The sequence below is a fragment of the Maricaulis virginensis genome (genome assembly GCF_027922185.1).
Lineage (GTDB): Bacteria > Pseudomonadota > Alphaproteobacteria > Caulobacterales > Maricaulaceae > Maricaulis > Maricaulis virginensis.
Genome location: NZ_BSFE01000010.1, coordinates 55,234 through 136,034 on the forward strand (window position 1 = coordinate 55,234; position 80,801 = coordinate 136,034).

84 protein-coding genes and 1 tRNA gene (1 of these 85 running past the window's edge) are annotated in these 80,801 nt (G+C 65.1%); 18 read left to right on the forward strand and 67 right to left on the reverse strand.

The window, feature by feature from the left end; translation table 11 throughout:
• From panB to PKE71_RS14630, 12 genes are all read right to left on the reverse strand, one after another.
• A protein-coding gene (gene panB, locus PKE71_RS14575) for a 3-methyl-2-oxobutanoate hydroxymethyltransferase (protein WP_271187726.1) crosses the window boundary here: on the reverse strand, positions 1 to 404 show its 5' portion. The gene continues 424 nt to the left of window position 1, outside the view; only the first 404 of its 828 coding nucleotides appear in the window; the start codon lies at positions 402 to 404; the stop codon falls past the left edge of the window.
• A 77-nt stretch (positions 405 to 481) separates the two neighbouring features.
• Positions 482 to 826, reverse strand: coding sequence for a hypothetical protein (locus tag PKE71_RS14580; protein ID WP_271187727.1), 345 nt, complete (start codon positions 824 to 826; stop codon positions 482 to 484).
• Positions 823 to 1,365, reverse strand: a complete 543-nt coding sequence (locus PKE71_RS14585; RefSeq protein WP_271187728.1) for an RNA polymerase sigma factor — start codon at positions 1,363 to 1,365, stop codon at positions 823 to 825. The genes PKE71_RS14580 and PKE71_RS14585 overlap by 4 nt, the downstream gene beginning before the upstream one ends.
• Before the next feature lie 14 nt (positions 1,366 to 1,379).
• Positions 1,380 to 1,760, reverse strand: coding sequence for a DUF6249 domain-containing protein (locus PKE71_RS14590; RefSeq protein ID WP_271187729.1), 381 nt, complete (start codon positions 1,758 to 1,760; stop codon positions 1,380 to 1,382).
• A gap of 89 nt (positions 1,761 to 1,849) precedes the next feature.
• On the reverse strand, positions 1,850 to 2,410 hold the full coding sequence (locus tag PKE71_RS14595) for an NnrU family protein (RefSeq protein ID WP_271187730.1): 561 nt from the start codon (positions 2,408 to 2,410) through the stop codon (positions 1,850 to 1,852).
• 90 nt (positions 2,411 to 2,500) lie between these two features.
• On the reverse strand, positions 2,501 to 2,824 hold the full coding sequence (locus PKE71_RS14600) for a hypothetical protein (RefSeq protein WP_271187731.1): 324 nt from the start codon (positions 2,822 to 2,824) through the stop codon (positions 2,501 to 2,503).
• Positions 2,817 to 3,347: an RNA polymerase sigma factor gene (locus PKE71_RS14605; protein ID WP_271187732.1), complete on the reverse strand. Its 531-nt coding sequence runs from the start codon at positions 3,345 to 3,347 to the stop codon at positions 2,817 to 2,819. Before PKE71_RS14605 ends, PKE71_RS14600 begins: the two co-directional genes overlap by 8 nt.
• A gap of 2 nt (positions 3,348 to 3,349) precedes the next feature.
• A complete protein-coding gene (locus PKE71_RS14610; RefSeq protein WP_271187733.1) occupies positions 3,350 to 3,769 on the reverse strand; it encodes a hypothetical protein in 420 nt (139 codons plus the stop codon).
• An 87-nt stretch (positions 3,770 to 3,856) separates the two neighbouring features.
• Positions 3,857 to 4,483 carry an SH3 domain-containing protein gene (locus PKE71_RS14615; RefSeq protein WP_271187734.1) on the reverse strand — a complete coding sequence of 209 codons (627 nt, stop codon included), beginning with the start codon at positions 4,481 to 4,483 and terminating at the stop codon, positions 3,857 to 3,859.
• An 83-nt stretch (positions 4,484 to 4,566) separates the two neighbouring features.
• Positions 4,567 to 5,424 (reverse strand): AraC family transcriptional regulator, encoded by an 858-nt coding sequence (locus tag PKE71_RS14620; protein ID WP_271187735.1) that lies wholly within the window; start codon positions 5,422 to 5,424, stop codon positions 4,567 to 4,569.
• A gap of 87 nt (positions 5,425 to 5,511) precedes the next feature.
• Entirely contained in the window at positions 5,512 to 7,104 is a 1,593-nt protein-coding gene (locus PKE71_RS14625) for an ABC-F family ATP-binding cassette domain-containing protein (RefSeq protein WP_271187736.1), read from the reverse strand.
• A gap of 154 nt (positions 7,105 to 7,258) precedes the next feature.
• On the reverse strand, positions 7,259 to 8,707 hold the full coding sequence (locus PKE71_RS14630; protein ID WP_271187737.1) for an alpha/beta fold hydrolase: 1,449 nt from the start codon (positions 8,705 to 8,707) through the stop codon (positions 7,259 to 7,261).
• Between the two features lie 134 nt (positions 8,708 to 8,841).
• Between PKE71_RS14630 and PKE71_RS14635 the strand changes: the two genes are divergently transcribed.
• Positions 8,842 to 10,368 carry a LytTR family DNA-binding domain-containing protein gene (locus tag PKE71_RS14635; protein ID WP_271187738.1) on the forward strand — a complete coding sequence of 509 codons (1,527 nt, stop codon included), beginning with the start codon at positions 8,842 to 8,844 and terminating at the stop codon, positions 10,366 to 10,368.
• Between the two features lie 20 nt (positions 10,369 to 10,388).
• On the opposite strand, the gene PKE71_RS14640 is transcribed toward PKE71_RS14635, so the two are convergent.
• From PKE71_RS14640 to PKE71_RS14660, 5 genes are all read right to left on the reverse strand, one after another.
• Positions 10,389 to 10,964, reverse strand: coding sequence for a 2'-5' RNA ligase family protein (locus tag PKE71_RS14640; RefSeq protein ID WP_271187739.1), 576 nt, complete (start codon positions 10,962 to 10,964; stop codon positions 10,389 to 10,391).
• Positions 10,965 to 11,035: 71 nt separating this feature from the next.
• Positions 11,036 to 11,998 carry a sirohydrochlorin chelatase gene (locus tag PKE71_RS14645; protein ID WP_271187740.1) on the reverse strand — a complete coding sequence of 321 codons (963 nt, stop codon included), beginning with the start codon at positions 11,996 to 11,998 and terminating at the stop codon, positions 11,036 to 11,038.
• A gap of 111 nt (positions 11,999 to 12,109) precedes the next feature.
• On the reverse strand, positions 12,110 to 12,319 hold the full coding sequence (locus PKE71_RS14650) for a SlyX family protein (RefSeq protein ID WP_271187741.1): 210 nt from the start codon (positions 12,317 to 12,319) through the stop codon (positions 12,110 to 12,112).
• A gap of 126 nt (positions 12,320 to 12,445) precedes the next feature.
• Positions 12,446 to 12,949 carry a DUF2938 domain-containing protein gene (locus PKE71_RS14655; protein WP_271187742.1) on the reverse strand — a complete coding sequence of 168 codons (504 nt, stop codon included), beginning with the start codon at positions 12,947 to 12,949 and terminating at the stop codon, positions 12,446 to 12,448.
• Positions 12,942 to 13,787, reverse strand: a complete 846-nt coding sequence (locus PKE71_RS14660; protein ID WP_271187743.1) for a class I SAM-dependent methyltransferase — start codon at positions 13,785 to 13,787, stop codon at positions 12,942 to 12,944. Before PKE71_RS14660 ends, PKE71_RS14655 begins: the two co-directional genes overlap by 8 nt.
• Positions 13,788 to 13,862: 75 nt before the next feature.
• On the opposite strand from PKE71_RS14660, the gene PKE71_RS14665 reads away from it, so the two are divergent.
• Together PKE71_RS14665 and PKE71_RS14670 are read left to right on the forward strand one after the other, a co-directional pair.
• Positions 13,863 to 14,294, forward strand: a complete 432-nt coding sequence (locus PKE71_RS14665) for a helix-turn-helix domain-containing protein (protein WP_271187744.1) — start codon at positions 13,863 to 13,865, stop codon at positions 14,292 to 14,294.
• Between the two features lie 80 nt (positions 14,295 to 14,374).
• On the forward strand, positions 14,375 to 14,854 hold the full coding sequence (locus PKE71_RS14670; RefSeq protein WP_271187745.1) for a glutathione peroxidase: 480 nt from the start codon (positions 14,375 to 14,377) through the stop codon (positions 14,852 to 14,854).
• Positions 14,855 to 14,873: 19 nt separating this feature from the next.
• Here PKE71_RS14670 and PKE71_RS14675 read toward each other — a convergent pair whose 3' ends face one another.
• The 3 genes from PKE71_RS14675 to PKE71_RS14685 form a co-directional block, all read right to left on the reverse strand.
• Positions 14,874 to 15,350 carry a nuclear transport factor 2 family protein gene (locus PKE71_RS14675; RefSeq protein WP_271187746.1) on the reverse strand — a complete coding sequence of 159 codons (477 nt, stop codon included), beginning with the start codon at positions 15,348 to 15,350 and terminating at the stop codon, positions 14,874 to 14,876.
• Entirely contained in the window at positions 15,347 to 15,988 is a 642-nt protein-coding gene (locus PKE71_RS14680; protein WP_271187747.1) for a pyridoxamine 5'-phosphate oxidase family protein, read from the reverse strand. The genes PKE71_RS14675 and PKE71_RS14680 overlap by 4 nt, the downstream gene beginning before the upstream one ends.
• A 69-nt stretch (positions 15,989 to 16,057) precedes the next feature.
• Entirely contained in the window at positions 16,058 to 16,603 is a 546-nt protein-coding gene (locus PKE71_RS14685; RefSeq protein ID WP_271187748.1) for a carboxymuconolactone decarboxylase family protein, read from the reverse strand.
• 124 nt (positions 16,604 to 16,727) lie between these two features.
• On the opposite strand from PKE71_RS14685, the gene PKE71_RS14690 reads away from it, so the two are divergent.
• Positions 16,728 to 17,633 carry a LysR family transcriptional regulator gene (locus PKE71_RS14690; protein ID WP_271187749.1) on the forward strand — a complete coding sequence of 302 codons (906 nt, stop codon included), beginning with the start codon at positions 16,728 to 16,730 and terminating at the stop codon, positions 17,631 to 17,633.
• Between the two features lie 6 nt (positions 17,634 to 17,639).
• Here PKE71_RS14690 and PKE71_RS14695 read toward each other — a convergent pair whose 3' ends face one another.
• The gene (locus PKE71_RS14695) at positions 17,640 to 18,338 is read right to left on the reverse strand and encodes a helix-turn-helix transcriptional regulator (RefSeq protein WP_271187750.1); all 699 of its coding nucleotides are present in this window, start codon (positions 18,336 to 18,338) and stop codon (positions 17,640 to 17,642) included.
• Between the two features lie 72 nt (positions 18,339 to 18,410).
• On the opposite strand from PKE71_RS14695, the gene PKE71_RS14700 reads away from it, so the two are divergent.
• Entirely contained in the window at positions 18,411 to 19,016 is a 606-nt protein-coding gene (locus tag PKE71_RS14700) for a glutathione S-transferase family protein (RefSeq protein ID WP_271187751.1), read from the forward strand.
• Here PKE71_RS14700 and PKE71_RS14705 read toward each other — a convergent pair.
• The 4 genes from PKE71_RS14705 to PKE71_RS14720 form a co-directional block, all read right to left on the reverse strand.
• Entirely contained in the window at positions 19,013 to 19,234 is a 222-nt protein-coding gene (locus PKE71_RS14705; RefSeq protein WP_271187752.1) for a hypothetical protein, read from the reverse strand. The genes PKE71_RS14700 and PKE71_RS14705 overlap by 4 nt on opposite strands.
• A 113-nt stretch (positions 19,235 to 19,347) precedes the next feature.
• Entirely contained in the window at positions 19,348 to 19,557 is a 210-nt protein-coding gene (locus PKE71_RS14710; RefSeq protein WP_271187753.1) for a cold-shock protein, read from the reverse strand.
• A 237-nt stretch (positions 19,558 to 19,794) separates the two neighbouring features.
• The gene (locus PKE71_RS14715; RefSeq protein WP_271187754.1) at positions 19,795 to 20,394 is read right to left on the reverse strand and encodes a DUF2147 domain-containing protein; all 600 of its coding nucleotides are present in this window, start codon (positions 20,392 to 20,394) and stop codon (positions 19,795 to 19,797) included.
• Positions 20,391 to 21,542: a DUF418 domain-containing protein gene (locus PKE71_RS14720; protein WP_271187755.1), complete on the reverse strand. Its 1,152-nt coding sequence runs from the start codon at positions 21,540 to 21,542 to the stop codon at positions 20,391 to 20,393. Before PKE71_RS14720 ends, PKE71_RS14715 begins: the two co-directional genes overlap by 4 nt.
• A gap of 65 nt (positions 21,543 to 21,607) precedes the next feature.
• Here PKE71_RS14720 and PKE71_RS14725 point away from each other — a divergent pair, with 65 nt between their 5' ends.
• Positions 21,608 to 22,198: a TetR family transcriptional regulator C-terminal domain-containing protein gene (locus PKE71_RS14725; RefSeq protein WP_271187756.1), complete on the forward strand. Its 591-nt coding sequence runs from the start codon at positions 21,608 to 21,610 to the stop codon at positions 22,196 to 22,198.
• Here the strand turns inward: PKE71_RS14725 and PKE71_RS14730 are convergent.
• The 3 genes from PKE71_RS14730 to guaA are packed head-to-tail and all read right to left on the reverse strand — an operon-like array spanning position 22,195 to position 24,673.
• Positions 22,195 to 22,746 carry a GNAT family N-acetyltransferase gene (locus PKE71_RS14730; protein WP_271187757.1) on the reverse strand — a complete coding sequence of 184 codons (552 nt, stop codon included), beginning with the start codon at positions 22,744 to 22,746 and terminating at the stop codon, positions 22,195 to 22,197. The genes PKE71_RS14725 and PKE71_RS14730 overlap by 4 nt on opposite strands.
• A complete protein-coding gene (locus PKE71_RS14735; protein ID WP_271187758.1) occupies positions 22,736 to 23,044 on the reverse strand; it encodes a type II toxin -antitoxin system TacA 1-like antitoxin in 309 nt (102 codons plus the stop codon). Before PKE71_RS14735 ends, PKE71_RS14730 begins: the two co-directional genes overlap by 11 nt.
• Positions 23,045 to 23,098: 54 nt before the next feature.
• The gene (guaA, locus tag PKE71_RS14740; protein ID WP_271187759.1) at positions 23,099 to 24,673 is read right to left on the reverse strand and encodes a glutamine-hydrolyzing GMP synthase; all 1,575 of its coding nucleotides are present in this window, start codon (positions 24,671 to 24,673) and stop codon (positions 23,099 to 23,101) included.
• A 233-nt stretch (positions 24,674 to 24,906) separates the two neighbouring features.
• On the opposite strand from guaA, the gene PKE71_RS14745 reads away from it, so the two are divergent.
• The 3 genes from PKE71_RS14745 to PKE71_RS14755 all read left to right on the forward strand — a co-directional run bounded on the left by PKE71_RS14745 (position 24,907) and on the right by PKE71_RS14755 (position 27,239).
• Positions 24,907 to 25,503 (forward strand): YceI family protein, encoded by a 597-nt coding sequence (locus tag PKE71_RS14745; RefSeq protein WP_271187760.1) that lies wholly within the window; start codon positions 24,907 to 24,909, stop codon positions 25,501 to 25,503.
• Between the two features lie 103 nt (positions 25,504 to 25,606).
• Positions 25,607 to 26,404, forward strand: a complete 798-nt coding sequence (locus PKE71_RS14750) for a sulfotransferase family protein (RefSeq protein ID WP_271187761.1) — start codon at positions 25,607 to 25,609, stop codon at positions 26,402 to 26,404.
• On the forward strand, positions 26,397 to 27,239 hold the full coding sequence (locus PKE71_RS14755) for a sulfotransferase family protein (protein ID WP_271187762.1): 843 nt from the start codon (positions 26,397 to 26,399) through the stop codon (positions 27,237 to 27,239). Before PKE71_RS14750 ends, PKE71_RS14755 begins: the two co-directional genes overlap by 8 nt.
• Before the next feature lie 192 nt (positions 27,240 to 27,431).
• Here the strand turns inward: PKE71_RS14755 and PKE71_RS14760 are convergent, their stop codons facing one another.
• From PKE71_RS14760 to guaB, 4 genes are all read right to left on the reverse strand, one after another.
• A complete protein-coding gene (locus PKE71_RS14760) occupies positions 27,432 to 28,745 on the reverse strand; it encodes an RsmB/NOP family class I SAM-dependent RNA methyltransferase (protein ID WP_271187763.1) in 1,314 nt (437 codons plus the stop codon).
• Positions 28,746 to 28,957: 212 nt separating this feature from the next.
• Positions 28,958 to 29,326 (reverse strand): DUF3088 family protein, encoded by a 369-nt coding sequence (locus PKE71_RS14765; RefSeq protein WP_271187764.1) that lies wholly within the window; start codon positions 29,324 to 29,326, stop codon positions 28,958 to 28,960.
• On the reverse strand, positions 29,323 to 29,739 hold the full coding sequence (locus PKE71_RS14770) for an MAPEG family protein (RefSeq protein WP_271187765.1): 417 nt from the start codon (positions 29,737 to 29,739) through the stop codon (positions 29,323 to 29,325). Before PKE71_RS14770 ends, PKE71_RS14765 begins: the two co-directional genes overlap by 4 nt.
• Before the next feature lie 125 nt (positions 29,740 to 29,864).
• A complete protein-coding gene (gene guaB / locus PKE71_RS14775; protein WP_271187766.1) occupies positions 29,865 to 31,334 on the reverse strand; it encodes an IMP dehydrogenase in 1,470 nt (489 codons plus the stop codon).
• A 184-nt stretch (positions 31,335 to 31,518) separates the two neighbouring features.
• On the opposite strand from guaB, the gene PKE71_RS14780 reads away from it, so the two are divergent.
• Together PKE71_RS14780 and PKE71_RS14785 are read left to right on the forward strand one after the other, a co-directional pair.
• Entirely contained in the window at positions 31,519 to 31,779 is a 261-nt protein-coding gene (locus PKE71_RS14780; protein ID WP_271187767.1) for a type II toxin-antitoxin system ParD family antitoxin, read from the forward strand.
• The gene (locus tag PKE71_RS14785; RefSeq protein WP_271187768.1) at positions 31,776 to 32,093 is read left to right on the forward strand and encodes a type II toxin-antitoxin system RelE/ParE family toxin; all 318 of its coding nucleotides are present in this window, start codon (positions 31,776 to 31,778) and stop codon (positions 32,091 to 32,093) included. Before PKE71_RS14780 ends, PKE71_RS14785 begins: the two co-directional genes overlap by 4 nt.
• 269 nt (positions 32,094 to 32,362) lie before the next feature.
• Here the strand turns inward: PKE71_RS14785 and PKE71_RS14790 are convergent, their stop codons facing one another.
• Positions 32,363 to 33,130, reverse strand: coding sequence for an RlmE family RNA methyltransferase (locus PKE71_RS14790; protein WP_271187769.1), 768 nt, complete (start codon positions 33,128 to 33,130; stop codon positions 32,363 to 32,365).
• Positions 33,127 to 34,233: a Ppx/GppA phosphatase family protein gene (locus tag PKE71_RS14795; protein ID WP_271187770.1), complete on the reverse strand. Its 1,107-nt coding sequence runs from the start codon at positions 34,231 to 34,233 to the stop codon at positions 33,127 to 33,129. Before PKE71_RS14795 ends, PKE71_RS14790 begins: the two co-directional genes overlap by 4 nt.
• A gap of 231 nt (positions 34,234 to 34,464) precedes the next feature.
• On the opposite strand from PKE71_RS14795, the gene hspQ reads away from it, so the two are divergent.
• Positions 34,465 to 34,800 carry a heat shock protein HspQ gene (gene hspQ / locus PKE71_RS14800; protein ID WP_271187771.1) on the forward strand — a complete coding sequence of 112 codons (336 nt, stop codon included), beginning with the start codon at positions 34,465 to 34,467 and terminating at the stop codon, positions 34,798 to 34,800.
• 233 nt (positions 34,801 to 35,033) lie between these two features.
• Here the strand turns inward: hspQ and PKE71_RS14805 are convergent, their stop codons facing one another.
• The 5 genes from PKE71_RS14805 to PKE71_RS14825 all read right to left on the reverse strand — a co-directional run bounded on the left by PKE71_RS14805 (position 35,034) and on the right by PKE71_RS14825 (position 40,237).
• Positions 35,034 to 36,587: a class I adenylate-forming enzyme family protein gene (locus PKE71_RS14805; RefSeq protein WP_271187772.1), complete on the reverse strand. Its 1,554-nt coding sequence runs from the start codon at positions 36,585 to 36,587 to the stop codon at positions 35,034 to 35,036.
• A 287-nt stretch (positions 36,588 to 36,874) separates the two neighbouring features.
• Complete coding sequence (locus tag PKE71_RS14810; RefSeq protein ID WP_271187773.1) at positions 36,875 to 37,882, reverse strand: fumarylacetoacetate hydrolase family protein; 1,008 nt, start codon at positions 37,880 to 37,882, stop codon at positions 36,875 to 36,877.
• Between the two features lie 60 nt (positions 37,883 to 37,942).
• The gene (locus PKE71_RS14815) at positions 37,943 to 38,953 is read right to left on the reverse strand and encodes a hypothetical protein (RefSeq protein ID WP_271187774.1); all 1,011 of its coding nucleotides are present in this window, start codon (positions 38,951 to 38,953) and stop codon (positions 37,943 to 37,945) included.
• 23 nt (positions 38,954 to 38,976) lie between these two features.
• The gene (locus PKE71_RS14820; protein WP_271187775.1) at positions 38,977 to 39,606 is read right to left on the reverse strand and encodes a carbonic anhydrase; all 630 of its coding nucleotides are present in this window, start codon (positions 39,604 to 39,606) and stop codon (positions 38,977 to 38,979) included.
• Positions 39,607 to 39,769: 163 nt separating this feature from the next.
• Entirely contained in the window at positions 39,770 to 40,237 is a 468-nt protein-coding gene (locus PKE71_RS14825; RefSeq protein WP_271187776.1) for a tetratricopeptide repeat protein, read from the reverse strand.
• Positions 40,238 to 40,449: 212 nt separating this feature from the next.
• Here PKE71_RS14825 and PKE71_RS14830 point away from each other — a divergent pair, with 212 nt between their 5' ends.
• Positions 40,450 to 41,358 carry a LysR family transcriptional regulator gene (locus tag PKE71_RS14830; RefSeq protein ID WP_271187777.1) on the forward strand — a complete coding sequence of 303 codons (909 nt, stop codon included), beginning with the start codon at positions 40,450 to 40,452 and terminating at the stop codon, positions 41,356 to 41,358.
• A gap of 105 nt (positions 41,359 to 41,463) precedes the next feature.
• On the opposite strand, the gene PKE71_RS14835 is transcribed toward PKE71_RS14830, so the two are convergent.
• The 3 genes from PKE71_RS14835 to PKE71_RS14845 are packed head-to-tail and all read right to left on the reverse strand — an operon-like array spanning position 41,464 to position 43,772.
• On the reverse strand, positions 41,464 to 42,855 hold the full coding sequence (locus tag PKE71_RS14835; protein WP_271187778.1) for an exonuclease domain-containing protein: 1,392 nt from the start codon (positions 42,853 to 42,855) through the stop codon (positions 41,464 to 41,466).
• A gap of 23 nt (positions 42,856 to 42,878) precedes the next feature.
• On the reverse strand, positions 42,879 to 43,385 hold the full coding sequence (locus PKE71_RS14840) for an ImmA/IrrE family metallo-endopeptidase (protein WP_271187779.1): 507 nt from the start codon (positions 43,383 to 43,385) through the stop codon (positions 42,879 to 42,881).
• 15 nt (positions 43,386 to 43,400) lie between these two features.
• Complete coding sequence (locus tag PKE71_RS14845; protein ID WP_271187780.1) at positions 43,401 to 43,772, reverse strand: helix-turn-helix domain-containing protein; 372 nt, start codon at positions 43,770 to 43,772, stop codon at positions 43,401 to 43,403.
• Between the two features lie 137 nt (positions 43,773 to 43,909).
• Here PKE71_RS14845 and PKE71_RS14850 point away from each other — a divergent pair, with 137 nt between their 5' ends.
• On the forward strand, positions 43,910 to 44,089 hold the full coding sequence (locus tag PKE71_RS14850; protein WP_271187781.1) for a YjzC family protein: 180 nt from the start codon (positions 43,910 to 43,912) through the stop codon (positions 44,087 to 44,089).
• Between the two features lie 361 nt (positions 44,090 to 44,450).
• On the opposite strand, the gene PKE71_RS14855 is transcribed toward PKE71_RS14850, so the two are convergent.
• The 5 genes from PKE71_RS14855 to PKE71_RS14875 all read right to left on the reverse strand — a co-directional run bounded on the left by PKE71_RS14855 (position 44,451) and on the right by PKE71_RS14875 (position 53,960).
• Complete coding sequence (locus PKE71_RS14855) at positions 44,451 to 45,119, reverse strand: TIGR02466 family protein (protein WP_271187782.1); 669 nt, start codon at positions 45,117 to 45,119, stop codon at positions 44,451 to 44,453.
• A complete protein-coding gene (locus tag PKE71_RS14860; protein WP_271187783.1) occupies positions 45,116 to 46,174 on the reverse strand; it encodes an isoaspartyl peptidase/L-asparaginase family protein in 1,059 nt (352 codons plus the stop codon). Before PKE71_RS14860 ends, PKE71_RS14855 begins: the two co-directional genes overlap by 4 nt.
• 81 nt (positions 46,175 to 46,255) lie before the next feature.
• A complete protein-coding gene (pbpC, locus tag PKE71_RS14865) occupies positions 46,256 to 48,295 on the reverse strand; it encodes a penicillin-binding protein 1C (RefSeq protein ID WP_271187784.1) in 2,040 nt (679 codons plus the stop codon).
• 4 nt (positions 48,296 to 48,299) lie between these two features.
• A complete protein-coding gene (locus PKE71_RS14870; protein WP_271187785.1) occupies positions 48,300 to 53,159 on the reverse strand; it encodes an alpha-2-macroglobulin family protein in 4,860 nt (1,619 codons plus the stop codon).
• Between the two features lie 90 nt (positions 53,160 to 53,249).
• The gene (locus tag PKE71_RS14875; protein WP_271187786.1) at positions 53,250 to 53,960 is read right to left on the reverse strand and encodes a sulfite exporter TauE/SafE family protein; all 711 of its coding nucleotides are present in this window, start codon (positions 53,958 to 53,960) and stop codon (positions 53,250 to 53,252) included.
• 110 nt (positions 53,961 to 54,070) lie between these two features.
• Here PKE71_RS14875 and PKE71_RS14880 point away from each other — a divergent pair, with 110 nt between their 5' ends.
• Positions 54,071 to 54,853: a DUF2189 domain-containing protein gene (locus PKE71_RS14880; RefSeq protein WP_271187787.1), complete on the forward strand. Its 783-nt coding sequence runs from the start codon at positions 54,071 to 54,073 to the stop codon at positions 54,851 to 54,853.
• On the opposite strand, the gene ccoS is transcribed toward PKE71_RS14880, so the two are convergent.
• From ccoS to ccoN, 8 genes are read right to left on the reverse strand one after another with little or no spacing between them, the layout of a single operon-like run.
• The gene (gene ccoS, locus PKE71_RS14885; protein WP_271187788.1) at positions 54,790 to 55,011 is read right to left on the reverse strand and encodes a cbb3-type cytochrome oxidase assembly protein CcoS; all 222 of its coding nucleotides are present in this window, start codon (positions 55,009 to 55,011) and stop codon (positions 54,790 to 54,792) included. The two genes, PKE71_RS14880 and ccoS, sit on opposite strands and share 64 nt — an antisense overlap.
• A complete protein-coding gene (locus PKE71_RS14890; RefSeq protein ID WP_271187789.1) occupies positions 55,011 to 57,194 on the reverse strand; it encodes a copper-translocating P-type ATPase in 2,184 nt (727 codons plus the stop codon). The genes ccoS and PKE71_RS14890 overlap by 1 nt, the downstream gene beginning before the upstream one ends.
• Positions 57,182 to 57,652 (reverse strand): FixH family protein, encoded by a 471-nt coding sequence (locus PKE71_RS14895; RefSeq protein WP_271187790.1) that lies wholly within the window; start codon positions 57,650 to 57,652, stop codon positions 57,182 to 57,184. Before PKE71_RS14895 ends, PKE71_RS14890 begins: the two co-directional genes overlap by 13 nt.
• Positions 57,652 to 59,133, reverse strand: coding sequence for a cytochrome c oxidase accessory protein CcoG (gene ccoG / locus PKE71_RS14900; protein ID WP_271187791.1), 1,482 nt, complete (start codon positions 59,131 to 59,133; stop codon positions 57,652 to 57,654). Before ccoG ends, PKE71_RS14895 begins: the two co-directional genes overlap by 1 nt.
• A gap of 41 nt (positions 59,134 to 59,174) precedes the next feature.
• On the reverse strand, positions 59,175 to 60,113 hold the full coding sequence (gene ccoP / locus PKE71_RS14905) for a cytochrome-c oxidase, cbb3-type subunit III (RefSeq protein ID WP_271187792.1): 939 nt from the start codon (positions 60,111 to 60,113) through the stop codon (positions 59,175 to 59,177).
• A complete protein-coding gene (locus PKE71_RS14910; RefSeq protein ID WP_271187793.1) occupies positions 60,100 to 60,297 on the reverse strand; it encodes a cbb3-type cytochrome c oxidase subunit 3 in 198 nt (65 codons plus the stop codon). The genes ccoP and PKE71_RS14910 overlap by 14 nt, the downstream gene beginning before the upstream one ends.
• 4 nt (positions 60,298 to 60,301) lie before the next feature.
• Positions 60,302 to 61,063, reverse strand: a complete 762-nt coding sequence (gene ccoO / locus PKE71_RS14915) for a cytochrome-c oxidase, cbb3-type subunit II (RefSeq protein WP_271187794.1) — start codon at positions 61,061 to 61,063, stop codon at positions 60,302 to 60,304.
• 9 nt (positions 61,064 to 61,072) lie between these two features.
• Positions 61,073 to 62,725: a cytochrome-c oxidase, cbb3-type subunit I gene (gene ccoN, locus PKE71_RS14920; RefSeq protein ID WP_271187795.1), complete on the reverse strand. Its 1,653-nt coding sequence runs from the start codon at positions 62,723 to 62,725 to the stop codon at positions 61,073 to 61,075.
• A 373-nt stretch (positions 62,726 to 63,098) separates the two neighbouring features.
• Here ccoN and PKE71_RS14925 point away from each other — a divergent pair, with 373 nt between their 5' ends.
• Positions 63,099 to 64,604, forward strand: coding sequence for an MBL fold metallo-hydrolase (locus tag PKE71_RS14925; protein WP_271187796.1), 1,506 nt, complete (start codon positions 63,099 to 63,101; stop codon positions 64,602 to 64,604).
• Between the two features lie 15 nt (positions 64,605 to 64,619).
• Here PKE71_RS14925 and fsa read toward each other — a convergent pair whose 3' ends face one another.
• The 7 genes from fsa to PKE71_RS14960 all read right to left on the reverse strand — a co-directional run bounded on the left by fsa (position 64,620) and on the right by PKE71_RS14960 (position 70,931).
• On the reverse strand, positions 64,620 to 65,273 hold the full coding sequence (gene fsa / locus PKE71_RS14930) for a fructose-6-phosphate aldolase (protein ID WP_271187797.1): 654 nt from the start codon (positions 65,271 to 65,273) through the stop codon (positions 64,620 to 64,622).
• Between the two features lie 80 nt (positions 65,274 to 65,353).
• Positions 65,354 to 66,607: a threonine ammonia-lyase gene (locus PKE71_RS14935; RefSeq protein WP_271187798.1), complete on the reverse strand. Its 1,254-nt coding sequence runs from the start codon at positions 66,605 to 66,607 to the stop codon at positions 65,354 to 65,356.
• Between the two features lie 97 nt (positions 66,608 to 66,704).
• The gene (locus PKE71_RS14940) at positions 66,705 to 66,854 is read right to left on the reverse strand and encodes a hypothetical protein (protein WP_271187799.1); all 150 of its coding nucleotides are present in this window, start codon (positions 66,852 to 66,854) and stop codon (positions 66,705 to 66,707) included.
• A 63-nt stretch (positions 66,855 to 66,917) separates the two neighbouring features.
• Positions 66,918 to 67,490, reverse strand: coding sequence for a DUF4287 domain-containing protein (locus tag PKE71_RS14945; protein WP_271187800.1), 573 nt, complete (start codon positions 67,488 to 67,490; stop codon positions 66,918 to 66,920).
• Positions 67,491 to 67,627: 137 nt separating this feature from the next.
• Positions 67,628 to 68,578: an alpha/beta fold hydrolase gene (locus PKE71_RS14950; RefSeq protein WP_271187801.1), complete on the reverse strand. Its 951-nt coding sequence runs from the start codon at positions 68,576 to 68,578 to the stop codon at positions 67,628 to 67,630.
• An 8-nt stretch (positions 68,579 to 68,586) separates the two neighbouring features.
• The gene (locus PKE71_RS14955; RefSeq protein WP_271187802.1) at positions 68,587 to 69,423 is read right to left on the reverse strand and encodes an SDR family NAD(P)-dependent oxidoreductase; all 837 of its coding nucleotides are present in this window, start codon (positions 69,421 to 69,423) and stop codon (positions 68,587 to 68,589) included.
• Positions 69,420 to 70,931 (reverse strand): flavin-containing monooxygenase, encoded by a 1,512-nt coding sequence (locus tag PKE71_RS14960; protein ID WP_271187803.1) that lies wholly within the window; start codon positions 70,929 to 70,931, stop codon positions 69,420 to 69,422. Before PKE71_RS14960 ends, PKE71_RS14955 begins: the two co-directional genes overlap by 4 nt.
• Before the next feature lie 175 nt (positions 70,932 to 71,106).
• Between PKE71_RS14960 and PKE71_RS14965 the strand changes: the two genes are divergently transcribed.
• Positions 71,107 to 72,207 carry an NADH:flavin oxidoreductase gene (locus PKE71_RS14965; RefSeq protein WP_271187804.1) on the forward strand — a complete coding sequence of 367 codons (1,101 nt, stop codon included), beginning with the start codon at positions 71,107 to 71,109 and terminating at the stop codon, positions 72,205 to 72,207.
• Here the strand turns inward: PKE71_RS14965 and PKE71_RS14970 are convergent.
• The 4 genes from PKE71_RS14970 to PKE71_RS14985 all read right to left on the reverse strand — a co-directional run bounded on the left by PKE71_RS14970 (position 72,204) and on the right by PKE71_RS14985 (position 79,082).
• Complete coding sequence (locus PKE71_RS14970; protein ID WP_271187805.1) at positions 72,204 to 73,046, reverse strand: flagellin; 843 nt, start codon at positions 73,044 to 73,046, stop codon at positions 72,204 to 72,206. The genes PKE71_RS14965 and PKE71_RS14970 overlap by 4 nt on opposite strands.
• A 189-nt stretch (positions 73,047 to 73,235) precedes the next feature.
• A complete protein-coding gene (locus PKE71_RS14975; protein WP_271187806.1) occupies positions 73,236 to 74,894 on the reverse strand; it encodes an acyl-CoA dehydrogenase family protein in 1,659 nt (552 codons plus the stop codon).
• 128 nt (positions 74,895 to 75,022) lie between these two features.
• Entirely contained in the window at positions 75,023 to 78,637 is a 3,615-nt protein-coding gene (locus PKE71_RS14980) for a S8 family peptidase (RefSeq protein ID WP_271187807.1), read from the reverse strand.
• A gap of 4 nt (positions 78,638 to 78,641) precedes the next feature.
• Positions 78,642 to 79,082, reverse strand: a complete 441-nt coding sequence (locus tag PKE71_RS14985; protein WP_271187808.1) for a protease inhibitor I9 family protein — start codon at positions 79,080 to 79,082, stop codon at positions 78,642 to 78,644.
• A 248-nt stretch (positions 79,083 to 79,330) separates the two neighbouring features.
• Here PKE71_RS14985 and PKE71_RS14990 point away from each other — a divergent pair, with 248 nt between their 5' ends.
• Positions 79,331 to 80,467 (forward strand): PepSY-associated TM helix domain-containing protein, encoded by a 1,137-nt coding sequence (locus PKE71_RS14990; protein ID WP_271187809.1) that lies wholly within the window; start codon positions 79,331 to 79,333, stop codon positions 80,465 to 80,467.
• 35 nt (positions 80,468 to 80,502) lie between these two features.
• Here PKE71_RS14990 and PKE71_RS14995 read toward each other — a convergent pair.
• A tRNA-Phe gene (locus tag PKE71_RS14995) sits at positions 80,503 to 80,578 on the reverse strand.
• Positions 80,579 to 80,801: the final 223 nt, after the last annotated feature.

An 80,801-nucleotide genomic window follows, 5' to 3' on the forward strand; every position in this document is an offset into this window, starting at 1 on the left:
CGCTGGGCCATGAAATCGATGGTTTCGGCGGCATAGGTGCCGCTCTCGATCTTGATCGCCTGGCAACCGGTCTCGGACAGGATGCGCGCGGCATTCTCGAACGCCTGCTGGGGGGATTTCTCGTAGCTGCCGAACGGCATGTCGACCGTCACCAGCGCGCGCTTGGCGCCGCGCATCACGGCCTGGCCGTGCAGGATCATCATGTCGAGGGTAACGCCGATGGTCGAATCGAGCCCGTGCACCACCATGCCGACACTGTCACCGACCAGCAGGAGATCGCAGTGGGGGTCGAGCAGCCGTGCCATCGGGGCGTCATAGGCCGTCAGGCAGACGATCGGCTCACCGCCCTTGCGGGCCCGGATTTCAGGAGCTGTGATGCGGCGGGTCTGGGTCTGGGCGGACATGGCTGTCTCTCCGGGGTTGGCCGGAGAGACTAGCTCACAATGCTGCAGCGCAAAAGCCTGCCCTCGCCCGTTCAGGATCAGCCGGCAATACGGCGCGGCAGGACCACTGCCACGAGACCGACAGCGACAGCCATCGCGGCCGCGGCGAGCACTTCCGGCGACATCAGGAAGCCGGCATTCGCCAGCAATCCTTCGGTCGGCACATGCATGTTGCCGAACACGCTTTCAAGCTGGGTGCCGGCGATGGCCGACCCGGTAGAGCCGGCACCGCCCAGGATCAGGACCCGCTTGCGGTCCGGACGGGACAGGCGCTCGACCACCGTTCTGGAAAAGGCTTCGCTCTCGCTGTCGCGTTCCAGCGGGGCTGCGGCGTCGGCAAAGGCCGCCTTCAGCCTTGCATCGAATGCATCATCCATCGTCATGACGCCATTTCCTCAGCTTCCTGGAAGTAGGCCTGCAATTTGGCCCGCCCCCGGTTCACATGCGATTTCACCGTTCCCAGCGGCATCCCGGTCGCCTCGGCGGCTTCGGAATGCGACAATCCGCAGGAGTAGCACATCACGACCGCGATGCGTTCCTCCTCCTTCAATGTGGCAAGCGCCCGGTCGAGATCAACCACATTGCCCATGTCCCGTGGCGCTTCGCTGTCATCCAGCCCTGTCTTGAACTTTTCCATCGCCCGCTCCGTCGAGCGCCGCTTGCGCGCGGCCATCAGGAATTCGGTATAGGCGATCGAGCAGAGCCAGGACTTGAACGCGCCCTTGCCAGTGAAGGTGCCGATCTTCTCGTAGGCGCGGATGAAAGCGTCCTGCGCGAGATCGTCGGCCAGGGCATGATTGCGGCACATGCGCTGCAGCATCCCCCTGACCAGCCCCTGGTGACGCCGGACCAGCTCCCCGAAAGCCGCCGCATTCTTGGTGGCGACCACGAGGGCGACAAGTTCTTCGTCCGGCGCCTTCATCGGCGGCGTCCTCCTCAGGCCTGGTCTTTTTTGCCGAACAGGCCGAACCCGATCAGCACCAGACCGATCAGGCCCGGGAAGGCGGCGACGGCCGGCATGATGTACATGGCTTCTTCATCGCCTTCGACCGCGAAGATCGCGAAACCCAAAACCATCAGGGCCAGTGCGATGGCCACCAGGATCGAACCGCTCTTCAGATCGCCATTGGAATCCTTGCGTGGCATACCCAGTGCGCGGATCGTCTCCGGCGTCATGGTCTGCCCGTTGCGGATCGCCTCCTCGACCACTTTCAGCGTGGCCCGGCGATTGCGCGACACCGCACTCATTGCGATCCAGACGATAGCCACCACCATGATGAAGGGCGACATCGACACCAGCATGACTGTCAGGTCCATTTTCGTAACTCCCGTATCTGGGCGGGTCCGCACAATGCTGCCCGTTTGACACCTTGATGCACCATTGTGCGGAATTGGATGCAGGCGGACTATCCGATGATGGCCACGCCGAACAGATACATGTGAAGATTCATGATGATAAGGGCTGAAAGTGCGCCCAGCACGATCGCCGTCAGATCTCCGCCCCACCCCTTCACGACCGGCGGCGGGGTCTCGCGCAGCCAGGACGACACGAACGTCACCAGCGACCAGACGAAGAAACTGCCGAACAGGACCAGCGCGGCCCGTTCGCCATTGGCAAGGAAATGCGCGCCTGCCCACAGCATGACCCCGGCCAGCATGGGGTGACGCACCCAGTGGCGGATATGTCCCGGCGCATAGGCGGAGACGATGAGGATCAGCCCCACGGGCACCAGGGCGAAGGCCAGATGACGCGTCCAGACCGGCGGTGCCCAGACGGTTCCGGCGACGGGCTGGGCGAGCATCATGCCGTAGATGATGAGGCCGAAACCCACGAGCGAAATCGCGGTATAGGCCAGCTTGTAGGGTGTTTCCCCCAGAGCCGACTGCAAGGCCGGCCGCGCGCCCGGCACCACGCGCAGCGAATGAACGCCCAGAAACAGAACCAGACCGGTGATCAGGACCAGCATGCGCACCTCCCCGCTGTCCGGGCCCGAGTATAGGCGATTCACGCCCGCGTCGCGGGGGCAAATGGCTGCCGCGGGAATTCAGGGGTCTGGCTAGCGCAAATTCGGCAGGCGTACACGCAGACGGCCGTTCAGCCAGAAGTGGCCGATCAGGGCCACGCCCAGCGCCAGCGGCAACGTCAAAAGCGCGAAACGGGACTCTCCACCCCGGAACAGGGTTTCCAGCACATCTCCCGCAACGGGGGCCATGATCAGCACGAGCAGGCAAACCACCAGCCCCTGCCCCAGCCGTTCGGCCAGTTCCCGCCTGAAGCGGCGGCGGGCAACATCGGCCATCACGGCCAGCCGGAAACCGGGGTCGCGCGCCGGCACATCGCCAGCGCGGAAGAAGTCCTGCAGCGGATCGTGTTCACGCATCGACCACTCCCAGAATGGCGATCAGACGGGTGCGTCCCCGGCTGACATGGGATTTTACCGTACCCAGCGGCAAGTCCAAGACACTTGCCGCATCGCTGTGCGACCAGCCGCCGGCCAGGCACAGCGCGACCGCGGCGCGCTGTTCCTCAGGCAATTGCCCCAGCGCCTGCTGCATCGCCAGCGCCATTTCGCGCTGCGGCTCGTCACTCACGGGCTGCAGTGCCTGCCAGGCCGTCTCGCGGGTGCGCGAGCGGGACATCGAGCGCGCCCGTGCCTTGGCCTTGCGCCAGGCGATCGCGAACAGCCAGGATTTCAGCTTCGTCCCGTCGCGCAGGCTGCGCAGATGCGTCCAGGCATCGACGAAGGCATCCTGGGCGATCTCGTCGGCATCGGCGTCATTGCCGCTCACCCGCCGCAAGAAGCCGCGGACCGGCGACTGATACCGGTCCACGATGCGGGCAAAGGCCTGATCCGATCCCGACCGGGCCGCCGCGACCAGCGCGCCGTCGTCGGGGGTCTGCATGATCAGTCATTCCTGCGGCGGCGCGAAAACAGGCCACTGAAAAGGAATGCCACCGCCAGAACGCCCAGGACCATGGAAATGAAGTACATTTCACGGGTGGTACCGCCCAGCAGGCCGGCATAGCCGGTATAGGCAAAGACCCCTGCCAGACCGGTGAACAACACGACCAGGAAGACATGACCGCCTCCGGGGCTTCCGCCGCTCTCTTCGCCGGAGGAGTGATACTCGTGGCGGTGCGTGTTGTCGCTGTCGAGCGAGGCAAGCAATTCCGCCGGTGGCTCCTTGCCAGCCGCGGTATAGCTCTTGATCAGGTCGATCTTGGCCTGGGTGCGCTTGTAGCGCATGAAACTGCCCCAGCCGGCCGCAAGAAAGAACCCCAGCGGAAACAGCAGCCACCAGTAGCTGTGGAAGATCTCGACCATCGCATTCGTCCCTTTCCGGCGGCACCCCGCGGTGCCCTTCGATATCAGGTTGCCGCCGGGACCCCGTCCGGATGCAGCACCCGGAAATTATTCTGCAACCGGTGTCCGGCAGCACCCGTCCAGCAGCCGCCGTCCCTCGCCGTCTTCAATATCCGCGCTGACATGCCAGCCATAGCCCAGATCGCTCATGCCGTCGGAACAGGCCTGCGGCGATACAAGTGCAAATCCGGTCACCTCCCCCTCGAACCGGTAGACGAAGGGATGCATGCGGCCACGCGCCGTGCGCGCATCGCGCACCTCGAAATCGCGTTCCTCACCCATCGAAATCGCGTCATTGAAACGCCCTTGGCCATTAGTATCGATCTCAAGCCCCCAGAAGGGTTCGGTCCCGGCACAGGCGAATCCGCCCGGCGCCGACTGTCCGGGAATATCCGGCCGCGCGTCTTCCGCCAGATAGGCGAGACTCACCCAGCCTTCCGCTCCCCGCAGCAGGACCCGGCCCCAGCCGTGCCGCGTTTCCAGCACCTCGATCCGGCTTGCCCCGGGCGGCAAGGATCCCACAAGTGCACTGGTCGGGCTGGGCGTACGGCGGACATTGAGGACGTCGTGACTGTCGACATTGACTACGCGATAGACCGCAGGCTGAGCCTGTGCGGGTCCGGCGGTCATCAGCACGGCGAGCCCTGTCACCGCTCCGGCCAGATATGCGCGCATGGTCTGTCTCCTCGCTGCCGGCACCAGACTATCCGGACCTCCTGTCCGACCTCAAACCGGATGTCAGCAAACGGGGACGAAAATCAGGCAAGCGGCAGGTAGATATCCGAGCGCCATTCCGCTTCGGGGCGGCTTTCCGGATCGTCGACATAGTTCACGATGAGGGGCCGGTCGGCGATCAGATGCGTGTCGTCCGCCATGACAAAGGCGTAGAGCCGGTCGATCGTGTCATGCAGCGTCGTATAGCTGCCCACATGGCGCAGGCGGGCATGCCGGCCGCCGGCGATATCGAGCAGCTCGACCTCACCCTGCGCCGGAAAGTCCTCGCCAATCTCGATGGCGCAGTCGAAATGGAGGTCTGCGGGATCGCAGAAGCGCGGATCCTCGTGCCAGACACCCCAGATTCCGCGCAGGCTTTCCATCGGAAGCTGCGAGAAGACGGTGGCGAACAGGCGCTCATAGGTCCGGTTCAGTTCGGCATAGGCGCCGATATTGCGGATCGCGAGCAGGCGCAGCGGGTCGGTGGAGACGATCTCGACCCGCATGGGCGTCGCAGCGTCGGCGCCTTGCGGCTGCAGCAGGCGCTCCAGAAGGCTGCCGCCTCCCGCCCGGATCTCGCTCGCCGTTGCACCGGTCGCAGCCTTGATGGCCCGCGCGAAGGACTGGCTGGTCGCATATCCCGACGCCGCGGCCGCCTGCGTCACGGTCAGACGGTCATCCTGAAGGGCTGGCGCGGTGCGGACCAGACGGATGCGGCGCACGGTTTCCGCCGGGGTCTCACCCGTCATGATCCGGTAGATGCGATGAAAGTGAAACGGCGAAAGCGCCGCCACGCCCGCCAGGGTATCCAGATCCAGCAGGGCTTCCTCGTCGGCCGCCTCGATATGCGCCACGACCCGATCGATCCGGTCGGCATAGCCTGCACGATTATCCGCTCTCATCCCCATTCTCCTGTGTCCGGGTCGCAATGATACTCGCCCGCACGGGCAGACACAGCGTGCCTGTTCTTGCTCATTTGCCCCCGGTGATCAGGCGGCGGGCACCTCCAGCGTGATCGTGCGCGAGACACCGATCGCGTCCAGGAAGCGCGTATCATGGCTGGCGACCAGAATGGCGCCGTCATATCCGGCCAGAGCCTGTTCCAGGAGTTCCACGGCTTCCAGATCGATATGATTGGTCGGCTCGTCCAGGATCAGCAATTGCGGGGCCTCGGCCGCGCAGGCGAGACAGGCCAGTCCGGCCCGCATCCGCTCGCCGCCGGACAGGACGGAAACGGGCTTCTCCGCAGCTTCTGCCCGGAAGGCATAACGCGCGAGCGCGGCCCGCACCGCATTCTCGGAGAGCTTAGGATTAAGCCGGCGGGCATTGGCTGCGACCGACAAGGCTGGCTCCAGAAAGGTCACGGCCTGGTCGAGCAGCGCAAAGCGCTCATGCCGGCCCGAAACAGCGCCGCTGTCCGGCTGCTGCCGCCCGGTCACCAGATCGAAGACCGTGCTCTTTCCAGACCCGTTGGGACCGGCAAGCGCGATCCGTTCCGGACCTGTGATCTCAAACGAAAGCGGACCGACAATCCGCCGCCCGTCGCGCGAGAAGACCAGATCCCGGACACTCAGCACCGACTGGCTTGCGGCCAGGCCGCTGGCGGGAAGATCGATACTGAGCGGCGTGACGATCTCGACCTTCTCGCGGGCCGCATCGTATTCGGCCCCGGCTGTTTCCAGCTGGCGCGCCGACATGCGGGCAACCCGGCTGTCACTGCCTTCGGCCCGGTTCTTGCGCGCATCCAGGAGGATTTTCGGCTGTCCGCCCGAAGCGCGCACCTGGCGGCCTGCCCGGTCTGACCGCGCCTTGCGCTCGGACCGCTGACGCGCCGCGGCGCGGGCCTGGCGGACACCGGCCTCGGCCCGTTCGGCCTCCGCCTCGACGCGCGCGAGCCGGGCTGCACGGGCCTCCGCGAACGCGGTCCAGCCACCCCCGGTCACCGTCGCCCCAACCGGGGTCAGTTCGACGATCCGGTCCATGCACTCCAGCAGGTCCCGGTCGTGGCTGGCAACGATGATGCCGCCGGACCAGTTCTCGATCAGTGAGAGGATGGCCGCCCGGCCATCGGCATCGAGATTATTGGTCGGCTCGTCGAGCAGCAGGATATCCGGTTCGGCCAGCAGCATGCGTGCGATCGCCAGACGCGTTCTCTGGCCACCGCTGGCGGCCGCAGCCGGACGGTCAAGCGGCCAGGCCGGCAATCCGACCTGCGCCAGCGCGGCCTCGACGCGGCTTTCCAGCGTCCAGTCGGCATGATCGAGATCGGCGTCGCTCGCCGTGCCATCGAGAATGCGCGCAAGACAGGCCTGCGCATCTTCCACCCCCAGCGCTTTTGCAATGGTGGCGGCACCGGCGCAGGCGTGCTGTTCCATCAGGGCGATCTTGCCCGTGACGGAGACCTCGCCGGCGGCGGGTGCAAGCGCACCGGAGAGAACATGAAGAAGGGTCGACTTCCCGCAGCCATTGCGGCCGACAATGCCGGTGCGTTCCGCCCCGAAGGCGAGCGTCAGGTCCGCGACGAGCGGACGGGCATCAGGCGTGGCGAGGGAAAGACTGGAAAGCGTGATCGAAGCGGACATGGCAAACACCGGCAAAAGCAAAACATTGGGTTTCGATTTGCAGGTGGTTGTTCATCATGCGCTCCGGGTTCGAGATCCGATGAGGCCGGTATGACCGCGCCCGGCCCGGAAATCAAGCCGGGCCGGGGCGGTATTCGTGAACAGTCCGTCCCGCCTAGAAGGGCAGTTCGGTGAAGTCGGGCAGATCGACAATGATCTCTTCGGCCCCCACCGGCTCATTGCGCATGAAGCGGTGCATGACATCGTGGACCTCGCTCGAGGTCATGAAGAGATTGTGCCCGGCATTGCGCACGATGACCTGTGTCACATGGGACAATCCGGACACCGCTGCAGTCTGGCCTTCCGGATAGGTGCGCCCGTCCAGCGTTCCGGTGAGCAGCAGGACCGGCGTGTCGCCGGCCGGTGCCGCGCGGAAATCATCACCCAGATCGAAGCCGTTCCAGGCCCCGCGGATCTGCGGCATGGGATGGTTGAGATACTGGCCGACAAGTCCGGTTTCGGCCTGGCGTTCGAATTCTGCCAGACGCGCATCGCCGATACCCGACGCCAGATCCATGGCCGTCGGCATGGCACTCAGCGAGATCGGCTCACCCGGCGTGTGGAAGCGTTGCAGAAGCCCGATGGCCAGTCCGGTCTCACCGGCGTCGAGTGTCGCATAGAGCGCCAGCAGGATGGCGGCGTATTGCGGGTCGGAGATCAGGCCTGAACTCATTTCCTGCATGTGCCGCCGCTGCAGCAGAACGGACGCCACCGAACCATCCTGCTGCGGGATCTCCAGCAGGATCGGCTCGGCCTCCAGGCGCGCGTGCACGCGGCGCATCAGTCCGGCGATATCGGGATAGCGGGCCGCGGCTTGCGGCTGGCTGTCCACGGCCGCCTGCAGGCGGGCGAAATAGGCGTCGGTATAGGCTGGCATCTTCACCGTCTGGTCGAGCCCTTCGGCACTGGCGATGATCACGCGGTCGATCTCGTCGGGGATATCCTTCAGCGCCGCCAGGGCCAGATGGCTGCCATAGGAGATGCCCCACAGCGTGACGGTGTCGGCGCCGAGATGGGCGCGCAGGTCCGAAATATCCTGCACGCTCTCGCGCGTCGTATAGCCCTCGATAGCGACGCCTTCGCCGCGCCAGAATGCACCGCATTCCTCGACAGCCTGCCGGTAGGCCGCGCCATAGTCGGCATCGGACACCGGCTCGGTCTCGGACACCTGGACCGAGGAGACACAGCGCGGCAGGCGGGTCGAGTCGCCGGTGCCACGCTGGTCGAAGGCGATGACGTCGCCATGCTGGCGCATCGCCATGAACAGTTCGAAGCGCGGCCCCTCTGCCGTACCGCTGCCCGAACCGCCCGGCCCTCCGGCCAGGTAGACGATCGGCGGTCCATCGGCGTCACCGGTCGCGGGGAAGCGGACATAGGACAGGGTGATCATGCGGCTGCCGGGGTCGGACCGGTCTTCAGGCACCTGGAAGGTGCCGCGCAAGGCGTCGACGCTGTCGCCGGACCGGGCCGTGAAGGTGATCGGCTCTTCGGCGCCTGCAGCCGGGATCAGCGGCAGCGCGATGGCAAGACCGGCAATGACGAGAAGGGATCGGATGGGGAACATGGGGAGACCTCTGGGGTTGCTTCACCCTCATCCTCGGATGCCCTGCGCCACCGCACACGCCGCGATCTGTGAGCGGTCATGACCGGCCTGCAAACGGCATCGGCCTTCGCCGGGCGGCAGGCTAGACTGGGTGAATGAAAACCATCTGCGCCCTCCTCGCCGCCATCGCCACCAGCCTGCTGCTGTCCATTGCGGCATACGGTCAGCCCGGGGCCCATGTCGACACGGCGAATGTGAGGGTGTGCCCCGTCGACGATCCGGCCCGGATTCCGGACTTCTCGGGACCGCACTGCGAAACCACGCCGCTATGGTCCGTCGATCCGCAGGGCCGGCATCTCTGGGTGCAGGCGCAGCTGGTCCTGCGTCCTGAAAACCTCGACGGTCCCGGCCCCTTCGGCCTGCAGGTGCTCGCCAAGGCCTCCAGCGAAGCCTGGATCAATGGCACCTATCTGGGCGCCAATGGCCGGCCCGCCGGCACGCGCGACGCGGAAATTCCCGGCCGGATGGACAGCGTGATCTATGTTCCGCGCGCCCTGGTGCAGGAGGGCGAGAACACGGTCGTGCTTCGCCTGTCGGCCCAGCATGGCTTCATCCGGCTGGCAGCCCCGATGCATCGCGTTGCCTTCGGCCCCTACCGGGACCCGAGCCGGCGCATGATCCTGGCCTACTGGCCATCCCTGATCACATTCGGCGCTTTCGCGGTCGGCTGCCTGTTCTTTGGCGTCACGGCCCTGCGCGGTGAAGACCGCGAGGGCTCGGCCATCCTGTCGGCAGCCTCGCTGTTTGCGGCGATCCAGTTGCTGGCCGAAGTCTCGCGCTCGCTCTACCCCTATCCCTACCCCGTGCACGAGATACGGCTGGTCGCCATCCTGGTCTGCGCCTTCGGTTTCGGACTGTGTCTGAACGCCTACGTATTGCTGCGCCTGAGCAGACTGGCTGTCAGGGCGCGCATGCTGCGCCTGACCGGACTGGCCGCTATCATGGTCTTGATCGTGGTCGTCGTGCCCGGTTTTGACGGCAAGACCGGCTACGCGCTTCTGGCCGCCGTGGCGGCCGGCATTATCGGGAGCATCATCTGGAGCATCGGGAAACGTCCCGGGGCCCCGGCCTATCTCGCGCTTTTTTGCGCGTTTGCAGCGCTCATGATCGCTTTCCCGACCGACTTCATCGACACGTATTTCTATCTCGCAGCCGGCGGCATGCTGATCTTTCTCTTCTACCGCCAGGCCCTGACCCTCGTCGGCGAACGCCAGCGCCGGCAGGCCGAGGAAAGACGCGCACGGCAGCTCGAGACGGCCCTGGCCGAAGCGCGCCAACGCACAGCGCCTGTACAGCTGCAGCTGGTCAGCGCCGGACGCGTGGATTACGTGCCCACGGACAGGATCGTGCAGCTGAAAGGCGCCGGAGACTATGTCGAAGTCCACCATGATGACGGCCGCACGGCGCTCTACAACGGCTCGCTGGCAGGGCTTGAGACTGAACTGCCGGAGACATTCCTGCGCGTTCACCGCTCTCACATCGTCAACACGGCTTTCGTCAATGCGCTCGAGCGCGATGCGTCGGGTGTCGGCCGGCTGCTTCTGACCCAGGGCAGCGAGGTGCCGGTGAGCCGCCGCATCATGCCGAAGGTCAGAAGCGCTCTCGCTTCGCCTGCGGACTAGGCTGGCCGATCATCAAGCCGTCACTCGGCGCCGAGCGGCCAGCGGTCGAGGATGACATGCCGGGTTTGCCCGAGCAGGCTGTGCACAAGCACAAACTCGCCCGCGGTCCAGATGACGGGCCCGACGGGATGGACAGGGATCATCACGTCATCATAGAGCAGTGTGACATGTGGCGAATACGGCCCGGCCTTGCGCCCCAGACCGACCGCCATCATCGCCCGTCCCAGTGTTCGCTGGAACGCCGTCACGACGGTCTCGCTTTCGCTCGATTGCAGGACGAAGGGCCGGTTGCCGGAGCGCCCTGCAAAACTGCCGGCCCGGTCGAAATGCGGTCTGAACATCGGGGCGGACACCAGGTCTCCGGCCTGACGCGCCTTGGCGACGATATCCGCCGGCAGGCCGTGATAATCACCCAGATGCGACAGCGTGATATGGAAGCGCTCAGCCGCCAGCGCAGGGCCGGTCAGGCCATGCCGCTCCCGCAGCTGTGCCGCAACCGCCGCGATCCGTTCTGCTGTGCCCGGGTCGGGAAACAGGGCGAAGAAGAGACGATCGGTTGCACGCGTCTTCCCCAGGAGGCTCAGCTGTTCAGACATGGGGGCTCCAGCGACTCACCGAGCCTCAACCTCGCGGTCCGTCCGGGGTCCGGTCAAGCGCGGCGCTCGCGCTAGTGATGAGACATGTGCATCCGGTCGGCTTCCGGTGCAGCGGCATGCGCCTCCTCGGGCAGCGGCGCCTCGAACTCGCCCGCCCGCATGTTCTCGATCTGCCGGCGCACCCAATGCTCCACCTCGACACTCGGCAGGAGGCCGCGGCCGGATGAGGCATAGTCCAGACCTTGCAGAACCTCGGCATAGGGGCCGAAGCCCTGGACCCGATAAGGCAGGACGATCGTGCGTCCCTCGCCTTCATTGGCCGCTGTCACAAAGTCCCGGATCCGCACTTCGGCAGCTTCGCGCGCCTCCGGCCAGTCCTCGCGCAGCGTCTCGACACGAACCTCGCGGAAGGGCATCGCCTCGCGGACCGTGTCCGCACGCGCATCGATCCAGTCGATCCAGCGCCGGTTTTCCGCATCGTCGCCGGGACCGTGGGCGAGGATCAGAACGCTCTCATTCTCCGGCGTTTCGCTGAGCGCACGCGCCCGCTCGACGAGCACCGCACCCATTTCCGGCGCTTCGGCCAGCCCTTCGGTTGAGAGGGCGTACTCCGCATCGGTGTCGAGGCGCCAGTACTCCATGCGCATGCCGTGATGGCCGCCCTCTTCCCCGTCCATGTCTTCCGGTTCAGGCCGCGCCGGCGCGCCGGTGTCCAGGCCGATGATCTCGCGCGTGCGCTCGTACCAGCTCTCACCGGAGATGAAGAGGCGCACCACGCCGATCCGGTCGACACCGCGGCTCTCCAGCCGGTCGACGGCCTCCTGCAGGCTCACCGCATCGGCCATGCCGAAGGCGAGCTCCAGCGGATAATCCTGATCGATCGGCGCGAGCATGTCGCGGACTTCGCCGTTCCACGTCTCGCCGCCACCATGTGCCATGACCAGGACGCCGAACCCGTCGGCCTCGTTCTGGGCGGTCGCGGAGGCCGTCGCGAGGCTTGCAGCCGTCATCGCAGCAAGAATGGGGAGTTTCATGATCGCACTCAGGGTCAGCCATCGGACAGGCCGCAGCCATAATGCGATTGTTTCTCAGACGCAATAAGGACCGGTGCGACCGACTGCCGCCCCGGCCTCCGCCTAGCGCGCTCAGTAGTGCGGCGGCGGTGTGTTCTCCGGCAACGGTGCCTGGTCCTCCAGCGTCGCCACACGCGACATCAGCTTGTCGATCCGCCGCTCCAGCCGGCGAATGTCTTCGCGCTGGGCCAGCACGACCTCGTTGAGCTCCTCGATCATACGATCCTGGTGCGAGATGTGGGTCTCGAGACTGTCGAGGCGGGCGGCCTGGCTGTCGATCATGATCGGTCTCCCGGAGAGGTTTGCTTGGGTGGCGTCACCCTATGCTGCATCGCGCGGGGCTCGAACAGTCTTCTGCATCCGGCAAGGCGGTCCGGCGGGGAGCCAGTCGCATCCCCGCCGATGCATTCATCGCAACAGCGAACCCACCGGCAGTCCCGAGAGGTAAAGTCCAAGTCCGAACACGGCATGGGTCACCAGGCTGTGAAAGCGGGCACGGACCGGCGCCGGTGTGCGGCTGGCGGCGATACCTGCCCCCAGCGCCGGCTGCATGACCAGAAAGGGGAACAGCACGGTCCCAAGGCCAATAATGAGGGCTGGCGCCAGTGCGGGCGCGTCAAGCCATCCAGGCCCCCACACTGCCAGCAGCAACGCGGCGAAAGCGATGCCGGTCAGATAGTGGATGAGCCACCCCAGCGCCCGCTCACCCGCGACAGGCACGGCCGCAGCAATGGGCCGGTGAACGAACCGCCCCCGCGGCATGTGACCGACCCAGCGTCCCAGAAGGGCATAATCCAGGGACGGGACACCCCAAAGGCGGGCCTTCACGACGCCCCAGACATCCATAAACGCCGTTGCCCCGCACCCGATCAGCACGGCGGCAATCGGAAACTCGATAGCGGGATCAGACATTCTCGCCTCCGATCGCCCAGCACGCAGCCGTGAAGCGCACCGTGCCCCCGGCGGTGTACGGCGCGTATGCAGAACGCGCGGCGTCGATCACCGCGGCGCGGTGCACTGGATCAAGTTCGGGCAGGAGCCGTCCGAGCGGGCCAAGCCGCGTCAGCCAGGTCTCCAGCTGGTTCTCCGGGAGGGAACAGGCGATATCGAGCGGCGTCATGGTGACGCCGGACCACCCGCTGTCGCGCAGAATTCCCCGGACAAGGTTTTCATCGGCAAAGGCGAATTGTCCGGTCGGCTGGAGCGCCGCAGCGAGAGCCTCCGGCAACAAAGGCCGCACCGCGGCCTCGGCTCCTGTCATGAAGGGATTTTCCGCAGGGTCGCGCCAGGCGATGACGGCCAGCTGTGCGCCCGCCGCGCTCGCCCGGCGCAGATTGGCGAAAGCCCGCACCGGATCGCGGAAAAACATCACACCGAAACGCGACACGATGCGGTCATACCGGGCGACGCCAAGCGGATGATCCTCGGCGTCCGCGCAGATGAAATCGGCGCTCGATCCGGACTGCACTGCGCGTTTACGCGCCAGCTCGATCATGGGATCCGAGATGTCGATCCCGGTGCAGCCTCCCGCTCCGCGCAAACGGTCTGCCACTGCCAATGTCGTTGCACCGGTACCGCAGCCGACATCGAGGACATGGCGTGCGCCCTGTTCCAGACAGCCCGTCACAATGACGTCCTCGAAGCGCTTGAACATGCTGTCGAGCAGGACCTGGGCCTCCACCCAGTTCTGCCCGGCGATGCCGTTCCATATCTCTTTTGCCGTGGGTGGATTTGCCTGCATCGTGTTCATATCGGTCTCCTTTTGCCTTGCCGGAAAGCGGCGGAAGGCGCAGGCTGCCACCTCAAGTCAACTTGAGGTCAAGCGATGAAAGACCTGGACACTGCAGAACTCGCCCGGCTGACCGGACTACCCGCCTCGACCCTGCGCTATTACGAGGAAAAGGGGCTGATCGTGTCGATCGGCCGGCGCGGTCTGAAACGCCTGTTCGACCCGTCTGTCGTCGACCGGCTCTCCCTGATCGCCCTGGGGCGGGCGGCCGGCTTCTCGCTGGACGAGATCGGCGGCATGTTCGCGCCCGACGGCGAACCGCGCATTGATCGCGGCAGGCTTGTCGAGAAAGCGGAGGATATCGACCGGACCATCGGCCAGCTGACCGCGATGCGGGACGGGCTTCGTCACGCCGCGGAGTGCCGCGCGCCCAGCCATATGGAATGTCCCACTTTCAGGCGCCTGATGCGGGTCGCGGCCAGGGGCGGGCTCGGTCATTCCCGGCAAAAGCCTCAATCACTCACCTGACAGCCGCCCTTGCGCGGCCGGGCATCGACGGCGCGGGCTGACTCGTGAAGAATGCGGGCCGGACCCGAGGAGGCTTGCGCATGACCACGATCTACGACTTCAACGCCATCGACATCGCCGGTGAGGAGGTTTCGCTCGCCGATTATCGCGGCAAGGTACTGCTGATCGTCAACACCGCCTCGAAATGCGGCTTCACGCCCCAGTATGAAGGCCTGGAAACCCTCTACAGGGACCTGCAGGACAAGGGACTCGTGGTTCTCGGCTTTCCCTGCAACCAGTTCGGCAATCAGGAACCCGGCGATGCCGAGGAGATCGCGAATTTCTGCAAGCTCACCTATGATGTGAACTTCCCGATGTTCGCCAAGATCGACGTCAACGGCGCGGACGCGGCGCCGCTCTATGAATTCCTGAAGCGCAAGGCCCGCGGCCTGATGGGTTCGAAAGCCATCAAGTGGAATTTCACGAAATTCCTCGTCGACCGCGAAGGGAATGTGGTCAAACGCTTCGGCCCCCAGGAAACGCCGGAAAGACTGCGCGGCGCAGTCGAGGCCCTGCTTTAGGCCGGGCGGCCCAGCTGCCTCACAGCCCCAGCTCGCTCAGTCCGGGATGATCGTCCGGGCGACGGCCCTGCTCCCAGTGGAATTTTCGGTCCGCCTCGCGGATCGGTGCGTCATTGATGCTGGCGATCCGGCGGCGCATCAGCCCGTCCGGGGCAAATTCCCAGTTCTCATTTCCATAGGCGCGATACCAGCTGCCGCAATCGTCGCGCCATTCATAGGCGAAGCGCACGGCGATGCGGTTCGCCTGGAATGCCCAGACCTCCTTGATCAGGCGGTAGTCATGCTCGCGTTTCCACTTGCCGGTCAGGAAGGCGACGATTTCCGCCCGTCCGGTGAGAAAGATCTCGCGATTGCGCCACTCACTGTCCGGCGTATAGGCCAGCGACACGCGTTCGGGGTCGCGCGAATTCCAGGCATCCTCGGCCAGGCGAACCTTCTCGGCGGCGGCCTTGAACGTGGTGAAGGGCGGAACCGGCGGGCGGACGGTCGGGGTCATCGTGCGCCCTCCCGATGGCCCGCAAGGGCGAGTTCGGCCCGCAGGCGCGCATTCTCGTCTTCAAGACCGGCCAGGCGTTCGCGCACGCCGCGCATGGTCTCGATGATCTCTGCCTCGGTGAAGCGCGGCGTGATGTGCTGCGGGCAATTCCAGTCAAAGGCGGCAAGGTGCAGCAGAACGATGCGCTCCGGCCGGGCCCGATAGCCCGGCGTGAGAACCTGTCCGGCGAGGTTACTGTCCGGCTCCGCCGGCAGAAGCTCGACAGTGGCGAATATCTTGAGGCGCGCCTGGCGGACATAGTCCATCAGGATCAGCGCGACACGAGCATTCGCCCGGGCATTGCCGGTGGAGATGTATTGCCGGTTTCCGCGGTAATCGGCGAAGGCCAGCGTGCGCTCGTCGAGCACGGTGAGAAAGCCCGCCGGGCCGCCGCGATGCTGAACATAGGGCCAGCCGGTTTCGGACACGGTGGCCATGTAGAAACTGTCGCGCGCCGCGATGAAATCCATCTCGTTGCGCCCGAACCGGTCGAAGGCGCGATCACCCTCGAACCGCTCCCAGACATGGGCACTGCCCATCTCCGCCTGCATCGTCCGCACGCCGGGCGTGGTCGCAATATCGAGAAATCCGTAGCTCATGGCGAAGCTCCTGTCCTGGTCGCCGCAAAAGGAACGGGCGGGACGGCGAACCGGCCCGCCCGCTCGCCATCAGGCCGCTTCCGCAGCGCTGACGACGGGGAAGTCGATATCCGTCTGGGCGACGATGTTGATCAGGTTGGTGAAGACGTTCTCGGCCGCGACGGCGACGATCTCGACGATCTGGCCATCCGAATAGCCGGCCTCGCGCAGCCCGGCGATATCGATATCGGAGACCTGGCCGCGCTCCCTTACCACTTTCGCGGCGAAACGGACCGCGACATCGGCCTTCGCGTCACCGGACTGGCCGCGGCGATTGCGGTCGATCTCTTCCGGCGTGAGCTTGGCCAGATTCAGGCCGAGATAGGTGTGGGCCGACAGGCAATAGTCACATCCATTGATCTGGGCCACGGCCAGGGCGATGCGTTCGCGCGTCTTCACATCGAGCGTCTTCGCCAGCGCGCCGTTATTGCCGGCAAAACCTTCCAGCGCCGCCGGGCTGGTCGCGACCAGGCGGAACATGTTCGGCACGGTGCCGAGCTGTTTGTGGACGGCATTGAGGATCGGCCTGGATGCTTCCGGTGCGGAATCGAGATCGGGGATCGGCAGACGGGACATGTTTTCTCCTTCGGGGTCCGTGCGATCCATCGCGGATCGCGTCTTGCCGGGGAGAAATAGGCATTTCACCGGGAACGATAATCCGATACTAACGGAAATATCTTTTCCAATTCCTGGAACAATCATGGACCGCCTCAAAGCCATGTCGATCCTGGTTCAGGTCGTTGACAGCGGGAGTTTCTCGGCCGCCAGCCGCACGCTGGGCATCCCCCTGGCAACGGTGAGCCGGCAGGTCACCGAGCTGGAAACCCATCTGGGTACGCGCCTTCTGACGCGCACCACGCGCAAGCTCGCCCTGACAGACGCCGGCATTGCCTACCTCGCCTCGGCGCGCCGCGTCCTGGAGGATATCGACGAGGCGGAACGCACAGCCGCCGGCGAATTCCACACGCCGCGCGGTGCGCTGAACCTGACAGCGCCGGTCTGTTTCGGACGGCTGCACACCCTGCCCGTCGTCAGGGACTTCCTTGCCGCCTATCCGCAGATCAGCGTCGGCCTCACCCTGTCCGACCGGAACCTGCATCTGATGGAAGAACACATCGACATGGCCGTCCGGATCGGTGCCCTGCCCGACAGCGCCATGGTCGCCACCCGTATCGGGTCGGTGCGGACGGTTCTCGTCGCCAGCCCGCAGCTGCTCGCCGCTCATGGCACGCCGAAAACCCCCGACGACATCGCCGCCCTGCCGGGCGTGCATTTCGATGTCCTCTCGCCGGGCGGCCGCTGGAGCCTGACACCACCGGACGGCAAACCGGTCGACATCGCCTGCCCGCCCAGGCTCACGGTCTCTGCCGCCGATGCCGCCGTGTGGGCGGCCAGCGAAGGTATCGGCGTGACCCGGGTGCTGAGCTATCAGTGTGCGGATGCGGTCCGCGACGGCGCACTGCGCATCCTCATGGAGGACTTCGAGCCCGCCCCCCTGCCCGTGCATCTGATCCATGCCAGCCGCGGGGCCCTGCCGACGAAGATGCGCGTCTTCCTCGACTTCGCGAAGGCCGCACTGAAAGACCGCCTCGCGGCCATTGCCTGACAGGCTCTAGGACCGGGCCTGCTGTTTGCGGCGGGCGGCAACATAGTCGCGCAGCAAGCCGGCCCGGCGCGGCCGGAAGCTGTCGCCGCCACGTTCCAGGCCTTCGATGCGCGACACGTGGAAGACCCGGTAGTCCAGCCGCAGGCGGCAATGCGCCAGCAGCATCAGCGTCCCCTCGCCATAGGACAGACCCAGCGGCCAGATCTCGCGCTCGGTGCGGCTTTCCTTCAGATCCCGATAGGTCATGACAAGCGAGAACTCGTCCCAGCAGGCCTGGCGTAGCAGGTCCATATCGATCCCGACCGGCGGACGCATATCGGCCGGAAACCAGGCGCGCATCGCCGAGTGCATCGCCTGGCGCGACTGGGCGTCGGGCAACGTTGCGATGATCCGTGCCAGCGCATCCTTGCCGGCGGCTGTCAGCGTGTCGTCGCCGATCCGCTCCAGCGATCCCACGGCCAGCATCAGCGCCTCGATTTCCAGACGCGAAAAGCTCTGCGGCGGCAGGGCGGGATCCTCGGTCAGCGTGTAGCCGACCCCCGCCGCCCCGTCGATCAATGCCCCGCCGGCGCGCAGGGTGGCGATGTCGCGATAGAGCTGGCGCAGGGAGACCCCGGTCTCGTCCGCCAGCCGTGCGGCCGTCACCGGAGACGGCAGGCGCCGCATCGTGTCCATCAGACGCATCAGCCGGTCTGTACGGGCCATTCTCGCTCCTGCCGCAATCTGTCAGCAGGGTGTGTGTAAGACACCGTCATCGCAACACAAAGGAAAAACCCCATGCCCACGCTCTACCATTCCCCGATGAGCCGTTCCTCCGGCATCGTCACGCTGATCGACGAACTCGGCGCCGATGTCGAAATCCGTGAAGTCACGATCCCGCGCCAGGACGGCACGGGCGGTCCGGATCCGGCCAATCCGCACCCGGAAAAGAAAGTGCCTTTCCTGGTGGATGGCGATGAAACGGTCCGCGAGCGCGGCGCCATCGTCCTCTATCTCACCGACAAGTATCCCGAAGCCGGGCTCGGTCCGATCGAGGGCGAGCCGGGACGCGGCGCCTACCTGTCCTGGCTGTTCTACTATCAGGGCGTGATGGAGCCGGTTTTCATCCTGCACTGGGCCGGCCTGTCGCATCCTGCGATCACCGCCAGCATCCGGGACATGGACACCATGCTTGCCCGCCTCAACGACGCGCTGGAGAAGGGCCCATACCTGCTCGGCGAGCAATATTCCGCCGCCGACCTCCTGTGTTCCAGCCCCTTCCAGTGGTTCTCCGACCTGTTGCCGGACAATCCGAAAATCCGCGACTGGGTCGCTCGCTGTGCCGACCGGCCTGCGGTCAAGCGGACGCTGGAACGGGATGCTGCGGTACTGCAGCCGGGCTAGGACTTCGCGCGGCGCGGACTGCGGCGCTTGACCGGTTCCGGTGCCGGCTGGCTTGCCTCCAGCGCCAGCCGCGCTGCGCGCAGTTTGCTGGTGAGGGCTGTGCGCGCTTCGTGTTCTTCCTTGAGATATTCGCGCACGACCGCGTCGGTGACATCGGCCTTGGACTTTGGCGCCGTCGACTTCAGCGTGAAGATACTCTCGTCAATTTTCTGGACCATGCGTGTGTTCTCCTTGAACCGGGGTCCGGAAACGACAAAGGCCGGGCTGATGCCCGGCCTTTGCAATTGCCCATCCGGCGCGCTGGCATCCAGCTGCCGGATAAACCGGATGCCTAGACGGCTTCCAGATTGTCAGCGGCGCTCTTGCCCGAGCGCTTGTCCTGAACGACGTCGAAGCTGATCTTCTGGCCTTCGGACAGGGTCGGCAGACCGGCGCGCTCGACGGCAGAGGCGTGGACGAACACGTCCGTGGAGCCATCTTCCGGAGCGATAAAGCCGAAGCCTTTAGTGGTATTGAAGAATTTAACGGTACCAGTAGCCATGACGATTTCCTTTCAATCAGTCACGTGTAGGTGGGCCCAGCCGACCGTGTGCCGACAGATACCCGAGTGTCGATTTTGGAAGGAAGAGCGTCAGGGGGGCGAAAACCGCGCCCAGAAGATTCGTCATTCAATATCGATGAGCCATCTTATGCGCCGGAACTGTGTCGGAAACAAGGCCTGACCGGCCGCTTTCCGGAAATTCCGGCGCCCGGGTCCGCTCAAGCATGCCGTCACAGCTCAGCGGTCGCACCGGCCGGGCACCGCATCGATCCGTCTCCAGACCTGCTCCCGGGCCAGCCATTCCCGCCCGGCGGCCGCACGGACGGCGAGATAACCCAGATCGACCGGATCGGGCAGATTGCCCATCGCCGCCCCGATCGCGACCGATATACCTTCATCCACGCTCGCCCCTTCATAGAGCAGCACGTCGAGCCTGTCCGGTCCGGCCGGTGATATCTCGGCGTGATAGATCGCGCCTTCGGCGCGGACATAGACACGGCCCTGCCACAGCCCGGTCTCCGGCTGCGCACGCGCGTCGAACACGACCTGGCTGCCGCAGACCCGCTCGCCCCAGGCCCAGACATCGGGATGGGAATAGTCGCGTGCATCGTCCGGCCCGTCATGCGCGACGATCCGGCCGCACAGGGCATCGGCCCGCGTTTCGCATCGCATGACCTCGATCACGCCCTGATCGTCCGGCAGCGACCAGAAACCGGTGACGGCGTCAGTGCGCCCGGACGGCATGTCCGGTGCCGCTGCGCAGCCCGTCAGGGCTGCCATCAGGGCGATGAGCAGGGCCAGCGCCATGATGCGCACGAGCATGACGAAGGGGCTCATGGCTTTGCCCCTTCCCCGCCGCTGCGCCGGACCTGGCCGCCATAGGTGACCCGGCGCAGAACCACCTCCAGCGGACCTCGCCCGAACAGCCGGGCATACAGTCCGACAGCCAGCATGGCGGCGAGCGCCACGACGACGCTCAGCGGCAAGAGGGCGGCATGCCCCAGCAGGCCGAACAGGCCCAGCCCGTAGGCCCCGAACAGGAAGCCGGCGATCACGCCCTGCAATACATAGGCTGACAGGGAATTCCGCCCGGCCAGAACCAGGATCTGCGGCAGGCGCGGCCGCTCGAAGACAAGACGGATGACGCAGAGATAGGCCGCCGCCAGTACGGGGGCGCCCAGACCGAGCGATACGAAGCTCGCAAGATCGGCCAGACCATTGCCGCCGAAGCCCGGCCCGTTGGCGACATAGCCATAGGCGATATTGAGCGGCAGGCCCGCCATCAGCAGCCAGGGCAAGGCATGGGCACAATGGCGCCGCCAGGGCGATCCCGGTTCGAAGAAGCCGGTCTTGGCCGCCGCCAGTCCCGCCGCATAGGCGCAGAAAGCCAGCGGTCCCTGCAGGATGATCAGGAAGACGAGGGTTTCCGGCCACTCCGCCAGGCGCGCAAGGACGGCCTCGTCATAGCTGCCGCCCAGCCCCGGCCCCGGGGGAAGGGGCACGGCCCCGGACGGCAGCAGGGTGGCCAGCCATGTCAGCGACAGGCAGGACACGAGCACCATGCCCGCCGCGATGGCTGCCAGAACGCCGGGACGCGCACGGCGAAACGGCCAGATCAGCAGGCCGAGCAGCGCATAGAGCACGAGGATATCGCCGGAGAAGACGAAAATGGCGTGCGCGATGCCAAAGAGAGCCAGCATGACCAGGCGCCGGCCATAACGCCGCCCGGCACTGGCACCGGCCCGTTCGGCCGATCTTTGCTGGATCTCGATCCCCCAGCCGAACAGGAAGGAGAACAGCATGAAGAACTTGGCTTCGAAGAAGATGCCCGTGAAGAGCGCCGCCGCCTGGTTCCACAGCCCGTCCGGTGCCGTCAGGACGGCGCCCTGTGGCAGGCCCATGAAGGGCAGGTTGACCACGCAGATGCCGATCAGCGCCGCGGTGCGCAGCGTATCGACGGTTGAATTACGATCCGGTACCGGCATAAAACCCTCGTTGAACAGTTGCTCAATTTAATTGAGCAATGGCTCAATGAGTCAAGAGGGACGCGATGACAGACGTGAAGAAAGTGCGCGGCAGCGGCCGCGAGCGGATATTCCGGGCGGCGGTCGAAGTGTTGATGGAGAGCGGTCTGGAGGCGGCCCAGACCCGCAGCGTCACCGAACGCGCCGGCGTGGGAACCGGCCTGCTGAACCATTATTTCCGCTGGCCGGTGCTGCGGGCCGCGGCCTGGGAAGCGGTGTTCGAGGACGCTCCGGCCGACATCCGGCGTGCCGACGAAGCGCCCCGTGCCGCGATCGGGCGCTTCATGGCCGAGGCCTTCGCACCGGAAGCCCGGCTTTACTGGCGGCTGTGGATCGACGCCGAACGGCTCGCCCCGCACGATCCGCCCATCGCCGAGGCACTGGACCGTATCCGCACGCAATTGCGCAGCGCCCTCGCCCGCCTGCTCGCCGACGGGGTCTCTGCCGGGGATTGGCAACTCCCTGACCCGGCTGCCACAGCCCTGCGCCTCGACGCCCTGCGCGACGGCCTCGCCGGGCTTATCCTGGCAGGCGATCCGGCGATGACCACGGATCTGGCGCGGCAGCACCTGGAAGCGCTGTTTGCGATGGAGTGCGGTGTGGCGGGCGGTGGCTAGACGACAGGGTCCTGGATGATCGCGCGGACCTGCTTCATCGTCATGAACATGCGTCCGGCCTGACTGGCAAAATCCTGGAATCCGAAATCCCGATACCAGGCGCAGCGGCGGGCGAATGCAGCCTCGCCGCCATCGTTCATCACATCGAGAACCAGGGCAAAGCAGCCGGCCTCTTCGCCTATCCGGCTGGCCTTCTCGAAAACATGATGCATCAGGATCGAGCCGATCCCCCGGCCTTGCGCAGACTGGCTGACAGCAACCTGGCCGAGGAACAGGATCGGCAGTTCGCCATGAGCGGGCGTACCGCGCGGCTTTTTGGGCAGCTCCGTCACGTCCATCATGCCCAGATTGATGGCGTGGTAGCCCAGGATGCGGTTGTCGCCGTCAGCGGTCATGACATAGACCCGGGTCATGTCATCGACCTGCTGTCGCTTTGCCGTCAGCTTGAGATAATTATCCAGCCGGTCGACGCCGCATGAGAAACCGGCGCGGTCATGCCGCGCCGGATCAAACTTTTCTATGCGCAGATCGACGCCGTCAGTCGGCATGCACAACGCGGCGGCGATAGGCTCTTGCTGCTTCCAGGGCCCGCGGCGTCGGCGGCAGGTCGGCATCCAGGGCCGCGGCAAAACGTGCTGCGTCCTCCGCCGAAAGCACGTGGCGGGATTGCGCCTCGATCACGCGCGCGGCCTCATTCTCGATTGCGGCGCGCAGGAAGACCGACTTGTCGACACCCAGCGACGTCGCCGCACGCTCGATCATCTCGCCAAGCTGGTCGCCATGACGGATTTGCGTCGTGCGGGTCTGCTTTTCAGGTGTGCGGCCGGGACCGGTAAAATTGAGCATAGCAAGTCTCCTCACCGCAATGTAGTGCACGAAGCACTACAAATCAATGAAGCCCTACTCCCACTCAATCGTTCCCGGCGGTTTGGACGTGACGTCATAGACGACCCGGTTCACGCCGCGGCATTCATTGATGATCCGCGTTGCCACCCGGCCGAGGAAGTCGTGTTCGAACGGGTAGTAGTCGGCGGTCATGCCGTCGACCGACGTCACCGCGCGCAGGGCCAGGACGTGGTCGTAGGTGCGTTCGTCGCCCATCACGCCAACGGTGCGCACGGGCAGGAGGACGGAGAAGGCCTGCCAGATCTTGTCATAGAGGCCTGCCTTGCGGATCTCGTCGATATAGATGGCGTCGGCCTTGCGCAGGATGTCGGCCTTTTCCTTCGTGACGGCGCCGGGGATGCGGATCGCCAGGCCCGGCCCCGGGAAGGGGTGACGGCCGACAAAGGCTTCCGGCAGGCCCAGCTCGCGGCCCAGGGCGCGCACCTCGTCCTTGAACAGTTCGCGCAGCGGTTCGACCAGCTGCATATTCATGCGCTCCGGCAGGCCACCGACATTATGGTGCGACTTGATGGTGACCGAAGGACCGCCATCGAAGCTGACACTCTCGATCACGTCCGGGTAAAGCGTGCCCTGGGCGAGGAAGTCGGCGCCGCCGGCCTCTTTCGCCCTGGCCTCGAAGACGTCGATGAAGAGCTTGCCGATCGTCTTGCGCTTCTTTTCCGGATCGTCGATGCCGTCCAGCGCTTCGAGGAAGAGTTTCTCCTCGTCGGCATGGACGAGCGGGATGTTGTAGTGCTCGCGGAACAGGGTCACCACCTCGTCCGCCTCGCCCTGGCGCATCAGGCCGGTGTCCACGAAGACGCAGGTCAGCTGGTCGCCGATCGCCTCGTGCAGCAGCACGGCCACGACCGAACTGTCGACCCCGCCGGAGAGACCGCAGATCACTTTCTTGTCGCCGACCTGGGCGCGCACCTTGGCAATCGCCTCGTCCTTGAAGGACTTCATCGACCAGTCGCCGGTCAGGCCGGCAATCGTGTGGGTGAAATTGCGCAGCAGGGCCGCGCCGCGCGGCGTGTGCACGACTTCCGGATGGAATTGCACACCGTAGAAACGGCGGTCCTCGTCGGCGATGGCGGCGAACGGGGCATGGCCCGATTTCGCGATCACCTTAAAGCCCGGCGGCAGGGCCGAGACCCGGTCGCCATGACTCATCCAGACGCGTTCCTCGTGACCGACCGGACCGAAGCCCTCGAACAGCGGGCTGTCCTCGATCAGGGTGATGTCGGCACGGCCGAATTCGCGATCGTCCGAGGCTTCCACGGCCCCGCCCAGCTGGGCACACATGGTCTGCTCGCCATAGCAGATACCCAGCACCGGCAGGCCGCGGGTGAAGACGCTGTCATCGGCGCGGGGCGAGTTGTCCCAATGCGTCGAGTGCGGCGAGCCGGACAGGATGATCGCCTTCGGGTCGAAATCGTCGATGAAGGCGGCATCGGCGCGATTATAGGGGTGGACCTCGCAATAGACGCCACTCTCGCGCACGCGGCGGGCGATCAGCTGGGTCACCTGACTGCCGAAATCGATGATCAGGAGTTTCTGGTGGTTCTGGTCGATAATATCGTCGGTCATGCGCGCACGGGCCTGCAGGCGCAGGCCTCCCGGAGGTCAGATTGTGAGGAAAGGGCCGAGTCGAGGTTCAGCATGCGGCCGGATAGCGCGTAACGGGCAAAATGGCTAGAGGGCACGGGCGCCCCGTATGCAACCGGGCAGATGTTTTCCCGGCGCCCGCTCCGGTTTCCCTTGATCCCGGCCCCGGCGGGCTTCACCTATAGGGGGCTCGCACATGCAATCTGGAGACTCCCATGCGCCGGTTTCACCAAGCCCTTCTTCCCGCCGCCCTCGTCCTCGCGGCCTGTGCCCAGCCCGCGGCACAGGGCAATGACTGGCAGCTCGATGGCGAGAGCTCCTCGGTCGGCTTCGTCTCCATCAAGTCCGGCGAGATTGCCGAGTCGCACCATTTCTCGAACCTGACGGGTTCGGTTGGTGAAGACGGAACGGCCGAACTCCTGATCGCGCTGGACAGCGTTGAAACCGGCATCGAGATCCGCAATGAGCGCATGCGGGAGCACTTCTTCCAGACCGGCGAGTATCCGCAGGCCCGGCTGACCGCCCGGATCGACCTGGCCGCTCTTGAAGGCCTGGAACCGGGCCAGCGCACCACCCTGCTGCTGCAGGGCACGCTGGAACTGCACGGCGTCAGCCTGCCGGTCGAGACCGAGGTTACCGTGACCGATCTCAACGGCGAGCGGGTGCTGGTGGAGACCGCGCAACCGGTGCTGCTCCATGTCGATGATTTCGGCCTGACCAACGGTCTCGCCACGCTCCAGGACCTGGCCGGCCTGCCCTCGATCACGCCGGTCGTACCGGTGACGGCGTCGCTGGTGTTCGAGCGGGAATAGCCCTCCATTAAATCCCCGTAATACATTGAATTAGTTTAACTTAAAAGACAGCCACGCGTCATTGTAGACGCCCCACTCTCGTCACAGCGAGGGATGCGGCGCGATGCAATATGCAGTGGGGAAATCTCCGATTTTCATCGGCGGCGCGCCGCGCTCCGGCACCACGCTCCTGCGCGCCATCGTCAATGCCAGTCGCAATATCGTCTGCGGTCCGGAAATGCGGGTCATCCCGGCGTTATGCCACCTGGCAGAGCAGATCGAGACCTCCCATCTCGATGTCCTCTCGGCCGATTATGGCCTCGACGCAGACGCGCTGAACGCCCGGTTCGCAAAGACGATCGATACCCTGCTGTCACCGCTGCATGCCCGCACCGGCGCGCGGGTGGCCGAGAAGACGCCAGCCAACATCCTGCACTTCAGCCAGTTGCGCCGGCTCTTCCCGGAAAGCCCGCTGATCGGGATCGTGCGCGACGGCCGCGATGTCGTGGCCTCCCTCCTCTCGATGGACTGGCGCGACAATCAGGGCCGGCCGATGGCGATCACGCAGGACGCCGGGGCGGCAGCCGAACTCTGGGTGCGCAGCATCGAGTCCGGCGCCCGGATGCATGACGATCCGAACTATCTGGAACTGCGCTACGAACGCCTTGTGACCGATCCGGAGAACGAGATCGGACGGCTGTTCGACAAGCTGGGCGAGGACGAGGCCGCCAAAGCCCGTGCCCTCGATCACGCCCGCCATTTTGACCGCGATGCCGGCGCTGCCGAATCGAGCGCCGAACGCGTCGCCCAGCCGATCGACGCCTCCGCAATCGGCCGCTGGCAGCGCGATCTCGACGACCGCCAGCTGGCACAGATCGACGCCGTTGCCGGCCGCGTCCTGCGTACGCTCGGCTATGCCTGAGCCGGCTGACCCCGCCCCCGGCGACGGTCAGCGCCTGGTCTTTGCCGGCGGCTGCCCGCGCTCCGGCCTCACCCTGCTGCGCCGGCTGGTCGAGCCGCACAGCCGCATCCATTGCGGACCGGATACCGGCCTGCCGCCGGCCATCGCCATGCAATGGCAGGCCTTTGCCAGCCAGCTGGGCGATCTCCACGCGCGCGATTTCGACCTCCAGGCCGAGGATATGCGCCGGGCCATGGCGGGTCTGCTGACGGGCCTGTTCGAAGTGCCGCTGGCGGCCGATCCGCGCCGCGTGCTGATCGAGAAGACCTCGCTCAATATTGCGGCGTTCGAACAGCTCGGGCGCCTGCTGCCGCAAGCGAAATTCATCCATGTCGTGCGCGACGGGCGCGATGTCGCCGCATCGCTGCTCGATCGCGACTGGCGCGATGCCAACGGCCAGGCCTATCCCCATGTCAGCCGGCCCGATGCCGCGCTGAAATACTGGTTCGATCTCACAGGGATCGGCCTGCGCGCCGACCAGGCCCTGGCCGGCCGGATCCACCGGGTGCGCTATGAGGATCTGGTCAAACGCCCCAGGGCCACGCTGACCGCGCTGACGGCCTTCCTGGGCCTGGGCTACGAACCCGCCATGCTTCACTTCGCCGGCCGGCCTGTGGAGCTCAAGGGGCTGGAGCGCGACAGCCTGCCCCTGATCAATTCAGCCCTGACCCAGCGCCGCATCGGCACCGGCGCGGCGCTCGACGCACAGGTCACGCCGGAGATCCGGGGCCGGCTCGATGCGCTGGGCTATGTGGCGGCACCGGCTCCGGGACGCCGCCGCAAAGTGCGCGGCTAGCCGACCAACTCATCCTTCCCCTTGATGGGGAAGGTGTCCGGCGCAGCCGGACGGAAGGGGTGAAACCCGATAGTGGCCGCTTGAGTGTGTAGCCGGAAACACCTTGCGCTCACCCCATCCACCCCGCCTTCGGTGCGGTCCCCCTGCCCCATCAAGGGGCAGGATGAAGCGGGTGACGCCAAAGCCGCCAGTCTAGCCCGTCCGCTCCATCACGCAGATGTAGAAACCGTCGGTATCGGTCCGGCCGGGCGAGAGCTGCAGGGCGCCGTGTTCCCCGACGCAGGGCTCCAGCATCGCGCGGGCGCCGTCGGCCAGGTGGCCGCTGGCTTCGATCACATCGAGTGCCGGGACCGGTTTGAACGCGTCGGTGCGATCGAGGAAGGCGGTGATCCGGTCGCCATTCTCCTCCGGCAGGACCGAGCAGGTTACATAGACCAGACGGCCGCCGGGCTTCACATAGCGCCGGGCGCGCTCCAGCACCGTGTCCTGCTCGGCCATGCGCGTCTCCAGCGCCGCGGGCTTTAGACGCCATTTCGCATCGGGCCGCCGGCGCCAGGTGCCGGTTCCGGTGCACGGGGCATCGCAGAACACGACATCCATTCGCTCAACAAACTCGGACAAAGCCTTGTCTTCATTACCATCATGAACCTGCACATTGCGCGACCCGGCCCGCTTCAGGCGCGGCCAGATTGCGCGCAGCCGGCGCCAGTCCAGATCCCAGGCATGGACCTGTCCGGTATTCATCAGCAGCGCTGACAGGGCGAGCGTCTTGCCGCCTGCACCGGCGCAATAGTCCAGGATTTGCAGGCCGGGCCGGGCTCCTGCCGCCAGTGCCGCCAGCTGCGACCCGGCATCCTGCACCTCGACCCAGCCCTTGCCATAGGCGGGAATACTCTCGGCAGCGGCCGCCTTGCCACGCGGATCGCGCTGGGCAATGCGAATACCCGAGCGCACCAGAGGGGTATTTTCGGCCGCTTTGAGTTTCGACGATACTTCCTTGAAAGCCTTGTCGAAATCAGCCTTCAGTTCATTCACTCTGAGATCAACGGGGGCACGGGACGAGAGGGCATGCCCCTCCTCGGCCGCCGCATCGCCGAAGGCGCGCAGCAGGCTCTCTTCCAGCCATTCCGGCACATCGGCCCGGACATGGAGCGGCGCATCGGAAATGTCGCGGACAAGGCCGGCCCGTTCCGCTTCGCTCAGCGGTTCCGGCGCATGTTCGTCACCCTCGAACAGGGCGTCGATCTCGTCAGCGGACAATCCCCAGATACGGCCGACCGTACCCAGGGCCAGCGCCCGCGCCGAGCCCTCACCCATTGCATGGGCGATCGAGGCCTGGTGCCGCAGCGCGTCGAGGACGAGGCCCGCAATCCAGGCCCGGTCGCCGGATCCGGCAAAGCGGTGCGCCTTGCCCCAGTCGCGCACGGCGTCCTTCACCGGCTGGTGCTGACGCGTCAGCGTGTCGAGGATTTCAATGGCCGCAGCAATGCGGGCGCCGTCTCTCATGGGGTGCGATCCTGTCTGTCTTTCTTCCCCGCAATGCGGGGAAGTGGGCCCTCCATAGCCGAAGGCGACGGAGGGGTCGAAGGGGCGCCTTCCGTAGCGCAAGCGAAGGAAGGCGAATAGTGCCTGCCACACAGATACCGCCGCGCTATCGCGCAGCGGCCCCTCCACCACGCCGTTGGCGCGGTTCCCCTCCCCGCGAGGCGGGGAGGAAATTATCTCGGCCGGGCTCCGCCATGGGTGACGGCAAGCTGGCGGCAGATCGTCCTGGGGTCGGTGAAGATGCGAAGGCCGTTCACCACGGCCTCCGGCTCCTCGTGCGCCACGGTGTCTTCTGCGAGAATCAGGGTCGGCGCGTTCTGATGGTCGGCATCCAGCAGGGCGACAATCCCGGCCCGCGGCCGGGCATAGTCGACACGCACCAGGGTGATGGCATCCACCCAGTGCGGATTGACCGCGAGCGCGCCCTCCATCGTGCAGCAATCGGCACACAGCCAGGGTCCGCCATCGGCGTCATCCCACTGGCCGGTCAGCAGGAAGAGCACATCTTTGGACAGATCGAGCGGCGGCTGGTCCTGCATCATCGCGTCAGCACCTCGATGGCCATGAAGACCCAGAATGCAGCCAGCACGAGCACGCTGGCCAGGAAGGCTGCGAAACGGTGCAGCATGTGATTGGTGGTGATGTGGATCGCCACATGCACGATGCGCAGCCCGACCCAGACCCATGCCAGGGTGAGCAGGAGATCTCCGGCAACGCCGAACACGCCGGCGAACAGCACGCCGGCATAGAAGAGGATCGGTGTTTCCAGCTGGTTCTGGTAGGCGTTGGAGACTTGCATCGACCGTTTCGGCCACGCCTTCTGCCCCAGCGCCACCTCGGACACTTTCACCTCGCCCCGCCGGATTGCAGCGGTCCGGGTCAGCCCGGTCGCAATCACCAGCGCGAAGGTCAGCGCCACCTGCACCAGGACCGGATAGAGAAAAGCCGTGTTCATTGCATCACTCCCCTTTTGCAGCCGCACGTCCGGCGGCCCTGCGCGACCCTAGGCAGGCTTTCCGGCGAACGACAGCCATCCGCGATGGATGGCTGCCATACACCGGTTTTGGCAGTGTCAGGATACTAGCTCGTGGTCGGGTAGTTCGGCGCTTCGCGCGTGATCTTCACGTCGTGCACATGGCTTTCGCGCAGGCCCGCATTCGTAATGCGCACGAATTGCGCGCGGCTGTGCAGATCGGCAATCGTGCGCGAGCCGGTATAGCCCATCGCCGCGCGCAGACCGCCCACCATCTGGTGCAGGATCGGACCGACCGGGCCCTTGTAGGGCACCTGGCCTTCAATCCCTTCGGGCACCAGCTTCATGCGCTCGGTATCCTTCTGGAAGTAACGGTCGGCAGACCCGGCCGCCATCGCCCCCAGCGACCCCATGCCGCGATAGGATTTGTAGGACCGGCCCTGATAGAGGAAGACCTCGCCCGGCGCCTCTTCCGTACCGGCCAGCAGCGAGCCGATCATCACGCAGTGTGCGCCGGCGGCGATCGCCTTGGCCATGTCGCCGGAGAATTTGATCCCGCCATCGGCGATGATGCAGGCATCGGAGCCTTCCGCGGCGCGGCGGGCATCCATGATCGCCGTCAGCTGCGGCACGCCGACACCGGCGACCACGCGCGTCGTGCAGATCGAGCCCGGCCCGATCCCCACTTTCACACAGTCCGCACCGGCATCGATCAGCGCCCTGGCACCGTCATAGGTCGCCACATTGCCGGCCACCACGCGGGCGGCATTCGACGCCTTCTTCACCCGGGTGACCTGGTCGAGCACCGACTTGCTCTGGCCGTGGGCGGTGTCGATCACCACCACGTCCACGCCGGCCTCCATCAGGGCCACAGAGCGCTCGAAACCGCTATCGCCGACCGTCGTGGCCGCCGCGCAGCGCAGACGCCCCTGGGCGTCCTTGGCGGCCATCGGGTGGGCCTGGGCCTTTTCCATGTCCTTGACCGTGATCAGGCCGATGCAGCGGTCCTGGTCGTCGACCACCAGCAGGCGTTCGATCCGGTGCTTGTGCAGCTTGGCGCGCGCCTCGTCCTGGGAGGCACCCTCACGCACCGTCACCACGTCGCGCGTCATCAGATTGCCGACCTTCTCGTTCGGGTCGTCGGCAAAGCGCACATCGCGATTGGTGATGATGCCCACCAGCTTGCCCGGCAGGCCGTTGCCATTGCCTTCCACGACGGGAATGCCGGAAATCCGGTGCTGGGCGATCAGGGCGCGCAGATCGGCGAGTGTCGCATCCGGCGAGATCGTCACCGGATTGACCACCATGCCGCTCTCGAACCGCTTCACCCGGCGGACCTCTTCGGCCTGCTCGGCGATGGTGAGATTGCGGTGGATCACCGCCAGGCCGCCGGCCTGGGCCATCGCGATCGCCATGCCGCTTTCGGACACGGTGTCCATGGCGGCGGCCATCACGGGAATGTTCAGCCCGACATCGCTGGCGATGCGGGTGGACACATTGGCGTCGGCGGGGAGAACTTCGGACGGGCCGGGCTGCAAGAGCACGTCGTCGAAGGTGAGACCTTCGCGAATCTCCATGGGAGACTCCTTTCTGCTGCTTGCGGCGCGGCTTTAGTCCGGATTCGACAGAGTGGCAAGGGGGCGGGGTGCGACATCGCGGAATTGTCGCATTTGGCGAGGCCGGCACCCGGCAGGGATTTGCCGCATGTTGCCGCCCGGCCCCGCATTGGCATATATTGCCACACTGACAAAGGAGCGCCTCATGGCCACACGCAATGTCGTCCTGACCGAAGCCCAGTCCGGCCTGATTGACCGGCTGGTGGCATCAGGACGCTTCCAGAATGCCTCGGAAGCCATGCGGGCCGGCCTTCGGCTTCTGGAAGCCGAGGAAGCGGAACTTGCCCTGCTGCGTGACCGGCTTCAAACCGGCATCGCGCAGGCCCGGACCGGCGAGCTCGCCGCCGGCAGCGGCGAAGACGCCGTCCGCCGGGCTTTCGCACAGGCACGGGCAAGCAAGGATTGACCCGTAGCTGGCGCCTCACGCGGCAAGCGGAAGCCTCCCTTGTCGATATCGCCCGCTGGACCCTGAAAACCTTCGGCCCCCGCCAGGCCGAGGCCTATGAAGCCGATCTCATTGCGTGCTGCCATGAGATCGCAGACGGCACCCGCTTTTCACAGAGCTGCCGCCAGCTGGTGGATGCCGGAATGACCGGAGACCTGCGCTACGCGCGCGCCGGAGAGCATTTCATCGTCTTTCTGGAAGCCCCGGCAGAGATTGTCATCGTCGACTTTCTTCACGCCCGGTCAGACCTCCCCGGTAAACTTCGACCGGAGTAAATCCTGTTTTGCGGGGATAACCCCGATCTTATCCCCACCTGCCAAATACCGCGCATAATCACCCCACGGTCCGCTGTCGCCGGTGCACAGGCAAGGCGGACCGGGTGGCGCTGAGGCGGGCACGATCGGCCGGCTTCTTAATCGGCTTCACCGGGTTGCAGACGATCCCTCGGGACCTCTCGAATACCCTTTATTCCAGACCTTCCCGGCGGATCGTCTGCAATGCCCGATATCTCCGATGCCGCCCGGCAGACGGAGATGCACGCCTGTCAATCCGCGCCGCGCTGCCCCCGGAACCCCATCGCGATGACGAAAGTCTCGGCGCTCTCGGAGCGGCTGGCGTCAGGTTTGAAGTGGCGGACCTTGTCGAAATTGGCTTTCAGCAGGTCCAGCAGTTCGCCTTCGGCGCCGCCCTGGAAGACCTTGGCGACGAAGAAGCCGCCAGGCTTGAGGGTTTCCAGGGCGAAGTGCGCGGCCAATTCGACCAGGGCGACAATGCGCAGGTGATCGGTCTTCTTGTGGCCGGTCGTCCAGGGCGCCAGATCCGAGATCACCGCATCGGCCGGCCCGCCCATTTCGGCCTTCACCAGGTCCGGCGCGTCATCGGCCGAGAAATCGTGCTGCAGCAGGGTGGCCCCGGCGATGGGTTCGATCTCCAGCAGGTCGATACCGACGACTTCGGCCGCGTCCTTCTTCAGCGCCACCTGCACCCAGCCGCCCGGCGCCGAGCCGAGATCGACAATCCGCATGCCGGGACGCAACAGGTGGAAGCGCTCGTCCAGCTGGATCAGCTTGTAGGCCGCGCGCGAGCGATAGCCCTCCATCTGGGCTTTCTTCACATAAGGGTCGTTCAGCTGGCGTTGCAGCCAGCGGGTGGAGGAGGATTTGCGGCCGCGCGCCGTCTTGACGCGCTCGAACATCTGCTTGGCCGCACGGGCATCCCCGCCCTTGGTGACGGGGCCGGACCGGCGCCGGCGGCGCCCGCCGCTCTCACCTTCGCCCTCGCCTTCGGGCTTGTCGCTGTCGTCGTCGCTCATTCTTCGCCATCCGTCTCGTCACTGTCGCGGCGGCGCTTGCGGCGGCGCTTGCGCGACTTGCGCATCAGGTTCAGCAACATGCCTTCGCGCAGGCCGCGATCGCCGACGCGCAGCCGGTCCGCCGGCCAGGCCTCTGCAACCGCCTCGTAGATCGCACAGCCCGCGAGCACAAGCTCGGCGCGGTCCGAACCGATGGTCGGTTCCAGCGCCCGGCCCGCGACATCCAGATTGCGCAGGCGCGCACAGGCGGCCAGCGCCTCCTCGCCCGACATCCACAGCCCGTCCACGCGCGAACGGTCATAGCGCGGCAGGCGCAGGTGCACGCCGGCCATCGAGGTCACCGTGCCGGACGTGCCGACCAGATGCCCCCGCCCCTCACTGAACAGCGGCCGCATGGCCCGGGCACCGCGCGGGGTCTTCATGAGACCGGCGGCATAGGCCTTCATCTCATTATACCAGGCCTCGCGGTCCTCGCGCTCGGGAAAGCGTTCGGACAGGGTGACAACGCCGACCGGCGTGGAGGTCCAGGACTTCATCGGCGGGCGCCCGCCGCTCTCCGGCCCGCCGCGCTTGCGCCACTCGGCCAGATCCACCCAGGAAAGCTCCGTCGAGCCGCCGCCGATATCGATCACCAGCGCGGCATCCTTTTCCGGATCCAGCAGGTCGACACAGCCATGCACGGCCAGGCGCGCCTCTTCCTCCGGCGAGATCAGGTCGAATTCCAGCCCGGTCTCCGTGCGCACGCGCTCCAGAAATTCCTCGCCATTGCCGGCCATGCGGCAGGCCTGGGTGGCGATGGAGCGGTAGCGGATGGATTTGTGACGGCGGATCTTGGAGGCGCAGATCTTCAGGGCCTCGACCGCCCGGTCCATGGCATCGTCGGACAGCCTGCCCTCGGCGGCCACGCCCTCGCCCAGGCGCACGACCCGCGAAAAGGCGTCGATTACCTGGAAGCCGCTGCCTGTGCGGTGCGCCAGCAGCATGCGGCAATTATTCGTACCCAGATCGATCGCGCCGTACACCGGAGACGGCGCGCGCTTGCGCCGGTTCCGTTTGCGTCCGGCGGCGACCTTCCCCGGTTCCCCGGGTGATGGCTCCGCCATGATAGTCCTCTCGCCGCCCGGCGCGCCTCGATCCCGACACGGGAGACAAACCCGCAAGGGCCCGCCGGCGCGACACGAATCGGCCTGATACCGTTTCGAAACCAGAATACTCTCCCTGCCCCGGCCTGCAAGGATGCGTGACGGATGGCCCGTGTTTTCGTAGCTTATTGCCGGAAAGACCCCATATGGTGGGGTATGAACACTTTAATGGACGCGAGTCAGAGTACGCCCATGATCATTCGCCACGCCCGTTTCGGCCTCGGCGATGTGGTTCGGCACCGCCTTTTCCCCTTCCGGGGCGTGGTGGTGGATGTCGATCCGGAATTCGCCAACACCGAGGAATGGTACCAGTCCATCCCGGAGGATATCCGTCCGTCCAGGGACCAGCCTTTCTACCATCTGCTGGCCGAGAACGAGGAAAGCTATTACGGCGCCTATGTCTCGGAAGGAAACCTGATCCCGGATGCCGAGAACGGCCCGGTCAGCCACCCGCAGGTGCCCGAAGCCTTCGAAGGCTTCGACGGCGAACGCTACACCCTGCGCGCGGGACCGGAGAGCGCGCACTAATTCGATACACACACGGTGTCATCCCGGCCGGATAGCCCGCCCAGGCGGGCTGGAGCGCCGGGACCCATAAACGCCGGCGTCGGCCGGAAGCAAGCTGGATAGCGCGAACAAATGGATGGGGACCGGGACTATGGGTCCCGGACCTGCGCCCCGCCTGCGCGGGGCGTCCATCCGGGATGACAGATCAGCTTTTCTTCGCCGGGATGACAGTGGGCCGCATCTTCAACCCCGCCTCACCCCGCCGCGGCATACCCCGCCTGCAATTCGCGCTTCAGCACCTTGCCGATGGCGCTGCGGGGCAGTTCGTCGATGATGCGCAGATCGGCGAGGCGCTGCATCTTGCCAAGCTTCGCATTCGCCCAGGCGAGGAGTTCGTCCGCGCTGGCTGCGTCCGGTGCCGACAGGCACACGAAGGCCACCGGCGTCTCGCCCCAGTCCTTTGACGGCACGCCGACCACAGACGCGTCGGCCACGGCGGCGTGCTCCATCAGCACGGCTTCCAGGTCCGCCGGATAGATATTCATGCCGCCGGAGATGATCATGTCCTTGGCGCGGCCGGCGATGGTGAAGAAGCCGTCTGCATCCATCTTCGCCAGATCGCCCGTGCGGATGAAACGCTCGCCCTGCGGCGAGATCCATTCCGCCTCGCGCGTCTTGTCCGGCCGGCCGTGATAGCCGGTCATCATCGAGCCCGAACGGCCGACAACCTCGCCCACCTCGCCCGGCGGCAATTCGCGCCCGTCCGGTCCGATGACGCGGATATCGTGACCGGGCATCGCCTTGCCCACCGTGTGCAGCTTGTCCGGATGTTCGTGGGCAACGAGGACACAGGAACCGCCGCCCTCGGTCATGCCGTAGAACTCGATCAGACCGCCCGGCCAGCGGCGCAGCACCTCGGCCTTCAGCTCCGCAGAGAACGGCGCGGAGGTGCAGTATTTCAGGCGGAAGGCCGACAGGTCGAAGGCGTCGAAATCCTCCACTGCCAGGATGCGCTGATACTGTACCGGCACCAGCATGGCATGGGTCGCCCGGTGCTGCTGGGCCAGTTCCAGAAAGCCCCGCGCGTCGAATTTCGGCATCAGCACGACGGTGCCGCCGCCCGCCAGGGCCGGCAGGAAGGCAACCAGCGTGGTGTTGGAATAAAGCGGCGTCGACACCAGCCCTACCGCATCGGGACCGAACCCCGGCGGATCGGTCAGCTGGTTGTGCGGCCAGCGCATGCGGTGCGATTGCACGATCCCCTTGGGCGTGCCGGTCGTGCCCGAGGAATAGATGATGTTGAAAGCCATGTCCGGCGTGATCCCGACCGGCTCCGGCCGGGCGCCCTCCGGTGCCATCCAGCCCTCCAGCGGAGCGCCCCGCGCGCCCTCTGTCAGCGCGATGAAGTCTGCCCCGACGCCCGCCGCGACCGGTGCCAGATGCGCCGAGACCGCTGCATCGGTGAAGATATGGCTTGCCCCGCAATCGGCGATCATGCCGGCGAGCTGTTCGGCCGTGGCCGAGGGAGAGAGCGGCGCGACGGCCGCGCCTGTCCGCAGCGTTGCGATGAAAACGGCGACATAGTCGATCGAGGCCGAGGCACAGATCGCCACCGCGCCGCCGGGCTTCACCCCGTCGCGCTGCAGCGCCGCCGCGATCCGGTCGGCCCGCGCATCAAGTTCGCGATAGGAGATGCCCGCATCGCCGCAGAGCACCGCGGTCTTTTCGGGATCGGCCGCCACCTGCAGGGCGAACAGCCCGGTGAAGGTGCCGAAGGGCTGCTGCACATAGTCCCGGATCGCACTCACCGCATCTCTCCCGCCATGGATTTAAAGACAGGGTATGCCTGTCCCGCCACATATTCATGCGGAAAGGTTAGCCTTGCGATCTGCGGTATGGAAGAAGCGCGGTGCAGCAGCACCAAGGGCTCGCCCCGTTTGCGGGGGAGCTGTCCGCGTCAGCGGACTGAGGGGGCGGCGCGAAGCGGCGCAGAGCGCGTCAGCGCACATACACTCACCCCCTTCGACCTCACCCGGCCCGGGGCCGGGATCGGCCACTTCCCCCGCTCACGCAGGGGAAGCCTTGCCGACAGCCCCTACGCCTTGACCACTTCCTGTTCGATGGCGCCGAAGATGGAGTGGCCGGTCTTGTCCTTCATCTCGATGCGCACCGTGTCGCCGTAATTCATGAAGGGGGTTTTCGGTTCGCCGCTCTCGATGGTCTCGATCATGCGGATCTCGGCGATGCAGGAATAGCCCACCCCGCCTTGCGAGATCGGCTTGCCGGGACCGTCGTCCAGCTTGTTGGAGACCGTGCCCGAGCCGACAATCGTGCCGGCGGTCACCGGGCGCGTCCTGGCCAGGTGGGCGATCAGCTGCGGGAAGTCGAACGTCATGTCGACGCCGCACTCGGCCTTGCCGAAGGGTTCGCCATTGTATTTCACCAGCAGCGGCAGATGCAGCTTCCTGCCGTCCCAGGCCTCGCCCAGCTCGTCCGGCGTCACAGCGACCGGCGAGAAGGCGCTGGGCGGCTTGGACTGGAAGAAGCCGAACCCCTTGCCCAGCTCGGCCGGGATCAGGCCGCGCAGCGAGACATCATTGACCAGCATGACCAGACGGATCGCCTTCTCGGCCTCCTCGACCGAGCAGCCCATCGGCGCATCGCCGGTGATCACGGCGACCTCGCCTTCCATGTCGCAGCCCCAGGCGGTGTCGCCCAGCGGGATATCGCCGCGCGGCGCCAGGAAGGCATCGGATCCGCCCTGATACATCAGCGGGTCGGTCCAGAAGCTGGCCGGCATTTCCGCCCCGCGCGCCTTGCGCACCAGTTCGACGTGATTGACGTAGGCCGAGCCGTCGGCCCACTGGAAAGCCCGCGGCAGCGGCGACAGGGCCTCGCGCTCGTGGAAGCGCTCGCGCGGGATGGTCTCGCGCTCCAGCTCGTCGGACAGCGTGCGCAGCTCGCCCTCGCATCGCTCCCAGTCGTCCAGGGCAGCCTGCAGCGTCGGCGCGATGCGGGTGGCATCGGCGCACCAGGCCAGATCCTTCGAGACGACGACCAGACGGCCGTCACGGCTGTCCGACTTGAGCGTTGCGAGTTTCATGATCGGTCTTTCCTTCGGTTTCGTGGATACCGGCCGCCCCTCTGCGGGAGCGGTCCGGCGCTAGACCAGCGCGCCGGGCAGGCGCCCGTCGCGCGGGGATTGCGGGAATACGCCGTAGCTCCAATCGACGATGGCGTCGAGCTCCGGCCCCAATTGTTCCGCGAAGCGTTCGGCCTCGGCGCGGCGGCGATCCGGGCCATGCGCCTGCCCCGTATCCTTGGCATCGCGGGTGAAGAGCGGCCCGGACGCGGTGGCGGCGATATGCTCGGCGCCCAGCTCCAGCCCGAAAAAGGCGTCGACAGCCGTCAGCCCCTGTTCCGGCGCCGCGACGAAGGCATCGCCGTCGAGCCAGGCGAAGCGATCCGCTGCGCCCTGGGCGCGTGCTTCCAGCATGGCCGCGACCTGCATCTGCCAGACGAGGGCGGCGATCTGCAGGTCGGACATCTGCATCAGCTGACGCGGGTCGGTGCGCGCGACCGGATGCCCGTCCATGGCAAAGATCGTGAACAGCCGCCGCGCAAAGGCCCGTCCCGCCTCGCCCTTCTTGGCGATGGAGATCAGGAAGGCGCGCAGCTGGGAGGTGAGGAAGAGATGGCGGCTGTCCGGGAAGAGGCGCACCACGTCGCCGATCAGGTTGTTGACCGTATTGGTCGGCTTGATCGTGACATGGGCCTCGCCGGCAAAGGGCTGGCTCAGGGCACCGACAACCGGTTTCAGCCAGGTATCGGAGACCGCCCGGCCCTCGCGCCGCTTGATGTTGGCCAGCTCCATCAGGGCCGCCGGCTCTTTCAGGCTCAGATTGACGCCCGGCCGGTCGAGACAGCGCGCCAGCAGGGTCGAGCAGCAAAAGGCGGTATGCCAGATGAAGACCGGCGCGGCCGGCTTGTCCGGCTGCGGCAGCTCGCTCAGCGGCACCCCCCGGGTGCGGCAGCCGGTGCGGTCCCAGCGCTCGTCCAGGAAGGCGGTATCGGCGAGACTGTCACGCGTGGCCTCGCACAGCCGCACCGCCCGGTTCTGCGCATCCAGCGCATCGGGGAACCACAGCGCGTCCGGCGTTACCGTGTCCGTCAAATCCTGCTCCCTGCCTGCCGGTCTCAGACCGCGCCGAACGCGCCGTCCTCGCCCAGCCATTCCAGAATACCGTCATGAATGGAGAAACGGGCGCCGTGAAGCTCCAGACCGCGCTGTTCGATCGCCTCGCGCACGAAGGGGAATTGCTTCAGACGCTCCAGGGAATGGCGGATCGAGACCAGCTCCAGCGTGTCGGCGATCTCGGCCAGCGGCGCATCGCCCAGCTCGCCGCTCACCTCGGCCCGCGCCGGCTCCATCGTGCTCAGCCAGGGACCCAGATAGGTGTTGGGCAGGCCGTCGAGGCCTGTGGCACAGGCTTTCACGCCGCCGCAATCGCCATGGCCCATGACCAGCACGCCCTTGACCTTGAGCACTTTCACCGCAAACTCCAGCGCCGCGGAAACGCCGTGCAGGCCCCCGCCCTCTTCCGCCGGCGGGACCAGATTGGCGACATTGCGCACCACGAACAGCTCGCCCGGCGCGGCATCGAAAATCGCGGCCGGATCGACCCGGCTGTCCGAACAGGCGATCACCAGCGTGTGCGGCGTCTGCCCGTCGGCAAGCTCGGCATAATGCGCCCGCTCGACCCGGAACCGGCCATCCTTGAAGCGGTGATATCCCGAGATCAGGGTTTCCGGCGGCTGAAACGACATGAACACCTCCCGCGATGACTGGGCCCCTCAGCGGGCATCTTTGCCAGCGGTTCTAGTTGCAATCGCAAGCAACGGGAACCCGCAGCCGCAGGCAAAAAAGGCCGGCCCCGCGAACGGGACCGGCCTCCAGTGTGGTGCATTTCGCCCTGGCAGTCTGGGAGGATTACCCGGCAGTCGTGCACTGAGCCATGGCCAGATTGGCCTCGACCTCGTCCTCGCCGGACGAGGCCGCGTTCGCCGCCTGGAACGCCTCGACAGCGGCCGCGCGGTCACCGGACAGCCACAGGGCCACGCCACGATTATTCATCGCGCGCCAGGCATCGTCGCGCATCTCGATGGCTGCATCGCAGGCCGCGATCGCCAGCTCGTACTCGCCGGTGGCGGCGTAGGCGGCGCACAGATTGGTGTGGGCGGCCACCTTGTGACCCGGCGCGCCGGAACCGGCGACGACTTCCTCGCCGAAATGGATGGCTTCCGGCCACTCGCCGCGGCTCACCGCATTGTACTGCGCACGGATCACGCCGTTGGCGGTGCGGTGGGCGGCAAATTGCGGTTCGGCATCGCAGGACTGGGCCAGGGCCGCCGACGAAGACACGGCCGCCAGGGCCGCCGCGAGAAACACAGAGCGCATGGTCACTCCCTCAACAAGCGCGACCCTTCGGGGGTGTCCGTCAGGGACAGAACGGGCTCCGGTCCGTTCTCCAGGTCGCGCGACCATTCAAGATTGGCAGACGGCGCCGCTCCGCTGGGAAGCCGCGCCATCCTCGTAAACAGCGTTCAGATTTAGAACGAAGTTATGCGAATGGAATTGACGAATTCAGGATCGCCGGAATACATATTCGTATGGATGACTGGTCCGATTATCTTGTCTGCCTGGCCATTTCCGAGGCCGGCAGCCTGACCGCCGCGGCGTATCAGCTGGGCGTCAGCCAACCCACCGTGACCCGGCGCCTGCAGGCGCTGGAACGCCGATTCGGCGAGCCCGTTTTCGAGCGCGAGAACGGCCAGTCACGGCTCACCCCGCTCGGTCAGAAGGTTATCGCACATGCCAAGCGCATGCGCGACGAGGCCTCGGCCATCGAACGCGCCGTGATCGCCCAGGACCAGTCCCTGTCGGGCCTGGTCGTGGTCTCCGCCTCCGAAGGCATCGGCGCCGACTGGCTGCCGCGCGCCCTCGTCTCCTTCCAGCGCGCCAATCCGGGCATCGGCATCGAGATCGCGATCAAGAACAATTCCGCCAATCTGGCCGACCGCGAAGCCGATATCGCGCTGCGCTGGAACGGTCCGGGCACACAGCAGAGCCTGATCGGCCGCCGCGGCGCCACGGTCGGCGCGGGCCTCTACGCCTCGAAGGACTATCTCGACCTGCACGGACGCCCCGAACAGGTCGAGGATCTCGCCGACCATGCCTGTGTCGGCTGGTCGATGGGCGATTATTTCGGCTGGCCGGCCAATGCCGACGGCGCCCCCGTCCTGCCCCGCCACGTCTCGATGAAGGCCAACTCCCCGGCCAGCCACGTCATGGGCATCGAGGCCGGCTTCGGCGTCGGCGTCACCTCCCACCGCCTCGCCCGGCGCAACCCCAACCTGGAACGCCTGTTGCCGGACTTCGAGTCCTCGCTGGACCTCTGGGTCGTCGCCCACGAAACGGTGCGCAAGAGCGCCCGGGTACGCGCAGCCTTCGACCACATCATCGCGCAGATGCAGGCGGACGGGGCGTATTTCACGCGGGGGGAGGCCTCGATTTTGTGAGGGGGAGTACGCTGGAAACTCTAGCCTGCACAATATCGTGAGTACTTGGCCTGACGGGCCAAACCAGACCAAACGCTCGTACCGACGGCAAAGCGCCCACCAGCACTAGCAACCGGACGCTACGCGCTCCTCTAGGCCGTCGAGATACCGCTCAAAACCCTCTAGGATCGCTGATGCTTGGGGGTGTGTTTGACTAGCCTCTTCAAGTTCTTCACGGGCTTTGGCAATTGTTCGCCATGGGACGTCACTACCACTTCCCGTCAACCGCGCGTGAAGCAGTGTCTGGAAATAATCTCGGACCTCAGTTGAGCAGATATCGTGCGCGTGTTCCCCAAGTAGGCGGCGGCCCAGCTCTCGAAGCCTAGGATCCCCAAATTGCGCAACAACGGCCTCCCTCTCAGTCCAAGGGGCACGATGAAATCTGTCCATCAACTGCTGGTCTGCTTTCGATGGAAAACCCCCATAGATCTGCTGTTCGATGTGGATTTGCTCATATTCGACTGAAGCTAGCTCCAGCGCTGTCTGGAGCAGACGATTTTTTAGATCTTCATCGCGTTGTAGCGCTTCGGCGCGGTCAAGAAGCTCATCAACGTCGAGCCCAGAAAAGCTATCGATTTCTTCCCAGGACTTTAGACTCGGTGACTGGTTCGCTTTTATTCGGCGAACAGGCTTGGGAGACCGCAAGAGTAATGCTCGGAGGGCTGCATCGCTCAGCGAGCCCAGGGAGACTGGGTCGTTAGTGATGTCAAGGCAATAGAACTCACTGTCAATATCCGGGTTCGAGCCAATAGGCGCAAGGGCGTACTGGGACAGTTTTCCGAAATATGCTTCGGTGGCGACTACGAAAGGTTCAGTTTGCAGAAAGGCGATCGTTGATCGCTTATTGGCAAATCTCATGAGATTAGACCAGTGCTCTGGCGCTCTCTCTCTCAACAAGCGGGCAATGAAGATCGTTGCCTCCACATCCGCTATCGCGTCGTGGGCATTTTCGTGCGCGAATCCATTCGCAGGTGCCAGTTGGTCTAGTTTGAAGGATGGTCTGCCACGAGGGTTGCGCGGCACAATAAGAGCATCTGGTAGGTCCAATGCGACAGCTTGTGCCAGAGTCAATATATCGGCTCTAGCGTTGCCGTTCGTGTTGGTGAGAAAGGGGGGATAGAGGTTTTGGTATAGAGCCTGCCGAAATAGTTCCTCATCGAAGCGGATCGTATTCCAGCCAGCAAAGACTGACGGAGACCATTCGCTTAGGGCAGACTGAAGCTCACTCACCATTTCATAGTAGGTGGGATGAGTTGCGTTGAGGCATTGTTCAATCGAGACACCTGTCACGGCCAGAGCACCGGGTGCCGGGATAGCGAAGGGCCTTAGCCGGCATCGGCGCTCTATGCGGTCAATTTCGTTGAATTCTTCATCGGTTCGGATGGCCGCAAATTGCAGGATTTGGTCGAAGTGCCGGTCAATTCCTGTCGTCTCGGTGTCGTAGAAAATGAACGCCATGCTCTTCTCCGACTCGGTCTTCTCTACCGGAGGAGTCTGTATTGCAGGGCTGCGGTGCTCACTTGGAATTTCGCTGCAAGTGCGGCCATGCGAGCTTCGTCCTCGAGATTGACGCCCTCACCAACCAGTGTCCGCAACCGCTCTTCCGGCATAAGTAACTCCGAAGCAAAATTGTTTGCTTGGATTTCAATAAGTTCAGTACCTTGCGTGGAGACGGCGTCTCGTCGCAGCATTCCTTTGTCGACATGAACACCGGCTTCGAGCTCATTCGCATGGAGCACGTGATGGCCAATTTCATGGGCGAGGGTGAAGCGCTGCCGATTGGGATGGTGAAGTGAGTTTACCCAAACGAGCTTCTGGCCATCCTTGATAAACGCCATACCCGACAGCGCATCATCAAGCGGTGTGTAGTCGACACGGATGCCGAGCTTTCTAGCGAGCCGTGCAAGGGGAGTGGGAACCCGCTCTATGCCGCATTCGCTGAGAAGCTCTTTGGCGCGTTGACGCGCCTGGTCAATTTTTATTCCCATAAATGGCCTCTACCGTCAGCCGACGGTCTTTGAAACAATAGCGGTAACCTCGGCAAGTTCTTCATCTGACAATGCTGCTGAAGCCTCACCTATCGGAATATTCACCACCTCCGCATCCTTCTTGCGGCTAGAAGGAATACTCCTCGGCAGCAACGTACGCGGATCGCCAACATCAAGTGCATCAGCAACCTGATAGAGTAGAAAGATTGATAGCGCTTGGCGGCCCTTCTCAATGTTGGCGAGTGAAGAGCGAGATATCCCAACGCTCTGCGCAACATCCGCTTGCCGCATTCCGGCCGCGCGCCGTCGATCCGCCAGCGCCTTGCCGATAGCCCGATTCAGTGCCTCTTGTGTCATCGAGAAGCTGTGAACTACGCGCACACACATGTCAATATGCCAAACATAATGTTTGCTAAACAATCATGTTAATGTTGGCGATTGCAACATGAACGAATCTCATCCATAGTCGCCTTCGCCAAAGGGCTGGGCATGGTGTTCAGTCGGCGAAAAAAAGGAAAAGACCCATGGCCAAGACGCCTGGATCAAATACCGGCCGCAATGGCGGCATCTATCAGGAGGTCGGCCCGCGCGGCGGTCGCCGCCCCAACTATGCGACCGTTCCGGATAATACGCGGCTTCCGCCGACCACGACGCCCGGCTCCGGCTGGGTTCCGGTCCGTCGGACTCCCGACAGCAAGCGCTAGGGGAAGTACTATGGCGAACATTCCGAACCGTCCGAATGTGCCGGAACTTCCGTCGCGGCCTGAGCCGCGCCCTTTCCGGCCTTACACGCCACCTGTGGAGCGTCCGATGCGTCCGTTCACGCCGGAACGTCCCGCACCGTGGACGCGCTGAGCGCACTCACGGTTCTCCCCTTCGACTAATGGCCGACGCGGAACTCTGCGTCGGCCATTTTTTGGGATTGTGAGATGATGCACGAAAATCGAACAACACACCGAGGAATGTTGGGGTCGATCTCATAGTGAGAGCTACCTTTAAACGGTACAGCCTAGACTAGTTGCTCGCACGACCTAGTGGACTATCAGTACGGCATTCTGGCGCCCCCTACCCCTCCGGCGGCGCTCCTGCCGGCAAGGCCAGCACATTCATCGCCACGGAGATCCGCTCTCGCGGGCCCTTGTGGGGGCGGACGGCGTGCATGAGCCAGGACGGGAAGATGACCAGCTTGCCGGGCTCGGGGCGGACGCGGAACTGGGACATCTGTTTTTCGCCGGTCTCGTCGGTGAAGACGAGGTCGGGGGCGGTCATGCGGATCATCGGGAAGCGCGGATCCTGGGCGACGAAGAAACCGTCCTCGGCATCGCCGCCATCGTCGATGTAGAAGCTGGCCGACCAGAAGGAGCCGGGATGGGCATGCATCTGGTTGGACGCGCCGGCGGGCGAGACATTGGCCCACATCTCCATGCCCATTTCATAGCGCGAGCGGCCCTGGGCGGCGTTCACGTCCGAGGTGAAACGGCCGCAGACCTGCATCGTCTCGCGCGCCAGCTCGATCGCCGCCTCGCCGCCCCAGTCCAGCATCTCGATATCGGAATGCCAGCCATGGATATTCGAGCGCCGCACGCCCGGCGAGGCGGCCCGCCGCGCCAGGATCGTCCGTTTCAGTTCCGAGACCAGACGGTCGGCGCCGGGCAGACGCACCTCGATCAGGGGGGTGGCGAAGAGCCGGTTGACCGTGATCTGCGGCGCGGCGCTGCCGCCCGTCACCGTCATTCCTCGTCGCCGTAGATCGCCACCACCGGCTCGCCGCCTTCGCTCAGGCGGGCGCGGTACATGCCCGGCGTGTTGAAGCTCCAGGCGATATCGCCCTCAGCCGTCAGCGCGATGATGCCGCCATCGCCGCCCAGATCCGTCAGCTCTTGCTGGATCACCTGGTCGGACGCTTCCTGCAGGGTGAGGCCCTGCATCTCGACCAGCGCACAGATGCGGCTGGCCACGGTCAGGCGGATGAAATACTCGCCCGTGCCCGTCGCCGAGACGCCGCAGCTGTCATTATTGGCATAGGTGCCCGCGCCGATGATCGGGCTGTCGCCGACCCGGCCCCAGCGCTTCGCCGTCGTGCCGCCCGTCGAGGTGCCCGCCGCGATATTGCCGGCCTCGTCCAGTGCGACCACACCGACCGTGCCGAAACGGTGTTCCAGCGCATCGCGCTCGAGCAGGCCCTCCTGGACCGGTTCCGGATCCGGCGCGCCTTCCGGACGCGGCGGAATCTCCAGACCGTCGCGGCCGAGCGAACGTTCCAGCGCCGCCCAGCGGCGTTCGGTGAAGAACCAGGCCGGCTCGACCATTTCCAGCCCCTGCTCCCGCGCGAAAGTCTCCGCGCCCTCGCTTTGCAACATGACGTGACGCGAATGTTGCATCACTGTACGCGCAAGGGTGATCGGATGTCGCACCTGTGTGACGCCTGCGACAGCGCCGGCCTGAAGGGTCGCCCCGTCCATGATCGAGGCGTCGAGCTCATTGCGCCCGGCCGCCGTGAACACGGCACCGCGTCCGGCATTGAACATGGGATCGTCCTCGAGACCGTGGATCACCGCCTCGATCGCATCCAGCGCACTGCCGCCCTGCGACAGCACCGCCTCGCCACGCTCCAGCGCCGCATGCATGGCTGCGCGATAGGCGGCATCGGTCTCCGGCGTCATGCTTTCACGCTCGATCACACCGGCCCCGCCATGCACGACAAGCGCCCAGTTTCCGTCCTCCGCCAGGACCGGAGACAGGGTCAGAAGAACCGCGGCAGAGGCCGCCGGCAGAACAGATCGCAGCATGATGAAATCTCCCCAAATCAGTTGGTTTCAGCTTTGCCATTCGCGCCGCCCGGCGCAAGCCTGAAGACGCTCCGGGGCTGCTCAGCCGCCCGTGCGGATGCGCACGCGGGACTGCGCCATCCGGCCGGATTCATCAACCGCCGTAACGGCATAGAAGCCCGGCCCCGGCGGCACCCAGACCGGTTCGCCCAGCGCATTGCGGTCAACCGGCTCCCCATCGGCATACCAGTCCAGTGCACCGCGCGCCTGGGCCGCCAGGACAAAGCCGCGCCCCTCGCCTTCCGACCAGACCTCGGCTCCATCCGGCGGGAAGAGGATGTGCGGTGCCGGGTCGGTGCGGTATTGCGCCAGCGTACCCGGAACGTCCGGCACCGGCGCCCGGTCTTCCGCCCGCGAGACAGAGCCCGGCTCGATACGCTCCAGACCGTCTGCCAGGCGGAACAGCAGCGGCAGGGCGCCTTCACGGCCGGTAATCCCCTCCCGCGGCGCACCGTCTGCCCGGCCGGTCCAGACCACGAGGGTGTAGCGTCCGGTCACGCCGGCCGCCCAGGCGTCCCGGAAGCCATAGGATGTGCCCGTCTTGAAGGCGATGTCCGGTGCCCCGCGCGCCAGCGAAGCCGGCATGCGCCCGCCCGGATGCGGCGCCCGGCGCAGGATATCGAGCACTTCCGCCGCCGATTCCGCGCCCAGCACGGCATAGCCGTCTTCAGCCGCCGGATCGTCTTCGCGCCAGCGCAGCGGACGCGCGACGCCCTCATCGCCCAGGGCTGCATAGAGCACCGCCAGCTGGCGCAAGGTCAGCCCGGCTCCGCCCAGAGCCACGGCGAGCCCGCTGTCCGCTCCCGCCGTGCGCGGACGTTCCGGATGGGCACCAGCGAAAGTCAGCGCAGCGTTGAAGCGGCGCGCGCCTACCCCGTCCAGCGCCGTGACAGCCGGGACGTTCAGCGAGTGCTGCAGCGCTTCGGCAATCGTGACATCGCCGCGGAAACGCCGGTCGAAATTGTCCGGCCGGTAGCCGGCAAACCGGCGCGGCAGGTCTGAAATGCGTGTCCCGCCGGCGGCCAGACCATCGTCGAACGCCATGCCGTAGATGAAGGGTTTCAGTGTCGAGCCGGGAGAACGCGGCCGGTCGGTCAGATCGATCCAGCCGCCGGGGCGCGCCCGGCTGGCCGACCCCGCCATCGCCCGCACGGCCCGCGTCTGCGTCTCCACGAGCATGGCGGCGAACTGCACGTCCGGTCCGGTTTCCCGGGCTGCCAGCGCCAGTTCTTCCTGCAGCATTGCCTGGAGGTGGGTATCGAGGGTGGAAACGATGTCCGCCTCTCCGGGCCCGGCCGCCCGGCGCAGGGCATCGGCCGCATGCCAGGCATCGGCCGGGAAGTCCTGGCGCCCCGGCGCCGGATCGAAAGCGGCATCGGCGGATGCATCCGCACGCGCCAGCCCCACCTCCGCCAGACGATCCAGTACCCGCCCGCGCGCCAGCACCGCATTGTCGGGACGACGGTCCGGACGCCGCGCTTCGGGTGATTGCGGCAAGGCGATCAGCAAGGCGATCTGCTCGATGGTGAGCGCGTCGGGCTCGCGCCCGAAATAAGCCCAGCTGGCCGCCCGGACGCCCTCCAGATTGCCGCCATAAGGCGCCAGTGTGAGATAGAGTTCGAGGATTTCGCGTTTGGAATAGCGCAGCTCCAGCTGCCAGGCCCGCAGGATCTGGATGATCTTGGCGCCGACCGTCCGCTCGCGCGGCTCGATCAGGCGGGCAAGCTGCATGGTCAGGGTCGAGCCCCCGGACACGATGCGGCCGGCCAGGGCGCTGTCCCGCGCCGCACGCACCAGCGCCAGCGGATCGACGCCGGAATGCTGGTAGAAGCGCGCATCCTCATAGGCCAGCAGGGCCTCGACGAAATCCGGATCGATGCCGTCCAGATCGGCTTCAAGCCGCCAGCGGCCGTCAGCGACCGGAAAGGCCCGCAGCACCTGCCCGTCCCTGTCCCGAACCACGGTGGAGACGTCATGCCCTGCCTCGACAGGCGGCGGCAGAGCATGGTCAGCCGCGAGAACCGCCGCAAACAGGGTCAGGGCGATCACCCCGGCCCAGTATATCCGCGGCAGTCCCAGCACGGCATCAGCCTCGCGGTGCGATCACGACACGCCCGGTCGCACTGCGCGCGAACGTGTCCGGCCGGTACATGTCCTCGACCACGGCACCGGGCAGTGTGTAGGTGCCCGGCGTCACGGCGCGCACGACATAGGCGATACGCTCGGCCCGCCGGTTGCGCAGGTCGAGTGCTGCCACGAAGCGGTCATCGCGCGCTTCGGCCACGCGCGGCTCGCGGATATTGTCGAGCCACGAATAGACACCGCTATTGCCGGCATCCTCCGGCCGCACGACAGCCTCGATCTCGAAGCCTGGCGGCAGAAGGTCTTCCACGATGGCCGGGATCAGGCGTTCCTCGCGCGGCGCGACAACAAGATCGACGATCAGGCGGTCGCCCTGGACCAGGTTCTCCAGATCGGCCTCGGAACCATCGAGGCGGCGGATCCGCTTCTGGATCACCAGGCCCTGGGCATCGACATCCGGTGCCTCGACGGTCTGGCCGTGAGCGATCTGGGTCACCCAGGCCGGCGCATCGCCGGTCATGCGGAACTCGACCCCCTCACCGATCTCGCCGGCTTCCAGCCGGTAGCGCAGCGGGCCGTCGGCCTCGGCGGGCGTGTCGACTGCGATCTCCTCTCCGCCATCGCGAAGCGCATTCGCGGCGAGAAGCAGGAAGGCCTTTTCCTGTGTGTTGAGACGCGCGGGTTCCGGCAGATCCTGACCGACACGCTCGGCCAGGCGAGCGACACGCTCATGCTGGCCGGCTTCAGCGGCCAGGGCCAGAACACCGGCCAGGTCACGCCGCGGCGACATGTAGTAATTGCCGGGGTTCTCAAAACCCAGCGCCGCCTCGGCCGCATCGAAGGCACTCACCGCACGGGCCTGGTCACCGATCAGATAAAGCGCCGCACCGATCTGTGCCCGGGCCAGCGGGCTTTCGATCGCCTCCAGGCGCTCGTCATGCATGTAGCGCAGGCGCGACCGGTCGACCCGCCCGGCGCGGGCCAGAACGTAGAGCGCATAGGCCGCGGAACGGTCATTGAGACGCTCGGGCGTATCGGTCTGACCGCGCCAGCGATGTATCTCGGTGTCATAGCCGTTGACCCGCCACATCTCGCCGGAGGCAATATGCTCAAGGCCGGTATAGGCTCGTTCCAGTGCCGCATCCGGCACGGTATATCCAGCCTCCCTGGCCCGCGCCAGGAAGTCGGTCGCATAGGCACCGATCCAGGGCCGCAAGCCGCGGTCGCCGATACGCCACAGGCCGATGGCACCATCGGCAGACTGGCGTGACAGCAGCGTTGCAATGGCCTCCTGCACGCGTGCCCGCGCGCCCTCGACCGGGTCTTCACCCGCAGCGCTGGCGAGAGGATCGGCGTAGAGCAGCGGCAGCGCCCGGCTGGTGATCTGCTCGGTACAGCCATAGGGGTAGCGGCTGAGCGCCGTCAGCAGTGCCGCCTCGTCCAGCGGCGTCGGCGAGAAGCTCACCGTCACATCGGACGTGCCCGGCAGATAGCCGGCCAGAACATCGCTGGACAGGCGCCAGCTGTCACCCGGCATGACGCGTCCGCGCTCGACACGGGAGGATGGCAGCCAGGCCGAACGCACCTCTATGGGATAGCTGCGCGCGACGGCAAACTCGTCCGGCCCTTCGACCGACAGCCCCACCGAGCCCACGCCGACATCGCCGGACGAAAGTCCGTAACGGCGATCGATACGCTGGCCGGCGGCGAGCTCGATCGTCTCGGTGGCAGACATGCTGACCGGCGGTTCGGCATCCATCGCCACGGCATAGGCGCCCGGCGCACCATCGATATTGTCGATCGTCAGCGTTGCGGTCGACCGATCGCCCGGGGCGAGGAAGCGCGGCAGGATCAGTTCGGCCGGCACATCGTCGCGCACGGTCAGCGGCTGGGCCGCCTGACCGACGGCGCGGCCGCTCCAGGCAACCGCCATGAGGCGCAACTCGCCATTGAAGTCGGGCACGTCGAAGGACACGGTCGCGCGGCCATTGCGGTCCACTTCAACGGGGCCGGTGAACAGCGCCACGGTCTGCGTCGGCACGACAGTCAGACCGGCACCGCCGATCTGGTCGCCACCCTGGCGCACGGGCGCGGCGGCGCCCTGGTTCGGATCGAGCAGGCGGCCATAATCATCGTGCAGATCGACATCAAGCGCCGTCTTGCCGAAATACCAGGCCTGCGGATCGGGGGAGGCAAAGCGGGTCAGGGCGAGAATGCCCTCATCGACCGCCGCCACGGAGACGTAGGCACCGCTGCGCACCGGCCCATCGATCGCCAGTTCCAGCTCGACGGTCTGGCGCGGATGAATGCGTTCGGGTGCGTTGAAATCGATCTCCAGCGTCCGGTCCGACATGTCGACGGGCAGGTGCAGAATCCCGACAGCCCGGCGCGGGGCCGGACGGTCGACCGGGTCGCGCGGCGTGTAGACCGACACCATGGCGTAGGCGCCGGCGCCCCAGTCCTCGGTGACATTGAAGGACAGTTCGACACCGCCTTCGGGAATGCTGACAGAACGGGTTTCCAGCACGCGGTCGCTGGCGATCACCACCTCGGCCTCGCCGGGATAGGGCGGACGGATCGACACGGTTGCGGTGCCGCCAACGGCGACAGGCTCTTCAGGGCCCGACAGGGCGACGCGGTCCGGCGCCTCGACGCCCGGCTCGGAAGACCCGCCCCAGCCGACCCAGAACTGGGCGCTGGCGGACATGCCGCTCTGCGGGTCGGTCACGACAAGCTGATAGTCGCCCCAGTCAAGCGCGCGCAGGGACAGGGGATCGGCGCCCTCACCATCAAGCGACAGCACACCTTCCTCGATCGGCACGACATGGCGGGTGCGGCGCCAGCGCCAGCGTTCGCCATCGGTGCGGTACCAGTCATAATCCCAGTCGATCCGCATCAACTGCCATTCGACATCGGCCGCGACCGGCGCACCACCGGCATCGACCGCGATCACGTCGAAAGCGCTCTCGCGATTACGTCCTGCGCGGCCTTCGAATTGCGGCTTCAGGCCGAGATAGAGCGGCGCAGGACGGTAGGGAATGCGGACATCATCGGCGACAGCCCGGCCGCCGGGTTCGATGGCGGAGACGACGGCCCGGATGCGCAGCGGCTGGGTGGCATCGGCACCGATCTCGCCCGCACTGACGGTCAGGGTCGCGGCACCGGCACCATCGGCCACCGTGCCAGGCAGATCCTCGGTACGGTCGCGGAAAGGTTCGTCATGCCGGCCGAAGCTGAACCCGGGATAGTCGGCGAAGGGACGCGGGTCGGTCTCGATCCGCAGACGCCCCTCGACCGGCAGTCCCGCACCCGGAGCGCCGTAGAGGAAGCGGACATTGGCGGCGATTTCACGCTTGCCGCCAAGAAGGATCGGCGTCTCGTCATCGGCGTCGAGTTCCAGGGCGATGCGTTGCGGAACGAAATCCTCGACCGAGAACCGGGTCGAGCCGACATCGCCATACCCGTCCATCGTCGCGACGATGCGCCATTCGCCGCGCGCGGCGGCCACGGGCAGATGATAGTCCCAGAAGACAGATCCGGCCTGCGGCAGGCCCTCAAAGCGTGACACGGCGGCTTCGATACCGTTCGGCCCGTAGACCGTCAGCGTGACGGGCCGGTCCGAAATCGCGACGGCTTCGGCATCACGTACCATCGCGCCGGCATGCACGGTCTCGCCGGGCCGGTAGATGCCCCGGTCGAGCCAGACATAGCCGTCTGCACCGTCCGGGCGCTGGCGGCCGCCGATATCCTGACCGGACAGGTCGACCGGGTTGCGCTGGAAATCGAGCACCGCGAAATCATTATTGCGGCCATAGGCGGTCAGGAGACGCGGTGCCATGGCACCCTCGCCGCGCGTCAGCGGCCCGTCAAAACGCGCACGGCCGTTCGAATCCGTCATGGCCGTGGCAAGGATCTCGTTGGAGTGTGCGATCAGCTGCACCTCGACACCGGCCTCCGGCATCGCGGTCTGCAGCGAGCGCACCACGAAATCGATACCATCCGCACCGCGATAGGCCGTCAGCGCCAGATCGGTGATCACGAGCCAGCGTTCGGCGCGGGCCGGAACGTCATCGTCAGCCGCTTCGCTGTCTTCGCGTACCGAAACGAAGTAGGCGCCGGGCGAGAGGGTTCCGATGGCTTCGGCGATCGGGAAAACAGTCGTCACCGGCGTATTCGGCGCGCCAGCGGTTTCCATGCGGCCCTGCCAGATCTGTTCGCCGACGGCGTGCGGGCTCTCCTCTTCGGGAACCCAGTTGTATTCGCCCTGGGCCGCGTTGAAGCCGGTCGTGATGGAGCGGAAGGCCAGCGCCCGGTCAGTGATCCGCCAGACTTCGAGTTCGACCGCATCGACATTCACCGTCTCGATGGCCAGACCATCGGCATCACGGCGGGGCAGGATCACGCCGTCGCCGGCAATGCCGACAAAGGCCGGGCGGTCGCCGAAATCGATCTCGACGGTTTCGTCCACCAGCAGGGCATCACCATTCGCGGCTGGCAGGCCCTCGCGCAGTGTAAGGCTCTGGCCGTCACCGAAGGTCAGACCGCCGACACACAGCGAGCGCCCCGATGCCGACAGGGCGATCGGGCGCTGCGGCGTCACGGCGACATAGGGTTCGTAGTCGGTGTCGGGATCGAGCGGATGCGTGAAGCCGAGGCAGACCTCCGGCGTGTCACCATCGACGCTGATCGCATAGCGCAGGAATGCGAAGTTCGCGGGCGCCTCGGTCGCAGCGCGCGGCGCATCGGCGGATCGTCGCTCCAGTTGAGGTCCGGTTGATTCGACCGTCTCGTCAGACGGACCGGTACACGCAACGGCCCCCAGCGCCAGTACCAGCGCGAGGATTCGACTGTGCCACAGCGACATCGCTGAACTCCTATCCCATTGGCGCCGAACCATAATGCTTTGTTAAGAAAAACGCACCGGCGAAATGGGCATTCGGCGCGATTTCTCCCGTCAGGCGAGTTCGATGCCGCAGAATGCGGCAATCGTGCGCCAGGGCAGTGCGGCCGAGGCTACACCGATCATCACGATCGCCAGCCCGACCGCGATTCGAACCCGGGGCGTGCGTGCCGCCGACAGCAATCCGGTGACGCCGAACGCCGCGGCGGTGACGGCTGGCAACGTGCCGAGTCCGAAACCCAGCATGATCAGCGCACCGGTCGCGATGGAGCCCGACAGCATGGCGTAGAACAGCGTGGCATAGACCATGCCGCAGGGCAGAAAGCCCCAGAGGAAGCCGGCCAGCAGCGGGCTGGCCAGCGACAGGGCTCCCGAAAACGGCGCCCGCATCCAGGTCAAAAGGCGTGCTCCCAGGCGGTCGACACCCGCCAGGGACGGCGCCCAGCCCGCGACCGACAAGCCGATATAGACGAGCATGGCAGCCGCCAGCCAGCGCAGGATGAGGTGGGCCTCGGCGCGATCGAAGGCGAAATAGGCCTGGGAACCGAGCGCTGCGAGGACAGCGCCAGCGAAGACATAGGCCGCTATGCGGCCGGTCTGTGCCAGCATGAGCGCCCGGGCGCGGCTTCGGGCTGCGTCACCACCGAGCGAAACAGACAGGCTTGCCGCGATGCCGCCGCACATGCCGACGCAGTGCAGGCTGGATGCGAATCCGGCGAGCATTCCGCCCAGAAGGCTCAGTTCTGACAATCCGGCCGGCGCCATGCCATACTCCCTGGCGCTGTCTTCGACTGGACAAGCCCACAAATAAAGTGTGGCGTAATGCCGCAAAACAGCTGACGATACCCAGCATAGAATTTCCGAGGGAGGACACCATGGTTCATCTCAAGCACGTGCGCCGGGACGCACCCTGGGCCTGGCTGAAAGCCGGATGGCAGGACATCATACGCGCGCCGCGGGTGACGGTCGGTTACGGCCTGATCTTTGTCGGTGCGGGCGCCCTGATCGTGCTGGGACTGAACGCTATCGGTTTTGCCTCCGCCGTCCCGGTCGCGCTGAGCGGTTTCGCCCTTGTCGCACCCGCCCTTGCAATCGGCATCTACCAGGTCCCCCGGGCGATCGAACGCGGTGAAAAGCCCCGCTTCCGCTTCATCATCTCGCGCTTTCCCTCGCGGCTGTCGCAGATCGGCTTTCTCAGCCTGCTGCTCTTGATGCTCTTCCTGCTGTGGGTCCGGATCGCACAATTCCTGCTGGTTGCCCTTGCACCCGATACGCCCCTGCTGCCGGGACCATTCCTGGAATACGCGCTGAGTGATCCGGCCGGGCTGAGCCTGATGGTCATCGGCACGGCGATCGGTGCAGTCCTGGCAGCCGTCGCCTTCTCCATGTCCGCCCTTGCCTTCCCGATGCTGGTCGATCAGGACGTGGACGCGGTGACCGCGCTCGTCGCGAGCTTCAAGGCCGTGATCGGACAGCCCTTCGTGATGCTGACCTGGGCCTGGCTGATCGCCTTCATGATGGCGGCGGGGTCAGCGGTGTTCCTGATCGGACTGGCGGTGACCTTCCCGTGGGTCGCGCTGGCGACCTGGCATGCCTACCGGGATTTCTCGCCGGAAGCGGCGCCGTCGGCGTCGTCCTCCGCCTCGCCCTCGGCATAGCCTTTCGGCACGATCGGCTTGTCGTCATCCATCAGGATGCGCTCTGCGGCCCCGTCCAGATCCTCGAACTGGCCGGACTTCAGGCTCCACATGAAAGCCAGGAGACCCAGACCGCCCATGGCGATGGCAACAGGTATCAGCCAGATCAGGACGGACATCAGCGAGCAAGCCTCAGCGCATTGAGAGTGACCAGGACCGAGGACGCCGACATGGCGATGGCGGCGATCAGCGGCGTGACCAGACCGGCCACGGCGAGCGGCACGGCGATCATGTTGTAGACCGCGGCCAGGCCGAAATTCTCCAGCACCCGCCGCTTGGCGCCGCACGACACATCATAGGCCACGATGGCCGCCGCCAGCCGGTCGCCCTGCAAGACGAAGTCGGCTGCAGCCTGGGAAATCTCCGCGGCCGAAGCCAGCGAGACGGACACGTCTGCCGCAGCGAGCGCCGGCGCATCATTGATCCCGTCGCCGATCATGGCGACGCTGCGCCCCTCGGCCTTGAGCGTTTCCAGGCGCGCAATCTTGTCCTGCGGTTTCAGCTCTGCCTGCCAGGCATCCAGTCCCAGCTCGGCCGCAACAGCCTCGACGGGGCCGGTCCGGTCTCCGGAGAGGAGCTCGACCCGGCAACCGCGTTCGCGCAGCGCGGCAACCGTCTCGGCAGCGTCTGCGCGCAGCCGGTCTTCAAAGCGGAAGCGGATGGGCGCCTCGTCACCGGCCTTGAGCCAGACTTCGCTGTGCGGATCACTCGCCGCCTCGATGCCCAGCCAGCGGGCCGACCCGAAACGGATCGTCACACCGTCCTCGACGGCCTCGATACCGCCGCCGGAAATCTCGCGCGTTTCAGCGGCTGCGATCCCCATGCCTGCGGCATCGGCGACGGCACGCGACAGCGGGTGACGGCTGGTCCGGGCGAGCCGTGCGGCCGTCTCGAATGCCATATCGGGGATGTCGTCCCTATTGATCAGGCGCGGACGGCCCTCGGTCAACGTGCCCGTCTTGTCGAACACGACGGTATCGATCCCGGCCAGACGCTCCATGGCGTCACCCGACTTCACCAACACGCCTTCGCGATAAAGACGGCCGGATGCAACGACCTGGACGGCCGGCACGGCCAGGCCCAGCGCGCAGGGGCAGGTGATGATCAGGACCGCGATGGCGTGGATGATGGCCAGGTGCGGATCCTGCCCTATAACCAGCCAGCCCAGCAGGGTCAGCGCGGCGAGGGAATGAACCACGGGCACGTAGAGCTTGGCGGCCCGGTCGGCGAGACGCACATAGCGCGACCGGCTTTGCTCGCCCGCCTCGACGAGGCGTGTGATCTCGGCGAGCAAGGAATTGTCGCGGTCGGCCGTCGCCTCCAGCACCAGCTTGCCGTCCAGATTCAGCATGCCGGAAAAGACTTCGATGCCCGGCCTTGCGGCAACGGGCGCGGTTTCGCCGGTCACAAGGGAACCGTCCAGCGCGCCCTGCCCTTCGCGGATCACGGCATCCACCGGCACCCGGTCGCCTGCGGCCAGGACCAGCCGGTCGCCTGCCTTCACCTCGCGGGCCGGGATCGCCTCGATGCGCCCGTCCGCGCGAATCCGGTTGGCGGTCGCTGCCTGCATCGCCGCCAGGCCGCGAGCGGCCTCTCCCGCCTTGGCCCGCAGGCGCATGTCGAGAAACCGCCCGATCAGCAGGAAGAAGAGCAGCATCGCCGCGGCATCGAAATACGTGTCGCCATGCCCGTAGAAGGTTTCCCAGATCGACAGGCCGCAGGCCAGGATCACCGCGAGCGAGATCGGCACGTCCATATTGACGTGCCTGTTGCGCAGAGCCGTGATTGCCGAGCGGAAGAAGGGCTGGCCTGCATAGGCGACCGCCGGCAACACGATCAGCGCCGATATCCGGTGCATCAGTGCCTGGGTCGCCTCGGTCATTTCCATGCCGCCGGCCCAGACCGAGATCGACAGCAGCATGACATTCGCCATGGCAAAGCCGGCGACCGCCATCGCACGCAGCAGCTTGCGCTCTTCTTCCTTCTGGGGATCGGCTTCAGCTTCCGGCTCGTAGGGCGTGGCGGGATAACCCAGCCGGCCCAGCCGGCTGACATAGGTCGATGCAAGCGCCGCATCGCCCCGCCAGCTCAGGCGAAGGCGGCCGGTCGACAGGTTGAGCCGTGCACGTTCAACACGGTCGTCCTCGAGCAGCCCCGACTCGATGCGCGAAATACAGCCGGCGCAGACGGCGCCGCGCACCAGCAGGTCAAGATGGCATTGTCCATCGGCGAGGCGGACAAAGGCCTGCGGATCGACCTGGCTGACAGGTTCGGAAAAATGGGCCGTGTCTAGCGCAGCCAAAGCGCGTGCTCCATTTCGAACGGCGCGTCGCCATTATTGCGCGCGCGCAGATGCCATTGCCCGGCCTCGGTACACGGCAGTGCGGCGCGATAGAGGCCGGCGCGGCCTTCCAGAAACTCGAGCGGACAGTCACGCGACGTGTTCGTGGGATGGTTCATGGCGCCGGTCAGCAGGAGCCCCGGAACGGGTGCACCATCGGCGTCGCTGACCTCAACCAGCAGCTCGCCATCGACCACGTTGACGCGGGCCGACCAGCCCAGCTCGGCCTGTTCGTGACGGCGGGCCAGCGTCTCGTTGTAATTAAGGCCCTGATAGTAGGAGCGCGGGACATCCTCGCCGGGATGGGTGCGCATGGCGAGGGTGATGAAAGTGGCGTTCACCCCGATCGTGACGCTGAAAAACAGCACGATGAGAACCAGGACATGCCAGCCCCGCACAGGGTTGAGAAACGACTTCATCACTCGGCTCCGGTCACGATCATTGACGGGGTGGTCGCGGTTTCGCCGGTCCGCGTGTCTGTGACGCGGAAATTGAAGGTCTCGCGTGCGCCGTCGATCGCACTGGCCGGCAGGGTGAGATATATCACGAAGTCCTGGGTCCGGTCGGCATCTACCGTCAGCTGCATGGGGGCATCATCTGCGGCGCCCAGAAGCCGCGTTTCGATCTGCGGATCGCCTTCGATCGAAAGAGTGAGAATGCGCGGCTCATTGGCCTTGTTCACGACTTTCAGATTGTAGCCGTTCCGCACCGAACCGTCCGACAGGATCACGAAGTTCGGGTTGCGGTCCCGCTGCGAATTGAGCTCGAGTTCCGACCGGTTGAGCAGGGCCGCCAGCATGATCGCCGCAACGATGGCAAAGGCCACGCCGTAGACGACCGTACGCGGGCGGATGAACTTGTAGACGGCTTTCTCGCCTCTCTGGAAACGGTCGACATTGTCGTCCGTCTCGTAGGTGATAAGGCCGGTCGGACGGTCCACCTTTCTCATGATGTCGTCGCAGGCATCGATGCAAAGCGCGCACTGGATACACTCCAGCTGGGCGCCGTCGCGGATGTCGATGCCCATCGGGCAGACCGCCACACATTGCTTGCAGTCGATACAGTCGCCGCGGCCGTCCCAGCTTTCATTCTTCTTGTGCGGGCCGCGCGGCTCGCCCCGGTCGACCCGATAGGTGACGTTCAGGGCATCCCGGTCCGTCATGGCAGCCTGGATACGCGGCCAGGGACACATATAGGTACACACCTGCTCGCGCATCGTGCCGGCGAGCGTGTACGTGGTGAAGGTGAGAATACCGGCAAACAGATAGGAGGACGGCTCGGCCTGGCCGGTGAAGAAATTCCCGATCACGTCATACGCGTCGTGGAAATACAGGATCCAGGCGCCGCCCGTCGCCAGTGCGATGACCAGCCAGACCGCGTGCTTGCCGATCTTGCGCCAGGCCTTGTCGAAGGACCAGGGCGACCGGTCCAGCTTGATCCGGGCATTGCGGTCGCCTTCAAAGGCGCGCTCGACCCAGATGAACAGGTCGGTCCAGACGGTCTGCGGGCAGGCATAGCCGCACCAGACCCGGCCGAAGAGTGCCGTTGCCAGGAACAGCGCCAGCGCCGCCAGGATCAACAGGCCGGTGATGTAGTAGACTTCCTGCGGCCAGATCTCGATGAAGAAGAAGTAGAAACGCCGGCCGGCAAAATCGACCAGGACGGCCTGGTCCGGCGCGTCCGGTCCCCGGTCCCAGCGCAGGAAGGGAACGAGGTAGTAGATGCCGAGCGTCACCGCCATCACCACCCATTTGACAGTCCGGAACTTGCCGTGTGCCAGTTTGGGGTAGATGGGCTCGCGCTTCTTGTAGAGTTCGCGCGTGTCCGCTGCGTTGACCGCTTCGGCCTTTGACTTGCGGATACCGGGCGCCGCCATGGCGCGTGTGTTCTTGTCACTCATGACGGCGCTTTATCCCGGTTCCTGTAGTTGATGTATGCGACCTAGCGACCCGTGGGACCGTTCGCCGCACCCTCTGCTTCCTCACCGCCGCCGAGCAGGTAGACATAGGCGGCCAGCGCATCGATCGTGGCGTCGTTCAGACGGCCTTCCCAGGCCGGCATCACGCCGTAGGGACCGCGATGGATGATGTTGATCACCTGCTCGCGGCTCGAACCATAGAGCCAATCCTGGTCGACCAGGTTCGGAGCCCCCTGCATGCGGTCGCCCGTACCGTCGGGCATGTGGCAGGACGCACACTGGATGTCGTAGGTCTCCTGCCCGCGGGCGAGCGCCTCGGCACTCACATCCCCGGCACGGCCGGACATCGACAAGACATAGTCGGCCACATCCGCGATCTCGCTGCCGGTGAGCAGTTCGTCGCGACCGAAGGACGGCATCTGCGAGAAACGGGTATCCGGGTGCTCGCTCCGGATGCCGTACCGCAACGTGGTGCGGATGTCCTCATAGGTCCCGCCCCACAGCCAGACATCGTCGTTCAGGTTGGGGTAGCCGATGGCGCCCTGTGCACCCGACCCGTGACAGGTCGCGCAGTTGTCGCCGAAAGCCGCCTCGCCTGCCGCGCGGACAAAGCCGAGCAGCTGGGGATCGTTCTCGATCTGATCGATCGAGGCCCCCTCGAGGGCCGCGAACCCGCTGGCCCGGCTGGCGTGCAGCTCCTCGATGGCCTGGGCGACATTGGCCCGCTCGGAGTGGTCGCGAAGGCCGCGGGTGTGATCGGTCTCGCCAGCCAGCCCCGGCAGGGCCGGCCAGGCCGGCATGAAGATCATGTAGACCACGGACCAGGCGATGCTGGCGTAGAAAACCCACAGCCACCAGCGCGGCAACGGCGTGTCCAGTTCCTTGATACCATCCCATTCGTGACCGGTCGTCGCGGTACCCGAATGGGCGTCTCTTTCGCGTTCTTGATCATGCTCGGACATGGGTCTCGTCCTTGTTGTGATCGGCCGTTTCCGGCTTGTCGGTTTCTTCCAGCGGCGTGCGCGCGGCGGCGTCGAATTTCGCCTGGTTACGCGGCCACAGCGCGTAGGCGAGCACCCCGGCGAACAGGAGGACGAAGATCAGCAGCCCCCCTGTCTGGGCGAAGTTGGAAAGTGTCTCGTGCATCGCCCTACCTCAGGTTTTCGTCGGCTTCGGCTTCATAGGTGGAGAAGTCCACCATGGTGCCGAGCACCTGCAGATAGGCCACGAGCGCATCCATTTCGGTCACCCGGGACGGATCGCCGTCGAAATCGCGCATCAGCGCATTCGGGTAGCGTTCCTGGAAACCGTCATAGTCGGCGGCGTAGGGATCGAGCTGCGTCGTGATGTCGGCGACCGCGTTCTCGATCATGGCATCCGAATACGGCACGCCCACCCGGCGCAGCGCCCGAAGGTTGGCTGCGACGTTCTCGTAGTCGAGCTCGGAGGTTTCCAGGAAGGGGTAGTCCGGCATGATCGACTCCGGCACCACCGATTGCGGGTTGCGCAGGTGGTCACGGTGCCATTCATCGGAATACTTGCCCCCGACACGGGCGAGGTCCGGCCCCGTCCGCTTCGAGCCCCACTGGAAGGGGTGGTCGTACATGCTCTCGGCGGCCAGCGAGTAGTGGCCATAGCGCTCCACCTCGTCGCGCAGCGGGCGCACCATCTGCGAGTGGCAGTTATAGCAGCCCTCGCGGATGTAGATGTCCCGGCCCAGCTGTTCCAGCGGCGTGTAGGGGCGGACGCCTTCCACCTCCTCGATGGTCGAGTCGAGGTAGAAGAGCGGTGCGATTTCCACGATCCCGCCGATCGAGACCGTGACCAGGATGCCAACGGTCAGGAGAAGCGAGTTCTGCTCGAAGAGCTTGTTGTGGAGCTTGCTCCAGCGGCTTTTCTTTTGTTCTGACATGACAGGCCCCTATTCGGCCGGAACGGCGGCGGGTTGAGGAATGACATTCTCGTCTTCCTCTTTCACGTCGCCCTTGATCGTGCGGTACATGTTGTAGGCCATGATGATCGCGCCGCTCAGGTAGAGCAGACCGCCGACGGCCCGGATGATGTAGGAGATGTGCATCGCCTCCACGGTCTCCACGAAGGAGAATTCCAGGAAGCCGAGCTCGTTATAGGCCCGCCACATCAGACCCTGCATGATGCCCGCGACCCACATCGAGGTAATGTAGAGCAGGATGCCGAAGGTCGCGATCCAGAAGTGCCAGTCGATCAGCGCCTTGGAATGCATGCCCTTGCGCTTCCACAGCCAGGGAACCAGGCAGTAGACGGCCCCGAAGGAGATGAAGCCGACCCAGCCCAGCGCACCGGAGTGAACGTGGCCGACGGTCCAGTCGGTGTAGTGCGAGAGCGCGTTGACGGCGCGGACCGACATCACCGGACCTTCGAAGGTCGACATGCCGTAGAAGGCGACCGACAGGACCAGCATCCGCACGACCGGGTCGGTGCGCAGCTTGTCCCAGGCCCCCGAAAGCGTCATCAGGCCGTTGATCATGCCACCCCAGGACGGCATCCACAGCATCACCGAGAAGGTCATGCCCAGCGTCTGCGCCCATTCCGGCAGGGCCGTGTAGTGCAGGTGGTGCGGGCCGGCCCAGATGTAGATGAAGATCAGCGACCAGAAGTGGATGATCGACAGGCGGTAGGAATAGACCGGGCGCTGAACACGCTTGGGGATGAAGTAGTACATGATCCCCAGGAAACCGGCCGTCAGGAAGAAGCCCACCGCATTGTGGCCGTACCACCACTGTGTCAGCGCGTCCTGCACGCCGGCAAAGAGCGAGTAGCTGCGCGCGCCGAAGAAGCTGACCGGCATGGCCAGATTGTTGACCACGTGCAGCACCGCGATGGTGACGATGAAGGCGAGGTAGAACCAGTTCGCCACATAGATGTGCGGTTCCTTGCGCTTCCACAGCGTACCAAGGAAGACTAGGAGATAGGCCACCCAGACGATGGTCAGCCACAGGTCGGTATACCATTCCGGCTCGGCATATTCCTTGGACTGGGTGATGCCGATCACATAGCCGGTCGCGGCCATCACGATGAAGAGCTGGTAGCCCCAGAATACGAACCACGGCCAGATACCGCCCGCGATGCGGGTGCGGCAGGTGCGCTGCACGACGTAGAAGGATGTTGCCAGGAGCGCATTGCCGCCGAAGGCAAAGATCACCGCGGAGGTGTGCAGCGGGCGCAGGCGGCCGAAACTGGTGAAGCCGAACTGTTCGATATTGAGCACCGGGAAAGCCAGCTGGAAGGCGATGACGACGCCGACCAGAAGCCCCGCAATGCCCCAGAACATGGTGGCAATGGCACCGGCCTTGACCAGGTTCTCGTTGTATTCGCGTTCGTCATTGACGACGCCGCCATTGGCGATGGTCCCGACGATCAGGATGATACCCGTCAGGAAACCGCCCAGCAGAAGCCAGGCCTGGCCGCGCATGGCGGCCTCGGGTGCGTAGGCCGCTGAAAACAGCGACCAGAGCGCCCCCAGGAAGGTGATGAGAAGGACGACGGCAGTGGAAGGATCGGCCCCTGCGCGTCGCAGCACTTGCGGCGTAGACATTTATGCGCCCCCGGATTGGCTGTTATCGGGCCCGGTTTAGCGCACTATCCCCCAAAAACTCTATGGCAATTTGTCGCGTGCGTCGAAATGGAACTGCTACACGGTCTTGCCGCGACTCGGTGCGAGGGATTGCCCGCCGATACTCACCGGTCCATGCACCAGACTATGCAGGCTTCGCGTTTGATTCCCAAACGATTTTTAAAAAAATCGCCAAATCGGCCAGCAAGCCGCCACGAGCAACGCCAGGTCGCGATGCGTCAAGCTGCCGCTGAGGCCGGGCCGGCGGCCTGTCCCGCCAACCTTACCGATTATTGGGTTGAGTCGCTGTCTGCCATGACCCAAGACCGTCACGGGAGACATCGGAGGGACGATCATGAAGCTGGCCATCATGCTTGGCGCCGGGCTCGTTGCTACTGCCTGCATGGGCACAGCGGCGAATGCTGAAAACCACACCGAGCCGGCTGACCTCGCCCGTCAGGCGCTCGATGCGCTGGGTGTACAAACCGCGATCGCCGGAGGTGACTGGATCACGGCAGACATCGCTGGCGAAGCCTGGATGCTCGAACAGAGCGGCACACTTGAGGGCGGCTGGATCCGGCTGGACCAGACCGCACAGGTCACCGCCGATCTGGCATCCCGCCACGGAGAAGTCTCCGAAGCGCGTTCCGTGCCGGCCTGGAATGGAACACCATACGGCAGCTACACGATCCGTTTTGCGGACGACGCGACCGCTTCAGCCCGCAATCCACGCGCCGAGGATGACGCGACGGCCTGGGGTCCGGCGCGGATGGCCCAGGCCCGGCAAGCCCTGCGATATCTGGACGTTTTTCCCGCCGCGCTGTTGCGCCAGGCCCTGTTCGCCGACGATCTGCGTCATGACGGCGAGAACCGGCTGGCCTTTACCCGCTCCGTCTTCGGGATTGCCGAACAGGTCACGATAGACATTCAGCCCGGATCGGGCATTCCAACCGGTTTCACGGTCGAGACGAGTTTCCCCCACGACATGTTCCTGTCCGGTTGGGGCGAAAGCACGGTTCGCGGTACATGGGGGTTCTGGTGGCGAACGGAGAGCGGCCGCCTGCGCCCGCGCCAGCTGGAAGTCACCTTCAATGGCCGCCCCTGGCAGCGGTTCGAGCTGTCCAGCTTCTCAACGGATCGCCCCGCGCTCGCCGGCACGCTGGCGCAACCGCCGGAAACCGCGCCCGGCGGCTTTGCCATCGACGATTTCCCGTTCTCCCGCCGGCATGAAAGCCCGGCCGAGAATGTACGCGTCTATTATGGCGCCTGGAATGTAATGGCCGTCGCCCTCGACGATGGTGTCTACATCCTTGATGCACCGATTTCGCCCGGTTATGCGCGTGCGGTGATGGACCAGGTCGAGACCGACTTCCCCGGACAACCGGTGCGGGGTGTGATCACGACGTCGAATGCCTGGCCGCACATGGCCGGCCTTGCGGCCTACGCCGAACGCGGCATCCCGGTACATGTCCACCCCGACAATATCGACCTGGTCACCGCAATGGTTCCGGCACTGCGCGGCAGTGACACCCTGGTCCCGGTTTTCAATGGTCAGGAAATCGGCACGGGAGAAAACCGGCTGCGAATCAGACTGGCGGCGGGGCCGGCTCTGGACCGCATGGCCTTCGTCCTCGTGCCCGGCGCCAACCTCGTCTGGGGCAGCGACGCTGTCCAGCTAGACCGGGGCACGCAGGCGCCCTCGCCGCACGCCCGGCAATATATTGCCGAGTTCCTCGACGCCGTGTGCGCCGACGTTCAGGGGACGACACAGGTCGTCGCGATGCACATCGATCCCGTTTCCATCGATGCGCTCAATACCGGCTTCGCCGGGGATCCGGCAGCACAATGCCAGAAAGACTGACGGCCGGAAAACCGGTCAGAGAATGCTCTGACCGGTCTTTTTCCAGTCTGCAAGGAAAGCTTCGAGCCCTGCATCGGTCAGCTTGTGCCTGACCAGCCCCTTGAGCACCGCCGGCGGCACGGTGGCCACTTCAGCGCCCGCAAGCGCGCACTGCTGGACGTGGTCAGCAGAACGGATCGATGCGGCCAGGATTTCCGTTTCGAAGCCATAGTTATCGTAGATGATCCGCAGGTTTTCGATCAGCTCCATGCCATCGACACCCAGATCGTCCAGCCGGCCGATGAAGGGCGAGATATAGGTCGCGCCGGCCTTGGCTGCGAGCAGGCCCTGATTGGCCGAGAAGCACAGGGTGACATTGGTCTTTATGCCCTCATCCGTCAGCGCGCGGCACGCCTTCAAGCCGTCGAAGGTCAACGGCAGCTTGACCACGACATTCCCGGCCAGCGCGGCCAGCTTGCGGCCCTCTGTAATCATGCCGTCGGTGTCCATGGCGGTGACTTCGGCGCTCACCGGACCGTCCACCAGCGCACAGATCTCCATCGTCACCTCAATGAAGTCGCGTCCGGATTTGGCGATCAGTGAGGGGTTGGTCGTCACGCCGTCTACCAGACCGGCCTCATTGAGTTCGGTGATTTCAGCGACATCGGCGGTATCGACAAAGAATTTCATGACTTAACTCCAGATCGGACGGCTGACCACTTGCACGCGGCCGGTCCTACTATGTCCATGTGACAACTTAAATGAAACGCTCAATAGCTGGCCTGTTCCACGCGGAAACCGGCCTCGCGCAGCGCCGCTTCGATCCGGTCCATATGGGCGGCATCCTGCGCTTCCAGCGAGATATCGATATAGGTCACCTTCGCCGGCAGGTCGGAGAAGGTCTTGTGATAGGCCACATCCGTGACATTGCCCTCTGCCCGCGAGATCACCTCGGACACGGCCGACAGCTGGCCCGGTACATCGACCAGCTCGATGCGCAGCCGTGCCAGGCGGCGGGACCGGGCGAGATCCCTCAGCAAAAGCGAGGACAAGAGCCGGGTATCGACATTTCCGCCCGTGAGAACCAGTCCGACGCGCTTGCCCGCGAACCTTTCAGGCGCGGCGAGAACGCCGGCCAGCCCTGCGGCTCCTGCGCCTTCGGGCAGCACGCGCAAATGCGAGATGAAGAGGTTCAGGGCCCGCTCGATCTGGCGCTCGTCCGCGACAAGCACATCGTCGAGAATTTCGGTGAGGATCGACCGCGTCAGCTCGCCGGGTTCACGAACGGCGATCCCCTCCGCCAGGGTAAAGCCGCCGATCGGCCGGTCCGTCCCGTGATAGAGATTGGCAAAAGACGGAAAAAGATCCGACTGAACGCCCACCAGTTCGATATCCGGCTTTATCTGGCGTGCCGCGAGCCCACAGCCTGCGGCCAGACCGCCCCCGCCGATCGGCAGGACCAGCGTGTCGAGATCGGGGTATTCGGCGAGCATCTCACGCGCCAGCGTCCCCTGCCCTGCCAGAACGACCGGGTCGTCGAACGGGTGGATAAACACCGCACCGGTCTCCGCCGACAGCGACAGGGCGTGCGCCTTCGCCGCATCGAAATCCGCGCCCGTGATGTCGACCTCGGCTCCAAGCGCCCGGGTCTGGTGGACCTTCACCATCGGCGTGCCTTCGGGCATGACGATGGTCGCCCTTATGCCCATCGCGGTCGCATGACGCGCAACGCCCTGGGCGTGGTTGCCTGCCGATGCGGCCACCACGCCTCGACGGCGCTCCGCCTCGCTCAGCGCCGCGAGACGGGCATAGGCACCTCGTTCCTTGAACGACCCAGTCGCCTGGAGATTTTCCAGCTTTACGACAACGTCACAGCCAATCGCCCTGGAGAGCGCGGGCGATGGCAGGCAGGGCGAGCGCAGGATGCCGCCCATGCCCTGTTCGTGAAGCCTGTCGACAAAGGCGAACGCGCCGGCGAGGTCGCCGGGCATGTCTGCCGCCGGCTGTGAGGCTGTAAGGGGCATTCTCAGGTCTCCGGTCAGCCGGACACGCCAGACACGAAAAAGCCCCGCTCCTTTGGGAGCGAGGCCGGTTTTCCGTGTCGTGATGTCCGGTGGGACGTCAAACAGGCGTGGGCAGCGCTCCCGCGAGGGCGAGGCCGATAATAATCGAAAGGAGAATGAGGCCGGACATCATCAGCGTCCGGACCTTTGCGGTCCGCTCTTCGTCGATCCGTCGGGCAATGGCGATGGCACGAGCGCGATTACGCATGTCATTCCTCTTTCAGCTGACAGTTACAATGGGGTGTCTTCGACACCCTGTCCAGCCCCCGGCCTATCCGGCGCGGTCATATGCCATGCGCAGCCATTCAATCAGTTCGGCATCCACATCCGCGACCGAGCCAAGGCGCACCCTGTGCGACACCATACCGTTGAAGGAACCGGACACTTCCAGACGCCCCTGCGAAGGCACGTCCTTGAGATTGATGCCGACATCGACCCGGGTTTTGGTCGAAGGCTGGACGAGCGCGAACTGCTTGGCCCGGCGCAGGCTGACATAGGTCTTCTTCGGTGCTTGTTCGACATCGCCGCCAAAGCCGGCGACGGCATCCGCGATTGCGTCATGGATCGGCCGGAGCACAGCCTTGTCGCCCGCATACTGGGCCGCCACGAGATCCGACGACGGATCCGGAAGCTTGGTCGCCACACCGCCTCGCACCTCATGAGCCACCAGATTGGCAAAACCATGCGTCATGCCATGCTCACTCTTGAGCAGTTTGACCATCTCGCCGTGCTTCTCCAGACCGCTGGCCTTCACGATCGCTACCCAGTCAGCCAGCGGCTTTCCGGTCTTCTCGGGCATGTTGGCCACCATCTTGTCGGCCATTTCCTGCGGGGACTGTGCCATGTCTGCCTCCCTACCCTTTCGGCGCCCGGTCGAGCGGCCAGTTTTCCGAGCGCGCGGTCTTGCCTGTCTCGATCACCGATTTGAGATTTTCGCAGATGGATGCGGTCACGACAAATAGCGTCGTAATTTTCGTCAGCCTATGATGCGATCCGCCGGACGAAAGCCTCCACCCGCTCCGGCGCGATCACCAGCGGCATGTGGCCACCGCCATCCAGCGTTTCGATGTCAGCGTCCGGCAAGGCCTGGCGCAGGACGGCAATCTGGTCGCCGGCTGACAGGATGCGGTCGTCGGTGCCATAGAACAGGCCCACCGGGACCTTGATGTTACCGATCCGTGTCGTGATACCATCCATGTCCTTCGCTACGCACTGCAGGTCTGTCGCCGCCGCATAGAAGGCCTCCGGACGCAGACCGAGCAGGCCGCCGCCCCGTGTGCGGAAATCCTTCGGCGGGGCGTCGGGCCCGAAGACGAAGGCGAGGGTCTTTTCGCCATTGCGGATCGACATCGGCACCGCCAGCGTATTCGCCACCAGACGGCGCAGGACCGGATTGGCGATATCGATGCCGGCAAAGGCTTCAGCCGGTTGAGAGGGGGCCTGTATCAGCGCCGAAACCAGCGCCAGCGCCTTCACCCGCTCCGGATGATTGACGGCCAGCGCCAGCGACACGGCCCCTCCGAGCGAATGCCCGACCAGGATGGCGGGACCGATCCCTTCCTTTTCGAGCATCTCGGCGATCATGCGGGCCTGTTCGGGAATGCGCGCCTGCTCGTCGCCGTCGCGCTCGGACCAGCCGCATCCGGGACGATCAACAGCGATAACCCGGAAATCCCCGGCCAGCCGGTCGACCAGAGCATAGCCGAAATTGTGCAGATTGCCGGCCAGGCCGTGAATCATCACGACCGGCACCCCCTCGCCCTGATCGGTCCAGTGGATACGCCCACCGGAGACTTCGGTGAAGCGGCCGCGCGCGGGGATCGCCGCCGCAGCCTTCTTCGCAACGGCAATACTGAACCGCCGGGCAATGACCAGCGCCAGAAGGATCAGGGCGATCAGGCCAACGAATATCCACAGAATGACAGACAGCATGCGTGCCCCTATTCACCCTTTGCGCCAACGAGGCGTTCCAGTTTCGGCCAGTAGCTGACCGGCCAGACGCGCTCGATCAGTGCCATGATGTGCGCGTCGCGCCCGACGAGAATGCGCGGCTTTCGCCGCTCCACACCGCGCAGGATGATCCGCGCCGCTTCGGGCGGCGGCATCACCAGCAGGCGCCGGGCCCGCTCGCGCCCTTCGGAGACTTCCATATTGCTGGCATCGGCCGGCATGCGTGCACTCTCCGCGATCTGCGTCGCGACACCGCCGGGATGGACGACTGTCACTCCCACTCCCGACCGCTCCATGGCCAGTTCGTGCCGCAGCGCATTGGAAAAACCGCGCAGGGCGAATTTCGCGGCGGAGTAGGCCGTCTGTCCCGGCGGCGAGATAATCCCGAATATGCTCGACGTGTTGACGATCTGCGCCGGAGCTGACCGTTCCATAAGCGGCAGCAGCGCGCGCGTGAGGCGCACCGGCGCATGGAAATTGATCTCCATCAGCCAGTCGAAATTGGTGTCCGCCACACGGCCGAACGTTCCCCCGAGAGCAACGCCGGCATTGTTGAACAGCAGATGCAACGGGTCGCCCCCGCCGACGACCTCGGCCGAAAAAGCCGCAACCGCCTCACGGTCCGACAGATCGAGCGCCCGGGTCGTCACCGCTACCCCGGATCCGGCAAGCTCCGCCGCGAGCGTTCTCAGGCCGGCGGAATTCACGTCGACCAGGAGAAGGTCGGTGCCACGCCTGGCAAGATCACGCGCGAGTGCGGCGCCGATACCGCTGGCCGCGCCTGTGATCAGCGCACGGCGGCCGGCGAATTCGAAGCGGCCGCTCATTCTGCCACGTCCCGGCGCAGGGCCGTATGCGACAGGCGCGGCCTGTATTCGCCGGCACGGGCAAAACGCATGTGGCCGTCTTCCAGCCGGCCATAGCGGATCGCCAGCATGTCCCGGATATAGTTCTGATAGGTACGCCAGGGAGCCACCGAACCCTGTTTGGGAAGATGCGGCAAGGCGCGCTGCACATAGCCCGACGAGAAGTCGAGCATCGGCGCCGGCTGCAGGTCGTCCGGCGGGACCGGCACGGCGATCTCGGTACCTGTACGCTCCATATAATTCAGCATCCGGCAGACCCGTTCGCAGGTCAGATCGATCTTCAGCGTCCAGGATGCATTGGTATAGCCGAAGGCCAACGCCAGGTTCGGCATATTGCCCAGCATCATGCCGCGATAGGTGAAGAGCTCGGCGGGTGTGACCGGCATCCCGTCAAGACTGAGGCGCGACCCGCCGGCCAGCTGCATGTCCAGACCTGTGGCGGGAACGATGATATCCGCCTCGATCTCGGCGCCGGATTTCAGACGGATACCGGACTCGGTGAAACACTCGATATGGTCGGTCATGATCGAGGCCGAACCGGTGCGCAGGGCCTCGAAGAAATCCCCGTCCGGCGCGAGGCAGAAACGCTGGTCCCACGGATTGTAATGCGGGGTGAAATGGGTCTCGACGTCGAAGTCCTCGCCCAGCTCCTCGCGGACATGCTTGATCACCTGGCGCTTGACGAAGGCCGGAAACCGCTTTGACAGCTGATAGACATAGATCGACAGCGCGATGTTCTTCATCCGGGCGATCAGATAGGCCAGCTTGCCCGGCAGGACCCGCTGCAGCGCGTCGGCCAGGCCATCGCGGGACGGGCGCGCAGCGATATAGGTCGGCGAACGCTGCAGCATTGTCACATGGGCAGCGCTCTGCGCCATTGCAGGGACCAGCGTTACTGCCGTCGCGCCTGATCCGATAATCACCACACGCTTGCCGGAATAGTCGAGATCTTCCGGCCAGAGCTGGGGATGCACGATCTCGCCGGCGAAATCGTCCCGGCCCGGGAAGTCCGGCATGTAGCCCTTCTCATAGCGGTAATAACCGGAGCAAAGCATCAGGAAGCGGCATTCGAACTCGACGCGCTTCCCGTCATGCTCCGCTGTGACCGTCCACAGCGCCTTGTCGCTGTCCCAGTTTGCCCCCACGACGCGATGACCGTAGCGGATATGCGTGTCGATACCGTTCTCGCTCGCAGTGGTCTCGATATAATCGCGAATGGCCGGTCCGTCGGCGAACACCTTGCCGCCGGTCCACGGCCGGAAGGCATAGCCGAATGTGTACATGTCGCTGTCCGAGCGGATGCCGGGATAGCGGAACAGATCCCACGTCCCTCCCATGGCCGCACGCGATTCCAGGATCATGTAGCTGCGTTCGGGGCAGCGCGCCTGCAGGTGATAAGCCGCCCCGACGCCGGACAGTCCCGCGCCGACAATTACCACATCCAGCACATCGCTTTTTGCTTTGATCATCGGGATCCCCATCCTGTCGAGCCGCAAAAAGTGAACACTGTTTTCCGCAAAGCGCAAGCGTGAAGCCCCGAGGGGGCAGATGACGATTCCGAATATTCGAAATGCACACCCGGGACTCGATTCTGAGGAGGAATTGTCTAACTGCTCAGATCAACGGTTTGTTGAGGAGAAGAATATGACCGACACAAAGGCGCTCTTCCGCCCCTTTTCGCTGGGCTCGCTGGAGCTGAACAATCGTATCGTGATGGCGCCCATGACGCGCTCGAAGAGCCCGGGCGGCATTCCGGGCGAGCCGGTCGTCGAATACTATCGTCGCCGCGCCGCCAATGCGGTCGGCCTGATCATCACCGAGGGCACGACGGTCGACCGCCCCGGCGCCAGCTTCGATCCGGCCATACCGAACTTTCACAACCCGGACTCCCTGGCCGGCTGGCGCAAGGTCGTCGACGCCGTGCATGCCGCAGGCGGCAAGATCGCGCCGCAGCTCTGGCATGTCGGCCTGGCGCGCCGCCCGGGAACCGGTCCGCACCCGGACGCCGCATCCGACAGCCCGTCCGGCGTCCTGCCCAATGGCAAGCAGATCGGCGAGCCGATGACCGCCGAAGACATTGCCGACACGATCTCCGCCTTTGCGAAGGCCGCAAAGGCCGCCGCCGAAATCGGCTTCGACGCCGTCGAGCTGCACGGCGCGCATGGCTATCTGCTCGACCAGTTCTTCTGGGATGGCACCAATAAGCGCGACGACCGTTTCGGCGGCGGATTGATTGAACGCACCACCATCGTCCAGGAAATTGTCCGGGCGGTGCGTGCAGAAATCCCGGCCGACCTGCCACTCATCCTGCGCTTCTCGCAGTGGAAACAGCAGGACTACAATGCCCGCCTGGCCCGGACACCGGACGAGCTGGAAGCCTTCCTTGCGCCACTGTCCGAGGCCGGCGTCGACATCTTCCATGCCTCCACCCGCCGCTTCTGGATTCCCGAGTTCGAAGGCTCGGATCTCAACCTGGCCGGATGGACGAAGAAGCTCTCGGGCAAGCCGGCCATCACCGTCGGCTCGGTAGGCCTCAACTCCGACTTCCTCGGCGCCTTCATGGGCGAGAATTCGCAAGCCTCGTCGATCGACAGCCTGATCGAGCGACTGGAAAACGACGAGTTCGACCTCGTCGCCGTCGGCCGCGCGCTGATCAGCGACCCAGAATGGGCCGCAAAGGTCCGCGATGGCCGCTTCGGCGAACTGAGCGATTTCGACGCCGAGAAACTGAAAGAACTGGTCTAGCGGAACAGCTGCAGGAGAATCTGCGGCGACTGGTTCGCGATCGACAGGGCCTGGATACCGAGTTGCTGCTTCACCTGAAGCGCCTGCAGTTCGGCCGCCGCCTTGGCCATGTCCACATCGACAAGATTGCCGATGCCCTTTTCGAGGGCATCGGTGAGCTTGTCGGTAAAGCTGCGCTGGATTTCCAGCCGCTTCGAAGCTGACCCCAGCCGGGCCAGCACGGCCCCGACATTGTCGATGGAGCTGTCGAGCTCGGAAATTGCCAGATCGGCGTTCACGAAGGCACTGACCGTCGCGTCTTCCGACAGGATGATATTGGTTCCGGGGCCACCGGGCGGCCCGTAGGACAGGTCCTCGGCGGCGAAGGTGATCCGGCTGCTGCCATCGTCATTGGCGAGCACTGACAGATTGTCGCCTCCGGATTTGATCAGGTTGATGCCGTTGAATTCGGCGTTCTCGATAATGGTCTTGATCTGGTCACGCAGCTGGACGAAGTCCTCGTTCAGCGCATTTCGGCTCTGTTGGTCCAGGCTGCGGTCCGACGCGGCGAGCGCCGTCTCCCGCATCTCGATCAGGAGGTCAGAAATGGATTCGCTCGCCGCGATGGCGACATCGACCACGCTCGTTCCGCGATCCAGTGACTGCTTGACGACATTGTAGCCGGCCACCTTGGCCCGCATGCCCTGGGCGATCGCGTAGATCGCGCCATTATCCTTGGCAGACGAGACCTTGAGGCCCGTGCTGATCTGGCGCTGAACCACTTCGAGACGTGCATTCGTCTCGCGCAGATTCTGCAGCGCGATCATCGCACCGGCATTGGTGTTGACCGAAAGGGTCATGCAGTCTCCTTCTGAGACGCCACAACAGGGCTTCCGCGAATACTTCGCGTCGGTCACAAGTCATGCAAGATCTGCGCCGCGCGATGACCCAGCCAGGCCTTGCGGTATCAGCGGCGCGCCCTCCGAAATAGGTAAAACTTGCCGGCCTTGCGAGAATTTCTTGCCGCAGCGGCAAGATTTGCCGAGTTGTCAGAGCGGGCTGGCGCGCTCGACAATGGCTGCAACATCAAGCTGCCCGGTCAGCGCACCATAGGCGAAGCTGCGATGATCCGGATCCAGCCGGGCGGCGCAAAAGCCGTCGAAGACATAATCCGGCGAGGCGTGATGCAGTGCTGCGGCCTGCAGCCCCAGAGCCACATCTTCGGTGAAGGCCCGCGCTGTCGCTTCCCCCAGAACACCCGGTTTGAACCAGTCGTCCAGCCGCCGGAGATGGGCATCATAGAAGCGGTTGATGCCACGCACCGCCACGAGCTCGGCGCGAACAGCTTCCAGACTGTCAGGCTCCCGGCCCAGCGCCCGCAGCACGTCCAGCGCGATGACATTGCCCGAACCTTCCCAGATCGCGTTGAGCGGCGATTGCCGGTAGAGGCGCGGCATCGGCCCCTCCTCGACAAATCCCGCGCCGCCGTGACACTCGAGCGCCTCGTAGACGAGCCCCGGCTGACGCTTGCACACCCAGTATTTTGCGATCGGCGTGGCCAGCCGCATGAACGCCGCCTCGCCTTCCGACCGTCCCGCCCGGTCGAAACTGTGCGCCAGGCGCAGCCCCAGCGCGACCGCCGCTTCCGCCTCCAGCGCCAGATCCGCCAGCACGGCCTTCATCGCGGGTTGGTCGATCAGCTTCTTCTGGAAGGCGGTGCGGTGTTCGGCATGCCAGAGCGCCTGCGCCAGTGCGGCCCGCATGCCGCCGGCCGAGCCCAGGATACAGTCGAGCCGCGTGTGCTGGACCATGTCGATGATCGTGCGCACGCCCCGGCCTTCATCCCCGACACGCCGCGCCCAGGCGCCATGATACTCGATCTCCGAGGACGCGTTGGACCGATCGCCCAGCTTGTCCTTGAGCCGCATGATATGCATCGCATTGCGCGTGCCGTCCGGGCGCCAACGCGGCACGAGGAAGCAGGTCAGCCCGCCCTCGGCCTGGGCCAGGGTCAGGAAGGCATCGCCCATCGGGGCGGAACAGAACCATTTATGCCCGGTCAGTTCGTACTCGCCCTCTTCACCCGCGGGCAGTGCCCTTGTGGTATTGGCGCGCACATCGGATCCGCCCTGCTTCTCCGTCATCGCCATGCCGAAGGTGACACCGGCCTTTTCCTCCGCCGGGATGAAGCGCGGGTCATAGCGGCCGGCGGCAATGCGCGGCTCCCATTCGGCCGCGACAGCCGGTTCGGCCCGCAGCGCCGGCACGGCGGCATAGGTCATCGACATCGGACAAACGACGCCGGCATCCGCCTGCGTCATCAGATAGAGCATGGACGCATGCAGCACATGCCCGGCTTCGCCTTCAGTCCAGGCCGCCGAGGACAGACCGGCATCCAGTCCCAGCCGCATCAGCTCGTGATAAGCCGGATGAAACTCGACCTCGTCCAGCCGATGCCCGTAGCGGTCGAAGGCTTTCAGCTTAGGCGGGTTCTCGTTGGCGCGGCGTGCCCAGTCGACCGTTTCGGCCGCACCGCACCGCGCGCCCATTGCCGACAGGCGTTCCGCGTGCACCTCGCCCCCCGCCGCGACCAGCGCCGACTGCAGCGCACGATCGCTCTTGCACAGATTGACGTCCTCGAAGGGCGGCGGCTGGTTGGTGACGGTGTGGGTGGCCAATTCGGTGTGGGGGCGAAGGGGAGCCGTCATATCGGGATCCATTGCTGCAGAACGGTCAGTCTACACCAATCAGGGAATGACGCAGCACCATCGCCCCAGACACAAACGGCCGGGCACTCAGGCCGCCCGGCCGCTCGTTCATGGACATTCCGACCTGATCAGTCGGCAGCTGAGTCGGCGTCAAAGCCGAGATCGGACAACCCGCCCGCGCTGGTTGTCACCAACCGCCGCATGGTCAGGCCGGCATTTACGTCATCCTCGTCTGCAACGACGCGGAAAAGAACGTCAGCACGCCCGAAACTGCCGCAGTCTGCGAAATCAGACGGCAGGATAACGAAGTCACCCTCGCCGGACCGCGCCGCGCGAATGGTCAGCGAACAGTCGAAATAGGAGCCGATGCCGGACCCTGCCGTCGCATTCATGAGTGCGACATCGACCCGGTACGGCGCGCCGCTGGCCAGCCCGCTGATGCGGAATGAACTCATCGTCGTTCCATTGGCGTCCTCGACCCAGTCAAACGGACCGAATGACACTGCGCCAAGTCCCGACGGCGAACCGACCGGAACTGCGATCGCAGTCGCATTGGATCCCGGGGTATGATCGAAACCGAAGTCGGTCAGATCCCGGCTCGGTCCGATGGCAAAACGGCGCATCATCAATCCCCGCGGCGCATCCGTTTTGAGGCCGCGAATTCGAAAGACGAGGTCCGCCTGCCCGAACGCCCCGCAATCGGCGAGGTCAGACTGGGTGATGAGGTACTCATTGCCACGCTTGCGTTCGGGCCGGATGGTCAAGGAGCAATCGGCGAACGACCCTGTATAGCCCGCCTGTTGCGCGGACCGGATCGACAGATTGATCTGGGTGGGCAGCCCCGTCTCGAAGCCGACGATCCGGAAAATACTCGACAGGCTGGCGGAACTGTCGCCGGTCCACTCGAACGGTCCGAAGGCGGCCTGTCCAAGCGTGGCATCGAGCGCGATCAGAGGAGAAAATGCGCTGCTCTCCTGATCGAAGGCGAAGTCGGTCAGACCGCCACTCAATGCGGTGGCGAACCGTCGCATCGCCAGCCCGTTCGAGACGTCAGTCGAGTCTGCAGAAATGCGGAATGTCAGGTCGCCACGAACAAAGTTGCCGCAAGCGGCCAGATCAGAGCCGAAAATCAGATACTCCGAGCCGTTGTACCGGGTTCCGAGGATGTTCAGCGCGCAGTCCGAGAAAGTCCCAGCATAACCATCCGAAGCGGCATTATCGATGGCAACAGAGATCGAGTCGGGAATGGCTGTTCCAAGTCCCGATATCCGGAATGCGCTGCCGGTAAAGGCATTTGCATCGCCGGTCCATTCGAACGGTCCGAAATCGGCGTTTGCCAGAGCGGCTGGAACAGCAGCAGCCGGTTCGCCCGGAGCAGCCTCGCCAGGTGCCCAGATACTTTCTTCTGCAAGTGTTACAAAGCCGGCATCGCTTTCCAGACCCGGCTCGGGCTGCGCCGACGTCTCGGACGAACTTGTGCCTTCGGCGTCAAAGCTGAAATCCGTCATCCCGCCAAGACTGTTCGTCGCGAAACGACGCATCCGGATGCCTTCCGTGATATCGGCCTGCTCGGCAAAAATGCGGAAAGTAAGGTCTGCACGGCGGAAATTACCACACTCGGCCAGATCGGTGTTTGTGATGATATATTCGCCACGGGCATAGCGGCCGGGCTGGACTGTTAGGCTGCAGTCACTGAAATCACCACTGTAGGCGCCGAATGCCGTATTCGAGAGAGCGACACTGATCGCCGTCGGCAAGCCGGTATCCAGCCCGGTTATCCGGAACACATTTTGCGAAACAGCAGAGGCATCACCGGCCCAGGGATAGGGCCCGAGTTCAGCAACGGCGCCAGTTTTCTCGACTTGGATCGAGACGGGTATGGACATGGTCTGACCGTTCGAGGTCAAGGTCACACGGCCAGAGTCTGCGGAAACTGGCAGATTGCCCATATCCACACTCAACTCCAGCGTTCTGCTGCTACCTGCCGGGATGCTAAAACTGCCGGAGTTGGTGTCTATCCAGGCCGGAGCCGACGAGACTGTCACCGACCGAGCGCTACCTGTCGTATTCTCCAGCTGATATGATTTGGTCCCAAATGAAGTTGGGTCCCCCGACTCGCCACTCACGCGATAGGCCTCCGCGGGCGTCAGCTCAACGCCGCCAGCCAGAACACCACCGTCCTGCAGCATTTCGTAAGCTGCACCGACGTCGATGCGGGAGCGTGTGATCCCGTTGTCCGGGTCCGTCACCTGCGTCCCGGTGAACTGCAGCGCGGTCAGGATTTCATCGACCGTGGCAGTCGGGAAACCATCCCTCAAAGCAGCAAATGCGCCCGCAACGTGCGGTGTAGCCATCGACGTACCCGAGCTTTGCGCAAACCAGTGGCAGAACCCCTCCGAATTCGGCTCGTCGTCCTGGATAATGCAGTTTTCGCCCGTCGGCGGTTCTTCCGACTGCCAGGCGGCCATGATCGAAGACCCCGGGGCCACGAGGTCGACCAGTTCAGACGAGTTCGAAAAGCTGGATATCTCGTCGCTCTTGGTCGTCGATCCGACCGTGATTGCCTCCGGGATACAGGACGGCGAGCTGACCGCATCGAGGAAGCGTTCATTGCCTGAGGCGATCACCGTCGCCACGCCGGCCGTGTGCAGGCTGACAACGATATTCCGAAGCGTATGCCCCGTACAGGCAGATGAATATTCCCCGCCCCCGAGGCTCATATTGACCGCGGCGAGATTGAGCGTGTTGCGATTGTCGTAGAGCCACTCCAGAGCCGCCAGCTGGTCCGACTGGTAGCTCAGTATGCAGGGATCGTCGCTGTCCTCGCATTCGTCCGCCTCAAAGCGGCTGAAGACATTTACCGCCACGATGTTTGAGGCACGCGCGACACCATTGAGTGTGCGGCCTCCCGACAGGTTCACCGTCCGGCCTGCAGCCGTCGAGGCGACGTGTGTGCCGTGGAAACATCCATCTATGCCGGTCTCCGGCGCCCGGGCGATATCATCCTCGACACAGGAATCACCGGAATCGGGGCCCGTGAGATCGGTTTCCTCTTCCAGACCGCTCGGACACAGCGAAGTGGATGAACCCGGGTCAACTGTATTGAAACACGCACTGGCTGTGATAGCCGGCCCCGTCATGGGGTGTTCGGTCTCCACACCTGAATCAAGAATGGCAACAGCCCACCCCGACCCGTCTGCCCCCAGCGCCCAGGCATCGTCCGCTCCGACCAGCGGGATCGACTCATCCAGCACCGGCGGCACCGGAACATCCTCCGTCACGCTCAGGACGTCAGGGTGGTTGCGCAACGCCCGGATCGTGTCCGGCCGCGCCATCATGGAAAAGGCAGGCGTCACGGCGAACTGGCGAGTGACACGCTCTTCCGCGATCCCCTGACCGGCGCGCGCCGCCCGCGCCGCATCACTCAAGCGGCGCAGACCGCTTTCTCCCATCGCGGCCAGCAAGACGCGTTCACGCAGCGCAGTCAGGAACTCGCGGCGCTGCTCCAGCTCGAATGTGGTGGGTGCGGCGGAGCGCGGCGCAGCAAGCATTGCCATATCCGTAAAGGTCACGATGACCGGGATCGGCCGCCCCTCCTCGATACGTCGAACGGCAAACGGGGACAACGGCGCTTCGAACAATCCGTCGGAAAGCGCACCCGGCGCATCCTGGGCCATCGCCACCGCAGGCAGGAGCACGGCACCAAGGCTGGCGATGAGAGGCGTAAGGAAAGAAGACTTCATGGGATCACCGCTGCGAGATGGAGGAGTTCGAGGATAGGGTGGCCGTTGGTGCGCTGGTCGTGTCGGGCGTCACGGACAAGACGGAGGACTGCTGCTGAATACGGTCTGCCTCGTCCGCGGAAAGTGCCATCGCAAAGCCCGGCAACGAGCTGAAGGTTTCGTGCAGCACCGGCCGACAACCAGTCTGCATGTCACTGCGATCATAGCCTAGCGATCCGAAAGCCGCGTCGAGTACAGCCTCGCGTGTCCGGTCCAGTGCGTCGGGACTTCCGCCGGCGTTCGGCACGAGCCTGACAATCATGATTGTGCGGTCAGCCTCGACACATCCCGCCGCGGGGGTCGATGTGGTGGCGCATCCGGCCATCAGTCCGGCCGGAAACAGCGTGACGGCCAGAACAACGCTCAGGGCCGAACGTCTGACTTTGCGGTCTCTTTCAAGATGCATCCCGTTTCCCCTTATTCTGCCTGCCAGTCTGGACCGACTCTTTTTTCGAGCCACGATGGCAGCTTATCGCGTCATTCGAAAAAATATATGTCGGTCGGCGATATGCACAATTTTTTATCGTTTTTTGCTGTTTCGCAACTCTGACAGGCGCAACCGGAACCGGGATCAGCCTGCCCTCTCAAGGCGCGACGGAATTCTTGATTGCGGGCGTTTCAGCCTCGACATCAGCCCTTTCCCGGAGACCCGCCATGACCATCCGCCGCGCCATCTTCTGGGCCCATCTGGCTGCAGGCCTCGTCACCGCCCTCTTCATCGGGCTTATGTCGATCACCGGCGTTTTGCTCACCTATGAGCGCCAGATGATCCGCTGGGCACAGGATGCAGCTGTTTCCGCTCCCGCCGGCGAAGCGCCCCTGACCTTTCAGGATCTGGCGGATGCTGCAGCGGCAGAAGGCGCGCAAGCCGGCCATGTGCTCACCGTGCCGGATGGCCGGACCGGCGCCGTGCATGTTGCAGCCGGGCGGCGCAATGCCTTCCTGCTCGATCCCTATACGGGTGACCGCCTCGACGGCGCTGGCGAGGGCATGGAAGCTTTCTTCGGACGTGTCATGCGAATTCACCGGTGGCTCGCCTTCACAGGCGGGCGCAATGATCTGGGCGCCGCGATCAATGGCGCGGCCAATCTGGCCTTCGCGGCCCTCATTCTCACCGGGCTTTACCTGTGGTGGCCGAAGCTGTGGCGCTGGTCTTTCCTGAAAACCCAGCTCCTGTTTCGCCGCCGTTATCCCTCCGCCAAGGCGCGTCACTATAGCTGGCACCATGTGATGGGCTTCTGGATGGCACTGCCCCTGCTCGCGATCACGCTGACCGGCGCTGTCTTCTCCTACGGCTGGGCCAATGCGCTGGTCTATGCGGCCTTTGGCGAAAGCGTGCCGGTGCGAGGCGGCCCGCCCGCTCCCGCCGACACCGCGGAAGCCGCGCCGGACGAGCCGCGAGGCCTGGCCGGCGAGCCCGTCCCGCTGGACGCGCTGGTGGCGCTTGCTGTCGCCGAAACCGGTCCCGGCCGCCGGATTGCCATTACCCTGCCTGAGGAAAACGCCGAAACGGTGCGCATCACCGTGGATCACGGCAATGGTGTCCAGGCCAGCCTGATCGACGAGGTCGTGGTGTTCCGCGACGGATCGGGCCTGGCCACGGCAACTCCTGCGCGCCGCTCGCCCGCCGCCCAGGCCCGCCGCTATATCCGTTTCCTGCACACCGGAGAAATCTACGGTCTCGCCGGCCAGACCCTCGCGGGCCTCGCATCGCTGTTTGCCGTCCTGCTGGCCTATACCGGCGCCTGCCTTGGCGTGACGCGGCTGCGGCGGATGTGGCGCGCGCGATAGGCGCGGCGGGTGGTGTGTTCTGTTTGAGGAAAAAATGGTGCCCGGGGGCGGATTCGAACCACCGACACGCGGATTTTCAATCCGCTGCTCTACCAACTGAGCTACCCGGGCGCCGGGCGGACACGCGCCTCGGGGCGCGGTCGAGAGCGCGGTTTATAGGGGCCCGCGCCGGGCCTGTCCATGGCCGTTTTCAGCGAAATGTGCACCCGGCCGCAAAGGCCGGGCGGTGTGCCTAGCTGTCGTTTCTCACACCGTTGTTCAGCAGGGTTTTGAGCCTTGTCGCTGGCGGTTGCCTGTTGAGAGCATAGTGCGGTCTGGCTGTGTTGTACCAGTG

What these genes read in the sequence shown, in the direction of transcription:
- PKE71_RS14985 (WP_271187808.1), bottom strand. Translation starts at nt 79,082, where the DNA reads ATGCATCTTGAAAGAGACCGCAAAGTCAGACGTTCGGCCCTGAGCGTT.
- PKE71_RS14735 (WP_271187758.1), bottom strand. Translation starts at nt 23,044, where the DNA reads ATGCTCAATTTTACCGGTCCCGGCCGCACACCTGAAAAGCAGACCCGC.
- PKE71_RS14965 (WP_271187804.1), top strand. Translation starts at nt 71,107, where the DNA reads ATGACCGACACAAAGGCGCTCTTCCGCCCCTTTTCGCTGGGCTCGCTG.
- PKE71_RS14700 (WP_271187751.1), top strand. Translation starts at nt 18,411, where the DNA reads ATGCCCACGCTCTACCATTCCCCGATGAGCCGTTCCTCCGGCATCGTC.
- PKE71_RS14750 (WP_271187761.1), top strand. Translation starts at nt 25,607, where the DNA reads ATGCAATATGCAGTGGGGAAATCTCCGATTTTCATCGGCGGCGCGCCG.
- ccoN (WP_271187795.1), bottom strand. Translation starts at nt 62,725, where the DNA reads ATGTCTACGCCGCAAGTGCTGCGACGCGCAGGGGCCGATCCTTCCACT.
- PKE71_RS14790 (WP_271187769.1), bottom strand. Translation starts at nt 33,130, where the DNA reads ATGAGCGACGACGACAGCGACAAGCCCGAAGGCGAGGGCGAAGGTGAG.
- PKE71_RS14710 (WP_271187753.1), bottom strand. Translation starts at nt 19,557, where the DNA reads ATGGCTACTGGTACCGTTAAATTCTTCAATACCACTAAAGGCTTCGGC.
- fsa (WP_271187797.1), bottom strand. Translation starts at nt 65,273, where the DNA reads ATGAAATTCTTTGTCGATACCGCCGATGTCGCTGAAATCACCGAACTC.
- PKE71_RS14585 (WP_271187728.1), bottom strand. Translation starts at nt 1,365, where the DNA reads ATGAAGGCGCCGGACGAAGAACTTGTCGCCCTCGTGGTCGCCACCAAG.
- PKE71_RS14990 (WP_271187809.1), top strand. Translation starts at nt 79,331, where the DNA reads ATGACCATCCGCCGCGCCATCTTCTGGGCCCATCTGGCTGCAGGCCTC.
- PKE71_RS14860 (WP_271187783.1), bottom strand. Translation starts at nt 46,174, where the DNA reads ATGCTGCGATCTGTTCTGCCGGCGGCCTCTGCCGCGGTTCTTCTGACC.
- PKE71_RS14955 (WP_271187802.1), bottom strand. Translation starts at nt 69,423, where the DNA reads ATGAGCGGCCGCTTCGAATTCGCCGGCCGCCGTGCGCTGATCACAGGC.
- PKE71_RS14760 (WP_271187763.1), bottom strand. Translation starts at nt 28,745, where the DNA reads ATGAGAGACGGCGCCCGCATTGCTGCGGCCATTGAAATCCTCGACACG.
- PKE71_RS14850 (WP_271187781.1), top strand. Translation starts at nt 43,910, where the DNA reads ATGGCCAAGACGCCTGGATCAAATACCGGCCGCAATGGCGGCATCTAT.
- ccoP (WP_271187792.1), bottom strand. Translation starts at nt 60,113, where the DNA reads ATGTCCGAGCATGATCAAGAACGCGAAAGAGACGCCCATTCGGGTACC.
- PKE71_RS14780 (WP_271187767.1), top strand. Translation starts at nt 31,519, where the DNA reads ATGGCCACACGCAATGTCGTCCTGACCGAAGCCCAGTCCGGCCTGATT.
- PKE71_RS14605 (WP_271187732.1), bottom strand. Translation starts at nt 3,347, where the DNA reads ATGCAGACCCCCGACGACGGCGCGCTGGTCGCGGCGGCCCGGTCGGGA.
- PKE71_RS14870 (WP_271187785.1), bottom strand. Translation starts at nt 53,159, where the DNA reads ATGTCGCTGTGGCACAGTCGAATCCTCGCGCTGGTACTGGCGCTGGGG.
- PKE71_RS14910 (WP_271187793.1), bottom strand. Translation starts at nt 60,297, where the DNA reads ATGCACGAGACACTTTCCAACTTCGCCCAGACAGGGGGGCTGCTGATC.
- PKE71_RS14840 (WP_271187779.1), bottom strand. Translation starts at nt 43,385, where the DNA reads ATGGGAATAAAAATTGACCAGGCGCGTCAACGCGCCAAAGAGCTTCTC.
- ccoO (WP_271187794.1), bottom strand. Translation starts at nt 61,063, where the DNA reads ATGTCAGAACAAAAGAAAAGCCGCTGGAGCAAGCTCCACAACAAGCTC.
- PKE71_RS14615 (WP_271187734.1), bottom strand. Translation starts at nt 4,483, where the DNA reads ATGCGCGCATATCTGGCCGGAGCGGTGACAGGGCTCGCCGTGCTGATG.
- PKE71_RS14945 (WP_271187800.1), bottom strand. Translation starts at nt 67,490, where the DNA reads ATGGCACAGTCCCCGCAGGAAATGGCCGACAAGATGGTGGCCAACATG.
- PKE71_RS14745 (WP_271187760.1), top strand. Translation starts at nt 24,907, where the DNA reads ATGCGCCGGTTTCACCAAGCCCTTCTTCCCGCCGCCCTCGTCCTCGCG.
- PKE71_RS14715 (WP_271187754.1), bottom strand. Translation starts at nt 20,394, where the DNA reads ATGAGCCCCTTCGTCATGCTCGTGCGCATCATGGCGCTGGCCCTGCTC.
- PKE71_RS14825 (WP_271187776.1), bottom strand. Translation starts at nt 40,237, where the DNA reads ATGCGCTCTGTGTTTCTCGCGGCGGCCCTGGCGGCCGTGTCTTCGTCG.
- PKE71_RS14655 (WP_271187742.1), bottom strand. Translation starts at nt 12,949, where the DNA reads ATGTCTGATCCCGCTATCGAGTTTCCGATTGCCGCCGTGCTGATCGGG.
- PKE71_RS14695 (WP_271187750.1), bottom strand. Translation starts at nt 18,338, where the DNA reads ATGGCCCGTACAGACCGGCTGATGCGTCTGATGGACACGATGCGGCGC.
- PKE71_RS14755 (WP_271187762.1), top strand. Translation starts at nt 26,397, where the DNA reads ATGCCTGAGCCGGCTGACCCCGCCCCCGGCGACGGTCAGCGCCTGGTC.
- PKE71_RS14670 (WP_271187745.1), top strand. Translation starts at nt 14,375, where the DNA reads ATGACCACGATCTACGACTTCAACGCCATCGACATCGCCGGTGAGGAG.
- PKE71_RS14970 (WP_271187805.1), bottom strand. Translation starts at nt 73,046, where the DNA reads ATGACCCTTTCGGTCAACACCAATGCCGGTGCGATGATCGCGCTGCAG.
- PKE71_RS14765 (WP_271187764.1), bottom strand. Translation starts at nt 29,326, where the DNA reads ATGATGCAGGACCAGCCGCCGCTCGATCTGTCCAAAGATGTGCTCTTC.
- PKE71_RS14690 (WP_271187749.1), top strand. Translation starts at nt 16,728, where the DNA reads ATGGACCGCCTCAAAGCCATGTCGATCCTGGTTCAGGTCGTTGACAGC.
- ccoG (WP_271187791.1), bottom strand. Translation starts at nt 59,133, where the DNA reads ATGAGTGACAAGAACACACGCGCCATGGCGGCGCCCGGTATCCGCAAG.
- PKE71_RS14845 (WP_271187780.1), bottom strand. Translation starts at nt 43,772, where the DNA reads ATGTGTGTGCGCGTAGTTCACAGCTTCTCGATGACACAAGAGGCACTG.
- PKE71_RS14770 (WP_271187765.1), bottom strand. Translation starts at nt 29,739, where the DNA reads ATGAACACGGCTTTTCTCTATCCGGTCCTGGTGCAGGTGGCGCTGACC.
- ccoS (WP_271187788.1), bottom strand. Translation starts at nt 55,011, where the DNA reads ATGTCCGTCCTGATCTGGCTGATACCTGTTGCCATCGCCATGGGCGGT.
- PKE71_RS14665 (WP_271187744.1), top strand. Translation starts at nt 13,863, where the DNA reads ATGAAAGACCTGGACACTGCAGAACTCGCCCGGCTGACCGGACTACCC.
- PKE71_RS14705 (WP_271187752.1), bottom strand. Translation starts at nt 19,234, where the DNA reads ATGGTCCAGAAAATTGACGAGAGTATCTTCACGCTGAAGTCGACGGCG.
- PKE71_RS14880 (WP_271187787.1), top strand. Translation starts at nt 54,071, where the DNA reads ATGGTTCATCTCAAGCACGTGCGCCGGGACGCACCCTGGGCCTGGCTG.
- PKE71_RS14875 (WP_271187786.1), bottom strand. Translation starts at nt 53,960, where the DNA reads ATGGCGCCGGCCGGATTGTCAGAACTGAGCCTTCTGGGCGGAATGCTC.
- PKE71_RS14940 (WP_271187799.1), bottom strand. Translation starts at nt 66,854, where the DNA reads ATGCGTAATCGCGCTCGTGCCATCGCCATTGCCCGACGGATCGACGAA.
- PKE71_RS14795 (WP_271187770.1), bottom strand. Translation starts at nt 34,233, where the DNA reads ATGGCGGAGCCATCACCCGGGGAACCGGGGAAGGTCGCCGCCGGACGC.
- PKE71_RS14600 (WP_271187731.1), bottom strand. Translation starts at nt 2,824, where the DNA reads ATGCGTGAACACGATCCGCTGCAGGACTTCTTCCGCGCTGGCGATGTG.
- PKE71_RS14835 (WP_271187778.1), bottom strand. Translation starts at nt 42,855, where the DNA reads ATGGCGTTCATTTTCTACGACACCGAGACGACAGGAATTGACCGGCAC.
- PKE71_RS14660 (WP_271187743.1), bottom strand. Translation starts at nt 13,787, where the DNA reads ATGAACACGATGCAGGCAAATCCACCCACGGCAAAAGAGATATGGAAC.
- PKE71_RS14960 (WP_271187803.1), bottom strand. Translation starts at nt 70,931, where the DNA reads ATGATCAAAGCAAAAAGCGATGTGCTGGATGTGGTAATTGTCGGCGCG.
- PKE71_RS14580 (WP_271187727.1), bottom strand. Translation starts at nt 826, where the DNA reads ATGACGATGGATGATGCATTCGATGCAAGGCTGAAGGCGGCCTTTGCC.
- hspQ (WP_271187771.1), top strand. Translation starts at nt 34,465, where the DNA reads ATGATCATTCGCCACGCCCGTTTCGGCCTCGGCGATGTGGTTCGGCAC.
- PKE71_RS14975 (WP_271187806.1), bottom strand. Translation starts at nt 74,894, where the DNA reads ATGACGGCTCCCCTTCGCCCCCACACCGAATTGGCCACCCACACCGTC.
- PKE71_RS14590 (WP_271187729.1), bottom strand. Translation starts at nt 1,760, where the DNA reads ATGGACCTGACAGTCATGCTGGTGTCGATGTCGCCCTTCATCATGGTG.
- PKE71_RS14685 (WP_271187748.1), bottom strand. Translation starts at nt 16,603, where the DNA reads ATGTCCCGTCTGCCGATCCCCGATCTCGATTCCGCACCGGAAGCATCC.
- PKE71_RS14680 (WP_271187747.1), bottom strand. Translation starts at nt 15,988, where the DNA reads ATGAGCTACGGATTTCTCGATATTGCGACCACGCCCGGCGTGCGGACG.
- PKE71_RS14595 (WP_271187730.1), bottom strand. Translation starts at nt 2,410, where the DNA reads ATGCTGGTCCTGATCACCGGTCTGGTTCTGTTTCTGGGCGTTCATTCG.
- PKE71_RS14810 (WP_271187773.1), bottom strand. Translation starts at nt 37,882, where the DNA reads ATGAAACTCGCAACGCTCAAGTCGGACAGCCGTGACGGCCGTCTGGTC.
- PKE71_RS14630 (WP_271187737.1), bottom strand. Translation starts at nt 8,707, where the DNA reads ATGTTCCCCATCCGATCCCTTCTCGTCATTGCCGGTCTTGCCATCGCG.
- PKE71_RS14650 (WP_271187741.1), bottom strand. Translation starts at nt 12,319, where the DNA reads ATGATCGACAGCCAGGCCGCCCGCCTCGACAGTCTCGAGACCCACATC.
- PKE71_RS14950 (WP_271187801.1), bottom strand. Translation starts at nt 68,578, where the DNA reads ATGCTGTCTGTCATTCTGTGGATATTCGTTGGCCTGATCGCCCTGATC.
- PKE71_RS14725 (WP_271187756.1), top strand. Translation starts at nt 21,608, where the DNA reads ATGACAGACGTGAAGAAAGTGCGCGGCAGCGGCCGCGAGCGGATATTC.
- PKE71_RS14935 (WP_271187798.1), bottom strand. Translation starts at nt 66,607, where the DNA reads ATGCCCCTTACAGCCTCACAGCCGGCGGCAGACATGCCCGGCGACCTC.
- PKE71_RS14830 (WP_271187777.1), top strand. Translation starts at nt 40,450, where the DNA reads ATGGATGACTGGTCCGATTATCTTGTCTGCCTGGCCATTTCCGAGGCC.
- PKE71_RS14645 (WP_271187740.1), bottom strand. Translation starts at nt 11,998, where the DNA reads ATGAAACTCCCCATTCTTGCTGCGATGACGGCTGCAAGCCTCGCGACG.
- PKE71_RS14730 (WP_271187757.1), bottom strand. Translation starts at nt 22,746, where the DNA reads ATGCCGACTGACGGCGTCGATCTGCGCATAGAAAAGTTTGATCCGGCG.
- PKE71_RS14610 (WP_271187733.1), bottom strand. Translation starts at nt 3,769, where the DNA reads ATGGTCGAGATCTTCCACAGCTACTGGTGGCTGCTGTTTCCGCTGGGG.
- PKE71_RS14635 (WP_271187738.1), top strand. Translation starts at nt 8,842, where the DNA reads ATGAAAACCATCTGCGCCCTCCTCGCCGCCATCGCCACCAGCCTGCTG.
- PKE71_RS14855 (WP_271187782.1), bottom strand. Translation starts at nt 45,119, where the DNA reads ATGACGGTGACGGGCGGCAGCGCCGCGCCGCAGATCACGGTCAACCGG.
- guaA (WP_271187759.1), bottom strand. Translation starts at nt 24,673, where the DNA reads ATGACCGACGATATTATCGACCAGAACCACCAGAAACTCCTGATCATC.
- PKE71_RS14620 (WP_271187735.1), bottom strand. Translation starts at nt 5,424, where the DNA reads ATGAGAGCGGATAATCGTGCAGGCTATGCCGACCGGATCGATCGGGTC.
- PKE71_RS14980 (WP_271187807.1), bottom strand. Translation starts at nt 78,637, where the DNA reads ATGAAGTCTTCTTTCCTTACGCCTCTCATCGCCAGCCTTGGTGCCGTG.
- PKE71_RS14895 (WP_271187790.1), bottom strand. Translation starts at nt 57,652, where the DNA reads ATGAAGTCGTTTCTCAACCCTGTGCGGGGCTGGCATGTCCTGGTTCTC.
- PKE71_RS14625 (WP_271187736.1), bottom strand. Translation starts at nt 7,104, where the DNA reads ATGTCCGCTTCGATCACGCTTTCCAGTCTTTCCCTCGCCACGCCTGAT.
- PKE71_RS14720 (WP_271187755.1), bottom strand. Translation starts at nt 21,542, where the DNA reads ATGCCGGTACCGGATCGTAATTCAACCGTCGATACGCTGCGCACCGCG.
- guaB (WP_271187766.1), bottom strand. Translation starts at nt 31,334, where the DNA reads ATGGAGATTCGCGAAGGTCTCACCTTCGACGACGTGCTCTTGCAGCCC.
- PKE71_RS14925 (WP_271187796.1), top strand. Translation starts at nt 63,099, where the DNA reads ATGAAGCTGGCCATCATGCTTGGCGCCGGGCTCGTTGCTACTGCCTGC.
- PKE71_RS14675 (WP_271187746.1), bottom strand. Translation starts at nt 15,350, where the DNA reads ATGACCCCGACCGTCCGCCCGCCGGTTCCGCCCTTCACCACGTTCAAG.
- PKE71_RS14820 (WP_271187775.1), bottom strand. Translation starts at nt 39,606, where the DNA reads ATGTCGTTTCAGCCGCCGGAAACCCTGATCTCGGGATATCACCGCTTC.
- PKE71_RS14640 (WP_271187739.1), bottom strand. Translation starts at nt 10,964, where the DNA reads ATGTCTGAACAGCTGAGCCTCCTGGGGAAGACGCGTGCAACCGATCGT.